The following is a 114,828-nucleotide window of genomic DNA, read 5'->3' as shown; positions in this document are numbered from 1 at the left end:
TCTTCGATGTCGTCCTGGTTGAACTTCCAGTTCTTTTCCGGGTTGTCGATCCGCTCCAGGAAGCGCTTACGCTGTTCCTCCTTGGAAATGTGCAGGAAGAACTTGATGATGCGGGTCCCGTTCCTGGTCAGGTGCGCTTCCAGGTCGTTCATGGAGCGGAAGCGGTCGCGCCAGATGTTCTTGTGGCCGGCCAGCTTGTCCGGGAGGTTCTCCGCCGCCAGGATCTCCGGGTGCACCCGGACGATAAGCACCTCTTCGTAGTAGGAGCGGTTGAAGATGCCGATGCGGCCGCGCTCCGGCAGCCGGCGCATGCTGCGCCAGAGAAAGTCGTGGTCCAGTTCCTCCGGGCTTGGGTGTTTGAAGGAGTAGACCTCGCACCCCTGGGGGTTGATCCCGGAGAGGACGTGCTTGATCATGCTGTCCTTGCCCGCCGCGTCCATGGCCTGGAAGATGAGCAGGATGGACCAGCTGTTGTTGGCGTAGAGCAGCCCCTGCAGGGAGCTCAGCCGGTCGATCTGTTCGGTCAGAAGCTCCTGGTACTCCTCCTTGGAACGGTAAAAAGAGGGGACCGAGGTAGGTCGCTTCTTCAAGTCCACCTCGTCCTTCGGCTTCACCCGGAACTGCTCGGTAGAGATCTTCACGCGCGCCTCCTTTGTCACGACACCTGTTGAGGCTAGCGCAGATTACCGGCTTTTCAATGAGAGTTACAAGCCGCGCTCCTCATTGGCTGAAGGTCTCTCTCCTGTAATGAACGCGCGAGACGACGAAAAAGGGACCGCCCTTTAGGCCGGTCCCCGTGATCCCGTTGTCCTTTTTAATGCCGTCGGCCATGCGTCCACATCCCCTCTCCCTCTGGGAGAGGGTTAGGGTGAGGGCGTTGCCAAGGGCAGTTATCGCCACCGCCAGTTCCCCTCACCCGCCCGTTGGGCACCCTCTCCCAGAGGGAGAGGGACTAGCTGTAGGCCTGCGCGAATCAGCTTATCACTTGTCATCCCCCTTACTTCTCACTCCTGGTCAGCAGCGTCGACATCATCTGTTTGGCCGACTGGGTCACGATGCCGCCCAGGTTGGGATCGCCCTTGAAAAGCGAGGAGAGGAACCCCTTGGCCTGGTCGAAGGTGATGTGCGGCGGCAGCGGCGGCACGTCCGGATCGCAGCGGGCATCGATCACCACCGGGCGGTTGGCGGAGAGCGCCGTCCTCCAGGCGGAGCGGATCTGTTCCGGGTCCTCCAGCCTGATCCCTTCCAGCCCCAGCATCTCGGCGTAGCCGGCGTACGGGAACTGCGGGATGTCCTGGGAGGCGCTGAACTTGGCGTCGCCGTTCATGACGCGCTGCTCCCAGGTCACCTGATTCAGGTCGCCGTTGTTCAGCACCAGCACCACCAGTTGCGGGTTGCTCCACTCCTGCCAGTACTTGGCGACGTTCACCAGGCCGTTGATCCCCTGCATCTGCATGGCGCCGTCGCCGACCATGGCGATCACCGGCCGGTCCGGGTAGTTCATCTTGGCGGCGACGGCGTAAGGCACGCCGGGGCACATGGTGGCGAGCCCTCCCGAGAGCGACGCCATCATCCCTGTCCTCACCTTGAGATCCCGCGCGTACCAGTTGGCTGAGGAACCCGAATCACAGGTCAGGATGCAGTTGTCGGGAAGCTGGGCGGAGAGTTCCCAGAACAGGCGCTGCGGGTTGATGGGCTTCGCCTCGAGCTTGGCGCGGGCCTCCAGCACTTCCCACCACTCGCTCACACCCTTCTCGATGGAGTCGCGCCAGCTGCTGTCCTGCTTCTGTTCGAGCAGCGGGATCAGCGCACGCAGGGTGAGTTTGGCGTCCCCCTGAAGGTTCACCTCCATGGGATAGCGCAGCCCCAGCATGCGGGCGCTGATGTCGATCTGGACCGCGCGCGCCTGCCCCTCCTTGGGGAGGAACTCGGCATACGGGAACCCGCTGCCGATCATGAGCAGCGTGTCGCACTCCTTCATCATCTCCCAGCTCGGCTTGGTGCCCAAAAGCCCTATGGAACCGGTGACGTAGGGGAGCGTGTCCGGGAGCACGGCCTTGCCCAAAAGCGCCTTGGCCACCCCGGCGCCAAGCTTTTCTGCCGCGATGGCAACCTCCTCGCCCGCGCCCAGCGCCCCGGCGCCGACCAGCATGGCCACCTTTTTCCCGGCGTTGAGGACGTCGGCGGCGCGCCTCAAGTCGTCCCGTGCCGGCACGATCTCGGGGCGGGTGAAGCCCAGCCCGGTGAAGGTCGAGCCGTGCTTGCGCACCGGCGACGGTACCGCGTCCATCTCCTGCACGTCGCTGGGGAGAATGACGCAGGTGACGGTGCGCTCGGCCAGGGCGATGCGGATGGCACGGTCGACCAGTTGCCTGACCTGTTCGGCGCTGGTGGCCATGTGTACGTAGTGGTGGGCCACGTCCTTGAACAGCGACAGAAGATCCACCTCCTGCTGGTAGTCCGCGCCCAGCGCGGTCGTGGACTGCTGCCCCACGATGGCGACCACCGGCTGATGGTCCAGCTTGGCGTCGTAGAGCCCGTTCAACAGGTGGATGGCGCCCGGCCCGGAGGTGGCGATGCAGACCCCGACCTCGCCGGTGAACTTGGCGTGGGCGCAGGCCATGAAGGCGGCCTCCTCCTCGTGGCGGGTCTGGATGAAAGCGACCTTCTCCTTGTCCCGGTTCAAGGCACCCATCACGCCGTTGATGCCGTCGCCGGGGTAGCCGTAGACCTTGCGCACCCCCCATTCGTACAGCCGTTGCACCAGGAAATCACTGGCAGTTGTCATGAGACCTCCCTGCTCATTAGATTTGAGAATATTAATCACCTTAACAGTCTAGGAATCGGACTTTCTTTGTCAACAGCGGGGTCCGCGTTTTGAGGGCGCCCTTGACAAGGCGGGCCGCCTTGATACAAAAGGTTAATCTTTTTTCATCTCCTCTTTCATTGAAGCGATGAGAATCATCCGGGGGCATGCCGATGTCCGAGATGTCCAGACGCACCTTCTTGTGGATCACGGGGGGCAGCAGCATCGCGCTGGCCACCGACCAGCCGCGCAAGCTGGTCAACAAGCTGATCCCCAAGGTGATCCCGCCGGAAGAGATTACCCCCGGCAACTGGACCTTTTACGCCACCACCTGCCGTGAATGCCCCGCCGGCTGCGGCATGCACGTCGCCAACCGCGACGGCCGCGCCACCAAGGCGGAGGGGAACCCGGCGCACCCGGTGAACCGGGGCGCGCTCTGCCCGCGCGGTCAGTCCGCGCTGCAGGGGCTCTACGACCCGGACCGGGTCACCACGCCGCTCTACCGCACCGGCAGGAAGCTGCGGCCCAAGAGCTGGCAGGAGGCCTTCGACTCCATCTCCAACCGGCTCGCCTCGGGAGGAAGGGTGGCGCTGCTGTCCAGCCTGCAGACCGGGGCGCAGGCCGAGGTGCTGCGGGCTTTCGTCGCCGCCTTCGGTTCCGCCCGTCTCCTGTTCTACGAACCCTTCAACTATGAAGCACTCCGCGCCGCCCACCAGCAGCTCTTCGGTCTGCCGGTGATCCCCCGCTACGACCTGGAGGGGAGCGACTTCATCGTCAGCTTCGCCGCCGATTTCCTGGAAACGTGGGGATCGCCGGTGCGCCAGGCCCGGCAGTTCTCCGACGGCCGCGCCTACCGTGACGGCGGCTCCCCGACCCGGATGGCCTACCTGGGGCCGCGCCTCTCCATGACCGCCAGCAACGCCGACCATTTCCTCCAGGTATCCCCCCGGCAGCTTCCGGTGGTGGCGGCGGCCCTGCTCAGGGTGATCATGGACCGGGGCTGGAACAGGAACGATCTCGGCCCGGTCCGGCCGGCGCTGGACGCCCTGCTCAAGTCATCCCCCTTACCCGCGCTGGACCAGGAGGTCCTGCTGACCGTGGGCCGCGCCTTCACCTCGGCGCATCGCCCGGTGGCCCTGGCCGGCCCCCAGTACGGCGGCGGCCCGGCCGCCACCGGGACCGCCCTCTGCGCCGCCCTGCTCAACTACGCCGTCGGGGCCATCGGCGCCACGGTCGATTTTTCCCGCCCCCACGCCCTGAGTAGCAGCGCCCGCGACGCGGAGTTGGACCTGTTCCTTTCCTCCCTGGGCCCGCAGGACGTCCTCTTCGTAGTCGACGCCAACCCCGCTTACGCCAGGACGGCAGCGGCGGAACGGCTGCAGGGGGCCGGGATGGTGGTGTACCTGGGATCGCTGTTGGACGAGACGGCGGAACTGGCGCGCTGGGTGCTCCCGACCGACACGCCGCTCGAGTCGTGGGGGGAATACCAGCCGGAACCGGGGGTGGACGGACTGATGCAGCCGGTGATGGGGCGCCTCTACGACACCCGCGGGGCCTGCGACATCCTGATCGCGCTGGCGCGGCAGGCCGGCAGGCCGCTTCGGACCGCGCGCGGAACGGCGCCGGCCGACCTGCTGCAGTGGCTCAAGGAACGGCGCGGTTTCGGCGGCGGCGACCAAGCGGAGCGTGGCTGGCAGGCGGCGCTCAGGACGGGAGGGGCGTGGCCGGCAACGCCGCCCGCTTCGGGCACGGCACCCGCCCCGCGCCTGGCGGGGATATCGTTCCAGGCGCAGCGTCCCACGGCGCCGGCGCGCATCGAGGACGTGGAACTGTGGCCTTGGGCCTCCATCATGCTCTACGACGGGCGCCTGGCCAACCGCGGCTGGCTGCAGGAGGCGCCCGACCCGATCACCTTCATCGTCTGGGGCAACTGGATCGACCTGCACCCGAAGAAGGCCGCCGCCCTGGGCATCGAGAGCGGCGACCTGGTGCAGCTTACCACCGTCGCGGGTTCGCTGCGGGCGCCGGCCCGCCTCACCACGGAGATCCATGAGCAGAGTGCGGCCATCGGCCTCGGCCAGGGGCACAGCGCCCTGGGCAAGAACGCGAGGGGGGTGGGCTCCAACGCCTTCATGCTGCTCGATGCCGCGCAGCGGGCGGGGTCCTTCCCCCCCTGCCGGGTCAGCCGGGTCGCCGCAGACGCCCCCCGCCCCATTAGAACCGCGCTGTGCCGGGAGCAGTTGCACCGCGACCTGCTGCAGTCGGTGCCGCTTTCGGTGCTGCGCGCGGCCAACCCGCCCAAGGAGGAGTTCGACCTCCCGCTCCCCGAGGGTTACCACGCCGACCGGGACCTCTACCCCCCGCACGAACACGCCAAGCACCGCTGGGCCATGGTAATCGACCTGCAGCGCTGCATCGGCTGCGGCACATGCGCCGTCGCCTGTTACGCCGAGAACAACGTCCCGGTGATCGGCCCGGAGTTGGTGGCCGACGGCCGCGAGATGGCCTGGCTGCGCGTCCCCCCCTACCGCGTCCCCGGCAGCCCCTGGCGCTACGCCTGGCTGCCGCTGCACTGCCAGCATTGCGACGCCGCCCCGTGCGAGCCGGTCTGCCCGGTCTTCGCCGCCGTGCACAACGAGGAGGGGCTGAACGCCCAGATCTACAACCGCTGCATCGGCACCCGCTACTGCTCCAACAACTGCCCCTACAAGGTGCGCCGCTTCAACTGGGTGAACCTGGAATGGAGAAAGCCGCTGGACCTGCAGTTGAACCCCGAGGTGACGGTGCGCCAGCGCGGCGTCATGGAGAAGTGCACCTTCTGCGTGCAGCGCATCCGGCAGGCGCAGTACCGCGCCGCGCGGGAGGGGCGCAAGCTGCAGGACGGCGAGGTGGTGCCCGCCTGCGCCCAGACCTGCCCGGGCGGGGTGTTCACCTTCGGCGACCTCCTCGACCCGGGCGCCCAGGTCACCAGGATCACCCGCGGCGATCCGCGCCGCTACCACCTGCTGCACGAGCTGAACACCAAGCCCGCGGTGACGTTTTTAAGGCGGGTGGACAACGACGTGGTCTGACTCGGACTAAAGGGGGACAGGCACCTGCGGAGCCAGTCCCCTTCGCGGAGCAAGTCCCCTTCGCGGAGCCAGTCCCCGATCGACAAAGGAGCGCCCCCTTTGCCCCACCAAAGCTACGGCCAAATCAACGACGACGCCCTGAACGCCATGGAGAAGCCCGGCTTCGCGTTCTACCTAGCCGTGGTCTCCCTGGCGGGACTGGCGGGCCTCGGGGGGCTCTGCCTGATGTACCAGACCCAGGCGGGCATGGGGGTGACCGGCCTGAACCGCCCCGTCGGCTGGGCGGTCTACATCACCAACTTCGTCTTCTGGGTCGGTATCGCGCACTCCGGCACCCTCATCTCCGCCATCCTCTACCTTTTGCGCGCCAAGTGGCGCGACGCGGTGTCGCGCTCGGCCGAGGCGATGACCATCTTCGCGGTCCTGACCGCGGGCCTCTTCCCGCTCATCCACCTGGGCCGGCTCTGGGCCGCCTACTACATCGTCCCCTACCCGTCCCAGCGCCAACTCTGGCCCAACTTCGTGAGCCCCCTGGTCTGGGACGTCCTCGCCGTCTCCACCTACCTCACCGTGAGCCTCATCTTCTGGTACATCGGCATGATCCCCGACCTCGCGGCGGCGCGGGACCGCTACCACGCACAACTGGGGCCGATGCACCTGAAAAGCCGGATCTACCGCGCCCTGTCGCTCGGATGGTCCGGCTCGGGGAGCCAGTGGCACCACTACGGCCGCTCCTACCTCTTCTTCGCCGCCCTGGCCACCCCGCTGGTGGTCTCGGTGCACTCGGTGGTCTCCTGGGACTTCGCCATGAGCCTTCTGCCCGGGTGGCACAGCGCCATCTTCCCCCCCTACTTCGTGGCCGGCGCCATCCACTCGGGGCTCGCCATGGTGCTCACCCTGCTCATCCCGATGCGCAAGCTGCTGCACCTGGAGCGCCTGGTCCAGATGCACCACTTCGAGATGCTGGCCAAGACCATCGTCCTCACCGCCACCATCGTCGGCTACGCCTACGCCATGGAGGCCTTCATCGCCTGGTACTCGGGTGACCACACCGAGTGGCAGAACTACAAGTGGCGCACCCTGGGGCCGGTGTCCTGGATGTACTGGCTCTGCGTGGTCTGCAACGTGCTGATCCCCTGGCTCTTCGTGTTCCGGCGCCTGCGCACCCACTACCTGCCGCTGTTCGTCATCTCGCTGCTGGTCAACGTCGGCATGTGGTTCGAGCGCCTGATGATCATCTACACCGCGCAGGCGCACGATTTTCTCCCCCACAACTTCGGGCGCTACCTCCCCACCTGGGTCGAGCTGACCATCACCGCCGGCTCCTTCGGCTTCTTCTTCCTCTTCTTCGTCCTGTTCACCAGGGGTCTCCCCACCGTGCCGCTCAGCGAACTGAAGGGGCAGATCGCCGAGGAGGAGCTCCCCCCCACGGAGCCCTGCCAGCACCGGGTCGGCCAGAAGCTGCCGCAGCACCGCCCCACCGTGCTCGCCGTCTTCTCCAGCGCCGGCAGCCTCCTTACCGCCGCCAAGCTTTGCTGCGACAGCGGCTTCGAGATCATGGAAACCTTCTCCCCCGTCAAGCTGGAGCAGTTGAGCGAGGTGCTGAAGCTGAAGAAGAGCCCGGTGCGCATCATTACCCTGGCGGGCGCCGTCTCCGGCCTTCTCGGCGGCTTCTGGCTGGCGGGCGGCACCGCACTGGTGAACAGGCTGGTCGTGGGAGGCAAACCGCCCCTGTCCTGGATCCCCTTCTGCGTGGTCAGCTTCGAGGGGACCATCCTCATCGGGAGCCTCGCCAACCTCTTCGGGCTCGCGCTGCTGGCCCGCCTGTTCCGCCTGGAAACCCTTCCTTTCTACGACCCGCGCTTCTCGCGCGACAAGTTCGGCCTGCTGGTGAGCTGCGGGCCCGACGAGGTCCGGCTGCTGCAGGAGCGGCTCGGGCCGGCCCGCCCGGAGGAATTCCATGTCCACCAGTGAGCGCCCCGCGACCAAGCTCTGGCTGCCGCTCTGGCTGGTCCTGGCCGTCGCCGGGATCGCGGTCTGGGTCGTGCTCCTGAACGGCCCCGAGGAACGCAGGGCGTGGCGCTCGCTGTTGATGAACTTCCTGTTCTTCACCTCGCTCGCGGGCGGCATCGTGGTCTGGCCCCCCTTGGTGGCGGCCTGCAACGGCCGCTGGCACCTGAAGGCGCAGGGGCTCGCCACGGCGGGCATCTCCTTCGCGCTCCCCTCGCTGGCCGCCCTCGTGCTCCTGTGGATCGGCAACCACCTCTGGGCGCCCTGGCAGGGGATCCACTACCACCAGGGGATCTGGCTGGAACCGGACTTCGTGATGGGACGGGACCTGGCGGCGCTGCTCGTTTTCTGGGGCATGGCCCTGTACCAGCGCAACAAGCACCGGGCCGGGGACGGCAAGGCGAGCGGCACCGTCCTGGTGCTGGTCTACAGCCTGGTGTTCTCCCTGCTCGGCTTCGACCTGGTCATGGCGCTCGACCCCTACTGGCACAGCAACCTGGCCGGCGGCTACTTCTTCATGTCCGGGCTCTACATCGGCATCACCTGCTGGGCGCTGCTCGCCGCCCGCCACCCGGATGCGGACCCGGACCTGCTCCACGACCTGGGCAAGCTGATAGTCGCCTTCAGCCTGATGACCACCTACCTCATGTACGCGCACCTGTTGCCGTTTTGGTACGAGAACCTGCCGCGCGAGGTCCGCTTCATCGTGCCGCGCCTGCACGGCGCGCAGTGGCGACCGGTGAGCGCGCTCCTGCTGGCCCTGGTCTACTTCGGGCCGCTGGTGCTGCTCCTCCCCATCCGCGTCAAGCGTAGCCGCCGGCTGCTGGGGATCATCTCCTTCCTGGTGCTGTGCGGGCTGTGGCTGGAGCGCTGGTGGCTGGTGGCGCCGACCTTCGACCCGGCGCCCCGGCTGGGGCTGCACGAACTTTCGCTGGCCGCCGGCTTCGCCGGGGTGCTGGGGCTCGGCATGACCTGGATGCGCCGGATTGACAGGAGGCGGCCATGACGCCCGCAGCCAGACCCGATCGTACGCCCGGGAAGGTGCCGGAAGAAGGGGGGCCTCCGCGCGGGATGCCGCTGTGGCCGAGCGCCGTGGCCGCCGCGGTGGTCGTGTGTGCCGCGCTGGCGGCGCTGGTCTACCTGGACCGGCTCTACCCGGTGGGGCTCGGCCCGCGCCAGCCCATTCCGTTCAGTCACCGGGTGCACGCGGGCATCAAGCACATCAGCTGTTTCATGTGCCATGACAGCGCGACGCGCTCGTCGCGGGCCGGGATCCCGCCGTTGCAGACCTGCCTGCTCTGCCACTCCCGCATCATCCGCACCTACCCGTACATCGCGCGCCTGCGGGACCTGGCGGCCCGGAACCAGCCGGTGGTCTGGCAGCGGGTGAACTGGCTGCCGGAGTTCGTCTACTTCGACCATTCCATGCACCTGCGGCGCGGCATCGACTGCAGCCACTGCCACGGCGATATCCGGCAGATGGACCGGGTGGCGGGCGCGGTGAAGTTCGAGATGGGGTTTTGCATCCGGTGCCACAAGGCAAACAAGGTCACCCACGACTGCTTCGTCTGCCATAGGTGAGGGTAATAAAAGCAGTTACGCGAAGAACGCGGAGTAGTCGCTGAGGACGCTAAGAAAAAACTTTTTGGGGGAAACAAACCCATGACCAACCTTTTCCAAAAACCCCAGAGTGCGGCGCTCGCCTTCATGGTCGCGGGGGCGGTCTGGTTCGTGGTGGGCGCCGTGTACGGCATGTTCTCGGCCATCCACCTGGTGGCGCCGGAGTTCCTGCCCCACGTGGCGCCCCTGGTGTTCGGGCGGGAGCGCCCGGTGCACGTCAACACCATGCTCTACGGCTTCGTGGGGACCATGCTGGTCGGGATCGGCCTGTACTACCTCCCGGCCCTGCTCAAGACCAGGCTCTGGTCGGAGCCCCTGGCCTGGATGGCCTTCGTCTTCTGGAACCTCACCGTCCTGAGCGGCCCCCTGGGCTTCGCGTTCGGGTTTACCCAGGGACGCGAGTACAACGAGTACGTCTGGCTCGCCGACATCTCGCTGGTCCTCGCCGTCGCCTGCCTCATCGTGGTCACGGCCCTCACCATCGTCAACCGCAGGGAGCCGCAGCTCTACGTCTCCATCTGGTACTTCATGGCCACCTTCCTCTGGACCGCCAGCAACTACCCGCTGGGGAACGTGATGTGGCACCCGGCGACCGGCGCCATGCCCGGGCTGATCGATTCCCTGTTCCTGTGGTTCTGGGGACACAACCTCCCCGGGCTCCTGATCACGCCGCTGGCCACCGGCGCGGCCTACTTCGTCATCCCCCGGGTCACCCGCACCCCGCTCAACTCGCATACCCTGTCGCTTCTGGGCTTCTGGTTCCTGATCGCGCTCTACAGCCATATCGGTGGCCACCACGTGCTGCAGTCCCCCATCCCCAACTGGCTCAAGACCGTGTCCGTGGTGGACTCGGTCTCCATGGTCCTTCCCGTCTCCATCGTGGTGATCAACCTCTGGCTCACCGCGCGCGGCTTCGGAGGGAGGGTCTGGAACGACCCGCCGGCGCGGCTGGTGATGGGGGGGATCGTCTGGTACATCATCACCTGCATCCAGGGGCCGCTGCAGTCGCTCCCCTTCCTGCAGCGGGTCACCCACTTCAACAACTGGACCGTCGGCCACGCCCACATCGCCATGCTCGGCTTCGGCGGCTACATCGCGCTCGGCGCCATGTGGCACGTGCTCCCCCTGGTAAGCGGGCGCCCGGTCTATTCCAACAAGCTGATCAACCTGCAGTTCGGTCTGATCACCTTCGGGCTGACCGGTTTCTTCATCGTCCTGACCATGGCCGGGCTGGTGCAGGGGAGCGCCTGGCATAACGGCGAGACCGTGCTGCGCGTGCTGCCGCAGCTCTCCCCGTTCATGGTGATGCGGGCCGCGCTCGGGATCTTCATCCTGACCGCGTCGCTGGTCGGTCTCGCCAACCTGTACCTGACCCTGCGCCCGGCACGGCAAGAAGAGCCCCTGCTGCGCGGCGAGGAGGCGGCATGAAGATGACACCGGCCTTCCTCATCGTCGGCGCGCTGCTGGTGTTCTGGGCCTCCACCTTCATCATCGTCGGGCTACCCTCCATGACCATGAAGGACAACCCGTCCGAGATCTGGCGGCCGCTTTCCCCACTGGAGCGGGAAGGGCACCGGCTCTACGTGAAAAACGGCTGCAGCTACTGCCATTCGCTCTTCATCCGGGTCAACGACTGGGACATCGGGGCGGAGCGCATCGCCCAGGCGGGCGATTATGCGGGCATCGAGCCCGCCATCCTGGGGAGCGAGCGCACCGGGCCGGACCTGTCCCAGGAAGGGGGCGAGCATAGCGACGACTGGAACATCGCCCACTTCACCAACCCGCGCTACACGACACCCATCTCGGTGATGCCCGCCTGGGACTTCCTCTCCAGGCACGAGATCCAGGCGCTGGCGGCCTACGTGCAGGCCCTCGGGGGCAAGGATGCCGATGTGCGGCAAAAACGCCAGCGCGAGTGGAAGCGCCAGGCGCAGGCCGCCTACGCGGGCGGGGTGGACCGCAACATCGAGTGGCTGCACGCCCAGGTCCCCGAGGTCTGGCGCCGAATGCCCAACCCGTACCCGGCCACCGAGGCGGCGCTGCAGCGCGGCAAGAGGCTCTACCAGCAGCTCTGCATCAACTGCCACAGCCCGATCGGCGACGGCAACGGTCCGGCGCAGCCCTTCCTGGGGCCGCCTCCGCTCAACTTCACCATCCTCAGGCGCCACCTGGTGGAGAACCGGTACATCGGCGGGATCTTCTACTACCAGATCATGAACGGCATCACCGGCACCGCGATGCCGTACTTCAAGAAGCACCTGGAGAGCGAGAAGATCTGGGACCTGGCCAACTACCTGGCGGTGTCGTTCGTGGGGTACACCGACGCCAACACGGAGCCGCGCGGCATCGACGCCTCCTACGAGGGGGAGTGGCAGAACCCGTACCCGCCGCCGGCGGTGGACCAGGCGCCGTAAGTTTAGTGCCTCCCCCGGGCCCAGCGCCCTCACCCCTGCCCCTCTCCCGGAGGGCGAGGGGGGACAAGGGGGACTGGCTCCGCAAGGTGCCTGTCCCCTTTAGCTGGCAGCAGGCACAAGGTGCGAGGAGCAGATGGAGAGAGACATGACCAGCCCGCTGGATACACCGGCCTTCTTGTTCATCTGGATGTGCTTTCCGCTGTTGATGTGCGGGACGCTGATCGTGTTCTTCCTGTGGGGGGTCCGGTCGGGGCAGTTCGCAGACCAGGAGCGGGCACGCTACCTGGCGCTGGATAGCGGCATCCCGGAAGACCAGGAGGGGAATGGCGCCGGCAACCGGAGCAAAGAAGCTAAAGCCCCCCTCCCGACCTCCCCCCTCCGGGGGGAGGAGCCAGACGGGATGCGGCGATAGCACAAATGGAGGACTCCCGAAGCCCCGCCGAATGCTGACGGCGCAGGTCCATCGTCCCCTCCCCCGGAGGGGGAGGGCTAGGGAGGGGGAAAGCCGTTAGAAGGCGAAGCGAGAGGGAATTTTTAGGGGGGGGCAACCATGCTGATGCTCTACCTGTACGTGCTGCAGAACCAGTGGCTGGTCATCGCGCTCTTGGCGGGCGCGGCGCTGGTGCTGCTCGCGGCGCTCACCTACCAGGCGCTCTGGCTGCCGCGCGGGGTCGAGAAGCAGAGCGAGGTGATCAAGGTGCGCGGCCCGGTGACCTTCCTGCGCTGGCTGCGCAGCTTCATGCCCTGGGTGATCGTCCTCCTCTTCGCGGCCTGCATCGCGTTCACCCTGTTCGAGGTCACGCACAACCACGCCATCCCCCCCAACTGGTGAGGCGACCATGGAACAAAAGCCCGACTACGACGAGCACAAGGAACTGCGCTCCCCATGGGAGTGGGTCATCCTGATCGCCTTCAGCGGCTCCATCATGGGGTTCGGCTGGCTGGTGTACCTGCTGGTCCAGGACGCACCCCGGCGCTGGGATTTCGGCCAGCTCCCGGACGCACCGGCGGAGTCGATCTATTCGAGCGAGGAGCCGCGCGGCAAGGCGCAACGCCAGATCCGGCCGCTGCCGGAGGCGGTGCCGCTGCCGCCCAGGGCGCAAACCGGTAAGGGAGGGGGAGACAGATGAGGAAGCTGACGCTCTTCATGGTGCTGGCGCCCCCACTGCTCGGGGCGGTGCTCTTCGGGTACATCCTGGTCCGGGGGCCGCGCATGACGGTGCAGCACCACGTGCGGGAGTTCCAGATGGTGCTCCCGGCGCCGGCGCCGGGCGCGGTGAGCGTGACCCCTCCGGCGGGCCGGGCGCCCGCGCAGGCCGATGCCGCCGCGCTGGCCAACCCGGTTCCGGCCACCCCGGCGGCCGTGGCCCAGGGCGGGGTCTACTACGGCTATTACTGCGCGTTCTGCCACGGCGACTCCGGAGCCGGCGACGGCCCCGTCGGCAACAGCTACCTCCCCCGCCCCGCGGACCTGCGTCTGGCGAAGGTGGCCGCCTACCGCGACGGACAACTGCTGCGCGCCATGCTGACCGGGACCGGACACGAGCCGGTGCTGGAACGCGTGGTCCCGTCCCAACACCGCTGGCCGCTGGTCCACTACCTGCGCTCCCTCGGCGCCCCCAGCTCCCCCAGCTCGCTCAACGCCCCCCGCTGACCCCGCCCCCGGCGCGCCGGCGCCCCTCATTGCCGGGGCTAGCTCGGCTAACCCCCTCCTGCTCCCCCTTTAACAAGTTTGGGCCGCAGATATCACCGGTGCTGCGCGCCGAGCACCGACGCCAGCACTCGCGCCAGTTCTTCGGTCTGGAACGGCTTCTTCAGGAAGGCGCCCCCCTCCCAGCTCCCGCTCCCCTCGTCCAGGATGGCATCGGTGAACCCGGACATGTAGATGCACTTGATCCCGGAGCGCTGGCGCCGCATCCGCTGCATCATCTCCGGCCCCCGCATGCCGGGCATCACCACGTCGGTCAGCACCAGGTCGAAGGCAACGTCGGGGTTGGCCGCCAGCTCCAGCGCCTCGCGCGGGTCCGCCGTGGCGAGGCAGCGGTACCCCAGGGACTCCAGGATGGTCGAGGTCAGTTCGCGCACCATGTCCTCGTCTTCGACCAGCAGCACCGTCCCCGCTCCCTGCTGCCGCGTCGCGGAGCGCGGCGGCTCGTGGTTCTCGTCGCCGCCGACACACCTCGGCAGCCAGATGCTGAACGCACTGCCGGCGCCGGGGGCGGTCTCGAGGTCGATGAAGCCCCCGTTTTGCCTGACGATGCCGTACACGGTGGCCAGCCCCAGGCCGGTCCCTTTCCCCTGCTCCTTGGTGGTGTAGAAGGGCTCGAAAACGTGGGCACGCGTCTCGGCATCCATGCCGACACCCGTGTCGCGGCAGGTGATCCTGACGTACCCTCCCGGCGGCGCCTCCGGGTGCAGCGGAGGGGGGCCGTCGAACTGCTCGTTGGCGGTCTCGATGGTGATGGTCCCCCCCTGGGGCATGGCATCGCGCGCGTTCACCGCCAGGTTCATGATGATCTGGTCCAGCTGCACCGGGTCGATGCTGATGCTCCATAGCTGCTCGCCGGGCGCCAGCTCGATGGAGACGTCTTCGCCGATCAGCCGTCCCAGCGACTTCTTCAGCTCCACCAGCATGCTGTTTACCTGCACGGTCCTGGGCGTGACGACCTGCTGGCGCGAGAAGGCGAGCAGCTGACGGGTGATGTCGCGTGACTGCTCCGCGGCCTTGACGATCAGGCGCAGGTGCTCCAGGAGCGCCGCTTCCCGGGTCTGCCGCGCAGCGAGCTCGGCGCACCCCATGATCACGGTGAGCTTGTTGTTGAAGTCGTGCGCCACCCCGCCCGCCAGCCGCCCGACCGACTCCAGCTTCTGGGCCTGGCGCAGCTGCTCCTCGATGCCGCGCCGCTCGGTGATGTCGCGCACCGTGCCGATAACCCCGATGATGTCGCCGGAGCTGCTTCTCAACGGGGCCGAGGCGTCGGAAAGCCACAGCGTCCTCCCGCTCACGTGCCTGCCGCAGAATTCGACCATTGCGGGTGCGCCGCCGGCCATAAGCCCCTCCAGGCGGCGCACCAGGCCGGTATCGGCGAGCCACGGGAAGACCTCCGCAGGGCGCTGCCCCAGGACCTCGCTGGCTGGGATGCCGCTGATCTCCTCCATGTACGGGTTCCAGACCAGGTAGCGCAGCTCCCGGTCGTAGACGATGATCCCCTCACGGGCGCTGGTGATGATCTCCTGGTTGAACTGCAGCGTTTCCGAGAGCCGCTCTTCGGAGAGTTTCCTCTCCGTGATGTCCTCGTAGATGCCGAGCACCCCCCGCACGGCGCCGTCCTCGTCGGTGAGCGGCATCTTGCTGGTATCGATCCAGATCACGCCGCCGTCGGCCTGGGTCAGGTTCTCGATGATGTGCATCTTGGCCTGGTTCCTCTCCATGACCTCGCGGTCGTCGGCCCGGTAACCCTCGGACTCTTCGCGGCTCCAGGGAAGGTCGTAGTCGCACTTGCCCACGATCTCGGCAGGGTCGGCGAGCCCCGCAGTCCTGGCGAACTCGCGGTTGCAGCCGAGATAGACGCTGCGGCGGTCCTTCCAGAAGATGCAGTGCGGGATCGAGTCCATGATGGCCACCAGCAGATCGTTGGTGTGGCGCAGCTCCCCCAGGGCCTGGTTCAGTTGCCGGTAGGGGCGCTTGATGGCGGCGGCAAAGATGCCGCGGTAGATCAGCAGGAAGGCGAACAGCTTGTACAGGTGCCCCAGGAGGTTGAAGCTGTCGAAGACGCTCTTGTAGACGGTGAAGGTGAGCTCGCTCACGACGCAGAGGATGAAGGCGCTCAGGTAGTACAGGTAGATGCGGTCCCGCGAGGCGGTGAGCCGTTTCAGGTAGGCGAGGGCGGCCAGCGCGAACAGGGCGATGGTGACCAGCTCGGAGCCCTTCTTGAACGGCGTCAACCCCACCCCCGGCACGAAGGTGTCCGGCACCAGGTCGGGGCGAAAGACAATGGCGCAGAAGGAAACCGCGCTGATGCACAGCACCCCTGCCAGGAGCGGCAGTCTCCCCAGCCAGCGGCATCTGCACCTTTCGTCGACAAAGGCGCTGGCCAGGAAGGCGGCGGCAGAGAAGAGGCGCACGGCGATCCAGAACTGGGTCGACTTGTTGGGGGTGTTGGGGGTGATCAGGGGGGGCATCCCGGCGTAGGCCAGGGTGTGCATGAAGTCCATCAGGCCGATGCCCAGGAAGGCCACGGCGAGGAAGAGGGTGTGCCGGTCGCGGCTCTGGCTGTAGGAGAACCACCCCACCCCGAAGATGGAGAGGGAGACCATGACGCTGAATATTTCCACGGTGTTGTGGAAGGTGAGGTAGGAGGGGACGTCCAGCACCACGTACAGCGTGGAGCCGAACAGTTCCAGGAGCAGGAACGGGATTCCCGCCGCTATGGCCAGCGCGGCCAGCGCCAACTGCCAACTCGAACGCAGCTCACCGTGGGGCATCTTCGCATCCCTCCGCGTGCTTCGCTTGTCGTGCCGCCGTTGCTACATGCAGACCTTGAGGATCTGCTCCAGGTCGGTTTCCCCCTGCAACACCTTCAGCAGGCCGTCCATCTTCAGGGTCCACATCCCCTCGTCCATGGCGATGGAGCGCAGCTCGTCCATGCCCACCCCGCGCCTGATGGCGGTCTTGACGCTCTCGGTCCCGATCATGAGCTCGTGCAGGGCGATGCGCCCCTTGTAGCCGGTGCCGGAGCACTCCTCGCACCCCACCGCCTTCATGAAGTTGGCTTCCTTGAAGTCGGGAATCACCCCCTCGCGGTCGCCGGCGATCTGGCGCAGGGAGGCCACCGTGTCGTCGTAGTGCTCGCGCTGGCCGTGCGCCGGCTTCTTGCACGCCGGGCAGAGCTTCTTGGCCAGGCGCTGCGCCACGATGCCCAAGAGTGCGTCCGAGAAGTTGAACGGGTCCATCCCCATCTCGATCAGGCGCACCGCCGCCTCGGGGGCCGAGTTGGTGTGCAGGGTGGAGAAGACCAGGTGGCCGGTCAGCGACGCCTCGATGGCGATCTTGGAGGTCTCGGCGTCGCGCATCTCGCCGATCATGATCACGTCGGGGTCGGCGCGCAGGAAGGAGCGCAACGCCTCGGCAAAGGTGAAGCCGATCTTGGCGTTGACCTGCACCTGGCACAGGCCCGCCTGGGTGATCTCGACCGGGTCCTCCGCGGTCCAGATCTTGCGCTCCTGGGTGTTGATGTGCCCCAGCGCCGAGTGCAGCGTGGTGGTCTTGCCCGAGCCGGTGGGGCCGACGCAGAGGATGATGCCGTGCGGCTTCTCCAGGATGTCGACGAAGCGCACCAGGTTGTGCGGCAAAAGCCCCAACCCCGGCAGCGGGAGCGGCTTGGAGGCCGCCAGGAGCCTGAGCACCGCGGCTTCGCGCCCGCCGACCATGGGGGTGATCTCGACGCGGTACTCCAGCATCTGCTGCCGGTAGCGGAGCAGGATCTTGCCGCTTTGCGGGCGGCGCCGCTCCGCTATGTTCAGGTCGGCCATGATCTTGATGCGCACGGTGATGGCCCCCTTGTAGGAAGCGGCCACCTTGTGGGCGTGGATGCACTCGCCGTCGATGCGGTAGCGGATGTTGAGCGGCTCGTTGCCGTTGCCGGGCTCGAAGTGGATGTCCGAGGCGCCGCGCCGGTAGGCGTCGATCAGGATCCGGTTCACCAGGGAGATGATCTTGGAGTCGGGCTCGAACAAGAGCCGCGTGTCGTCGGCCTCCTCCTCGATGGTTACCGTCTCCGCCTCACTCTTCATGGAGTTCAGCAGGGTGTCCACCGTCTCGATGCGGTTGCGGTAGTACTTGTCGATGGCCGCCATGATCTGGTGCGACGGGGCGACCACCAGTTCGGGAACGAAGTTGGTTGAGAACCTCAGGTTGTCGCCGATGGTGAGGTCGGTGGGGGCGCAGGTGGCCACCACCAGCTTTCTCCCTTCCAGCGAAATGGGGAAGACCCTGAGCCGCGTGGCGAGCCCCTCTGAAATGGCGCTCAGGGCCGCGTCACCGGGAATCACCGTCTCCAGGTCCACGAAGCGGAGCCGGAACTTGGTGGCCAGCGCGGAGAGGAGCTGCTCCTCGGTGATCAGCCCCTTCATGATCAGCAACTCGCCCACCTGCAGCTTCTTCCCCTTCTGGCTCTTGAAGGCGGCCTCGACCTGCTCGCGGGTCACCAGCCCCGACTCGACCAGGATGTCCCCCACCCGCGTGTGATGCATCTCGTGCCTTTGTTCGTGCATATCTCCCTCGTCCACCGCGTCGGCCAGGAGGATGGCCGCGTCCTGGTCGCGGTGCGCCTGTTCCTCCTGCAGCTTGAGCGCCGCCTCCAGCTTGTCGGTGGAGACGTAGCCCTGGTCCTGGAGGATCTGGCCGGTGTAGCGGGCGTCCTGGCGGTAGCGCACGCCGGAATCGGTAAAGAAGAGGGTCTGGCAGCTCTCTCCGGGCCCCGGCTGGAGCCCCAGGAACCCCTTCAGGAACTTGCCGTTCGCCGGCACGTGGACCCGGAAGGTCTCGCCGGCGATGGTCTGCACCTCCTCGAGGCTGTCCTTGCCGCCGGGTCCGATGCCGGCGGGGGGGCTCAGGAAGCGGATGTAGCAGATCTCGTCCAGGGAGAAGACCAGGGTCTCCCTGCTCCCCTCGGTAAGCACCTCGACGTCGGTATCCTGGTACTTGAAGGAACGGGTCAGCACCCCCTTGATCTCGTCCCCGGTCTTCAGTTTTATGGTCAACTCGTTCATGGTCCCTCCTTGGCGGGCGCTACTCCGTGCCCCGTACCAGCTGCCGCGCGGTTCCCCCCTCGAGGGTGTCGGCGGCGGCGGTATGCGCCTGCAGGTGATCCTCGTCGGTGAAGAAGCGCGCCACGCGCTCCGCGTTCACCGGGCGCGACACCAGGAAGCCCTGGATCTCGTGGCACCCCTGGTCCTTCAACGTCTCCAGCTGGTCCACCGATTCCACCCCTTCCGCCACGATCTGCATCTTGAGGCTCTTGGCCATGGCGATGATGGCGGTGACGATGGCCTGGTCCTCGGAACTCTTCATCATGTTGAGGATGAAGGTGCGGTCGATTTTCAGGGTGTTGATGGGGAAACGGTGCAGGTAGGAGAGCGAGGAGTAGCCGGTCCCGAAATCGTCGACCGAGATGGTGATCCCCATGTCGCGCAGCTCGCTCAGCACCCGGCAGGTGTACTCGTCGTTCTGCATCAGGGCGCTCTCGGTGATCTCGATCTCCAGCAGGGCCGGGTCGAGCCCGGTCGAGCCCAGTACGGCGCAGATCGACTGCTTCACGTCCTGGCGCTGGAAGTGGAACGGGGAGAGGTTCACCGCCACCCGGACCGGCGCCAGGTCCGCCTCCTGCCACGCCCTGGCCTGCAGGCAGGCGGTGCGCATGACCCACTCGGTCAGCTCCGCGATCATCCCCCCTTCTTCGGCGAGGCGGATGAACTTGTCCGGGGCGAGCATGCCCAGCCGCGGGTGCATCCAGCGCACCAGGGCCTCGACGCTGGTCACCTTGCCGGTGAGCAGGTCCACCTTGGGCTGGTAGTGCAGCACGAACTCCCCCTGCTCGATGGCCTGGCGCAGGTCGGCCAGCAGGGTGACCCGCTCGCTGGCGTGCTCGTTCATCCTCTTGTCGAAGAGCGAGTAGACGTTCTTGCCGCACCCCTTGGCGTGGTACATGGCGATGTCCGCGTTCATGAGCAGCTCGTCCACGCTCCTGCCGTCGTGCGGGTACAGGGTCACGCCGACGCTCGCGGTGACCCGGATCTCGCTCGCCCCCAGGCGGAACGGGGCGGCAAACAGCGCCACCAGCTTCTGCGCCACCAGGGCCGCGTTCTCGGGGGAGGCGACGTTCTGGCAGAAGATGGTGAACTCGTCCCCCCCAAGGCGCGCCACCGTGTCGCAGCTGCGCACCACCGTCCCCAGCCGCCCCGCCACCTCGATCAGCAACAGGTCGCCGGTGCGGTGCCCGAGGGTGTCGTTGATGTCCTTGAAGTGGTCCAGGTCGATGAAGATGACCGCCACCGCCTCGTGGGAGCGCTCGGCGTGGAACAGCGCCTGGGCCAGGCGGTCGTAGAACAGGGTGCGGTTGGGGAGCCGGGTCAGCGGGTCGTAGTGGGCCAGCTGCTGCAGGTGCGCCTGGCGCTGCCTGAGGATCTGGTCCCGCTCCTCGATCTCGTGCAGCATGTCGTTGAAGCCGTCGTAGAGCATGCCGATCTCGTCGTCGCACGGCTTGGTCACGCGCAGGGCGAAGTTCTTGCCGGCCGAGATCTCCTTCATGGCGGCCAAAAGGCCCAGAAGCGGCGCCGAGATCATCAGCTGCAGCCGGGCCGAGAACAGGCAGAACACCAGGAAGGTGACCGCCATGAACCCCAGCGCCACCAGGATGGTCCAACGCAGGCTGTGCAGGAACCCCTTGGCGTTGGCCTGGATGACCACCGTGCCGACCTGCTCGTGGTCCAGCCGGATCGGCTGCACCACGCTGGCGTACCCGGACAGGAACGAGCTCGTGTAGGACTCCCCGCTCACCTGCTGCATCGCCCGCGCCACGTCGTCCGCGGAGGCCCAGTCGGGCAGGTACTCCAGCGGCAGCGCTGCGTGCTCGGCCTCCAGGGCGTGGTAGCGCGCGAACAGGCGCCCCTCCTGGTTGAGGATGTAGACGGCGAGGATGTTGCTTTTCTGGGTGAGGGGCCTGATGGTCTCCTGCACCGACTTCAGGTCGTTGAAGACCAGCGCCGGGGCGCTGTTTTTGCCGATGAGATCGGCGACCGAAACCAGGTACTCCTGCTGGTCCCGGTACAGGACCTTGGCTTCGCGGGTTACGAAGAAGAGGGAGGAGACGAAAAGGGTGGCCGTGCAGCAGCTCATGATGATCAGCATCAATTTGCGCTGCAACGGGAGGTTCCTGATAAACTTTTCGCCCGGTCGCATCATCATCTAGTCACCCTCGCGTACGATCCTGGCCAGCTTCAACAGCTGGGAACTGATCTTGAAACGGGACTGCTGCGCCGCCTTGACGTTGATCTCGAAGCGGATCCTCCCCTCGATCTCCACCAGGCCGATGATCCCCCCGAGCCTGGCGAAGTCGGGGTGATCGCTCACCGTCAACAGCGACCGCCGGCGCGCCTGCTCAAGGACGCCGGCCAGGTAGCGCTTCTCCACGCCGCTCACCACCAAAAGGTGGCACTCCCCCAGCTCCTCACCCGGCTGCACCCGCCTGACCTGCAGAGGATGCCCCAGCACCGTCTTGCCCCGGTACTGCTCCAGCGCGGTCGTGAAGGGTCCGCGCCCGAGGCTGCAGATCACGAGCGGCGCCCCGCTTCCGGAGAAGGCGTCGGCGGGCCACTCGATGTACTTGGCCATGTTGAAGACCATGGCCCCCTTGACCTGGTACTCCTGGGGGGCTTCCGCCCCCAGCGGCCCGGGGTGGGCGAGGAGCAGGCAGAGGAGGGCCGGGAGCAAAAGCCCCGGGCAGCACCTCCATATCCGTGACAGCACTGGCATCGGCACCCCTCTCCCTAGAACCGGTAGTTGAACAGGAACCGGTAGGTCCTGCCGTCCTGGGGGATCAGGCTCTGCACATGGTCCGTGGTGGCCGGGTCCTGCAGGCGCCGGTCCAGGAGGTTGTAGACGGAGAAGGAGGCCTCCAGCCCCGGCAGCAGCGCAGTCGTTGAAAGGGTGGCGTTGGTGACCAGGTATCCCGGGGAGGCGACCTGGCCGCCGCTGTGGGTGAACTCGCGCCGGCTCACCCCCTGCAGCTCGATACCGGCGAACACCTTCTTCAGGTACAGGGGGGCGGTCAGGTTCAGCTTGACCAGGTGGCGCGGGGAATAGTCGAGGCTCTGGTCGGTCCCCTGGTCGCGGGCGGCGACGAAGCCGTAGCTGCTGCGCGCCGCGAAGCCGCTGTTCCACTGCCCCTCGATCTCGAACTCGCCCCCGACGGCCTTGACCCGCTCCACGTTGGCGAAGGCGACCTGGGTGGGCGACACGTCCTGGTAGCTGATCAGGTTGTCGATCTTGTTGTAGAACAGGCTGGCGCTGGTGCGCACCACGTCGCCGTAGTACTGCTCGTAGATCGCCTCGTAGCTGCGCACCGTCTCCGGCCTGAGCGTCGCCGGGCTGGTGGCGTAGCCGTTGAAGACGTCGTTGTAGTACAGCTCGTAGGCGTTGGGCGCCCGGAAGGCCTGACCGTAGACCAGCTTGAACACGGTCCCCTCGACCGGGGTGTAGATCAGGGCCAGGCGCGGGCTGGTGGCGCCGCCGAAGGTCTCGTAGTGGTCGTAGCGGACACCGGCGTTCAGGATCAGCGTGTCCAGGATGCGCAGCTCGGCCTGGCCGAACAGGGCGTAGAAGACGTCGCTGCGGCTGTTGTCCAGCCTGCGCCCCCCCGGCACCGCGTCGTAGTTGGGGATTTCGATCTGGAAGTCGTCGCGGAACTTCATCCCGCCGGTCAGCTGCAGGCGCGGCAGCAGTTGCCGGCTGGCCTGCAGTTCGGCGCCCCACCAGCGCGCCAGGTGGTCGTCGCGGTTGACGTAGGTCGCGGGGTAGAAGACAGGATCGTCCCCGGTCTTGTCGTAGGCGAAATTGCCGGTGAAGCGGAGTTCGTCGTAGAAGAGCCGGGCGGTGACGCCGGTGCCGTCGATCGCCTTGTCGTAGCGCAGGTCGAGGAAGCTCCTGCGGTCGTTGGAGTTGGTGCGCGGGTCGTTGAAGATGGTGCCGAAACTGGCGGTGGGGACCCTCTTGTCCCGCGACACCAGGGCGCCGGTCAGGGTGAGGTCCTGCAGGTGCCCGGAGAGGAACAGCGAGTAGTTGCGGTCCCGGTCCATGTTGCCGGCGATGCCGTTGTTGGTGGCGGGGTCGTTGAACGCGGGAAAGAAGAGGCGGTCGTTGCCGCGGCTGGAATAGCCGGAGCCGGAAACCAGCAGCTCGCCGCCGTCGAAGAGCTTGCCGTAGGTGATGCGCCCGGAGCCGGTCTGCTGGCTCCCCCAGCCACCGCCCACCTCGACCCCCTCGATCTGCTTGGCGGTCTTGCAGATGACGTTGATCACGCCGAAGAAGGCGCCGGCGCCGTAGAGCGAGGAGCTCGGTCCGCGGATGATCTCGATGCGGTCGATGAGCGCCATGTCGAGGATGAACTCGGTGCCGATGGACGCCGACTCGTAGATGGCGTCGTTGATGCGGTGCCCGTCCACCAACAGCAGCAGCCGGGTGTTGTAGTCGCCGGGTCGGTTGAAGCCGCGGGTCCCTATGTAGCTGTAGTTCCTGTCGTAGGTGGTGAAGAAGCCGCGGGTGGCGTTGAGGACGTCGGCCATGGTGCGCCAGCCGTAGCGCCTGATCTCGTCGGAGGTGATCACGGTCACGGAGGCGGGCGCCTCGGTCACCACCTGCTCGAACTTGGAGACCCCGTAAACCTTCTCCACCTTGAGGTTGGTGAGTTGTTCGAGGTCCATCGATTCGAGGTCGGACGGCGCCGGCTGCTCATTGCCATCCTGGGCGAGCGCCGCCGTCGCGCACAGCAGCGACAGCAGCAATGCGCCGGCCAGGGCCAGCCTCGGCCTGGGACGGGATCTTCTCATCGTCTTCCTCCAGCATATCTGCTTCTTCTACACCTGTGCCGCTGGTTGGGACAACGAGCCTGTGGAAGAAGGCGCGGCAGTTGCTCGGCAGTTGCCGAGTAAACCGCTGACGGGTAACGGATCATTTAATATTTTATTATTATTGTCAACGATTAATAGGTTTAACTACCAGCCATTTACGATGAAAAGAGTCAAAGCAAAAACAATAATCATTAAGTTATTGCAACTATACTGTGCTAACTGTGCATTATGACTTACTGCCGCGTTGTTTCGAAGCGTATCACACTGTACAAGCAATGCAATTTACGCGCAGAGTCTGTCGCGCCTGTTCCTTCGCCGCCGCTGTCACATTCTTCTCATCGGTCGATGCGTTCTTAAACTTAGGGGTTGGAACATATATTGTGCGCGGGAGGTTGAAGGAGAGGGGATAAGAGACCGGATGAGAGACGGGATGAGATGGCTGCAGCTGGTTCCCAAGCTCCAGCTTGGGAACCCCATATGGCGCAAAGCTCCAGCTTTGCACCGGAGGGAAGTTGGAGCTTCGGAGAGGCTTTGCGTTCCCAAGGCGGACCTTGGGAACGAGATCAAAGTCATCCGAAGTAATGGCCAACTCCCCAGTCCCCCCTCTCCCCCCGGGAGAGGGTCGGGGTGAGGGCCTCGCCACCAAGATCCTGTGTCGGCGCCGCCAGCGCCCTCACCCGCCCTGCGGGCACCCTCTCCCGGAGGGAGAGGGGATCTTAAAAAAGAAAGGGGCTATGCCTGCGCATAGCCCCTTCTTTGTTGCCGCGGCGCCCCCCAGACAGCCCGCCGCGACTGGTCGACCTTACCTAGTAATCAGTTCCCATGACGTAGTTCCGTACCGCCGCCGCGTTGGGCTGCACCTGGTTCGGCCGCATCATCTCGTTGTCCTCGTGGTCGATGATGTGGCAATGCCATACGTACCCGTTGCCGCCGTTGGGGTCGAATCCGAAGGAAGCTGCGGCGGGCGCGGTCGTGGCCGGCAGATCTGTAGGCGCCCAGCGCACCGCAATGCGGGTAACCTGCCCGGGGTAAGCCACTATGGTGTCCTTCCATCCCGCTTCCTGCGGCAGCGCCGGCGCGGCAGGTCCTTGCAGGTAGATCGGCTTGCCGTTCTTGCCGACCACGGCCACGTCGGGGTTGCCACCGACGGCCCTCGCGTTGGCCGGGTTGCCGTCGTAGCTCTGCGGCGGACCAAATCCGGGGATGTAGACCCCCGCGGGATAGGGGAGCCCCGTCATCGGGTCGTATCCCCCGCCAGGGAAGGCGGCCGCGTACGCCGCGCCGTAGGCTTTGGCATCGAACCCCTGCCGGTTGATGAGCTGGAACTGCGCCAGGTGCAGGTGAATGGGATGCGCGTCGGCGGTGAGGTTCACGATCTCCCATACCTCGGTCTCACCCTCTTTGGGCATCTCGGAGATGAAGTTCCCCGTTGCGTCGGCGCTGAAGCCCGGGATCGGCTGGAACTGGTACATCCCGTTCATGACGCCGGTGATCCGCTTGCCGTTCCACTTGGTGTTGTTGACCAGGATCTCCAGCGGCCCTCCCGGGTAGGCGGTCAGCGCGCCGGTCACCGGATCCACCGCGGTCTGGGGCATTCCCATCACCTCGTTCAGGGTAAGCTGGCGGGTTTTCTGCACCGTCACTCCGGCGGCGAGGGTCCCTGCCGCAGGGTTCGCCAGCCTCACCAGCGCCGGTCCCTGTCCCGCACCGCCGCGCAGGGTGGCTCCGGCCTGGGCCGGGTTGAAGGAGGTGTCCGCAGCCGGTGCCGCGCCGACCTTGAACAGCATGACGCGCCCCGTCGTATTGCCGTTGACGGTGCCCCCGGCCGGGTACGGGGTCTTGGCCGTGTTGCGCAGCAGCCAGTTCCCGGAATACGGCAGGCCGTTGGGGCCGATCTTGCCGGCCTGGTACCCGGCGAAGTCGACGATGACCTGGTAGCGTTCACCCGGCATCATGAGCAGCTTGCCCCCCAGCGCCGGATCGAGTTTGGCCGGGCGGTCGAGGAAGCCTCCGTCGGTGCCGATCACGTACAGCGGGGGTCCGGGGTTCTTGGACACCGGGTCCACCAGCGCCATCTCGTAGGTCCTGGCGTTGGAGCCGTTCAGGAACAGGAAGGTGTAGCGCTTGGCCTGGACGTTCTTGTAGGGCCAGGATTTGCCGTTGACCACGATGACGTCGCCCACGAATTCCGGGTTCCAATACGGGTGTTCCGGGTTGAGCGCCCAGAGCACCCCGCCGGCGCTGGCTGCCGTGAAGAAGAGCTGCCCGTTGCTGTCGAACATGCGGTCCTGGACTACCAGGGGCACCAGTTCCGGCAGGTTGGCGGGGTCGCGGGCGGGGTCGCTCACGACGTAGGCGCCGGCGAGCCCGGCATAGACGTTCAGGCGGGTGGCGCCCAGGGTGTGGTCGTGGAACCAGATCGGCGCCCCCTCCTGGGTGTTGGGGTAGCGGTAGATGGCGTAGTTCGACGCCGTCGCGCCGTCCCTGCTGTAGAAGGAAGCCCCTTTCATGGTGCCGTCGCTGGTGAACCAGGAATCGGGCCCGCCGTCCAGCTGCGGCGGCACCTCGCCCCCGTGCAGGTGGACCGCCGCCGGAATGGGTGCATCAAAGGTCTCCCCGTAGTTCGACGCGCACTCGCTTCCCGGCGCCGGAGGCATCGCCATGTGGGCGCACATGCTCATGCCGGCGTTAAGGGGGTCGGCCCAGTGCAGCGTCTGGTCCGTGCTGTAGCGGTAGGCCAGCACGTTGGTGGTCATAGCGGTGGGAAGCTGGTTTACGAACTTCATCTCGGTCGGGATCCCGCGCGTCGCCACGACCACCGGCCCGATGAACGATTCACGCCCCGGAATCGCTCCGTCCGCCGTCTGCGCCGCGACCTGCCCCGGCTGGAGATAGCCCCAGACCCAGGTCCCGGTGTAGCCCGGGACGGCATTGGCAGGGAGCACCATGCTCTTGAACTCCTTCATGCGGAGCTCGATGGTATTCGCTCCCGCCGGTACGATGTCCAGGTTCGGCAGCGGATCCACGAACTGTGGGATAGCCGATGCGGCCAATGGAACCTGCGGTGTCACACCTCCCCAGGCACTGACAAGGTGTGAAGTGATGATTGCAACAGCACCTACCGTAACTGATAAAAGTCGCCGTTTCATACCGTCCTCCTCCCTCCATGTATTTCATAAGATGATCTTGTTTGAGCAAGATGCATACCTTAAGACAGCATGCTTGATCTTATTGACTCTCACGAGAGGGACGGGCTGCAATTAGTTACTTTTGGTACAGTTTTGATGAGTGGAAGTTATTTATCTGTCGTGTTTTTTGCACCCTTTGCCTCAGCTTCATACAGTACGCCCGCGGGCGTTGCCATAAGCTCTTCCGGAAACTCGGCAGAATGCCACAGGGGATTCTCCCCCTCTCTTGAGGGGAGGGGGACGGGGGGTGGTGAAGCCCGCAGGGGGAGGGGGGACCAAGGCAGTTCATCCGCGTCCTTTGAGGGCGCAAAAAAAGGGGGCAGGTTTTCACCTGTCCCCTTTGCTCAGTCCGTTGGATATGCGGTCGTGGCTCGCGGCGTCGCGACAACTACTCCGGCAGGTACTCCGCCGCGCCGATTTCGGTAAGGTAGAGGCGCACCGTGATGGAGCAGGCGGCGCCGATGCCGTTCACCAGTGCCACCACCTTTTCCAGGATGGACGCGGCCAGCTTGTTCTCGCGCGCCGTGCGGGGACCGAGGCTTCTGGCCAGCACGATCAGGCGGATATCCGCGCCGATGTCGCGGGGGCTGGCCTGGGAGAACTGCAGCGAAATCTGCTCCGGTCTGAGGATCGCCATCTTCCCGCCGCGGATCTCCAGCAATTCCGAAATGATGGAAGGGAGCTCTCTGGCCAGGCCGTCAAGCACCTCGTCATTTACATTTGCTTTGTGAACTATCGCGACATTCATGATTACCTCCTCCTTGTGCAGTTTGTGCGGTGAACAATCGCGCCAGTATAGAAGAAAACTCATCAGACATCAATAAGGAGAAATGCCAGCAGAAGGGACTGGCTCCGTAAGGTGCCTGTCCCTCTAGCGGAACGCTCCCTTCCGCTCAGCCATCTTCCCCAAGTGACCAAGGAGGACAGGCACCTGCGGAGCCAGTCCCCTCACAACAAAAAAGGGACCAGACATAGTCGTGGTCCCTTTGACTGCGGGCGATACTGCGTGTTCTTTCTAGGGCAGGGTAAAGAAGAAGATGGCGCCCTCTCCCTTTTCCGATTCGGCCCAGATCCTGCCCTGATGGCGGTCTATGATGCGTTTGGCGGTGGCAAGACCTATGCCGTTGCCCTGGAACTCCCGGCCGTGCAGCCTCTGGAAGGCGTCGAACAGGTTGTCCTTGTAAATACTGTCGAACCCCACCCCGTTGTCCTTCACGAAGATGACCAGGTTCTTGTCTATTATGAGACGGCCGACCTCTATCCTGGCCGGCTGCGTCGTCGAAGTGTATTTCCAGGCATTCTCCAGGAGGTTCCACATCAACTGGCTCAGCAGCGCCTCGTCTCCCTGGACGAACAGCCCCTCGGCTATTCTGACATCCACCTGCCGGTCGGGCTCCCCTTCCGCTAGCTGCTCGATGGCCTTCTTGGCCAGGGACGAGACGTTGACCATCTTGCAGTTGGTCTTGATGCGGCTCACCTTGGCCAGCTCGAGCAGGTCGTCGATGAGCCGGCTCATGTCCCTGGTGGCCCGGCAGGAGCGCTCCAGCAGACGCTGCGCCTCCTCCGGCAGGTAGGAGACGAAGTCCTGGGCGAGTATGCTCAGGTAGCCGTTGATGTGGCGCAGCGGCGCCCTGAGGTCGTGCGAAACCGCATAGCTGAACGATTCCAGTTCCTTCACGGTAAGCTCCAGGCTGTGCGTCCGCTCCGCCGCCTTTTCCCAGGCAGCCTGCAGTTCCTGGTTCTGCAACTCCAGTTCGTTCTGGTGCATCTCGAGCTCCCGCAGCAGGCGCTGTCTATCCATCTCGGATGACGCCGATACTGGGGTTGCTGACGGCAATATCGCAAAACCGCGTGGCTCACTTCCCACCTTTTCCATTGTTGACGTACTCATATCCACCGCCACAGATATGTAAATTTTAAAATGATACGTCACATTAACTAATTAATAGATTAACTGCAACCAAAATAGTAGGCTTTTCGAATTTCTTGAGTAAGCGGGTGAAGGAGCTGACGAGGCTATGCCAGTCATCAGATTTATGCCTGAAAGATAAGGGCGATGTGTGACTAGACACTCCCTTTTATATTGCCCGCTAGCCCAATCTCTTGTATAAAAGGCTGCCCACGCAACACCCCGAATTTCAACGCTAAGGCGGTTTTACACCTTATGTCATCGAGAAAGATCGCACTGGTGACCGGAGCGAGCAAAGGGATCGGAGCGGCCATCGCCCTCACCCTCGCCCGCGACGGCTTCGACATCTGGCTCAACTACCGCTCCGACCACGCGGCCGCCGCGGAGGTGGCGCGCCAGGTCGAGGCCGCCGGGGCCTCCTGCCGCCTGGTCTGCTGCGACGTCGCCGACGCAAGCGCGGTCAAGGAGACGCTCGGACCGCTGCTCGAAAACGAGTCCCCGGAGGTGCTGGTCAACAACGCCGGCCACGCCAAGGACACCCTCATGGTCTGGATGGGCGAGGACGAGTGGAAGGACGTCCTTTCCGTGCACCTGGACGGCTTCTTCCTGGTCACCAAGCTGGTGCTGGTCGGCATGCTCAAAAGGCGCAGCGGCCGGATCATCAACATCGCCTCCACCTCCGGGCAGAGCGGCGTGGCGGGACAGGTGAACTACTCCGCGGCCAAGGCGGGTCTCATCGGCGCCACCAAGGCGCTCGCCCTGGAGACCGCCAAGCGCAAGGTGCTGGTGAACGCGGTCGCCCCCGGCTTCATAGAGACCGACATGGTGGCCGGCCTCCCCAAGGAGAAGATCGTCCCGATGATCCCGCTCGGGCGCATCGGCACCCCCGAGGAGGTGGCGGAGGTGGTCTCCTTCCTCGCCTCGGACAAGGCATCGTACATTACCGGACAGGTGATCGCCGTCAACGGCGGCATCTACCTGTAGCGGCGTTTCGACAGAACGACAGCAGTTGAGGTAACCGTGCACAAAGTAGCCATAACCGGGATCGGGATCGTTTCCTGCCTGGGAAGCAGCATCCCGGAGGTCGCGCAGGCGCTCAGGACCGGACGCTCCGGCATCGTGGTCGACGAGGAGCGCCGGCGGCTTGGCTTTCGCAGCCCGCTCACCGGGCGCATCGCCGAATCCGGACAGCGCGCCCCCCTCTCCAGGAAGCAGGCGAAGACCATGCCCGACTTCGCGGTGCAGGCCTTTGCCGCCGCCTGGGACGCGCTCACCATGGCGGGCCTGCCCGAGGAACTGGCGCAGAGCCCGGAGACGGGACTCATCTTCGGCTGCGATTCCAGCTGCCTCACCGCGGTGGAACAGGTGGAGCTTTTGCGCGAGCGCGGCGACACCCAGCTGATCGGCAGCGGGCACGTCTTCCGCTCCATGACCTCCTGCATCACCATGAACCTCAACACCCTGCTCAAGTGCCGCGGCGCCTGCTGGACCATCAGCTCGGCCTGCTCCAGCGGCGGCCACGCGGTGGGACAGGCGGCGGACCTGATCGCCATGGGACGGCAGGAACGGGTCATCTGCGGCGGCGCCCAGGAGATCAACTGGCAGTCCATGTGCAGCTTCGACGGCCTGGGCGCATTCTCGCTGCGCCTGGACGACCCCGCCGGCGCCTCGCGCCCCTTCGACGCCGGGCGTGACGGGCTGGTCCCCAGCGGCGGCGCGGCGGCCCTGGTGCTGGAGCGCTACGACCTGGCGGTAGCCCGCGGCGCCGCCATCCTCGGCGAGGTCGCCGGCTACGCCTTCTCCTCCGACGGCAACCACATCTCCGTGCCGAGCAGCGAGGGGCTGCAGCGCGCCATGCGCCAGGCTATTGCCCTCTCCGGCATCTCCACCGCCGACATCGGCTACGTCTGCGCCCACGCCACCTCGACCCCGGCCGGCGACGCAGCCGAGGCGCGCAACATCTCCGCGGTCTTCGGCCCCACGACCCCGCCGGTCTCCTCGCTGAAGGGGATGACCGGGCACGAGCTCTGGATGTCCGGCGCCTCGCAGGTGGTCTACAGCACCATCATGGCGCGCGAAGGGTTCATCGCCAGGAACCTCAACTTCACCACCCCCGACGAGGACTCGGCCCGGCTCAACATCGTCACCGAGACCCTCAACGCCACCCCGGAGCACGTCCTGTGCAACTCGGCCGGCTTCGGCGGCACCAACTCCTGCCTGGTGCTGAGGTTTGCCCGGTGACCTACGATTACGCCGTCATCGGCGCCGGCGTCTCCGGTATCACCTGTGCCCTCACCCTGGCACGCAGCGGCCACCAGGTGGCGCTCATCGAGCAGGCGCCCCGCACCGCCCCTCTGTTGCGCGGCTTCTCGCGCCACGGCGTCCACTTCGACACCGGCTTCCACTACACCGGCGGGCTCGGTCCCGGGGAGCCGCTGGAGCTGTTCCTGCGCTACCTGGGGGTCGGCGACCGCATCGAGACCTTCTGCTTCGACGAGCGGGGCTTCGACCTGTTCCGCTGCGACGCCCCCGCCTTCGAGTTCAGCTTCCCCATCGGCTTCGCCAACCTGCGCGAGCAGCTTGCCGCCACGTTTCCCGCGGAGCGGCAGGCGATAGAGAGCTACCTGGAGCAGGTGGCCGCCGCCGGCCAGGCCATGCCCTACCTGAACCTGGAGGCGGAGCTGAGCCAGGAGTCGCTCCTGCAGCGGGTCATCGGCCCGAGCCTGCGCGAGGTGCTGGACCGACTCACCGGCAACGAGCTTTTAAAAAGCTTGCTTTCGGTGCACTCCCTTTTATATGGTGTTTCCAGCCGGGAGGTCCCCTTCGCCCTGCACGCCGCCATTGCCGGGAGCTACTACCAGTCGGTGCGCGGCATCCGCGGCGGCGGCCTGAGCCTCGCGCGCGCCTTCGACGCGCGGCTCGCCGAGCTGGGGGTAACGGTGCTCTGCTCGCGGCAGGCAACGGCCATCGAGCTTTCCCCCGGCGGGGCGGTGAGCGGCGTGCGCCTGGCCGACGGGGAGCTGGTCCCCTGCGCCGCGGCCATCGCCACGGTGCACCCGCAGCTGCTGCTCGACCTGGTGCCGGAAGGGGCTTTCCGCCCGGTCTATCGCAAGCGGCTCGCCTCCCTGGAGGAGACCGTTTCCGCCGTGCTCTGCTTCGCCACCTGCGACGCACCGATCCCCGGCCTCTCCGGGAGCAACCGGTTCTACATCCCCGATACCGCCGCCATGGACGAGCTGGGGGGGCGGGCGGTGGGACGCGGCGCGCTCTACCTGAGCGCCGCCTACCGCGACGGCGATCCGGTCCCGGCCGGCTTCATCGGCATCTGCCCCGCCCTCTACAGTGATGTTGCGGCATGGCAGTCGCGGCGGGGGGAGCGTCCTACCGGCTACGCAGAATACAAGGAAGAGGCACTGGAGCGCCTGACGGCACAGATCACCCGCGCCTACCCCGAGCTCTCGGGCCACATCCGGAGCATCGAGGCATCCACACCCCTCACCGTGAGCGACTACTGCGCCACGCCGCTGGGCGGGCTCTACGGCGTCAAGCACATGGTGGGGCAGTACAACCCGCAACCGGCCACCCGGGTCCCCGGCCTGTTCCTGTCGGGACAGGCGGTGGCGTCGCCCGGGGTCATGGGGGCGGTGCTCGCGGGGCTGGTCACCTGCGGCACCCTGCTCGGGCACGACCGCATCAGAAAGGAATTGAAGGGATGTTGCTGAGAAGAGTGGTCATCACCGGGGTCGGCACGGTCTCCCCGTTCGGGCGCGGCCTGGACAACCTCATGGACGGCCTTTTGGCCGGCAGAAGCGGCGTGGTGGAGCTTCCGGCACTGGCGGAGATCACCGGGATGCGCACCCGCGTCGCCGCCCTGGTCACCGGGGTCGACCCGATGGAGATCCCGCGCAAGTTCCGCCGCTCCATGTCCAACATGTCCGTCTTCGCCACCTTGGCCGCCCAGGACGCCGTCGCCATGGCGGGGCTCGCCCCGGAACAGCTCTCCAGTGGCAGGCTCGGCGTCTCCATCGGCTCCACCACCGGCAGCCCGCAGACCATGGAAGAGTTCTTCCGCGAGTTCAACGCCGATCACAGCCTGGAGCGGATGAAGTCGACGCTCTTCTTCCACATCATGAACCACAGCTGCGCCTCCAACGTGGCGCAGGTCCTGGGGGTGACCGGACGGGTGCTGGCGCCCGCCGCCGCCTGCTCGACCTCGACCCACGCCATCGGCTACGGCGCCGAGATGATCGGGCTGGGCAAGCAGGAGTTCATGCTCTGCGGCGGCGGCGACGAGTTCCACCCGCTCACCTCGGGCACCTTCGACATCATCAACGCCGCCTCGGCCGGCTTCAACGACACGCCCCACCAGACGCCGCGCCCCTTCGACGCCAGGCGCGACGGCATCGTCTGCGGCGAGGGGAGCGGCATCCTGCTGCTGGAGTCGCTCGACTCCGCCCTGGCCCGCGGCGCCGACATCCTGGCGGAAGTGACCGGCTTCGCCACCAACTCCGACCCCGGCAGCATCGCCAACCCGGACACGGCCTGCATCGCCCAGTGCATGCGCCTGGCCCTCGCCGACGCCGGCATCGAGCCGGGGCAGGTCGACTACGTCAACGCCCACGCCACCGCCACCGAGCAGGGGGACATCGCCGAGTGCGCCGCCATCGCCGAGGTGTTCGGCGCGCAGACCCCGGTCAGCAGCCTCAAGGGGCACCTGGGGCACACCATGGCCGCCAGCGGCGCCCTGGAACTTGCCGCCTGCGTCGAGATGCTGCGCCGCGGGGTGCTGATCCCTACTTTGAACCTGGACCAGGTCGATCCCGCCTGTGCCGGGGTGTTGCACCAGAGGGAGGTCGCCCCGCGCCGGGTCGACACCGTGATCAAGAACAATTTCGCCTTGGGTGGCGTCAATTCATCCATAATTTTGAGGAGATATGTCTAGTATGACCGAGCAGGAAATCGTAGCGAAGATCAACAGTTCCCTTGCGGAGGAGTTCGAGTACGACCTCGCGGCGATGACGCCGGAGACCACCCTGTTCGAGGACATGGGGCTGGACAGCCTGGACGTGGTCGACCTGGTGATCGTGCTGGAGACCGCCTTCAACATGAAAGTGCGCGAAGAGGAGGCGATCCGCAAGATCCGCACCCTGGGCGACATCCACGAATTCGTCATCGCCAAAAAGCGCCAACTGGAGGGTGACCGGTAGGTGACGCCGCAGGAAGCCCCACGGCACCGGGAGAAAAGCGGCAGGTTCTGGCTGCTCCGGGCGCTATTTCTCAACCTGACCTTCTACCCCCTGATGGTTCTCTGGACCGCTGCCGGCATCGCTGCGTCCCCGCTCTGCCTGGTCCTGTGGAAGCTGGTCACCGGCTGGGATTTCGGCCGCATCACCCGGCACCTGATCAGCATCCACGGCCTGGGCATGGTCGTCATCACCTCCCCGTTCGTCCGCTTTTCCAGCGAGGGGACGGAAGGGATCGGGCGCCCCTGCATCCTGGTGGTGAACCATCTCTCCTTCTTCGACAGCTACTACATGTCCACGCTCCCCTTCCACGACATCGTCTTCGCCGTGGGGGCCTGGCCCTTCAAGATGTACTGGTACACCCTCTTCATGCGCCTCGCCCAGTACCTGGACGTGGAAAGCGCCCCCTGGCAGGACGTGGTGGCGACCTGCACCGCGACCTTCGCCAAGAAAGGGGTGGTGATCTTCTATCCCGAGGGGCACCGCTCGCGGACCGGCAGGCTGCAGCCCTTTTATTCCGGCGCTTTCCGGCTCGCCAAGGAGACCGGGGTCCCCATCGTGCCGCTCATCATCACCGGGACCGACGACCTGCTGCCGCCGGGGCGCTTCGCGCTCTACCCGTCCCGGGTGCGCCTCAAGGCGCTCCCGCCGGTGGACCCGGCCTCGTTTGCGGGGCATAACGGCCACCTGCGTCTGCGCCGCGAGGTGCGCGAGCGGATGACGCGGGCGCTGGCCGAGATGCAGGGGGAGAGCGGCGCGATGAGGATATCGCAATGACCTGGGATGCCGAAAAGGGGCTGGAACTCGCCCGTTGCGACGCCGCGGCCATCGCCGAGAGGCAGGAAGAGCTGTTGCGCCGCCACGTGCGGCACTGCGCGCAGCACTCCCCCTTCTACCGCACCATGCTGCGGGACTTGGGCATCGAGCCCGGGGAGATCAGGACCCTCGCGGACCTGGCCCGGCTGCCGCTGACCGAAAAGCGCCACCTGGAGGAGCGCCGCGACGACTTCCTGGCCGTGGCGCAGGACGAGGTCACCGACGTCTGCCTCACCTCCGGCACCACCGGCAAACCGATCGCCATGCTGCAGAATAACGCCGACCTGGAGCGGCTCGCCTACAACGAGGAGATCTCCTTCCGGGGCGTGGGCATCACCAGCGCCGACCGCGTCCTGGTCGCCGCCGCCATCGACCGCTGCTTCATGGCCGGACTCGCCTACTTCATGGGGCTCACCAGGATCGGTGCCACCGTGATCCGCGGTGGCTCCAGCAGCACTGCGCTCCTGGTCGAGCTGATCAAGAACTGCCGCCCGAGCGCCATCATCGCGGTGCCGACCCTCTTGCTCGCCCTGGCCAAAAAGCTGGAGCAGGAGGGGTTGTCGCCGGCCGCGGTCGGCGTCACCCGGCTCATCTGCATCGGCGAGCCGGTGCGCACCCCCGACTTCGCCCTCTCCCCGCTTGGGGAGCGCCTGTTCCAGGCCTGGGGCTGCCGGATCTTCGGCACCTACGCCAGCACCGAGATGGCCACCTCCTTTACCGACTGCGAGGCCGGCCTGGGGGGACACCTCCACCCGGACCTGATCGCGGTGGAGATCGTCGACGAGGAGGGGCACCCGGTCCCGGACGGGACCCCGGGCGAGGTGATCGCCACGCCGCTCGGCGTCTGCGCCATGCCGCTCTTGCGTTTCCGCACCGGCGACATCGCGACGCTGCACCGCGACCCCTGCGCCTGCGGCCGCAACACGCCGCGCATCGGCCCGGTGGTGGGGCGGAAGTCCCAGATGCTCAAGTACCGCGGCACCACCGTCTATCCCCCGGCCATCGCCACCGTGCTGCAGGGGATGAGCGGGGTGCAGGGGTTCTACATCGAGGCGGAGAGCGAGTTCGCACTCTCCGACCGCATCCGCGTGGTGGTGGGGGCCGCCGATGCGTCCCTTACTTCGGCGCAGGTGGCCAAGAAGATCGCCGCCGCCATCCGGGTCAGCCCCGAGGTGGTGCTGGTCTCCCCCGAGGAGGTCCTCAGGGTGACCGTGCAGGAGGACAAGAGAAAGCCGGTCCTCTTCTTCGACCGCCGCACCCCGCCGGCGTAAGGCGAGGCCGATCTCCCCCTCCCGCAAGGGGAGTGGGGACAAAAAGCACAATGCCCGAGATTTGATCTCGTTCCCAAGGTCCACCTTGGGAACGCAATGCCTCTCCGAAGCTCCAGCTTCCCTCGGATGCAAAGCTGGAGCTTGGGAACCAGGGAAGCGACAATCTTCCGCTAATGCCCTCTCCCAGAGGGAGAGGGGGATGGGCATCTTAGCGGAAGATCATCGCTAGCCCGGTATGAACTTGAGGCGAGGCGGCAACACCAACTGGAAAGGATAAGCATGCTAAAGCGTCCCACAGTACCCCTGAACGGCGCCGACCTGACCGTCGCGGACATCGTCGCCATCGGCGTCGGCGATCGCGAGGTGGTCCTCGATGCGGCCGCCCTGGAGCGCTGCCGCGCCAGCCGCGCCTTCCTCGAGGAGGAGGTCGCCGCGCGCCGCATCATCTACGGCGTCAACACCTCCTTCGGCCCGATGTGCAACAAGATCATCGAGGATGCCGAGATCGAGACGCTCCAGGTGAACCTGATCCGCAGCCACGCGGCCGGCCTGGGCGATCCGTTGAAGCCCTACATCGCCAACGCCGTCATGGCGGTGCGCCTGAACACCCTGGTCAAGGGGTACTCGGGCGTGCGCGTCGAACTGCTCCAATTCATGAAGGAGCTGGTGAACCGCGGCATCGCCCCCTACATCCCCGAGTGCGGCTCGGTCGGAGCGTCGGGCGACCTGATCCAACTGGCGCACCTGGCCCTTACCATCATCGGCGAGGGTAAATCCTACTACCGGAACGAACTGCACGACACCGGCGCGCTCTTCGCCCGCCTCGGCATCACCCCCTTCTCGCTCAGCTTCAAGGAGGGCATCGCCCTCATGAACGGCACCTCCGCCATGACCGCGGTGGCCGCCTTCGCCCTCTTCGGCGCCCGCAAGCTGTTGAACCTCTCCCTGTTCACCGGCGCCTTCGCCCTGGAGATCTTCGGTGGCATCGACGACGCGTTCGACGAGGACCTGCACCTGGTCAAGCCGCACCCCGGTCAGCTCGAGGTAGCCCGCGCCATCCGCGCCCTCTACGCCGGCTCCGGCAACATCACCCTGAGAAAAGAGATGCACGAGCGCATCCGCGGCCACGAGACCGACGGACCGGTCTACGAGACCAGCGTCAACGTGCAGGACGTCTACTCGGTGCGCTGCACCCCGCAGGTGCTGGCCCCGGTGCTGGAGGCGATCGACGCGGCCGAGCGCACCGTGACCATCGAGGCCAACTCCTCTAACGACAACCCGATCGTTATCCCGGAGCGCAAGAAGGTGATCCACGGCGGCAACTTCCACGGCCAGAGCATCGGCTTCGCCATGGATTCCCTCTGCATGGCCATGGCGACCATGTGCACCCTGTCCGAGCGGCGCATCAACAAGTTCCTGGACCGCAGCATCAACGAGGGGCTGCCGGAGTTCCTGATCCCAGGCACCCCGGGCCTCACCATGGGCTTCATGGGGAGCCAGTACCTGGCCACCTCGACCACGGCCGAGAACCGCCAGCTGGCCAACCCGGTCTCCACCAACTCCATCTCCTGCAACGCCTCCAACCAGGACGTGGTCAGCATGGGGACGGTGGCGGCGCGCAAGGCCTTCAAGTCGGTCAGTAACGCCAAGCACGTGCTCACCCTGGAAGTCCTCGCCGACCTGCAGGCGCTCTCCTTCAGAAACGCCGAACGCCTGGGCACCGGGACCGGCAAGCTCTACGCCATCCTGAACCGCGAATTCTCCGTGTACGACAACCAGCGCGTCTTCCACGAGGACCTGGTCCGCTTCCGGAAGCTCCTCTTTTCGAGCCAACTCCTGGACGACCTGGCCCCGTACCTGGGCCAAGAGGGCTAACCGAATGGGTGCAGCAGCCATGACCACCGACCTGACCCTTCCCATGCCGGCGCGGCTCCTCATCCCGCACCGCCCCCCCATGCAGCTCGTCGAGCGGCTGTTGAGCTACGCCGACCAGGCGGGCGAAGTCGAGGCGCTGTTCCCGGCCGACAGCCTGTTGGCCGCCGCGGACGGCACCCTGGACGGGGTGGCGCTGGTCGAGCTCCTGGCGCAGGGATACGCCGTCATCAAGGGGTACGACGACCTGCTGCAGGGAAAGGAAATCTCCAAGGGATACCTGGTGGGACTGCGCAAGCTGCGCCTGACCGGGACCGCCCGCACCGGCGAAAGACTCTTGGTGCGCATCCGCACCGTGGGGAGCTTCGAAGGGTTCGCCGTCGCCGAGGGCGAGGTGGAGCGCGACGGCGCGGTCGTGGCCAGCGGCACGTTGAAGCTCTGGATCGTTGGCGACGCGGCCGGGGAGGCTGCATGAAGCGGCTGTTGTTCCTTTGCTGCCTGCTCTGCCTGCTGCTCTGCGCGCTGCCGCTCTACGCCGAGACCCAGCCCTCTCCGCAACTCCTGGACACGCTCGAGAAGAACGCCGGCTCGGTGCGCACCCTCTCCAGCGATTTCGTCCAGGAAAAGCACCTGAGCATGTTCAAGAACCCGATGACCTCCAAGGGGCGCCTCTACTTCTCCAAGCCGGACCAGCTGCGCTGGGAACTGACCGCGCCGGTCGCCTCCGGCTTCGTGCTCAAGGGGGATCGCGGCAGGCGCTGGCACGAGCGCACCGGCCGCACCGAGAGTTTCCAGATCAGCCAGGAGCCGATCATGAAACTGGTCTCCGAACAGCTCTTCGCCTGGGCCCGCTCCGACTTCGCCTGGATTAAGAAGGAGTACCGGGTCACCGTGCTGCAGGAGTCCCCGGCGCTGCTGCGGCTGGAGCCGCGCTCGGCCGCCACCGCGGGCTTTCTGCACCACCTCCTGATCGGCTTCAGCGCCGACGGGCGCTACGTGAAGAGCGTGGAACTGCACGAAAAGGACGGGGATTTCACCAGGATCCGTTTCCTGAACACGGCGGTGAACAAGGCGCTGCCGGCGGACATCTTCTAGAATGGGCGAGCCCTCCCTGAACCTCTTCGGCCGGCTCTACCGCTACTTCGCCGGCCGGCGCCGCGTCCTGTACGGCGCGACCCTCATGCTGGTGGCGCTCTCCCTGTTCGCCTCGTCGCGGCTGAGGCTTCAGGACGACATCGTCGCCATGCTCCCGGATGACGGTTCCAGCGCGGCCACCGATTTCCGCCTGCTGCAGCTCGCCCCCTTCACCAGGAAGCTGGTGGTGAGCCTGAAGACGCAGGCGCCGGGCGACAGCGCCGCGCTCGTCGCCGCCGCCGACAGCCTGGCGCAGGGGCTCCGCGAGGCGAAGGTGGGCAAGGTGAGTACCGGCCCGGCCGCGCTGGGGGCGGAGTTCTTCGGCTTTCTGGGCACGGCGCTCCCCAACCTGTGCGGCGAGGCGGACCTGAAGCGGTTGGAGGCGGCAAGCGCGCCGGGAAAGGTACGCGAACGCCTGCGGGAAGGGTACGAGCAGCTGTTCGCCCCGGAGGGGTGGGCGCTGAAAGGGAAGCTGCAGGCCGATCCGCTTTCCTTCTCCGACCTGGTCCTGGAGCGGCTGCGCTTTTTGAACCTGGTGCCCAACATGCGCCTGGTGCAGAACCATTTCGTCTCCGCGGACGGCAGCAGCGCGCTGATCACGGTGGACACCACGGTCCCCATGACCGATTCGGCCGCCTCGCGCCAGCTCATGGACCGGGTCGACGCCGCAGTTAAGACGCGGGTCCCGGCCGGCTTCAGCGCCACCGTCCTCTCCGGGCACCGCTACACGCTGGCCAACGCGGATGCCGTCAAGCGTGACCTGTACCTGGTGCTGACGCTGAGCATCGTGGCGGTGTTCGCCATCTACCTGGTCTTCCTGAGGAGCATGAGCGCCCTGTTCGTGTTCCTGGTGCCGTCCTCGGTGCTCGCCATCGCCTCCGGCGCCATGGCCCTGTGGGCCCCCAAGGTCTTCGCCGTCACCCTCGGCTTCGGCGGTGTGCTGCTGGGCATGGTGGACGAGTACGCCACCATGATCTACTTCGCCTGCCGCAAGGGGGGCAAGGATCCGGCCCTGATTACCGCCGAGGTGGCGCGGCCGGTCCTCTCCGGCGCCCTGGCAACGCTGTTGTCCTTCGGGGTGATGCTCCTCTCGGTGCTCCCGGGGCAGCGTCAGCTCGCCGTGTACAGCATGACCGGCATCGCGGCCGCGCTCCTCTTCTCGCTGGTGGTGCTGCCGCACCTGGTGCGCCCGGCTCCGGGGGGGAGCCTCCCCTTCGGCGGCATGAAGACCCTGCACCCGCCGCGCCGCATGGTGCTGGCCCTCTGGTGCGCAGTCCTGGCCGTCTGCGCCTTCGGCGCCACCACGGTCCGCTTCAACGGCAGCCTGCAGGCGGTGAACCTGGTCCCAGTCGAGCTGAAACGGGCCGAGGCGGAACTGAACCGGACCTGGGGCGACCTGCAGGGAAAGGCGCTCATCTTCGCGGAAGGGAAGGACCTGGAGAGCGCGCTGGAGCTGAACCGGCGCGTCTTCGACCGGCTCGCCCCGACGCTCCCGCCGGGGGAACTGGTCTCCCTGGCTCCGCTCCTGCCCAGCCAGGCGCAGCAGCGCGAGAACCGGGCCCGCTGGGTCTCCTTCTGGCAGGAGGGCCGGGCGGCACGGCTGGAGGGCGACCTCGCCCGCGAGGGAGCCGCCTTCGGCTTTACCGGCGCAGCGTTCGCCCCCTTCCTGGCCACGCTGAAAGCGTCCCCCGCTCCCCTGAACGTTGACGGGTTGCGCGCGGCCGGGCTTTCCGAACTGGTGGACGCCCTGGTGCTGCCGGGTAACGGCTCGGTCCGGGTGCTCACCCTGGTGCCGGACCGACCCGAGTTGATCCAGCGCCTGTCCCGGGAACTGGGCACCCTGCCCGGGGTGCACCTGGTCTCCGAAAGCCGCTTCGGCGCCGCCATGGGGGGGAGCATCATCCACGACTTCACCAGGTATCTCGCCACCACCGGGGTGCTGGTGTTCCTGCTGGTCGCCGCCGTGTTCCGCGCGCCGTCGCGCATTGCGCTGGTGCTGGTGCCGGTCGTGACCGGCGTGGTCTGCATGCTCGGCATCATGGGGCTCCTGGGGCTTCAGTTCAACATCTTCAACATCGCCGCCACCATCCTGATCATCGGGCTGTGCGTCGACTACGGCATCTTCATGGTGAGCAGGCTCGAGGACGGCGGCGACGAGACTTCCAGCCTCGCCGTGCTGGTCTCCGGGCTCACCACCCTGGCCGGGCTCGGGGCGCTCGCCCTGGCGCGCCACCCGTCGATGCAGTCCATCGGGGTCTCCGTCCTGCTCGGGGTGGGCACCGGGATACCCGCCGCGCTGTTCGTGATACCGGCGCTGCACCGCAAGGACAAGGCATGAAGCGGATCGCCCTTTTGCTCTCGGCAGCACTCTTGGTCCTTCTGGCCGGCTGCGCCGGAGTCCCCTTCGAGGCGACCGAACTGGTCCCGACCGTGCCGCGCTCGGCGGCGGAGCTGGCCGACGGCCTCTGGAGCCGGCAGCGGGCCCCCCTGGTGCTGCGCCACAGCGCGCTCTTCGAGTGGCAAGGCATGCGCGTCCCGGTGGAGGCGATGCTGAGCCTGGACACCAAAGCCGGCGAGGCCCGCTTGGTCGCCATGAACGAGATGGGGGTGAAGCTGTACGACATCACCGTGCTCCGGGATGGGAGCCGCGCCAACTTCGTCATGCCCGACCTCGCGCGCTACCCCGGCTTCGCCGAGGCGGTGGCGCTCTCGGTGCGCCGCATCTTCTTAGCACCTGCAGCCGCAGCGGACGACCGGCTCACCGTCGCCAGCCGCAGCTACCAGACCAGCCGCGAGGAGGGGAGCGCCACGCTCCGTTTCACCTTCGGCGGCGCCGAGGCGCAACTCCTGGAAAAGTCCTGCCGCGGCGCGGACCAGTCCTGGCGGGTGCGCTACTACCGCTACCAGCGGCGCGACGGAATCCTTTTCCCCGGCGGCATCGTGCTCGACGACGATCGGGCCGGCTACCGCCTCACCCTTTGGATCGACAGCGTGGAGCCAAGCAATGAATAGCATCATCGCCAAGGAAATAACCGCGAGCCGCCTCGGGGCGGAAAGCGACAGCGAAGGTGGGTGCCGGGGGCGCTACCGCTTCGACGCGGGCTTCGCCGGTTTCGACGGGCACTTCCCGGGATTCCCGATCCTCCCGGCCATCGTCGAGATCCACTCGGTGGTCTCCCTGGTGGGCGCGGTACGGCAAACACCCCAGCGCCTGGTCTCCGTGCAGGACGCCAAGTTCCTGAACCCGGTGCGCCCTGGCCAGGAGCTGCAGGTCGCCTGCCGCCCCCGCACCGTGCAGGGTAAGGAACTCTGCGACGCTAAGCTCACGGTGGGCGAGGTGACCGTCGCCACCATGCTGCTGGAGCTCGCACTGGAGGAATCCCCGTGACCCGTGCCTACTTCACACCGGTGGCCGGCGGGCCGCCCCCGCTGCGCATCACGGTCGAGCGCCAGGTCCGCTTCGAGGAGGTCGATCCGCTCAACATCGTCTGGCACGGCCGCTACCCGAGCTACTTCGAGGACGCGCGGGTCGCCTTCGGGGAGAAGTACGGCCTGGGCTACCTCGACTGCTACCAGCGCGGCATCCTCACGCCGATCAAGAAGATGCACGTCGACTACTTCCGCCCGCTCGCCTTCCCGGAGCGCTTCACCATCGAAGGGATCCTGCACTTCACCACCGCCGCCCGGCTGAACTTCGAGTTCGTGATCCGCAACCAGCGCGGCGAAGTGACCTGCACCGGCTACACGGTCCAGATGATGCTGGACACGAACCAGGAGATCATGCTGGTGCCGCCCCCCTTCATCGAGGAGTTCCTGGGGCGCTGGCAGCAAGGAGCGCTGTCGTGATCGAGGTCTGCATCACCGCGGCGCAGACGGTGACCGGGCTGGGCACCGGGCTCGATCCCCTCTTCGACGGGATCATGGCGGGGCAAAGCGCCGTGGTGCCGGTGGAGCGCTTCGCCACCGCCCGTTACCTCTCGCCCAACGCCTGCTGCGTGCCGGGCGTTGAAGCAGGGGGCGACTCGCTCCTCTACCCCCTGCTGGAGCGCCTGATGGAGGACTTCCCCGCCGTCCCGGCCGACTGCCGCCTGCTTCTCGCCAGCACCAAGGGACCGGTCGATCTCATGGAGCGGCTGCAGCGGGGCGAGGCGGTCGACCCGGCCGAACTGGCCATGGAGCGCGTGCTGTCCCGCGTCGCCGGGCGCTGCGGCACCACCGGCCCGGCGCTCAACGTCAATGCCGCCTGCGCCTCCTCCACCCTGGCCCTCGCCCGCGCCGCGCAGATGATCGCGCTGGGGCGCTGCGAGGCGGCGCTGGTGGTCTGCCTCGACCTGGTCAGCGAGTTCGTCTTTTCCGGCTTCTCCGCGCTGCAGGCCCTCTCCCCTACCCGCTGCCGCCCCTTTGATCGCAACCGGGACGGGCTGACGTTGGGAGAAGGAGGGGCGGCGCTGCTCCTGATGAGCCGCGAGCGGGCCCGGCGCGAGGAGTGCAAGGTGCTGGGCGTGGTGGCCGGTTGGGGCGCCGCCAACGACGCCACCCACATCACGGCCCCCGCCCGCGACGCCTGCGGCCTGATCCAGACCGTGCGTCAGGCCCTCGCCCGCGCCGGCCTCACCACGGACGCCATCGCCGCGGTGAGCGCGCACGGCACGGCGACGCCGTACAACGACCAGATGGAAGTGACCGCCCTGCGCGCCCTCTTTCCCGGCCGCAACCTGCCGGTGCACTCGGTCAAGGGCGCCATCGGCCACACCCTGGGCGCGGCAGGCGGCATCGAGGCGGCCCTGGCACTCAAGTGCCTGGAAGTGGGGGTGCTCCCCCCAACCGTCGGGCTCGTGGAACCGGACCCGGAAGGGGTGGGACTGGTGAGCGACGCGGCGCAGGACATCAATGGGGATTTCGTGCTCAGCACCAATTCCGGGTTCGGCGGGGTGAACGCCGCCGTCATCCTCGGCCGGGGGGACGCATGAGCGCGTACCTGAACGGCATCGGCTGGGTCACCGGCACCGGCTGCGGCATGGGGTCGCAGGGAAGCGAACTGATCTTCGCCGACCTCCCCCTCCCCGCGCTGGCGCGCCGTGACGTTTTCGCCGAGCCCAACCAGCGCTTCGGGCGCATGTCCGACTACGCCAAGCTCGGTCTGGCCGCGCTGGCTTTCGCGCTGCGCGACGCGGGCCTGGAGTCGTGGAGCGAGAAGCGCCCCTTCGGCGTCGTCGCCGGGACCAGGCTCGGCTGCCTCGCCACCGACCTCGATTACCAGCGCACCGTGCTGCTGGAGGGAGGCGGGCTGGCGAGCCCGAACCTGTTTGCCTACACCCTAGCCAACTGCTTCCTGGGGGACGCCGCCATCCAGTTCGGTTTGACCGGTTCGCTGCTGGCGGTGAACGAGACGCAAAGCGCCGGACTGGGCGCGCTCACCATGGCGCTGGACCAGCTTGCCCTCAAGGAGGAACCGGTGGTCTTGGCCGGCGTCTGCGACCTGACTCCCCCGGAGCCGTTGGCCGGCGTCGCGCAGTTTCACCCCGGCGCCGCCTTCCTGGTGCTCGGCGACGCTCCCGGACAACGCTGCTACGGCAGCGTCAGCGTGGCAGCGGACGGCGGCATCGAATGCAACGGCACCCGGGTCGAGAGCATGGCCGAGCTCATCGCCGCAGCCCTCAAAGAAAGGTGACTCAGGGTTCCCTCTCCCCCTGGGAGAGGGTGCCCGAAGGGCGGGTGAGGGCGTTGCCACGAAGCGGGATTATTGCCGATTGCAGCACCCCTCACCCTAGCCCTCTCCCGGAGGGAGAGGGGATTGTGGACGGACGCAGAAGGAACTACATGCTAAACCAACGCAAAATACTCCTGGTGCACCCCCTGGGCTACCGCGCCGACGCGGCGGGGCGCGACATCTCCCGCGTCGCCAACATCATGCCTCCGCTGGGGCTCGCCAGCATCGCCGCCTACCTGGAGCAGCGCGGCATCCGGGCCGACATCGTGGACTGCTACGCCCGCCCTGATTCCGACCGGGTTATCCGCGATTACCTGCTGGCGGAGCGTCCCGCCATGTTGGGACTTAGCTGCACCACCTCCAGTTTCCTGGACGGCGTGCGCATCGCGGAGATGGCGCGCGGGGTGCTCCCGGGCATCCGCACCGTGTTCGGCGGCCCCCACGTCTCCGCGCTCAAGACCGGCCTCTTCCCCAACTTCCCCGCCATGGACTACGCAGTCGTGGGCGAGGGGGAGGAGACCATGGCCGAGCTGCTCCTGAAAGGATGGGACGACCCCGCCTCCGTGGGCGGCATCATCTACCGCAACGGCGCCGACGCGGTCTGGACCGGCTACCGCGACCGCCCCCTGGTCCTGGACGAGCTCCCCTTCCCGGCCTACGAGAAGCTGGCGGGGTTCCCGGCGTCGTACCGGCTCCCCATCTTCAACTACCCGAAGACGCCCAACACGAGCTGCATCTCCAGCCGCGGCTGCCCTTACGCCTGCAGCTACTGCGACCGCTCCGTGTTCCGGCGCAGCTTCCGCTACAACTCGGCAGAATACCTCTACGAGCACCTGCGCTACCTCAAGGAGCGCTTCGGCATCCGGCACATCAATTTCTACGACGACCAGTTCACCTTCAACCGGGAGCGGGTCGAGAAGTTCACCACGCTGATGACCGATCGCCCCCTCGGTATGACCTTCAACTGCGCGGTGCGCGCCGAGCACATCGACCCGGAGCTGCTGACCCGCATGAAAGGCGCCGGCTGCTGGATGATGAGCCTGGGGATCGAGACCGGCGACGAGGAGTTGCTGGCCCAGCACCGCCAGAATGCCGACCTGGACCACCTGGCGCAGAAGATCCGCATGATCAAGGATGCCGGCATGCGCACCAAGGGGCTCTTGATGATCGGCCTTCCCGGCGAGACCGAGCAGAGCATCCGCAAGAGCATGGATTACGTCTTCTCCCTCCCCATCGATGACTTCAACCTGGCCAAGTTCACCCCGTTCCCGGGGTCGCCGGTGTACGAGAAGATCCACGAGTTGGGGGAGTTCCAGGAGGATTGGGAAAAGATGGACTGCATGAACTTCCTCTTCGTCACCAAGGGGATGACCCGCGAGCGCCTGGAAGAGCTGTTCCAGGAGTTCTACCGCAACCACTTCAAGCGCCACAAGGTGCTCTGGGGCTACCTCACCATGCTCTGGCGCTCGCCGGACAGCTGGCTGCGTTTCTTGGGGAACCTCTCCAGTTTCCTCAAATTCACCAGGAAGACGGAGCGCTTCGAGGCGGAGTCGCGGCCGGCCCCGGTTGCGCCGGGCGCAAAATAACAAAGAAACCACAAGGAGCCGTGCCATGGATACCAAGGAAAAACTGAAGCAGATACTGGTCAAGGACCTGAACCTCGAGGAGGTCACCCCGGAGGAGATCAGCAACAGCGCGCCGCTTTTCGGCGAGGGGCTGGGGCTGGATTCGCTGGACGCGGTCGAACTGGTGGTTATCGTGCAGAAGCATTTCGGCGTCGAGATCAAGGACATGGAGGAAGGGCGCAAGGCGTTCCAGTCCGTCGACTCCCTGGCCGCCTACATCGAGGCGCGCACCGCCGCATGACCCGCTGGCCCGTCGCCATAACCGGGCTCGGCTGCATCTGCGCCGCCGGCGGGACCGTTCCCGAATGCCTGGACTCCCTCTACGCCGGGCGGCGTGCCCCCGCCCCCCCGGAGCGCTTCGTGAGCAGTCACCCGACCCCGTTCCCGGTTTTCGAGGTGCGCGACTTCCGGGAGCCGCCTGAACTGCTGCGCACGAGCGCCCTCGCGGTGCAGGCGGCGCGCGAGGCGCTCGCCGACGCCGGTTTTTCCGCTGCGGAGCTGCGCGGGCTGCGAGTCGGCGTCTGCGTCGGCACCACCGTCGGGAGCGCGTTAAACGACGAGGGATTCTGCCGCGCCCACCGCGCCGGGGAAGAGCCCAACCTGTTCCCCATGGAGCGCATCCTGAACAGCAACCCCGCCGCCGTCATCGCCCGTGCCTTCGACTGCACCGGCCCCTGCCAGACCGTGGTCAACGCCTGCGCCTCCGGGACCGACGCGGTGGGGCTCGCCGCCTCCTGGATCCGCGGGGGGATCTGCGACGTCGCCATTGCCGGTGGCGCGGACGAACTCGGGCGCATCACCTACCACGGCTTCATATCCCTGATGATCACCGACGACTCCCCCTGCAAACCATTCGACCGTGACCGGAAGGGACTCAACCTCGGCGAAGGGGCCGGTATGCTGGTGCTGGAATCGGAACAGGTCCGCGCCCGGCGCGGCGCTCGCGCCCGCTCCTTCGTCATGGGCTACGGCTCCGCCTGCGACGCCTACCACCTGACCGCGCCGCACCCGGAGGGTGCAGGGCTGCGCCAGGCCGTGGCCGAGGCGCTTGCCTGCTGCGCCGTTGCCCCCGACCAGGTCTGCTTCGTCAACGCGCACGGCACCGGCACCCCCGACAACGACCGGGTCGAGAGCCGCGTGCTGGCCGAACTTTTCCCCGGCGTCCCCTACCACTCCACCAAGGGGTACACCGGGCACACCCTCGGCGCCGCCGGCGGCATCGAGGCCGTCTTCACCGTCGCCTGCCTGGAGCGCGGCCTCGTCCCGGGGAGCGCGGGTTTCGCAAACGCCGACCCGGAACTCGCCGGAGAGCCGCTGCGTGGCAACCTCGAGGTGACAGGAGGATTGGCACTTTCCCAGTCCCTCGCCTTCGGGGGAAGCAACTCGGTGCTCCTGTTCGGAAAGGGGGATGCAGCGTGACGCGCCTTGTGGTCAAGGGGATAGGGGTCGCCGGCGCATTCGGCACCGGGGTGGAATCTTTCCAGAGCGCCCTCGCAGAAGGCCGGGCTACGGTAGGATCCGTCGAGGTGGCTACGGGTGAGGGAGTGGTGACCGTTCCGGCCTATCGCGCGGACACCGCGGCGCTGGAGGAGTTCGTCCCCAAGCGGGCCCTGCGCCGGGTGGACAATTACTCGAAGCTGGCTCTCTTAGGGAGCTACCTGGCGCTTAAGGACGCCGGGATGCTCGGCGCCGACCTGGGCCGCCTCGGCCTGGTCATCGCCAGCGGCTACGGCGCCACCGCCACCACCTACGCCTTTCTCGATTCACTCATCTCCGGCGGCGACACCTGCGCCTCACCGACCCATTTCGCCAACTCGGTGCACAACGCCGCCGCGGCCAACGTTGCCATCACTCTGGGCATCAGGGGGCCGAGCCTCACGGTGAGCCAGTTCGACATGTCCGTCCCCTCCGCGCTGGTGAGCGCCCGGCAGTGGTTGGCCGAGGGGAGGGTCGACGCGGTCCTTTTTGGCGCCGTCGACGAGGTATCCGAACTGGTCGCCTACCTGCAGCACCGCCGGTACGGCCCGCGCCACGTCGCCGCCATGGCCCCCTTCGATGCCGGGACCGAGAGTTCCATCATCGGCGAGGGCGCCGCATTCCTGGTCCTCACCCGCGACGACGGCGGCACCGCCTACTGCGGTATTGACAGCGTCGAAACCGGCAATGTTTTTGGCGGCGGGCTTTCCCTCCCGGACGACGCCCTGATGCTCCTGGGCGCAGACGGGCGGAAAGAGCTGGGCAGGCGCTATCTGGATACGGTGGCGGCCGGGGCAACGGCAGCCTGCTACACGCCGATATACGGCTCTATGCCCGCGGCAGCCGCGTTCGACCTTGCCGCCGCCGCGCTGGCGTTGAAAAACGGGCAGGCTTTTGCGAGTCCCGCGGGACCTGGCCCCTTTGCACCCGACTCCGCCGGCGTCTCCCGCATCTGCTCCCTAAGGCTTGCCGGCCCCAGCGAGTACGCCACCGTGTTGATGTCCAAATTGTAGGGGCGAATAATCATTCGCCCTGCGCCCTTTCCCTGGTTCCCAAGCTCCTGCTTGGGAACCCCATATGGCGCAAAGCTCCAGCTTTGCATCCGAGGGAAGCTGGAGCTTCGGAAAGGCTTTGCGTTCCCAAGGTGGACCTTGGGAACGAGATCAAAAGACACAGGTGCCTGTCCCTTTAGCGGAACGCTTCTATCAGCTTAGCCAGCTACAAAGACACCAAGGGGACAGGCACCTGGCGGAGCCAGTCCCCCTCTTTCGCAAGCCCTATGATGTCAAAACTGTAGGGGCGAATAATCATTCGCCCCCTGCCTCTGACGTACCGCGATCCAAACCGAAGGGAGCAAACATGAAACCTGCCCTGCCCAAGCCGCTCATGAAACTCGCCATCCTGCTGCCCCTGGTCTGCGCCGCTGTTGCGCCTTTGCCATCGTTGGCCGCCGATACCGGCGCGCCGGTCCCCACTCAACCGGTAACCGCCCCATCGGCAGCCGCACCGACAGCACCCGCACCGGCTGAACCCGGCACCGCCCGCAAAACACCAGCCGAGGACCGCCTCCCCGACCAGCACGGCTTCGCCCTGGACTACGGCTACGTCTACGACCCCGGCCCCTCCAGGACCTTCGCCATGGCCCGCGGCTTCGCCATCTACGACTACGGTTCCGCCTGGCGCATGGACAACTGCCCTAACACGCTGCGTTTCAAGGTGGAGGCGGCCATCGGCAGCACCATCACCCCCAAAAGCGACATCATGGCCTCGGTCAACATGCTGGCCGTAAAGTACCCCTTCGGGCTGACCGGGAAAGTGCGCCCCTACGGTGAAGCCGGCATCGGCATTATCTACACCCAGTTCCGGGTCCAGGGGCAGGGGCTCCATTTCAACTTCAATCCTCTGCTCGGCCTCGGCCTCGAACTGCCTCAGCAGGACGGCAAGAACATCTTCGGCGCCGTCCGTCTGCACCATCTCTCCAACGGCGAGCTCTACCACGAAAACCGCGGCGTCAACTCCGTGGTGCTCCAAGTCGGCCGGATGTTCTGATCCTATTCCCCCTCTCCCCCTGGGAGAGGGTGGCCGAAGGCCGGGTGAGGGGTCTTCGCACCGGCACCGCCTTCCCCACTGGCGCCGCCCTCACCCCGGCCCTCTCCTGGAGGGAGAGGGAGTGTAGCTGGTTCTTCCGCTGAAGTGCCACTCCCACTCCCGTTCCCTTTCCCTCTCACTGTCTGAAATCCCAACTATAGCTGTACCTGCTGCTCTCCCACTCAGTTTGACTTAACCTGCTCCTGTGGTACTACTGCAAATGGAATGAAAGTATTCTCTGAAAGGAGGGAAAAGGCAGAACCAGCAAGTCTACTGACTGGAGTTAACCCAGAATATAGGAGGCCTCTATGAAAAGAGTTTTGCTTGTTGCGGCGGCTATGTCGGCACTGGTGGTGGCAGGATGCACCAGCGATCCTCTCTCATTCAGAAAATGTAACATGACCGATGCCAAGGTCATCGGTCCGACGGAGGGAAGCTCCACCGGCATCATGCTGTTCCAGTTCATCCCCATCAACCAGAACCACCGCTTCGACGAGGCCTACAAGGACGCTATCAGCAAGGTCGGCGCCACCTGCCTCAACGACCCGGTTGTACAGGAAAAGTGGTTCTGGGCCTACGTGTTGAACGGCTACACCTTTACTGTTAGTGGGACTGCCGTCAAAGAAGCGCGGTAACCTCCGCCTGTGCTAGCCCTGACGCAAAAAAGGCCACACCCCGCGGTGTGGCCTTTTCATTTTCAGAGTTGGCTGTCCCTCCCCTTGTGCCCCCCCGCGCCGCAATCACCTTTGGGTCGGCGCCAGCCTCCCGCGCAGCGCACGTACCAGCAGGTAGGTGGCCACCGCGCCGACGGCACCGAGCAGAGGGCCGACCAGCAGCGAGCCGAGCAGCCACTCCCAGAGCCGGTGGTGCACCTCTTCCAGCAAGGTGTGGCGGTTGAAGTCGTACCAGAAACTGCCGTAGCGCAGGTAATGCCCGACCTCGATGCAGACGAAGGGAACAAAAGGGGCGATGCAGAGGTTCCCCGCGCCGACCGCGGCCAGCTTGTTCAGGTGCAGCCGATGTGCGGCGTACACGGTGGCGGCGATGCCGAACGGGATGATGGGCAGCGCGCCTACGAAGATACCGAGCCATACGGCGGCGGCAAGTTCGACGTCGCTCGAGTGTTCCCGGCACAGCGCCCTGAAGAATTTCGCCGGCCTCAGGATGCTCGGCAGCCTCCCCTCCTCGCCTGCTCCCTTGAAGAGCCTGCGGTGCGGCCACGGTATCAGCGAACGGGTGACCAGGAAGGTGTGCAGGCAGGTGAGCCTGAAGTTGTCCTTGAACTTGTGGAAGTGCGACACCCGCTCGTCCCCCGGCGGGTAGTACACGGAGACCGGCGCCGACAGGAGCGGCAATCCCGCCCAGCACCCCCGTACCAGCACCTCGATCTCGAAAGTGTAGCGCCGGGTTATGAAGCGGTCCCCTTCCAGGAAGGCCACCGGGTAGAGGCGGTAGCCGCTCTGAGTGTCGGGCAGGGTCCGGCCGCATTCGATCCGTACCCAGAAGTTGGAGAAGCTGCGGCCGAACACGCTGGAGCGCGGCACGTTGTCGGTCTCCATCTCCCGCGCCCCCATCACGATGCAGGGCCATGCGCTGCTGCCGACGTCCAGGATGCCGGGGGCGTCGGCGGGATCGTGCTGGCCGTCGGCGTCGATGGTGAGCAGGGCCTCGTACCCGGCCGCGCGCGCGAGTTCCGCACCGGCCAGGATTGCGCCCCCCTTGCCCTGGTTGCAGGGGAGCCTGTGTCGGAGGATGGGAAGATCGGCGACCCGGTCCAGGCTCCCGTCCGTGCTGCCGTCATCCACGACCAGCACCTCCAGCCCCTGGTCGAGCGCCTTCTGCACTACGTCGCGCAGGGTGGCGGCGTGGTTGTAGACCGGCACCAGCACCAGTGTCCTGGGCCATTGTTCCCGGCCCGTCTTCACCTCGCTCATGGCGCGCCCCCGGCCGCTGCCGTCACCACTGCCCCAGTGCTCTCCGGCTTGCGCGCCACCACCTCCAGCAGCATGCCACCGTTGATGACGCACTTCAAAAGATGCGAGGTGATGCTCACCGGCTCGAAGCCCGCCTCCCGGAGCATCCTCTCCATCCGGCCGCGGCTGCGCGATTGCAGCCACATCCCCTGGCGCATGGCGTTGCCGATCTGGGTGAACAGCCTGAACAACGAGGTGCGGGCGGTGATGAAGTAGATGGTGCCGCCCGGCTCGACCTCGGGGGCGAGCCGCTTGAGCAGTCCCGGCAGGTCCCTCAGGTATTCCAGCGCGGAGAAGGCACAGACCACCGAGTAGGGGCCGGACAGGGGCAGTTCCTCGACGTTCCCCTTCACGATGGACACGTTGTCGATCCCCTGCTCCTTTGCCTTGCGCTCGAGAAGCTGCAGCATCTTCGCGGAGATGTCGACCGCCACCACCTCGGAGCAGTTGCGTGCGATTGCCAGGGTGAAGATCCCGGTTCCGGCGCCGATCTCCAGCACCCGGCCGCGCCCGCTGAAGAGGGTGGGGACGCGGGCTTCAAAGAGCTGCTGCTCCATGGTGCGCGACATGGAGACGTTGGAGTGGAACTGCTCGTCGTCGTACCCGGCCGCCAGCCCGTCGTAGAAGAGTTCGGCGGGGTCCGGGGAGACCCCTTCCCGCTGCATGACCTCCCTGCCGATCAGGCGCGCCAGCGGCACGACCTCCAGCCCTTTACCCTTCACCCCCTCGATCAGCTGCTCGAACTCGGCCAGCAGATGCGCCGGATCTCCCTTGGGCGGGGCCACGTCGTGCAGCAGGACGATGTCGCCCGGCTTGACCCTGGCAAGAATCTTCCGTGCCAGGCCGGCTATGCGCCGGTTTCCCATGTCCCCCGCGCGGCAGCTGAAATTGACGCAGAACATCCCGTTTTCCAAGAGGACCCGCCACAGGCGCGAGTTGGTGATCCCGACCGGCGGCCGGAAGGCGAGCGGCTGGATGCCGAAGCGCCGCAGCACCTGCTGCGCCCCCGCCACCTCGCTGCGCAACATCTCCGTTGTCTTCAGCATGAGGAAGGGGTCGTGGTTCAGGGAGTGGTTGGCCACGGCGTGCCCCGCCGCCAGGATCGCCTCGATCAGTTCGGGGTAGCGTTCGGCGCGTCGTCCGGTGACGAAGAAGGTCGCGCTGATGCCGTGCCGGCGCAGAAGTTCCAGCACCTTCGGAGTGACCAGGGGATCTGGACCGTCGTCAAAGGTGAGGGCCACCCCCCTTGCTCCTTTGGGGCCGCGGCTCACGATGGGAAGAAAAAAGCCCAGGCGTGGGAAAAAGGGCGTCAACAGGCACAGCAGGATGAAAAGGGCAAGCGGCAACGCAGCCCAGAGGGGGTCGATGAAAAGTAGCACGGTTGCGATCTGGAAGGCGGTCAGTGCCACCAAATGCGCAGGGGACAGCGGGCATATCATGAAACGGATCCTTGGCCTGGGTGGGGTCGAATCGGCAAGGCATGATGACGGAAAAGCGCGGCAAAGTCAAACGGGTCAGGAGCGGGGTGAGGGCGCCGCCGCGGTCGCTGCGGCCGGTAGGGCCAGGAGGTAGCTCTGCCAGACGGCGAGGTAGGAAGCCGGGGCGACTTCGTAGGCGTCGCAGTGGCCGCCGCCTGTGATGATATGCAGCATCTTGGGTGCTGCCGCACGGAGGTACAGGCGCCGCGACATCTCCACCGGGGTCACCGGGTCGCGGTCGCCGTGAATCAGCAAAAGTGGCACGCCCGCCCTGGCGATCTTGTGGAAGTTGTCGAAGGAAAGCCTGACTCCCCACCACCCGACGGTGAAGTAGGCCAGCCGCGAGACATGCTTCACCATGTCTTCCATGGAGGTGAAGGACCCTTCCATGACCAGCCCGGCAGGCTTCCCCTCCAGCGCCATCTGCAGCGCCACCGCGGCGCCCAGTGACTGCCCGAAGAAGATGATGCGGTCACGGCTCCACCCCTGCCTGCCCAGGTAGGCGAGTGCGCCGCGCGCGTCCCGGTAGAAGTCGCTTTCCTTGAACGCCTCGCCGTTGCTTCTGCCGAACCCGCGGTAGTCGAAGATGAACAGGGGCAGCCCGCTACTGTGCAAAAGCCTCAGGCAACCCAGGTTGTCGGAGAGGTTGCCGGCGTTGCCGTGGAACAGGAGCACCAGCGGCCGTCCCGGCGCCCCCGGCAGGAACCAGCCGTTCAACTCGACGCCGTCGCGGGTCTTGAACCACACCTCCTGGTACGGGATGCGATACTGCGCCGGGGTCGCGGTCAGGTTCTGCTTGGGCACCAGGATGTAACGGTTCAGGATGGCGCAACCCACCAGGGAGAGCAGGGTACAGACGAAGAGGAGGTATCGGGGACGGAAGCGGTGGGAGCGCGGCCGGTAACGGTGGCAGGGCGTCGGGGGGCGTGGTGTCGCGGCAGCCGGCATGCGCGTGGCCTTTGGGCACCGGCCGCCAGGGAGCAGGCGTCGGCCGGAAACGGTGGAATTTGCGGCAGCTACTAGCTTTCCACGTCACCCGGTGATGTCAACGTGGCGCGCCCGGCTCTGCTATCCCTTTCCCGTTGTCTCGGCGCCGTCCTCCCACATGTCGAAGAAGTTGAAAAACTGGTAGGGGTGCTGCACGGTGAAGCGCTCTAGCTCCGCCACGTACTCCTTCACGAAGGGGCGGTACGGCTCTCCCGACCGGCCGCCGAGGTGCGGCACGCTCAGCACCCTGGCGAGGTTCAGGGCGTAACGGGTGGCGTTCACCTTGGTGGGGAAGATGAAGGCAACGGGTGCGCCGGTCGCCGCGGCCAGCTTGTAGGGGCTGTAAGGAAAGGCGACCTCCCCGCCGAGGAAGCGCTCTTTTATGGTCCCGCTTTCGCTCCCCATGGCCCGGTCACCCATGATGCAGACGATCTCTCCCTTCTTGAGCGCTCCCATCATCTCCAGCGTCCCCCCGAGGTAGCCGGCGGGATCGATGATGCGGAACGGGTTCTCGCCGCCGTGCTCGAAGAAGTGACGGTCCAGGTCCCCCTCCTGGCGATGAATAAGGAGATTGACCGGCGTGGCCAGGAACTTCAGCACCGCCATCGCCCCCTGCCAGGAACCGACGTGCGAGGTGACCAGGATCAGCCCCTTGCCCTGCCCGACCAGTTCCTCGAGACGCGCCAGATCGACCTGGTCGACGGTGATCCCCCCGGTGCCGAGGATGCCGAGGGCGGCCCGGTCCACCAGGACCTCGCCGATGCCGAGGCTCAGGCGGTAGCAGTCGACGAGGCGGGCAAGCCCTTGCCGCTGCGGAAAGCGACGCGAGAGGTAGGGGAAACAGCGGCGGCGCACCGCCGGGGAAAAGAGCACGTAGTAGAACACCACGCAGCGCAGGAGCAGGTACGCCGCGCCCCGTCCACCCAGCCGGATCAAGGAATAGAAGATCCAGTGCTGGAAGCGGGAGCCGATGCTCTTGCTGCTCCACTTTTTCACTTTTTGGGCAGTGGCTTCCTTCATCTGGTTAGACTCTTTCGGAGATTGTCCCGTCCGCCTGGGATCCTGTTGCGGCTGCAAAGTAGGCGATTTTCTATAGCACATCCGGCGCCGCTAGGGAAACCGTTCATTTGCGGCGCCGGTGCAGATCCGGGATTACAGCGGTTCATCCGGGAATTTCGGGAAATGTCCGAGGCTGATCCCCCCTCCCGCAAGGGGAGGGGGGACCAAAAGCAGCCCTCCCCGGAATTCTCTGCAGAACCATTACAGAGGGGACACGCACCCGCTTCGGTTAATATTTTCATTGATTTGGCCAGGCGAGATGTTAATATCCTCGATTTGAAATCCTTAAGACCTAGGAGGGGATATGAAACGACTGGTGATTTTGGCAGTTCTGATCATGATGGCGCTGTCCCAGTTCGGCTGCGCCGGGGGCGGCATGTCTCGCGCGGCAGTGGACGGCGACCTGCAGGCAGTGTAGGAGTTCGCACGCAAAGGACAGGACGTCAACGCCATCGACAAGTGGGGCTGGACCCCGCTTTTGTGGGCGGTCTACTACGGCAACTTCCCCGTCACCGAGTGGCTGCTGGCCAACGGCGCCGATCCCAACGTCAAAACTACCGAGACCTACGGCAACTACCTGCCGGGAACCACCCCCCTGATACTGGCCGCTTCCTACGGCCGCTACGATGCGGTCAAGGCACTGCTGGCCAAGAAGGCAGACTCGTCGGTGGTGGACAGAAGAGGCAAAAGAGCGCTGGACTATGCCGAGGAGTACCAGTTCGATAAGGTCGCCGAGCTCTTGAAGCACAAGAAGTAGCCCTTTGGCAGCGCGGCCATGCCCGCCGGCCGGTTGGGGCCAAAGCTCCGCCCCCGCCGGCAACTACCCCGGAGCTCGGATAAGGAGAGAGACATGATGAAGGTACTGGGCAAAGTTTCCTTGCTTGCGCTGTCCATCGCTGTGAGTGGTTGCGCCGTCGGGCAGAGCTACCGTTACCACGACACGACCCTCCACGTGGATGCTTCCGGCGGCAAGTCGGTAGCGGTCGCCGCGGTCGACAGACGCCCGTACGTCGTCTCGGCGGAGAAGGAGCCCAACTACGTCGGCAACCTGCGCGGTGGATTCGGCAACCCGTTCAACGTGACCACGGCAAGCGGAAAGCCGCTGGCAGAGGACATGTCCCTGGTGATCTGCGGGTCACTCAAGAAGAAAGGGTTCTCCTGTACGCCGGTCACCGTGCCGACCAACGAGGCCGATGCGCAGGTGAAGGACAAACTGAAGGGGGCCAGCGCCGACCGGCTCATGCTGCTCGTCATCCGGGAATGGATGTCCAGCACCTACACCAACACCGGCCTCAATTACGACGTGCAGCTCACCGAGATGGACCGGGAGGGTGCCGTCCTCGCCGAGAAGCAGTTGAAAGGGGAAGACGACCTCGGCGGCAGCTTCATGAACCCGCCCGGACACGCCAAGGAAGCCGTTCCGGCAGCGTACAAGAAGAAACTCGAACTGCTGCTCAACGACGCCGCAGTGGCCAAAGAACTGCAGTAACTGCCCAGCGCCCCCCCTTTTGCGAAGGCTCATCCGGGAACTCCGGGGCAATGTCCGAGGCTAATCTCCCCCTCCCGCAAGGGGAGGGGGGACCAAAAGCAGTCCTCCGCGGAATTCTCGGAGGAACGTTTGCGAAGGGGACAGGGGGGATTTAGAAGAGAACCATAAAAAAAAGACCGAGGCTGCAAGCCTCGGTCTTTTTCGTGATGCCGCTCCAGCGTCAGTTCAGTTGGGCACGACTGCCCCGGTTATCCTTTATCCACCTCGCCAACTCCTTTGCTATTACTTCGTCTCCCCGCTCATTGGTGTGCAGCATATCCGCGAAATCATCGGCGCCTGCCGCTGAGTACAAGTCGATGTAGTCAATATCGTTATGGGCGAGGTAGTTGGCAGTGGCTTCATGGACCTGGTCCAGGTAACCCAAGATGGCATCAGCCGACTTGTCCTTGGCAAAGCTCCTTACCAGGGGCCTGTTGCAGGGAGTCAGAACCACCACCAACTTCATCCCCCCGCGCGAAAGCCGATCTCTTAGCCCACCAATCCACTCCAGGGACTTATGCCCTCTGGCGAGGATCACGTTAGTCTCGAAAGTCTTAAAGCGGTTGAGTGCGAAGCCGTCTGATTCGGTTGCCCAGTTCCTGTTGTAGAGGTTGCCTGTCTTGAAAAATGCCGGCTGCTCGTGAACGGCGTCAACGGTCGCTTTAAGTGCTGTTTCCTCTCTGAAAAAGAAACTCAGCTTTCCCAAGTAAAAGCTCAACATATTGTGCAGATATTGGAGGTCGACTCGCTGCTCTTTTCCGGGAGGTACCATCCGTTCAAAGACAGGCCCGTAGTTGCCATCATGCGGTTCAGGCAAGGCGGACTGCACGAACCTGGTCGGAATGATGTTGAGAAATACAGTGGTGCCTGGGGACCATGATGAGGAGATGAGATCACCCTGTCTCAAGAAGTCGGCAGGCTTACTCCCATCCAGGGCTCCCGGATACACCTTCTCGCCGACTGCCTCCTGCAATCTCGCCCATATCGTTTTTTCCGGCCGATCCACGTAGTAGGAACAGAACGCGGAATCACCGATGAGCACGTACCTGGAACCGTCGTATTTCCCATCCCAGGCCATTCTCTTTCTCGGATCCATATGCTGCCGCCAGGCGGCATGCTCTGCGAAGAGTTCCCCGCCGAAATAGACGCTCATGCACGCCAAAAGCGTGACAAGGCATGACTTCCATAGCAGTGTGAGGCGGCTGGACCAATCAGTCATAGTGGGTAAGACCTATCCTTCAAAACTGGAAATAGACAAAGGCCGGTGCTCCTTCACTCTTGAAGAGGAACAGGCATACCAACAGCATCACGTATCCGGGCCAGCGGATCCAGTAGGGTTTCCTCAAAAAGGACTCGACCATATCCGATGGCTGACCGCTCACCCTGATAATGGCGAGAACCAGTAAGGCGACCATCAGGACAGCCGCCTCGAAAAACCCTTTTTCCAGGATAAGTAACTCACCCGACCAACCCAGGTTGCGGACCACGTGGAAGGCATCCCCGAGCGTTTTCGCCCTGAAAAAGATCCAGGCAAAGCAAACCAGGTTGAAGGTGGCCAGTATCCGGCAGCAGCGCCACCAGATGCTCGTGTCAAGCCGCAACCACCTGTGCAACCTCTTTTGATAAGGCTGGTAGTAGACGGATGCCGCGAGATAGAGTCCATGGAGACCGCCCCAGACCACAAACCCCCATGTCGCGCCGTGCCAGAGCCCTGAGACCAGGAAGGTAACCAGCAAGGCCAGCGCGGCACCGGCTTTGCCCAGACTGCGCCACTCCATCTGTAACGGCTTGAATATGTAGTCCAGGATCCAGCGCGAGAAGGAGATATGCCACCTCCTCCAGAAATCGGCAATCGACGTCGCCAGGTAGGGACTGTTGAAGTTTTCGGTCAAGGTGATGCCGAACATGCGGCCCACCCCGCGCGCCATATCGGTGTAGGCGGAGAAATCGAAGAAGATCTGGAAGGCATAGGCATAGGTGGCCAGCAGCAGTGGCAGACCGGTGTAGTCGTGGACATGGTTGTACACCTGGTCGGCATAGAGCGCGAAGCGGTCCGCTACCGCGACTTTCTTGAACAGCCCCCACGTGAACAGGAGCATCCCGGAACGCACGGCATGGTAATCAAACTGGTACGGGCGTTTCAGCTGAGGGAGCAGATCTGCGGCTCGCTCGATAGGACCCTGCAGCAGTTTGGGAAAGAACGCCAGGTACAGGGCGAAGTAGCCGAAATGATGTTCAGGTTCTTCAACCTCGAGGTAAACGTCTGCCAGGTACGAGATCGCCTGGAAGCAGAAATAGGAGACTCCGATAGTGACGAGGGTTACCGACGAGGTAGCGCCCAAGCCGGGCAGGAAGGTGCTTGCGGATGCGAGGGCGGGCAGATATTTCAGAAGGGCGAGTACTGCGACACAACCGATCACGCCAAGCTGGAGCCACCGCTTCCGGTCGGCTTCTTCGCGATGCGCGGCGATGCGCAGCCCGCAGGCGTAACTTATACAGGTCACGGCGACGAGGACTGCCGGCAGATAAGGGGCGTTGAAAGAGGCGTAAAAGAGATAGCTGGCGACAAGAAGCACCAGCCAGCGCCAACGATCGGCGCTGAAAGAAAAAACCAGGTAGCAAAGAGGGAGGAAAAAAGCGAAATGTAGCGAGGTAAACGTCATCTGTTACCTGCAAAGTTCCAGTGATTGCTGCCAACGCCGGATACTCGCCCTGCCCGTCATCTGGCCGGCTCACTGCCGGGAAGGATCGGTACTGGCGGTTTTGTCTTTGGAACGACTAAAGGGTTAGGTGAAATCACCTAACCCTTTAGTCTTAATGGCGCGCCCGAAGAGATTCGAACTCCTGGCCCCAAGATTCGTAGTCTTGTGCTCTATCCAGCTGAGCTACGGGCGCAAACTTTGTGAAACGCAAGGGGTCAGCAAGAGCCTGACCCCTCTTTTGATGGCGCGCTCGGAGAGATTCGAACTCCCGACCTACGGATTCGTAGGCCCGCGTTCCGGAAAGCGTAAAGTGTTACGCGGAAAGTCAGAACGCATCTTGTACCATACACTTATCCGTTTTGCAACCAAAACCGAGCTGTCGCCAAGAAAAGACGAAAATTGAGTAAAACCGAGGGAATCTGCGACTTCCGAGCCTCAAGCCGGGAGCATCGTGGGAATCCTCTGTAAAATCAATTAAATCCGGTTTACGGAGGCCTTCCAGCCCCCCCACTTGACCCGTAGATGGACCGAAGTTCCCTCTTCGGGTCTCCGAAACGGGCTTCATGCCCATGCTTCTCTTCCTGTGTTTCTTTCCTAGGTTGCACCTCCCACCTTAGCATTAGTACGGCTGCTGATATCCCAGGACTCGGAAGGCTCCCGGCTGAAAGCCAGGTCATGTGAATCTTGAATAAAACCACGCTTGGTGTCTGAGTTTCGCGCTCTCGTGCCCCTGATGCAGGGGGAACTTTACCCCTGGTGGCCAGTGTTGCGTGGGGCCGGAACTCCGCGTTCCGGCCTCCGCTTGCTCTGAACGTACCCACCCGAACCGGCACCGCACTACTGCACGGCACCCGCACTTCCCCATCGCCCCCACCACGCAGGGTACGCGTTCAAGATGCAGATCATCCTTGGTACTCCATGACCGGGGACCGGGGATCAATCGCAAGTGGTGCGACCCCAGTACCCCAGTACCCCAGTCTCTCCACTTGTAAAGTAGACGAAGAGAGCAGCGTGTGTTGAGCGAAAACACCCATGCTGCTCAGCCATTTGACCACCACGCTTCTCATTGACCAATTCCAATCAAGGCGGGAGTGCTCGACTTCCATGGTCGCCCTAGTTTCGAAGGTGGGACACTGAATCTGTGGGGCTAAAAAAGTGTAATGATACTGGCAAGTTACACGGTTTATATTGGCACTATAGTTGCTATTCCCGGCACTATCAAACCAAAGGAGGTTGTCCATGGTACCAAAACCAAAAATCGTAGTTCCCGAAGGCTTCGATCTCAAGAAAGAGTACGGCGTCTTCAAGATCAAAACCCTCAACACCTCGAAGGGCATCGACAGCACTATCCCTGAGTTGGTGGCCGGGTGGTGTTACGTCAGTGACCTTGCTCAGGTGGACAGCGAAGGGACATGGTACCGGAACATCGTGTTCCGTGACTTTGACGGGCAAAGGAAAGAGATGCTTGTCCCTCAGCGCCTGCTCGTTCAGAAGGGAGGAGCCTTGGTTCAAATGCTTTCCGACGCCGGACTTGCTGTCGTTCCGGGTAAGGAAGCAGCACTAGTGGAGTATCTTGCCAGCTTCCAACCCTCTAGCCGAATCGTGCTGACGAGGAAAACGGGCGCAACAAGCGACCTTCGTCACTATGTGTTGTCGCCACGTGTTGTTATCGGCCCGGAGGCAAAGAAATTCCGATTTATTCCTGAGCAGAACTGTCCAGCCGAGGCGGCAATCTGCTGGAAGGGAACACCGGAGGAGTATGAGGAGCGCGTGTTGCGCCCGGCTATCGGCAATCCTCTGCTGATCTTGGCCCTTCTGATTGCCTTGGCCAGCGTGCTGGTAAGGATTCTACGTGTTGACAATGGTGGCTTTCACCTCTCCTCCTTCACCTCACGGGGAAAGACTACCTTGTTGCAGCTGGCAGCGAGTGTGTTCGGAATCGGTACCGACCCGAACAGGGCACGAGAAAGCTACATCCAGCGGTGGAGCATGACGCAGGGAGGGGCTGAGGGGTTAGCCGCTGCGTTCTCGGAAAAACTATTGATTCTTGATGAGCTGGACAGTTTCAGCGGTGATCTTGGCACACTTCTCTACTTCTTCAGCGGTGGGCGGGGCAAGGCCTCGATGACTGCAACGCGTAACCTTCAGATGACGCGTTCTTGGTTTGTCAGCATCCTCTCCTCAGGAGAAAAAACTTTGCGCGAGATGATAGTCAACGCCGGAGGAAAGCCGATGGCGGGTCAGTTTGTCAGGTTCCTGGAACTTCCCGTCGGGGATGACATCTTTAAGGAAACCAACGGACTTTCGAAGGCAGCGTTTGCCGAAAATCTGAAAGCCTCCTGTGCCGACTGTTACGGTCTCCTTGGCCCGGCGTTCATCGAAGCACTTTTTGCTGATCTTGCGGCAGAGGAACAGGCCAACTTCGATGTCGAGACTCTCCAGCGGAGTCACGAGGAGTTTGTCCAGGAACTGATCCTTCCTAACATGCGACCTGAACACCACCGAGCGCTCCGACGACTGGGCGCGGCATGGCTGGCCGGGGAGTTGGCCATCTACTTTGGCCTTGTTCCCTTCTCACAGGATGACGTGCGGGAAGCTGTATTCTTTGCCAGGAATCTATGGCTGCGGGAGGCAGACAACCAGGCCTACATCACTCAGGGGGTGACAGCACTCCAGGCCTTCCTCCGGGACAATATCGACGCCTTCCCTCTTACCGATGATGAAGACCACTCTGAAGAGACCTGCCTTGGCTTTCGTCACCCGTCAAGGGACCTTATTATTCTTTACCCAAGCCAGTTGCAGGCAGCCAGCGGAGAATGTTCTCCGGTCGATGTTGCCAGGGAACTCCGTAACCTCAGCATGCTCGTAACGCATGAAGCCGGACGACTGACAATCAAGGTTCCCAGGGCATCCAGTGGCGGAAAGAAGGAGAATCTGTACGCGATCCGTGCAGCATTCCTCACTGCGGAACTGGGACTGAAACGGGTCATCTTGGACGAGGAGGTCGAGGGGGATGACCAACCGGAATGGGATGATTCGTTTGCAGCAGTACAGAGCCAGCTACAACAAGGAGATCATCATGACTAGACTACGTCCCCCCCCAACCGGCAACACTCCACCACGGGTCGTCGGGAAATGCCCTATCTGCTGTCAACCCCTGTACTCTGGTACCGACAACTTCTACTGTCACGGACTCCGCGACAACTCCTGCGACTTTCGCTTCTACAGGAGGAGGTTTGCCAACATGGGGCGGAAGACCATCACAGACGATGAGATGCAGCGACTGTTGAATGATCAGATTGTAGATTTCATCGGCCTTACCTGGAAGGGAAAGACCTTCGATAAAGCTGGATTCTTGTGCTGGAAGGACGACTTCGGTCTAGACATCAAACTTTGGGACCGGGGTATGCGCTGTCTGACTGCTGAGTGTGAACCGACAAAAAAAACACAGTGACGCCACCACAGGGAGGCCGGGGGCCGGGTACGAAGTGCCCCGGTCCTCAGTTACCCCATCGGAAGAGCAGGTATGGGCGGCACCAACCTCTCTACGAAGCCTCAGAGAAAGCAAGCAACTACGAAAGGAGTTTCAACCATGAAACGTAATAGGAAGAAACAGCAATCCAGCACCAGGCAGAAGCACAAAGGTGCATCCAGAGTTCCCGGTCACGACATGGCAGGAGGGGCCGGGATGCAACTGGTGGTACCGTTCTACATGTTGGATGGCAAAATGTGGATACCAGGCACCCCATGGGAAGCAGGAGAGTATGAAGGGGCAGAGTGGGCAAAAACGACAAGTGCGACTTCGTTACGTAACGCTGCGGAACGACTAACAACCAACGAGCAGATTGAGCAGCACGTTAGTTGGTGCAACCAGTGCGAAAACAACGGCCAACGTTACACTGGGAAACTGAAAGTCACGCATCCGGCCGAGTTCGGCTCAGATGCAGAGCTAAAAAGTTTTTACCACAACTTAACCATCGAATCTTCTTGTTACCAGGGGAATGATCCCGACATCAAGATCGGCAACTGCATAGTTACGGGCGTACCTGGCCACAATCTTCGACAGTTCGAAGATGGGTTTGCAGCCGCTGTGCGAAAACACTGGAATCATACAAAGCAGGGGGCGTGAATATCACTGGGATGAGTTTGGGGGCAGGAGCTGCCAACGCTCCTGCCACCGACCTCTCTTCTGATGAACAACATGTCCTCGGTCCCCACCGACCCCACAGGGAAAAGATGCACCTGCCGTAGAGGAAGAACTACCTGCGAGAGCGCTAGTCTCTTACGTGCATTCTCCAAAGTCATGTTGCTCGGCACTGACTTCTTTGCTTGCACTATGAGTAGGTAGATCAACGTCGTGCAAACGCCAAAGTTCTCCTTACGAAGCCTAGTAATTCTGCATCATTTACAACCTCGGCTTGCCATGCCGCGTTAGTGTCATGATGAAACCGGTTGGAGTACTCGATAAGATCACGCAGTTCGTCGAGATGATGTTGATCGAGAATCTCCTGCGCCCCCCCTACTCGTTGTTCACAGAGTCCACGAAACGGACCGAGCAGCATTCCAGGAATGAAGTACTGAGGGGACGCAACGCGCAGGAATGATTCAAGAAGAGGTCTGATCGCTTCTGCGACTACCCGACCATTCCCGCCGTTTCCTTCGAGATACTCTCGGAGTAGGGCGTGACGGCGGTCATGTTCGCTCACGCACTCCCTAGTTACATCCCACTCCCGTAGAACCGACCCCGACCCTTGCCGTATAAGTTCCAGCGCAGCGCGATCAGCCCGCTCAGCTTGCGGAACCCCTTCCCAGAGGGTGCACAAGAATGGCTTGCTGTGCGACAAGACAATGACCTGTGCAGCTCGGCGTGATAACCTCCGGATCTCTTGTGTCGTTGTAAGGCAACGATGATCATCAAGACTGGAAACTGGATCGTCAATCACTACCACCTTGTCGTTGAGCCGTGGGCACTGGTCCAGCGATGCAAAAAAGAAAGCCAAGGCAAGAGTGTTACGATCACCAGCACTGAGAGTGTTATGGAAACCGTGAGAGTCCGGTGCGCCGGCTCTACCAGCAATGGAAACTGCCGTGTTGTTAATGACAACGTCGTAACTGCACGCGGACCCTCCCCGGTTGTTGACAGCCTGAATCCTCTCAAGGCGGAACCCCGCGCCGAACAGCTGAAGGTAACGGTTTATCGCGGTCTGATACGTGGGAAAGATTTGGGTCCTGTAGTTGGTTAGGGCAGTTCTTGCTTGATCCCGTCTTTGTTCAGTCAGTAATTTTGCTGCCTTCTCGGCGAGATAAGCGTCACACAGTAAGGAGATCGCAGGGGTATGGCGTGCCTTCGCCGCAAGAAGTCTTTGCAGCTCGCTGTGCAAGGCCGCAGGGTCAGCTCCTGCAGCCGCAGCTTTGACGGCTCTAATCGCCTCGTTTGCTGCAACAATCTCAGCATTGATCGCTGTAACCTGTCGTCCTTTTTCTTGCAGTACGGCAATGGAATCAAAAACTTCCCGTGGAAGTTCCAAGGCCTCCAAGGGCGATGCCTGTTTAGCCCTGAGTGCCGCTAAGACAGCCTCTGCCACTACTGCCCAATGACGGCCAATGTCTTCGGTATCTAACTCTATGTCGGGAACATCACAGAAGCGTGACCAAAATTGTTTCCGTTCCGCGTTACCCCCCACAGCCCTCTCTAATTCGAGCAAAAAGTCCTGTCTGAAGGAACGAGTAGCCGCTGCTAGTGACTCGGCCACACTGGCCTTCAGGTCTCGATAGGCATCACCGAAGAACGCCCTGTAGTGATGAAGGACAGGGGACCCTCCAAGATCTTGAGCACAGAAAGGACATGAGTGGCCGGGCTGATCATCATCCTGCATCCGGTGAACACCGTCTGCAACCCACGCCTCCCCTCCTTCGCCTAGCTCCGCTAAATGCGCTTGGACTCGGGCTGCAGCAGCAATGTCAAGATCGTCCAAACCCCGTTGCAGAGACTCTGTCACAGGTCCAACGTCCACTGCTTGGATTCTTAATTCTTGCAACAGACCAGTGGTTCGGACCGGCGCCTGCTCTCGCGCAGCAGCAAGAGCACGCTCCGCTGCCTCAATCGCAGCATCAACGTTCGGTTCCGGCGGAAGAGCACAAAAAGCATCAACCGAAAGGCCTCTAAGTTCTGCAGCAGGAATCTGTTCCGCTGCCATTCTGATGGCCCGGTTATGCGCCTCAACTTCTCCAACCAAATCTTGAAGTTGTTGGTTGAGCGTCACACCTTGAGCTCCAATGATGAGATCATGAAGGTTCTGCCGATGCTCGGGGTCGACGGAAAGACCTGAATAAATATTTTCGTTGACGAAGTTGTCATCGAAGACAGCGATGTTGTCTCTTGTCCTGCTCCAAGTATCATTCTGGAAAATAGCTGGCTGAGGGGCCGCAGTACAATCGAGGACGATATGTGGGGATTGAGCAGCTCCTAGTCGTCTTCGTTCACGGATAGGAAGAGGACTGCCAGTGGCGTAAGAGCGAAGTATCGCGGTGAGGGTCGTTTTTCCTCTACCATTCTCAGCATAGATCACCGTTAACCGCTGATGTTGAGCGGTCTGGGGAACGGTCACTGAGTCGAACTGGCCGATGTTTCTCAGTACATTGAATTTCCGAATCATTTTCCCCCCGTGCCCTTGGTACATCAGGCTTCTGAGCCTGCAGCGAAACAAACCTGCGTTACTGTCTCTGGTGTTGCCACCTGCTTTGGTTCCGGTGCAGACGGCCCCTGCTCCTGCCTCTGACCGGCCAGCCACTCCAGCTCCCGCACGAGCATCTGCGGGTCCTTACACACGTGAAACTGCCACCGGCCCAACTCGCCCCAGTTGTTGACGGCCGACACCCACCGCTTAGCGGCCTGATGTTTGGCCCGGTCCTGGTCGTCCTCGTGCCCCTTTATCTCCAGCACCAGCGTTGCCCCGTTTTGCAGGCGCACCACAAAGTCCGGGGTGTAGGCGTGGCTTACACCCAGGTACTCGTAGGGGATGACGAACTCCATGTGGTCGTTCTTGGCGTAGAAGCTGACGATGCCCCGGTTTGCTGCCTGCTCCAGCCGGAAAGCGGCCGACTGCTCCCATGTCGCCGTGTCACTCGCCACTAGGTTGATGTGGCTCTTGGTCGTACCGAAACAGGGCTTGACGGTCTTGAAGTCAACGTCCTTTGTCGAACCGATTTTCTTGTAGCGGTTCAGGATAGGCATCAAAGGTGGCTCGCCCTGCTCGTCGTTCGGTTCGATGGCGTCAATCAGCCGCTCCACCGTCCGGCGTGCGTAAGTCTCCAGGCCCAGCTCTCGGGGGTCCGCATCGTGGAAGTTCACCTTCCGCGCAACGTACTCTTCCACCAGTCGCAGCACCTGCGGGAACAGCTGGTGCCTGCCGCGCAGCTTCAGCTTGGCGTCGGTACCAGCGATGCCTTCGGTCAGGCCTGCCACAACCTGCCGGGCAATCTCGAACTTGATCGTCTGGAGGTGCGTGCTCTCGTAGTACTCCTGTCGGTCCTGCTCCTGCATCTCAAAGCCACCAGTGCCGGTCGGCTTCCCCATCTGGTAACCGACCTGAGGCTTCACGAAAACAGCTGTCGGCGTCTGCGACGGTTCTATCTTTAAGGCTTCCATCTTGCCGATGTCTGCCTTTATGAGGTTCTTGTTGAGGGCAAAGGCGTAACCTTCAACCACCGGGAAGCGAATCTCGTAGTCCTTCCGTGCCGGTATGGCCTTGACGTGGTTCTTCGGCCGGTCGTCGGGCGGCGGCCCAGCAATCTTCCTTCCCTTGAAGGGGATCACCGAGAAGGGGATGCCGTACACGTCCACGTACTCTTCCGTCAGGAGCCCCGTTTCCGGGTCCGGGGTGTAGTCCATCCTCCGCAGTCCGCGCCCTACCACCTGTTCGCACAGGAGTTGGCTTCCGAAGGCCCGCAGGCCCAGGATGTGGGTCACGTTGTTGGCGTCCCATCCCTCAGTTAACATCTGCACCGAAACGACACAGCGGACCTGTTCGCCGGGCTGCCCCGGTTTGCCAACCGTGGCCACAATCTCCCGCAGATGTTCTGCTACGTCCTTCTTGTTGGCGTTGGGGTCTTCGCTTTCCGCCTCGGCCAAGAGCTTGGAATCTATCCGCAAGGTCGGGCGGAAACCTTCCCTGTTGGAGAAGAGTTCGGGAAAGACCTTCCCGGTACCGTAGACGGTCTTCTGCTTCTTCTTTTTCTTTTTCTTCGAGGAGGATGCTTCTTCATCCTCGTCGTCGGCTTCCACGACCTCGACAACCTCTTCCCCCGAGATGTACCTGTAGAAGAGCCCGGCGATGTCGGTGTTGTCGCACACGATTATCATTACCGGTGGGGTGGTGTCCTTGTCCGGGGTAACCTCCGCTATCTGCTCGTACCGCTCCTTCCACTGGCTGGCAAGCGTCTGCAGGGCGTCTTCCGCCTCCCGCCACACGACTTCGGGTTTCGGCTTGCCACCGGGAAGCTTCTCGCCCGGCTGGAGATTGTCCTTGATGTAGTCCCAAATCTTGAAGTACTTGGGTTCCGGCCTTCCGGTGGTGTCGCTGACCGGCAGGCGGGGAATTTTCACGATGCCCGACTCGATGGCGTCAACGAGACCAAAGTCGCTCACCAGCCACGGGAAGGGGGAGCCCTCAACGTACCCGCTTCCCTGAAGATAGAAGGGAGTTGCCGACAGGTCCACACAGAACTTTACGCCGCAGGCCTGGTTGATCCTGTCCAGGCCGGAGATCCACACCGTGGCCTCTTCGCGCTCCGCCTTCTCCTCTGCAGTCAGCTTCCCATCCTCTGGGATGGGGGCAGGGCGATAGGCGTGGTGGGCTTCGTCGTTCAGCACCATGATCGGTGCCCGGTCGTACAGGTCGCCAAGCACCCTGCGGGCAAAGGCTTCTGGGCTTTCCTCTCCCTTGTTGACAACCACGTAGCTCTTCCCGGCCTCCACGTGGGGAGACTCGGGGGCGAACTGGTGCCAGTTGGTCACCAGCACTTTGCCCTTCTTTATCTCTGGCATGAGTTGCGACGGCACGATGTCGAAGGCGGCGTAGTAGTTGTCGTCGTCGTCTGGCCGTAGCACCTGTAGACGTTCCTTGACGGTCAGGTTCGGGCACACGATCAGCGCCGCTGCCGGAAACCGTTCGTCTCCCGGAACTCTGCCACGGTTGCAGAACGCCCATGCAACCAGCATGGACATGACAACCGTCTTTCCGCTGCCGGTCGCCATCTTGCTGCCGTAGCGCGTCAGCGCTGCAAGTCCTGCCTCGTTCGGCTTGTCCACGAGTGTGGGGAAAATCTCTTGCTCGTGCGGCACAAACGAAGGCTTGTCACCTCTGCTCAGGCGGTGGAAGTCGTCCATCGCCAGCTTCGGAGTCCAGCGCGGTTTCTTGCCTGACCCCAAAATCTCGGTCAGGTAAATGACCGTCTCTACCGCTTCCCGTTGACAGAAGAAGAGCCTCCGGGGACGATCCTCCCGGCTCCAGTGGGCGAGAAGCTGCTTTGTGACGGCCGTCGCGCCTTCGTACTTCGCGTCTCGCCAGCGCCGTACGTCATCCCTCAGGACATTTATCAGCGGAAGATCGTCCCGCTCCTCTTCCGCGAGAAATGACAAGGACATCTGGCTGCTGCCCGTCTTCTGCGTCTTATACCAGTAGCTTGCGGGACGTCTTCCCGGCGTTTCTGTGGCTGCTCCGGTCTGGGTGTCGTACACCCAGTGCGCTTTCGGCTCAACGTACGGGCTGCACAGGATCGGCCTGCTTACCGGCTGGATCGGGATGTCTTGCTGTTTCGGGTCAGACATAGCTCACCCCGTCCGCTCCCAAACGGTGGACCCGCAGCACCTCGTTCCCCCGTGGGTCGATGACTTTGACGGCTGCCCGCTTGTACTTCCCGGCCGGGAAGGGAAGCGACTTGGTGCCCGACAGTGCCGCGAAGCGCGCCTCGTCGATGACCCCCTTCATGGCCTTCGCCAGCTTGTCCCAGGCGGTCCGGTCGGGGAAGAATGCCTGAGTGATGCAGAAGGTCTGACCGTCGTAGTCGCTGTCGAGGAACCATGCTGCGACCTTGTCGGCGTTGGTGGGGATGATTGTGTTCTCGACGGGGTTGTAGATGTCCACCCCCTGCATCTCGACCACGTACTGTCCGTCTTTGGTGGTGGTGATGTCGGTGCGAGGGGAACCGAAGACCGTGAAGAGCTGGCTGTTCGGCGTTTCCTTCAGCAACTCGCCCATGTTCACGTCCGGGCGGATGTGGGCGAGATGGGAGCGGACCCGTGGGTTCGGGTCGTCCTGGATGATGGCTTGCGCGGCAGCGTCGAAGGAGAACCCTGCGAAGACAAGATCCTCGAAGCCTCTACGGCTGGCGGTCGGAAGCGCGTTCTCCACCTGGAAGGCGGTCACCGGTCCGAACTGCGGTCCGAAAGATACTGCCACCGTGCGCGTCACACCGTCTCCGTTAGCCCACTCCCCTTCGGCATGGAGGTAGTCGCCGTTGTACGTGTCCAGGCGGGAGAACTTCATGCTCTTGTTGTTTGGGAACCGGACGCCATCGTTTCGCAGCAGGTGCAGCATCCTGTCAAGGAAGGCTTCGGCGTTGACCGGGTCACTTGCCCCAGGCGACACACAGACCCCACCGGCCCCAGCGCCGAAAGTTGCTAACTCATCCGGTTCGCCCCCGATGGGGGTGTCGCAGTCGAGGGATTCTGCCACAGGCATGACCGCCTCCATCGTGAACGGGCCGGATACCCGCACAACGCCTTTCACAGGTTCTGGTTGATCAACAAGATCTTCCTGTGCCGCGTTCTTCTTGATGCAGTCGTTTACTTCCTCCATCTTGGCGCGCCATGCAGCACGATATGCTTCCAAGGCATCTTTCAATGGTTTTGGCCACTCAAGATCGGTGTCGAACGGAACCTCCCACTCCTGCCAAGAATCCCTGGGGAGCTGCCATCGCCGGAGGTCGGCATCTGTGATGCTCTTTTTACCTTCCAGCTTCTCTTTGTTGGCCAGTTTCTCTGCCAGCTTCCGATGTAGCTCTGGTGTCACAGTAGAAAGTGCTGCGTTAAGATATGTCAACTTCTCATCGAGTATGGTGTTATGCCGCGCAAAGATCGGGTCCAGTGCTGCGTTCTGAGCTATGCTCTTCAGTGTTATGTGGGGAACTGTTTTGTATGCGAAACCTGTTGCAGGATTGGCAGTCTCTTCCTGGCCGTTGTTCTTGACTCTGTAGAAGGGGAAGGACGCCGTCATCAACCGCTGACGGGCCAATGACAAGGCCACACGGCTGGTGTCGATGGTAATCCACCGACGCCCCCAGGATTCCGCAACGTATGCTGTTGTTCCGCTACCACATGTCGGGTCAAGCACAAGATCACCGGGGTCGGTGGTCATGAGCAGGCATCGCTCTACAATCTTAGATGTTGTCTGGACGACATAGTACCTTTCATCTCCGTAGCCACCGGTTCCGGTGTCAGTCCAAACGTTTAATAACGGTGCGCAAGGGTAATCGTCTAGGAACCTAAGGTAACTAAGGGTTTTACCGACGACAGTGAGTCTTGCTGCACTTCGTAGTCTGTCGAAACCTTTCGGGCTTGTTGTCCAGTAACGCGGTCCAGGAGTGTAGTATCCACCACGATATTCTACGGGCACCTTTCCTTCAGAATACTCATGGCTTGACGTCAGATTGTCTGGTCTGCACAGCCGGAAAACGTCAAGATCAGACCTTCCTTCGAGAAGTGACTGGCGAACTAACTCACCGCTTGTAGAGAAGGCCCACTTGTACTGACTGGCTAAGGCAGTACCTTCCGACTTGTCCAGGAAAAGAGGGCGAAACTTTAGCTGTTCTTTATCTTTTGCGTACCAGAGGAGATAGTCGCAAGAACTTGGAAGGTACTGGTCGGTTTGAGCTGCGGTTTTTTTCACCGTTATGACAGCCACAAAGTTGCTTGAGCCAAAAGTCTCATCCAGGAGCATCCTTACTCGATGCAGGTTTTCGTCTGAGATCTGCACAAAGATACTTCCTCTGTCAGCAAGTAGCTCCCTCGACAGAATAAGCCGGTCCCTCAGGTATGCTAGGTATGAATGAACACCAAGAGTCCAAGTGTCTCTGTATGCCTTGACCATCTCGGGCTCACGAGTGAGGTCACTGGCTTTGTCTTTTACATCCCGCTTGCCGATCTCCGGCTGGAAGTTCGAGGCGAACTTGATGCCATAGGGTGGGTCCATGTAGATCATCTGAACTTTCCCCGCCACGTCTTCGCGACGGGCAAGGGACGCCATCACTTGGAGGGAATCGCCAAGGATCATCCTGTTGGCCCAGTCCACGTCATGCTGGTAGAACTGCACTGCCTTGTGGTAGTCCAACTGTGGGTCAGCAAACAAGTCCCGCTGTACGTTCTCTCGTGCCGCAATCTTGGTGATCGCCTGAGCGGAGATACGTTCATGAATGTGCAAGGCGACCGGCTCAACAGCAAAACCCTTCTTCTCTCGCTTCCCTGACCACTCAAGCCACGGCTCCCGGTGCCTCAGAGACTCCGCCAGTATCCGGGCTTCCTCTGCTGTCAGTGCCCGAGTCCTTGCAGTCGCCAGCAGTTCCGGCAGGCAGTCTGCTGATCCGGTCGGGTCAGTCCTCAGCACCGGCGGCAGGTGGGGGTTGTAGGCGTACTCGATCCGGTTGCTTTCGGCGACCTTTCCTTGTGCCGCAAGCCCCGCAGGGGGGATGTTCCTCCGCTTGCTATCGTTGTATCTATAGTCGGCAATCCTTGCCTCTGCCGGTTCTTCTGTTGCCTTCCTCCTAGCCATTGCACACCTCTGTAAACGTTTTCGTGGAGCGCGCGGAATATATCAGATTTTTTTCATGTTTTCCAGCTTCTTGCAGTCGTTTGCTGAAGTTTTCACACCACGAAGCACGAAGCTACACCGAACGAACCGGGGGCACCGGGGACCGGGGGCTGCCCCCCAGACCCCACCGGCCCCACCGGAAAAACGCGCACGTCGGAAGAACATCCGCCCGAATCAACCTTCGGAATCAAGTGAATATTCCCTCTTCGGCAGACACTACACCCTTTCCGAGGAGGAACAATGCTTACTTTCAGCTCTCTCGCCGATGTTGCACAGGCTCAACTTCCACCGAAACACCGCCGGGCAGTCACCCGCGCCGTTCGTAGCCTACTCGACGCCTACGGAGACGACTACCCCCCCGACGACTGCGGCTTTGTCGTCCTCGTCACGGAGAAGACAACAGATGCCGACGCACTGGAACTGATGGGACGACCATGGGCCGAGACGCGTCTGGAGGGGGCCATGGTCGACAAGGAAACAGGGTGTTTCCTGAGCTGCTGGCTTGCGAACAACCAGTACGGCCTGACACTGATCGTGCCCGACGAGAATTGGCTCGATCTTACCTTTCGTGCCCTTCTCATCGAAAAACTAGGAGTTACCAATGTCCACTGACCGGTTCGCCAACTTTCGCCGTCACTACTCTGACTCCGCGATGCACCGAAAGATGGGAAAACTGACTGATTCCCTACGGGAAGCTGTCATCATCCTGCTCCTGCTTCTCCGTGACCCTGACACCCCACCGATGGTAAAGCTGCTGATCGTCGGGGTGCTGGGGTACGTCATCTTCCCCTTCGACCTACTTCCCGATCCCATGCCGTTCGGCTTCACCGACGACTTTGCCGCCGTAACCAGCGTTCTTCTTTCACTACGCCAGCACATCTCTGAGGGACTGCGACAACAAGCGAAGAGGTGGCGGCCAAAGGTCAGCGTACAAGGAGAAAGACCATGAAGGTTCGTATCGACTTCCTCTCTTGGCGGTTGAGCAGCAAGCTCGTCGCCATCATTGAGCAAGAGCTGTCTGCCATGCCCACTGCTACCGGGATGGTTCTTTCCTTCCGCGACCCGAACTACTCACCCGAAACGGGCGGCTTTCATCGGGTGGAGGTTGCAGTCGCTCCTGACGGAAGCATCCAGTACGTGACCGACTTCGCCTACTACGGAAGCCTTCCCTACTGCGAGTTGGTCAAAGAGATCGACTTTGACTTCTCGCTCGGCCTCTTCCAGCACCTAGGGCGGGAGTTCCCTATCCAGGCAGTCCGGGAACTCTTCCGCCTCTGGGAGAGTAACTTTATCGCTTACTACGAGATGGGGGTCTACACCGTCTCGGCAGAACCCTTCTAGGAGGAGTGATATGGTACCTGAGGAAATCGTGACCACATTGTGCGGGAAGCTCCCCGACCCCAGCGAAGTCGTCTATGTCGTCACCATGCGTGACCTGTTGGCGGCAATCGTTCGGAGGCTGCGGGAAGATTCCCTGCGCCTAACCGTTGAAGACCTGCATCTGGCCCGAGACGAAGTGCAGGCGGTCTTTGGCCACTACCTGGATGAGCACGAGCTGTTGAATCTTGCCCTGGACCAGTGGGAGATAGTCCGGCACCTTTGACCACTCCCCCCTGATCTTCGGCACTAAACCACCCGCAAGACTTTCCTGCCTCGTAGCCTCCGAGGGAATCTTACCCGCCGCTTTTCTGCCCAAAACCCACTTACGGACCGTCAGCGGACCGTAGTTTTCAAGATTCTACGAACAATACCTTGTAGGACCTACCACAGCAGAAATCAACCAACGGACAACATGACCGGTGACCGGAAAACGGTCCTATGGGCGAAGGGAAACCTTCGCCCTTTTTGCGTCCCGGCGAAGGAGGAGACAGAGGATGCAACATGAAAGAGAAACCGCAACATCCAGGCAGTTCCGGTTCAGTCAGCGACAGATTGATGCACTCCCCCCCCATGACAGCGATTCACCTTCTGCCATGGCTGAGTACAGCGACACGGAGGTGGTCGGGCTGAAGCTGGCGGTGAGCAAGTCGGGCCGGAAGTACTTCTGGCACCGCTACCGCTTCCGGGGCAGGAAGAAGGCGCTCAAGCTGGGAGAGTACCCGAGTGTGAGCGTGCAGGATGCGCGACACATGGTCCATGAGCACAAGAACATGCTGGCCCGTGACCTAGACCCAGCCAATCAAAGACAGATCCGGCGGAACGTTCCCACTCTCTCGGAGTTTGCAGTGGAGACCTACCTCCCTTATGCCAAGCTACATAAGCGGTCGTGGAAGGATGATGAGTCCAAGATTCGTCGGGACATCAAGGCTACGATTGGTCGTATCCCGATCAACGAGATCACCACTGGAGACGTGATGAAATTGCACACAGCCATCGGCCTGAGGGCTGCTCCAGGGACTGCCAACCGCTACCTTGCCTTACTGTCTGGGATGTTCAAACTTGCCATTCAGAACGGGCTTGTGAAGGAAAACCCTGCGAGGGGTATCAAGAAGCTTCCAGAAGCTGACGCACGACAACGTTTTCTGTCAGGTGACGAACTGACTCGTTTTATCGTTGCAGTTAATGCGGAAGCTGGGAGGACGACAGCAAACGCCATCATCCTGCTGTTACTCACGGGACTCAGACGGATGGAGTTGTTCAGCCTCCGATGGAGTGATGTCAATCTCGACTCAGCTACAGCTTGGCTGACTAAGACAAAAGCTGGGCGCGGAAGGACAGTTGTACTCAACAGTGCAGCGCTGAACCTTCTGCTCAAGATGAAGGAACAAGCTGATCCTCACTGCCAATGGTTGTTTCCAGCTCGTCGAGGTGCTGGACACCTGGTGGACGTACGAAAGGCCATGGCCCGAGCGATGGCACTGGCTGGCATCTCAGACCTCCGCCCGCATGACCTACGCCGCTCGTTTGCCTCCTTGGCAGTGAACGCCGGTGTGGACCTTTACCAAGTCAAGGACTTGCTAGGACACTCCACTGTAGCGGTCACCCAGAAGGCTTACGCTCACCTGCAGCAGAACACCCTTCGCAGTGCAAGCGAGATTGTGGCCAAGACGGTAGGAGATGCGCAGGCGAAGTTGTTTCCGGACATAGCAGCTTAGAGGCAGGTGAAACGTGAAGGAAGTCCCATGCCCGGTGCATGGGGCTTTCGCGTACTTGGTCTACCAACAGGAGCTAGCCATGATAACTATAAGAAGCCTAAGGGATGTAAAGAAGATACCGGAGGGGCCACTGAGGAAGATCATGGAAGAAAAGGCGGCTCTCTGCCATGGCCATGACAAAATCCTTGTGCGCCGGATGGAGGAAGAGTTTGATAGCCTCCTTGGTGGCAACTGGTACGTGTTGGAAGAAGGAGATGATCCGAGGAAGGTATCCTTCGACGATTGCGGGTCAGTGGACTTGCTAGGCGAAGAGTGGAACTGGTGCGAAGTGGCAAACATGGAGGACGGCTACTTCTTCGTCTTCTGGAGCACCAACAACGCTGGCGGGCCTTGCCTGTTCGTGAGAGACGAGCCGTGGCTCTCTGCTGAGGTCAGAGCTAGATTGGAGGGTTTAGTGGCTTTGGGACACTAGCTACAAGGCCTGGCCCGTAGTTGGACCGAAGAGACAATAGTGCCCTTCCGCCTGGTGCGGAAGGGCAGTCTTTTTTTCTGGTGCTTGCGGCGAGTCTGACGAAGGTAAGTTCTTAAAATGAAAGGGCCTGACAATTTTGTCAGGCCCCTCTTTGTATGGCGCGCTCGGAGAGATTCGAACTCCCGACCTACGGATTCGTAGTCCGTTGCTCTATCCAGCTGAGCTACGAGCGCATGCTATGTCAACTGGCCTTGTAGTCGACCAGTGTGAAACCGTACTGCGGATGCTGAAACGCATGTGTGGCAGGGTAGAGCGAAAACAACCACCCCTTGTAGATCTCCTTCCCCTGCTCCCGGATCACCAGCTGTGCCGCGGGGTTGACCAAATCATTGGACTGGGAAGTAAGGGTGGTCCCTTCCATCACGAAATGCGGTAAAAACGTCTCCACCTTGAGCGTCAGATCCGACCCGGGAAGCTTGAAGTCGGAGCCTATGTCCAGGGTGTACACCTTCTTCAGGTGGGCGTTCTTGTCGGCGACCTCGATCTGCACCGCCTTCCACTTACCTTTCACCTGGTCCGGTATCACTACCGCGGAGGGAGCCTCGGCCACCTGAGGTACGGCTGCCGCCTGCTCAGTTTTTTCCTTCTCGTTGCACCCTGCTGCGAATCCGAGAGCGATGAAAGACAAAACCGTCAGTTTCATCAACCGCTTCAACACAACCTCCGGCGCTGCAAGAACCGCACTGCGTACTGCAAAAAAGTGGCGGAGAGCGAGGGATTCGAACCCTCGATACCGGTTTCCCAGTATACACGCTTAGCAGGCGTGCGCCTTCGACCTACTCGGCCAGCTCTCCGTTTCAACCTCTACTGCATTTGGTACTGCGATAAATCAATGGCGGAGGAAGTAGGATTCGAACCCACGGAACTTTCGTTCAACGGTTTTCAAGACCGCCGCCTTCAACCACTCGGCCATTCCTCCAAAGCCTAGCTGATGCGCTCCGCTCCGCCCATGTAGGGCCTGAGCACCTCGGGGATCAGCACCGAACCGTCCGCCTGCTGGTAGTTCTCCAGCACCGCAACCACGGTTCTTCCGACTGCGAGGCCCGAGCCGTTCAGCGTGTGGACAAATTCCGGCTTTGCCTTCTCGTCCGGGCGGAAACGGATTCCGGCCCGACGCGCCTGAAAATCTTCGAAACAGCTGCAGGAGGAAATCTCCCGGTAGCAGTTCTGACCCGGCAACCAGACCTCGATGTCGAAGGTCTTGGCGGCCGAAAAACCTATGTCGCCGGTGCACAGCTCAACGACCCGGTAAGGTATCTGCAGCCTGCGCAGCACCTCCTCGGCATTGCCGAGTAGCTTCTGCAACTCCTGGTAGGATTGCTCGGGGGTGGTGAACTTGACCAGCTCGACCTTGTTGAACTGATGCTGCCTGATCAGGCCGCGCGTGTCCTTGCCGTATGAACCGGCCTCCTTGCGGAAGCAGGGGGTGTAGGCACAGTACGAAATCGGCAGGTCCGATCCCTTGAGGATCTCGCCGCGATGTATGTTGGTGACCGGAACCTCAGCCGTGGGGATGAGAAAAAAATCGACCCCTTCCAGGTGGAAGAGATCTTCCTCAAACTTGGGCAGTTGGCCCGTACCGGTCATGCTGTCCCTGTTTACCATAAAGGGCGGCAGCATTTCAATATATTTATGCTCGCCGGTATGGAGGTCGAGCATGAAGTTGATCAGCGCCCTCTCCAGCCGCGCGCCGAGCCCCTTGTATAGCGTAAAACGTGCCCCGGTGAGCTTGGCGCCCCGCTCGAAGTCGAGGATGCCCAGGTTCTCGCCGATCTCCCAGTGCGGTTTCGGCTCGAAAGAATAGCTCGGGATCTCCCCTTCCAGGCGCACCACGACGTTGTCCGCTTCGGACTTGCCAACCGGGGTGGTCTCGTTGGGGATGTTGGGCACGGTGAGGAGGAATGCCTGCAGTTCCTCTTCCACGCCCTTCAGCTGCTCGTCGATCCCCTTGATCTGCTGGGAGACCTCGCGCATCTGGGCCTTCTTGTCGTCCGCCTGGCTCTTGTCCTTGAGACGGGCGATCTCTTCGGTGACCTTGTTGCGCAACGCTTTAAGCGTCTCGCTCTGCTGGAGCAGCTCGCGCCGGCTACCGTCAAGCTCCTTGAAGCGGGCGATATCGACTCCCTCGCCCCTGGTCTTCAACCGGGCTTCTACAGTCTCCAGGTTTTCGCGTAAGTATCTAGCGTCGAGCATGTATGCGCCTTTACTTTCAGATCACCAAAGCTATACTGTCTAACATTCAAATTTGGCTTAGTCAACTCTTTTTTTCGAGCGCCCACAGAATCCGCGCAGCCGCTGACAGGAGCAAAGCCATGGCCAGACTGTTCATAGCCATTGAATTACCTGATGACATCAAGGCCACCCTGTCATCGTTGGGCGCCGAAGTCCCGGGGCCGCGCTGGGTGCCCCCCGACCAGATTCACCTGACCCTGCGCTTCCTGGGGGACGTCCTGCCCCAGACCGGCGCGGTGCTGAAGCAGAAGCTTTCCGCCGTCAGCTTCACCTCCTTCCCGCTCACCCTGCGCGGGGTGGGCCACTTCCCGCCGCACGGCCACCCCAGGGTGCTCTGGGTCGGGCTGGACGAGTCCCGGCCGCTACTTACCCTGCAGCAGCAGATAGAATCCGCCGTGACCGGGGCCGGCATCCCCCCTGAGCAACGCGGCTTCTCGCCGCACATCACCCTGGCACGTATCAAGGAGAATGCCTCCGCCGAAGTCGCGCGCTTCGAGGCCACCCACCGTACCCTCAGCTTTCCCCCCTTCAACGTCGAAGAGTTCATCCTCTTCTCCAGCGTTCTCACTCCCAAGGGAGCCATCCACCGCAAGGAAGACATCTACCGCTGCAGCTGAATGAAAAACACGGATAACGGCAAAGGAGATGGCCGGGGCCGTCCGTGGTGCTGGCGCGCCGGGGGACGGTCGTAGTTCAATTTTTTGTCGAAGGGATCTGTTTACGGGGCGCCGGTGCCGGTCGTCCGGTCACCAGTGCGGGGGCGGGAAAAGGGCCGGCCCGGCGAGGAGATCCCCACCGGGCCGGGTTGAGGTTTAGAAGAGTTTGAGTACGGACTGCGCTGCCTGCGAAGACATGGAGAGCGAGGTGGTGCCCAAGCTCTGGCGAGTCTGCAGCATCAGCATGTTGGCGCCTTCCTGGTTCATATCGGCCAGAGTCAGGTTGTCGGCGCCGGTTTGCAGCGTGCTGATCATGCTGTCGGTAAAGGTCTGGCGGGTGGTGATGATGTTCAGGTTTGCCGCCAGGGTCTGGGTGTTGCTCCTCAACGTGGAGATCGCGGTGTCCATCTTGGCCGTGTCGGTAGTGATATCCGAGTTGGTGGCCCACGCGGCGCTGGCGCCGGTGAGGCTCAGGCCTGTGGCGTTGGCCAGGAAGCCGACCACGTTGAGGCTGGAGCTCGCGTCCTCGTTGAAGTTCACCGTCAGAGTGTTGGTCGAGCTCAGCAGGTTCAGACCACGGTACCCGGAATCGGACGAGATGTTGTCGATCTGGCTCCGGATGGTGTCGTACTGCGTTGCCAGTTTGGACCTGGTCCCGGTGTCGCTGGTAGAGAGTGCGGACTGGGCGATACCTTTGGCGGCGTTGATCAGGCCGGTGATGGCCGTGATGCCCGCGTTGGAGGCGCCAACCGTCTGCACCGCCTCGGCCATACCGTCCTTGCGGTCGGACAGGTCGCTGGCGCGCTGGTTCGCATTCTGCGCTGCAAAATAGTTCGTCGGGTTGTCCAGGGCGCTGTTGACCTGCTTGCCGGAAGAGAGCCTCTGCTGGGTCCTGTTCAGGAGCTGGCTGGTCTGTTGGAGATTGAGGAGGTTGGTCCTCATTCCTGCTGTTAAAGAGATATCGCTGGTTGACATGGTGTTTCCCCCTTCTGGTTTTTGGTCCCGGCGTTCTTGCCGGTTTTTTGTACTGCGGCCGATAGGGAGACCCTGTTTTCACCATGCGTGCCGTTTTTGAGCTGGACGCGCGGGCGCACCCTTTCCCTGCGCGGATCCGGCTGCGGCGGTGACGCGGCAATCACGATGACAACTCGTATTATTTCAAACGGTTACCGAGTGCGGGCAGGGCACGGTGGATGCGGGTAAAGGCGGGGAAAAAAATTTGGCCGGGGCTGTCAAGGGGCGGCACGCGAGTGGCCCGGACCGTGGAGTCGGGAGAGAAGTCAAAAATCCGTCGCGGCGTTGCCGGCATCCGCCGCGGCGCTGTCAAAAATAATGAAGACGGCCCGGCGGCGCAGCCAATGAAAGAGAAGCTACTCCGACCGGAGCCGGTAACCGACACCCGCCTCGGTGAGGATATAGCGGGGACGCGAGGCGTCGGATTCGATCTTGCGCCTTAGGTTACTGATGTTGACCCGCAGGACGTGAGGCTGCTCCAGGTAGGCGACGCCCCAGATCTGCCTGAGGATCTGGCTGTGGGTGAGCACCTTGCCGGCATGGGTCACCAGCATCCGGAGCAGTTCGTACTCCGTGGGCGTCAGCTGCACCTCTTCGCCGCGCACGCTCACCCTGCGGTGCGGCAGGTCCACCCGGAGTTCGCCCGACTGGAACACCGGCTCCGGCGCCTGCTGCAGCGAGCGTCGCAGCGCCACCTTGATCCGGGCCAGCAGTTCGCCGATGCCGAAGGGCTTGGTGAGGTAATCGTCGGCACCGGAATCGAGCGCCTGCACCTTCTCGGCCTCGCGCTCGCGCACCGAAATGACGATGATGGGGACCTGGGACCACTCGCGCACGCGCCGGATCACCTCGATGCCGTCCAGGTCGGGGAGCCCCAGGTCCAGGAGGATGACGTCGGGGCGCACCGCCACCGCAGCGGCCAGGCCGGCATGCGCGGTGTCGGCGAGGTGGACGGAATAGTCGCCGGTATCGAGCGCCGTCTTCAGGAAACGCTGGATGGCCACCTCGTCGTCGATCACCAGCACCCGCGGCAGGTTGCTCTTTGCTTCCTCACCCTTCATCGACTCTCCCTTCTGCCGCGACACCAAGCGGCACCTCCACCACGATTCTCAATCCCTTTCCCTCCCGGTTCTCCGCCCGGATGGCGCCGCCATGCGCCTCGACGATGCCGCGGCAGATGGAAAGCCCGAGCCCGGTACCGCCGACGACCTCGGGGACCGGCGTGCGGTAGAACTTCTCGAAGATGCGCGGCAGGTCCGCCTCGGGGACGCCCGCCCCCCGGTCCGCCACGCCGAGCACCAGCCGCTCTCCCGCCACGTCGGCCGCAATCTCCAGTTCCCCGCCGGCTGCGGCATGCTTGAGGGCATTGTCCAGCAGGTTCACCAGCACCTGGAGCATCAGCACGAAGTCCAGGGAGACCAGGGGGAGCTCCGGGGCCAGCCGCACCGACACCGCGACGCCGGCCAGGCGCGGCTCCACCGTGGCCAGCGCCGTCCCGATCAGGTCCTGCACGTCGCACGGCTCCTTCTTCAATTGCAGCACGCCGGCTTCCAGGCGGGTCATGTCCAGCAGGTTGCCGACGAAGCGGTTCAGGCGCGCGGCCTCCTCTCGTGCCGTTTCGAGCAGTTCCGCGCGGGACCCGCTGTTCAGCTTGTCCCCCTCTTCCAGCACCGCGCTCAGCGCGCCGGTTATGGCGGTGAGCGGCGTGCGCAGGTCGTGGGAAATCGAGTTGAGCAGGGCCCGCTCCAGGTTCTCGCGCTCCTTGAGGAGGCGCGTCTCCTGTGCCTGCTGCAGCAGGCGCAGCCGCTCCAGCGCCATGGCGATCTGCGCGGCGTAGGCGTTCAACAGCCGATGCAGCTCCTCCGGGTGGAGGATGTCATCCTCGTCGAGCCGCAGGACCAGCACCCCGTGGGTCTCCAGCAATGCCTTGAGCGGGACGTAGGTGAGAGGGTCGCCAGCGTGGGCATCGGTCCCCGCTCCCGCCATGCGCCGGCTGTGCAAGGCCCAGCGTGCCACTTTCAGCCGGTCCGGCTCCGGGGCAAATCCATCGCTCCCCGCCGCCAGTTCCAGCTCACCCTCCCGGGCCAGGAGTACCGCCACCTCCCCGCCCAGGCTCTGTTGGATATTATCGACCGCGGCCTTGACCAGCGCAGCGTTGTCGGTAGCGGCCGCGAGATCGCGGCTCAGGTGGTACAGGCTGGTGGTCTGCCGTTCGCTCACCCTGAGCGCGTCGAGCCTTTCCCGCGCCTTGGCCACCAGCGAACTGATCACCAGGCCGACCGTGAACAGGGCGAAGAAGGTCATCAGGTACTCCTTCTCCTCGACGCTGAAGGAGAAGCGGGGCGGGACGAAGAAGAAGTCGAAGGCGAGCACGCCCAGCAAGGCGCTCAGCATGGCGGGGCGCCGCCCCAGGAAGAGCGCCGCCAGGACCACCACCAGCAGGTAGCCCATGACCATGTTCACCGGCGAGAGGTAGGGGCGGGCCTGGTTGCAGATAAGCGTCGCCGCCGCGACCATGGCTATGGCGGCGCAGTAACCGACGGCGCCCAGGTCGCGGATGCCGGTAAGGCGCTCCCGGAAGGATCCCCCGATTAATGTGGACTTCCCCTCATTCACACTCATGTGTCGAATCTAGCAAGACCATGGAATATTACAAGCGGTTTGTGGGGCAGGGATGGTCAGCGCGGGGTGCAGGCCGCTCTGGTTGGCCTGTCGGCGCAATGACAGGAGACGCCGCGACGGGGGCGCGGGTGATCTTGATATTTTCTTGATGCTTTCGCACCCCATTTTGATCCTGCCTTTACAGGCAAAGATCTAAGGTGGAATCAGGAAAAATCCAGCCAGTGCGGGAGAGGCGCATGAAGATATATCTTTTCAACATGGAGAACGGGATCTACCTCGGCGAGGACTTTGCGGACGAGGCGACCTTTGCCGAAGGGCTGCTGCCGCTGGGGGCGACTTCAATGGCACCTCCCCCCTTCCAGCGGAGGGAGGTGCCGGTCTTCATTGCCGAGGAAAACAGGTGGGAGTTGAAGGCCAGGTTACTTACTCAACGACCATAGGCCCCTTTTGCAGGAAACAGGAGTTTCCACCTAAACTGCTGAATGTATTCAGCATTCTACTTTAATTTTGTGGGTAGGATATGGGGAGCAACAGCGCGCGATTTTTAGGGCAACCTCGCCCATGTGATGATGGTAGCTATAATTGATAAGCACCCCCCACCTAAAAGAAACGCCAGGTTCTCCGCCCTCCCATATTCACCCCCGTAATAAGTGACCGGCATCGGGGAGGATTCAAAACCCCTATAAAAATGTATAAAAGTGCATAAAGATGTATAAAAAAGCATAAAAATGCATAAAACATCATAAAACACCATAAAAACGGACAATCAACTCAGCATATAATAAGCACCTTTTCGCTCACCATGCAGCACCAGCCTTCCTTGCTCCACAAGGCGTTTAAGTATTTTCAACGCCTGCCCCGGAGAGACCCGGCAAAGCTCAATTACTTCGGCGCGCTTGATTCTCCCATGCTGGCCGACATAACTGAGAACCATTTGTTCATGCTGAATTTCGGAAAATCCTGCCTGGCGCGTGTAGGCAGCCTTACTTCCAACGGCCAGATATAAAGATGCTGACAACGTATAGGTCCGGGACCTTTTGGTCGCTCCGTGTGCGTCTGCCAACCCCGCCTCTACCAAGGCCTCCAAGGTCCTTTTTGCACTCGGTACATCACGTTGAATGACTCCCGCGAGCTCATCGGCGCCCATTCGCTTGTGCTCACGTAGAGCCGAAAGACCTATGAGGCTATCCACTGGTAAAGGCGCACTACGACGATTTTCTTCTTCCACCACAAGTTTTAAAAAACTTAGGTCTGCGTTGTCTGTCGGAAGGCGTAGTACAACATTTGCTGAATCGGTGCGGGTGTAATCAGGTGCCGAGCGACCGTAACGCAAGAGACCACGGTAAATTGTGTCGACTCCTCGTCCAGACCGCTCTACCACGCCTATTCGTTTCATGGCGTCAGCAAGAGCAGGGTTCCTGGGACGAGGTTCAGTTGTCAGAAGATTCGCCAGTGTAACTCCATCAACAAGTCCCCCGGCATTGCTGATGACTAGAGCATCATCTTCCAGACGGACATGCACTGCACCCAATCGATGATAGTCTCGGTGGATCAAGGCATTGGCAATTGCTTCGCGAAAGGCACCCATATCCACTTTCGGGACTGGGACCCTGAAGAGTCCCACTTGTATTTCCTCTTCGGGGTTGTATGGCCGGAAATTTGTCTCCAACCACTCAAGAGCTTTTAAGAGAGGAAATCGCCTAAACTCATTGAACTTTACGGCTTGTTGAGCAAGCACCTGGAAGGCAACCTCATGGGTCGGAAGCAGCTGCCGGAGGGAACTTTCCCTGCCTACCAACAAAAGGCCTGTCAATGTCGGGACACGCTGCCCATCAGGCTGCCGTGCAGTAAGTCCCAGAGCGCCATCGAGCGCTTCATCGTCTAGCTCTAACAGCACCCGATCCCCGCCGAAATGCTGTATTGCCTGCCTTAAGCGTTCTCTTTCTAGAGGGTCTAGGTCTCCCAGTGTCGCGCCTGCAACCGGCTGAGCCGAAACGTCGATCAGGCCAAAGGTTGCCGCGCGGCTCACCCGATCGTGCGGTAGCATTGGCGCGCATTCTGGCGTCCCGTCGTGTTTCAGCCTTCTCCGCAAGTAAACTCCTCCGCTGGTTGCCACCTCCCCTCTTGCTTTTGGAACTTTAATACATGCAACACGTATACTGTTTATCATTACTGGGACTACAGACACCGAGAGGGATGGTGATGTTCGCGAGGCTACTAAGCCAATAAGGCCATCTAAAACGTGGTGGTCTGGATGCAGGCCTGTTGGTGTACCATCGTCCTCCACGCCGAGCCAAACATCGCCGCCCTCTGAGTTCGCAAGACAAACTATGGCCTCTATGAGATCTTTGTCGGAAAGCCTTGCCCGATCACTTTTGAACTCGACAGTGAGGGATTCCTTAGGAGGCAAAAGGATAGTCATGAAGTTATTACTCCTGGCCGTGTGCAGCCGTTCACGGTAAGTACGATGATCACCACTTTACGATCAAGTCATATCAATAGGGACAAAATCATTCAATGACCATAGGCCCCTTTTGCAGGCGCTTGTAGTAGAAGTTCTGGCCGTAGAGCACGGCGGCGGGGTTGTGGCCGGTGACGCGGTCCTTCACCACCAACGTGGTAACCGGCGCCTTCGAATACTTGTTGAAGAGCATGTCGTGCCCGACGCACAGGCCGACGATCATGTTCATGTCGGTATCGAGATCATTGCAGATCTGCGCCTGCGCGATCGGATTGCAGGCCGGCTCGAACGTACCGGGGCGCACCTTGTCGCTCTCCGCCAGTCCCAACTCCTTCTTGTCGATACTCCCCGCCTTGCAGCAGACGCTGAAGGGGGTGAAACCCTGAGCCTTCAGGATGGCGACCAGGCGTTCGCTCTCGTCCAGCAGGCCGATGCAGGTGGCGATGCCAATCCTCTGGTAGCCCATGAGCTTGGCGAAGGCGATGGTGTCCTCGACGCGGGTCCAGCGCGCGTTGACGGCGTCGCTGCCGGGGATGGGCTGGTAGCAAAGCCCCTCCACGCGGGCCGCCACGAACGCCATCTTGGCGTCCTCGCTCTCCCCTTTCATCAGCTGCGCCGTTTCCCGGACCACCTCGGCGTGCCGGTCGGCAGGGCAGTTGCCCGGCCTGGGCGGTGCGGTGGCGGGATCCCCGCTCCAGCAGTTGGTGGTCCCCTTCTTCTGCCACACCGCGCTGCAGCTCGCGCAGCTGACTTCGGCGTACTCCTTTTCCATGTCGGCCTCCTGTAAGCTTGAACCAATGACTATTAACGCAAAGTCGCAAAGACGCAAAGCAGGCAAAACATCGACAAATCACCGATACAACATTGTGGCATGTTGCCACGAAGCGCTGCACTTGCCCCAGCGTTCCCCCCTTTAGCAAAGGGAACGCTCCTTTCAGCTCAGCCGCCAAGGGGACAGGCACCTGGCGGAGCCAGTCCCCTCCCCTCTTCGCATTAAGGGTTTTGCGGGGTCGGCTCCTGTATCAACACATACGGGGAGATGATCAGGCAGTTGAAAATCTTCCCTTTGTCCGCATCCCACTTCTGTATCTGCTCGATGCTCGGCTTGCTCAAAAGCGACGACGAGAGCCAGCGCTGCACCTTCTGCACCTCGTCCGCCGCGAGCGCGGCACCCACCTCGGCCAACTCCAGCAGCGGATCCACCACGATCACCCCGCCGCGCTCCAGGTGCGCCCTGAGCGAAAGCCAGTCGGCGATGTCGATCTTGGTGGCAAGTTCCTCGTTGGTATCGGTCATCTGTAAAGCTCCTATTCGAATGATTTCCTGAAATCGATGATGGTCTGGCGCAGGGCCGCCACCTCCTCGCGCAGGGCGGCAACCTCCTGCTCCAGTTCCGCGATCCGCTCGCCGCCCGCGCCGCCTCTGGCGCCTTCCGCCATTGCCGCCAGTTCGGTGGGGTCCGGCTCGCCGGCAAACAGCTGGCAGTAGCGCGGTTCCTTGCGGCCGGGCTGGACCGGCAGACGCGTCACCAGCGGCGGCGTCCTCTCCATCAGGTCCTGCAGTACCGCCTCCACCTCGGCCAGGTCGGCGAAGGCGTGCATGCGCTCGCCGCGGGTCCTCAGTTCCCCCACGGTCTGCGGGCCGCGCACCATCAGCTCGCACAAAAGGGCGAGCTCGGCGGGGGTGAAGCGGAACTTCTCCACCAGCGCGTGACGGTACTTGGAAACCCTGCCGCCGGCACCGGACAGGAGGGCGAACTGTTTGAAGCGCAGGCTGTCCAGGGCAGCGGTGACCTGGGATTCGTCGAGGCTGGTGACCGGGTCGCGGTTGGATTTCTGGTTGCACGCGTTCACCAGCGCGTTCAGCGAAAGGGGGTAGTATTCCGGGGTGGTCAGTTCCTTCTCGATCAAAGAACCGAGCACTCTCACTTCGACGGCGTTGAGCGTCACATCCATGGGAAGGCTCCTTTATCGGGGACTTCTGGTAGTCAATAGAACAACAAGCAGCGGACCTTATGCCATGTCCGGGCGTGAAGTCGCACCAACTTACTAGATTCCCGGGCAGGGTTCAATGCAAAAAGAGGTATCGGTCCCGCCAGACTCTTCTGTTGTATAACATCATTTTATTTGTTATGGTATTGCCCAGTTAACGCTGCAGCCAGGCGTTCTAACAAGGAGAAGACATGGCGGCTACCCTGGACCTGAAGAAGATCAACAAGACCATCAAGATTTTTGCCGTGGCGCAGTTCGGCCTGATCGCCATCCTCATCTATACCGCCATCAACTTCCAGCAGCGGCTGCAGGCCGTGGGCAGGGGGCATCGCTTCATGAACGGCGTCATCTACGCCTTCGTGATCCAGCTGCTGTTCTTCTACCCCATCTTCAGGTTCGCCTCCAAGGAGGCCGAGCGCGATCTCTCGCTGGCCGGGAAGGTGCCGACCCAGGAGGAGACCAAGGAGTTCGCCAAGAAAAAGAGGTGGGCGGACGTCACCAAGATCGCGGTGATGGGCTTCTACTTCATCTTCGCGCTGGCCGCTCCGGCGGATCCCTTCATCCTCAGCGTCATCATCTACAGCTTCCTGCTCACGATCCTCACCTACCTGCAGTGCTACAGCTTCGCGGTGAGAAAAATTTCCAAACCGGCCTGAAATCAAGAGCAGTTTCAAACCCGTGCAGCTGGTGCAGCCTGGCGCAGGCCCACAAGAAAAAACGGCCCGCGTCAGATTTTACTGGACTAGCGGGCGCCGTCCCACGTACCATCCCTGGCATAGCCACGCGCTAGAAATCAACCCCATAGAAGGAACCAAGTAAAAATGGCAATTGCAAAGCAAGGCGACAAGGTACGCATCAACTACACCGGCACCCTGGAAGACGGCACCATCTTTGACACCACCGTGAAAGATGCCGGTTGCTGCGATGACGACGATTGCGGCTGCGGCTGCGACGATGACGGCTGCGAAGACGACGGCTGCGGCTGCGGCGACCACGGCCCGCTGGAGCTCACCATCGGCAACGAGGACTTCTTCCCGCAGATCGAAGAGGCCCTGGTCGGCATGGCGCCGGGCGAGAAGAAGAAAGTCCTGATCCCGGCCGAGGACGCTTTCGGCGAATACGACGAGGACGAGGTGTTCGCCATCAGCCGCGAGCAGCTGACCGGCGATATCGTTCCGGAAGTCGGCATGGAGCTCGAGCTGACCGGCGACGACGACGAGCCCGTCGACGTGGTCGTGGTCGAGGTGAACGACACCGCCATCGTCGTCGACGCCAACCACCCGCTGGCAGGCGAAGACATCACCTACGAGATCGAACTGCTGGAAATCCTCTAAATAGACCGTCCCTTTTGCGGGACACAGTTACCTGAACCAAGCGTGGGGGCGAATGATTATTCGCCCCTACAGTTTTGAGAGCGCAGAAACGCGCGTCATCCTGAAGACATGCAGAGTACCGAAGCAAATCCCGCCATCAATCCCGAAACAGGCAACGTGCTCCCCTGGAACCCGGGGGAAAAGCCGCTCATGCTCGCCCCCATGCAGGGACTCACCAACCGCGCGCTGCGTGAACTGTTCACGACCTGGGTGCGCCCGGACGTGGTCTGGACCGAGTTCATGCGCGTCAACTCTCAGTCGGAGAAGAAACTCCTGATGCCGGGGGACGTGCGCGAATGCGCCGCTGAGGAAAACGGGGTGCCGCTGGTGGTCCAGCTGATCGGGCACGGCAGGGACGCCCTGGTTGCAGCGGCGAGGACGGCCCAAAAGGCGGGCGCCGTGCATATCAACCTGAACATGGGCTGCCCCTACGGCCGCATGACCAGCGGTCTTACCGGCGGCGGCATGCTGAAGCGCCCGGAACTGCTGGAAGAGATCATCCCGGCGCTGCGCGAGGAGATCCGCGGCTCCTTCTCGGTCAAGATCCGCGCCGGCTACGACGATCCGCGCCAGATCTTCACGCTCCTGCCGCTCTTCGAGCGCTCCAAAGTCGACTTCCTGGTGCTGCACCCGCGCACGGTGCGCCAGGCCTACGAGGGCTTCGCCGACCACGCCGTCACCGCCGAGGTGATCAGGCAGACCTCCATTCCCGTCATCGCCAACGGCGACATCAGGAGCGCCGCACGCGGGCTAGAACTGCTGGAGAAGACCGGGGCGGCGGGGCTGATGCTGGGGCGCGGCGGCATCGGTGAGCCGATGCTTTTCGAGCGGCTGCGGGGGCGCGCCTGCGCCGAGCCGGACGTCGCCGAGAGGCGCGCCATGCTGCACCGTTACCTGAGCGAACTGCTCCCCCTTTACGCCAGGCTGTTTTGCGGCGACATGCAGGTACTGGGCAAAATCAAAGGCGTGGTATCCAACGTCGAGGACCACGAACTGGAGCGCGAACTGAAACAGCTCAAGCGCGCCAAGAACCTCACCGCCTTCCGCGCCGCCGTAGCAGACCTCGCACCCTAGTCACTCACCAGTCTCGGAGGGAGCCCAACTCCCCTAGCCCCTGCCTTTCCACCCTTACGCGCTTTTCTCCCAGTAATCCCTAGCGAAGAAGAACAAAGCCGCCGCCACGGCCTGGATCGCCACCGGAACCATGAAGGCCGAGTGCAAGGCCTGCACCGTCGCCTCCGGCGTGGTCTTGCCCACGGCGTCGATGACCACACCCATGATCTGCTGGACGGAAGCCGCCCCCAAGAGCACGAAGAGGTTGATGGAGGTGAGCGCGGTGCCGACGATGGAGACCGGGAACATGGAGCGGTTGATGGGGTAGATCATGACGCCGCTGGACACGGCGAGCCCGAGGCAGAAGAAATACACGCCCAGGACCAGCAGGGGGAGATGATCGATCGGCCCCTGGAAGCCCACCATCAGGACCAGCAGCAGTATCTGCCCGCAGAGGAAGGTCTTCTTGTACGAGTGGAAAATCTTGCGCGCAACGGCATCGATGACCAGGCTGCCGCAGATGAAACCGATCGAGGTGAACATCAGCATCCGCCCCGTCTCCTCGCGCGTCAGCTTGAGCACCTCCATGAGGTACGGGCCGCCCCAAAGCCCCTGCACCGCCAGGTAGCATCCGTACCAGGCGAAAGCAAGACCCGCCAGGAGCCAGAAGTCACGGTTGGTGGTAACGTGCTTCCACGCCTGCAGCATTCCCATCTTCGCCGGAGCCGGCTCGCCGCTCCCCTCCACGGCCACCGCAGGCCGGTCCCGCACCAGCAGGAAAACCAGCACCGTCGCCAGCGCCTGCATGATACCGATGGCGAGGAAGGAATTGCGCCACCCGATCCAGGCCACCGCCAAGGCAAGCGGCGCGGTCCCGGCCAGGTTGCCCATGTTCCCAACCGCGACCATGAATCCGGATACCTTGCCGAACTCCTGCCTTGTAAACCAGTGACTGAAAAGACTGAAGGTGGCCATCAGCACCGACGCCGTCCCGATACCGATCAGGATGCGTGCGACCAGCGCCTGCCCCATGTCGCCCGCCTGCGAGAAGAGGATCCCGCCGATGGCGGTCAGCACACCGCAGCCGCTGATCACCACGCGGCTCCCCAGCCGGTCGATCATCGGTCCCAGCGGGATCTGGGCCGCGGCATAGACGTAGAACAGGATGCTGGAGAGGGACCCCAGTTGAGCCGGGGTGAGGTTCAGGTCACGAGAGACGTCCTTGGCGACGACGGCCAGCGATACGCGGTAGAAGTAAACCAGGATGTAGATCAGGGACAGGATGAAAAAAATCAACCAGCGCTGACGGCGCTGACGTGCATCGATCATGTATACGACCCTCCGCCGCGCACTCTAGCACAGCGCTTGGCCAAACTCAACAAGCTGGCGGAATCACATGCAACTTGTGGAGCATGCGATTTCGGGTACTCTGTTACAGGCTCAATCAGTGAATCATGTTCACCTTTGCTTTCGGGGAAGGAGCTCTTTGTGCCACGCCACGGGCGAATGATTATTCGCCCCTACCGATCTGTCTCAGTCAGTGGCAGATCCTGCGCACGGAGCAACTTAGTGTAAAGCTGTTGCGTGACAGAAGCTATCACCACACCTGTAGGGGCGAATAATCATTCGCCCAGCCGCCGGCGCCCGACCGCCGTTAATGGCGAGATGGACCAAGGTGCCTACAAGGGCGAATGATTATTCGCCCTTACGGTGTTCCAGTTACCCGGCACCTGGCCGACCCTTCCGGAAAAAAGAGAGAGAGAATAAGGAACCCCAACGGAGGATAGATATGTTCCTGGAAAGCGACGTAAAGCTTGGCTTCAGCGACGTGCTGATCCGGCCCAAGAGGTCCAACCTGAAGAGCAGGGCCCAGGTCGACCTGCAGCGACACTTCAGGTTTCTCCACAGCAAGTACGATTGGAGCGGCATCCCGGTCATCGCCGCCAACATGGACACCACCGGCACCTTCGAGGTTGCCGACCGGCTCGCCGAGCACGGGATGCTGACCGCGCTGCACAAGCACTACACGGTCGCGGATTGGGACGCCTGGCTCACCAACCACAACCACGGTGACGACATCTACAACCGCATTATGGTCAGCACCGGCACCTCCGACAGCGACTACGAGAAATGCTCCGCCATCATCGCCAACCACCCCAAGCTGCAGTTCATCTGCATCGATGTCGCCAACGGCTATGCGGAGAGCTTCGTCGAGTTCGTGCAGAAGGTGCGCGACGGCTTCCCCGACAAGACCATCGTGGCGGGCAACGTAGTCACCGGCGAGATGGTCGAGGAACTGCTGCTCTCCGGCGCCGACATCGTCAAGGTCGGCATCGGGCCGGGCTCGGTCTGCACCACCCGCGTCAAGGCCGGAGTGGGCTACCCGCAACTTTCGGCGGTGATCGAGTGCGCCGACGCGGCGCACGGCCTGGGCGGTAGGATCGTTTCCGACGGCGGCTGTACCTGCCCGGGCGATGTCGCCAAGGCCTTCGGCGGTGGCGCCGATTTCGTCATGCTGGGGGGGATGTTCGCGGGCCACGACGAGAGCGGCGGCCAGATCGTGGAGCGTGGCGGGAGGCAGTTCAAGCTCTTCTACGGCATGAGCTCAGCGACGGCCATGGACAAGCATTCCGGGGGAGTGGCACACTACCGCGCCTCGGAAGGAAAGACCGTGGAAGTGCCCTATCGCGGCCCCATCGACGAGACCGTGCGCGACATCCTGGGCGGCGTGCGTTCCGCCTGCACTTACGTGGGGGCGGCGGCGCTCAAGGAGCTGACCAAGCGCACCACCTTCATCCGGGTGGGGGAGCAGGAGAACAGGATCTTCGGTTGATTTTCCAGCTTCTAACTCCGCCTCTCCCTCAGGGAGAGGGGCTGGGGTGAGGGCGGTGCAGCGGCAACGATCTCTCTCCGTGGCACTACCCCTCACCCGCCCTACGGGCACCCTCTCCCAGAGGGAGAGGGGATGTCTTGGGTACGGTGGCTGGGCGGAACGGAGCGTTCCGCTAGAGGGACAGGCACCTGAAGGAGCCGGTCCCTTCCGCTACCTCCCTCTCTCCTCCAGCGCCACCCTCATGCGCCTGAGCGCCTCCTGCAACAGTTCCCGGCGGCAGCCGAAGTTGAGCCGCACGTAACCGGCAAGACCGAAATCGCTCCCGCCGGAAAGGCCGACGCCGGCCTCCTCGAAAAACCTCACCGGATCCTCGATCCCCCTTCCCCTGACATCGATCCACGAAAGGTAGGTCGCCTCGACCCGCGCCACCGGTAGCCCGAGCGCGATCATTTCCCGTTGCACCAGGTCGCGGTTGCCGCGCAGGTACTCCAACAGTTCCTGGCGCCACTCCTCTCCGTCTCGGTAGGCCGCCTCGGCAGCGGTGTAGCCCAAGAGGTTCACGTGCGGCACGATGCGCCCCATCGCCTTGCGGAAGGCCCGGCGCAGCGTGTCGTCGGAAATGACGGCGAAGGAGCAGCCAAGCCCGGGAACGTTGTAGGTCTTGCTGGGCGCCATCAGGGTGATGGTGCGCCGGCTGGCTTCCGGCGAGAGCGTGGCGATCGGGATGTGTCGCACGCCCGGCTCCAGCACCAGTCCGGCATGGATCTCGTCGCTGCAGATGACCAGGTCGTGCCGCGCGGCGAAATCGTCCAGCGCCGCCAGCTCGTCACGGGTCCAGACCCGCCCCACCGGGTTATGCGGGCTGCACAAAAGGAGCTGCCTCGTCCTCGGAGTGACCGCGGCCTCCAGCGCGTTGAGGTCGAGGCCCCAGCGCCCCTCCTTGCAGATAAGCGGCACGTTGATCACGTTGCGGCCGGAGAGAGGGGGCGCCGACATGAAGGGGGGGTAGACCGGGGTGAAGGTAATGACGTCGTCGCCGGCGTCGCCGACCGCGCGGCAGCTCACGTTGAGTCCGGTGACCAGCCCCGGCAGCCAGGTGATCCATTCCTTGCGCACCTGCCAGCCGAACTCCGCCTGCAGCGAGTCGATCACCGCCTGCGCCAGTCCCTGCGGCGGCGCGGTGTAGCCGAAGACGCCATGCTCCACCCGCTCGTGCAGGGCTTTTATGATGGCCGGGGGCGAACGGAAATCCATGTCCGCCACCCAAAGCGGGATGATGTCGCGGTCGCGGTACTTGTCCCACTTTTCGCTCGCGGTGCCGCGCCGGTCGATGATCTCGTCGAAATCGAACTTCTTCTGCGTCATTTAAGCTCCCATACGGTCAGTTCTGAAATGCCATGCTGGAACTTGCGGCGCGTCTCCCGTATCACGAAGGGAACGTCGCGCGGCTCACCCAGCATCCGGAAATGAGGCGACAGCTCTGCTTTCAGTGCATCCAGGGTCCACACCGGCTCGCCCGCCTCGCGGTAGCCGCCCAGCCACTCTTCTTTCTTGGTGTACTCTTCGAGCCACGTGTAGGGGGAAACCAGCACCAGGAGCCCCCCGGGATTGATGCGGCCACGGATGGACGCCAGGAAGCGGCGCGGCGAATAGAGCCGGTCCAGCATGTTGGCGGCGAGCACCAGATCGTAACCGCTGAACTTGTCCGGCAGGTTGCAGGCATCCCCCTGGTAGAACTGCACCCGGTCCCGCAGCGGGGCAAGTCCCAACTCGTCCAGGCTCAGCTCGTGGTAGGAGACGATGTCGCCCTCCTCGGGCAGGGCGTAGCGCAGGTAGCCTTCCTCCTGCATCCGCGCCGCCAGCCTGAAGAATCTGCTGGAGAAGTCGATTCCCGTCACCCTTTCAAAACCGCGTGCCAGCTCGAAGCTGGCCCGCCCGACGGCGCAGCCGAGATCGAGGGCATGCCCCCTGGCGCGCCCGGATGTTACCTCCAAACAAATGTCGGCGCAAGCCTTGGCAAAATTGGGGACCCCGAAGTGCTCGAGACCGTAGTGGGCGTCGCAGTACTGCGCGGCCAGCGCATCGGTTTCGTAGGGGTCTTCGTGCAGTTGCACCGGGTTCTCGCTTTCCACGTAACGGAAGCCGGCGTGCTGGAAGAAGTGGCGCCGGAAGGCGTAGCGCGACTCGCGGGTCGCCTCGTTACCGGTGGAGATCCAGGATCCACCCTTGATCAGGTTGTGGCGCGTGTCGAAGGTCGGCGTGGAAAAGTCGTCGTACCAGGGATGGATGCGGAAGCCGTGGAAGGCGTAGATGGGGGTTTCGGTCCACTGCCAGACGTTGCCCACGACGTCGAAGAGCCCCCCGAAACGGAAGCGGTCCACCGGGCAGGACGAGGCCCAGTAGGCGAGGTTGATGTTGCCGGGGGCCTCCCGCCACTCCTGCGGGTCGCGCACACCCGCGACATCGTAGATCCGGTACCACTCGTCCTCGCTGGGCAGACGGATCCGCTTGCCGGTCCGGTCGGCGAGCCAGTTGCAGAATGCCTTCGCCTCCAGGTAATTCACCTCCACCGGCCAGTTCCAGGGGAGATCGATCACCTCGACCATGGTGCGCAGTCCCCAGCCGTGGGGGCGCTGTACCCAGAACAGCGGGTGCTCGGCCTGCCTGAAGTTGCGCCAGTGCCACCCCTCTTCCGTCCACCAGCGCTCCTCCCGGTAACCTCCGGCCTCAACGAAGGAGAGGTACTCGCGGTTGGAGACCAGGTACTTGGACGCGGCGAAGGGCTGCAGCTGCGCCTCGTGGTGACCGTACTCGTTGTCCCACCCGTAGAGGGGATGCCCTTCTTCCTTGCCCAGCACCACCTGGCCGCCGGGAACGGTAACCAACTCGTTCTCCGGTGCCGCACCGCTATCGCGGCAGATCTCCCAGAACTCGTGGCGACACACCCGGTCGATGGGAAGCTGCCGGATCAGTACCGACGATGTTTCCAGGTGGATGCGCTCGTGCTCGATCCCCATCATGATGGCCCAGAAGGGGCTTTCCCAGGTTATCGGGAGGGTGAGCGGCAGGGTCTTGATCAGCCCGGTGACCAGCTCGCGCACCTGGTCGCGATACGCCTTGACCTCGGCCCGTGTGGGCCAGTCGTAGTGGGTTTCGTCCAGGTCGTCCCAGGACATCTCGTCCACGCCGACCGCGAACATGGCCTCCAGTCGCGGGTTGATGCGCTTCTCGATGACCCTGGCGATCAGCAGCTTGTTGACGAAGAACGAGGCGGTGTGCCCGAAGTAGAAAATGAGCGGGTGGCGCAACCGGTCCGCCCTCAGGTAAAAGGCGTCGTCGTCCTTCAGTGTTTCATAGAGCAGTTCATCTATCCTGAACGTGGCGTTGAAATATTCCAGTATTTCTGCACGTTTCTGTTCCGGGTCCCCTTCGTTCAGTACCAAGCTGTGAGTTTTCTTCAGATCCATGTCAACCTCCGCTTTCTCTGTGACAATACTTCATCCCCTGATGACTGGAGCAGCAGTTCCTTCAAATAGTACCAGAAGTTTCGTCGCAGTCCTCGCCCTTGGGTGTGGGCGATTTTACGGATATTGACATCGGAGGTGGTGACATTATCCTTTTCCCTGGTTCAAGCCCTTGGGAAGGATCCGCTCTATGAATTACAAAACAGCCATAGTGTGGGTAGCTGCCTGCGCCATGCTGATACTTTTCCTGGTAGGCGCCGTAGGCGGCTCCATGGTCAAAATGCCCGGCAAATCCCACAGGGGACCGCTCCCTCCCCTCACCCCTGAGGAGAAGCGGCTCAGCGAGCGTCTTCGCGAGCACGTCCTGGTGCTTGCCGGCCAGATCGGGGAGAGAAACCTCGTCAACTACCACGGGCTCCAGGATGCAGCGCAATATGTCGGAGACCGACTCCGGGAGTCCGGGCTCAAGGTCAACGAGCAGAGCGTGTTGATCGAAGGGAGAACGGTGGTGAACCTGGAAGGGGTGCTGGAGGGGAAAGCGGCTCCCGATGAGATCGTGATCATCGGCGCCCACTACGATTCCGCCCCCGGTACGCCCGGCGCGAACGACAATGCCACCGGGGTGGCAGCCCTGCTGGAACTGGCGCGGGCCTTCGCGAAGGCGCAGCCGGAGCGCACCCTGCGCTTCGTCGCCTTCACCAACGAGGAACCGCCGCACTTCCAGGGAGACACCATGGGGAGCATGATCTACGCCCGCCGTTGCAGGGAGCGCGGCGAGAAGATCGTGGCCATGCTGTCCCTGGAGACTATGGGGTGCTACTCCGACCAGCGCGGCAGCCAACACTACCCGGCCCCGCTGGACCGCTTCTACCCCGACACCGGCAACTTCATCGCCTTTGTCGGCAACGTCCAGTCGAGAGAGCTGGTGCGGCGGGCCATCGGGACCTTCCGCAAGAGCACCCGCTTCCCGTCCGAGGGAGTGGCCGCCCCGGAGACCCTGACCGGCATCGGCTGGTCCGATCAGTGGTCCTTCTGGCAGGTGGGCTATCCCGGCATCATGATCACCGACACAGCGCCCTTCCGCTACCCTCATTATCACCAACCCTCCGACACTCCCGAAAAGGTTGACTACGACAAATTGAGCCGCGTGGTGACAGGGCTGGACCACGTGGTAACGGAACTGGTTCGGAAATAGCGCGAAGGAAGGGGGGGGCGGTCAGACGAACCCGAGGTCGACACGTCTGCCGAAGACTTTGGCGATCTTCTCCAGCGTTTTGATGGTGGGATTGGCCTTGCGGGGGTTCTCCAGGCGCTGGTACACCTGGTAGGCGATGTTCAATTGCCTGGCGATTTCCAGTTGCGAGCGGTCGGCACGCAGCGTCCGGAGCATAATGGCCACTGCGACATGCGGCGCGACGGGGATCTGGTAGACGTTCTTGCCGCTGACGCGGGAGGGTTGCGGGATCTTGAAATTGCGCTCGAAGTCAGATTCCAGGCAACCGTTCAAAGCCTCCTCAGCGTTGACCAAGGCTTCCTCGATGGTCAAACCGTAGGTCATCACGTTATCGAAATCCTCAAACGTCACCAGGTAACCGTCAGCTTCTTTTTTGATGCGTGCAGCGTATGAAAGCATCTTCTATCCCTTTATCCCCGCTTGTTTCAGGATCGCGTGCACCAGCCCTTTGGGCAGGTCAACACTGGCATGGACAGGAACAGGAATCGAGCGACAGCCATCCTTGATCATGATGTGGTGGCTGCCCGAGACACGGTCCAGTTGCCAGCCCGATTCCAACAGCATCTTTTTGAGCTGTTTTCCGGTCATCGGGATGATATACAACATATAAGGTGTATGTCAACAGCAACGCCTCGTGAAGAAATAAAGGCGTCCCCTGGCCGGCAGGGGGCGCCTTATTTTCCTTTGCTGTTAGATGTATTGCATGCGGCACTACAGCGGCCGCGGGTTGCAGAGGTAACCCTCGGAGTCCGCTTTCGCGCGGCACCGGTTACAGACGAATTGCGGCCGGGCCGAGTGCTTGTCGATCTCCTCGATCCTTCCCTCGTGTTTCAACTGGCACATATGCGCCGGGTGTCGTTCCGGAGTTGGGCAGCTTTCTTTTTCGCTCATGACGCTCTCCTTTTTCCTGCTGCTTCGCGCTCTTATCATAGCAGGTCTGGCCTGCCGTGGCGAATTTGCGGCCAGATTACTCCAGACAGCATTGCAGACTTCATATATTCCAATTGACCTCCAACAATGAAAGTCTTATAAAATGTGCAAGCAATCCCAAAGGTGGACTCAGAGGAGGAACAATGGCCCTGAAGGACGTGCGGATACTGATAGTCGATGACGAAAAGTTCTATCGCGACTCGTTGCGCGACATACTGGGCAGGATCGGGTTCACCGTGGTCGCCGAAGCGGCAGACGGGATCGAGGCAGTACGGATGTTCCTGACCCATCGCCCCCATATCGTAATCATGGATGTCTACATGCCGGTCAAAAACGGCATCGACGCCACCAGGGAAATGGTGGCGCTCAACAAGAACGCCAATGTGCTGACCAGCAGCGCCTCAGATTGCCCCAGCGACACCAACGCCGTGCTGAAAGTCGGAGCGAAGGCGATACTCAAGAAACCTTTTGAGCCCAGGGAGATCTACGACACCATCAAGCAGGTTCTTGGCGGCAGCTAAGACAACAAGCTCTTTCTTTTCTTGTTTGCTCCACATTTCATCCTCAATTTCCTTTTAGTCTAAAGACAATGGCAACGTGTCCGGGCAAAAAAAGGAGAAGGAAGATGAAAAATAAAATCCGGTATCTGATTGCATTAGTGGTGTTGCCGTCGCTCTTGTCGGCCTGTGTTGTCGTGCCGGTGGATGATTACTACCGCGGGCACCATCACGGAGGCTACTACGACGACTACGGTGGCCGCTATGGCCGCGGCCCGTATGGCCATCGCAGGTAATTACAAAAAGACCCCGACGGAACCGTCTCCTGCAGGTGCGAGGACGCCGTCGGGGTTTTTTAAGGAAGCCGACCGTTCGGGATTACAGCCAAGCCCTGTTTTTCTAATGTAAGGGTAGCTTTAAAATAAAGTAAGGCTGCTTTCAAATAAACGGGGGATGCTTTTTCTAATATGCGACTCTGTTTAAAATAAACGACATCTGCTTTTGCTAAAAACGATGATGCCCGAACCAAGCCGGGACCTTGAAGCTGACTAAAAAGCCGAATCTGGAATTTTTCCTCCGCTTTTTTATCGGAAGCAGCCTCGATTATCGTGATTGCCCCCCTCGTTTTTTGCGCACCCCCTCCGTTTTTCGTCCGCGACCCTTCCCATCGGTTAATGGAATTACTGTTTTTACTTAACTGCGACCATGTTTATTTTAAACATGGTCAGCTTTATTTTGAAAACGCCCTGGTTTATTTTAACTGCGACCACTTTTGATTTGATTACCTTCCCATTTCTTTTGTGCGTGATGCACGTTCGGCTGGTTGCGGCCTTGATTTCATCGTACATGACCAGCATTTTCTCATAGACGGCCTGGTTTGACTGGGAGGCGGTCTGCGTGCTCTTATCTACGACTACCCTTGACTTACTCCGCGGTACATCTCAATTCTCCAGAGGGACAGGCACCTAACGGAGCCAGTCCCTTCAAGCGCGCCTGCCCCTCGTCTTTAAGGTCTCTTCGCCGTGAATACCGCCCGCAGCGGCGCCGGGTGCCCTTCGATGGTCTTCTCGGCATCATCGGGATCGAGAAAATCCGCCAGCGACTCGAACTGCATCCACGGGGTGGAGCGCTGCTCTCCGAGGCTGGTACGGTTGGTGTCGACGCAGGCAACCTGCGTGAAGCCGCAACGCTGCAGCCACAAGATCATCGCCTCGATGGAGGGCAGGAACCAGACATTGCGCATCTTGGCGTAGCGCCCCGGCGGCATGAACACGGTGTCCCTATCCCCTGCCACAATCAGCGTCTCCAGTACCAATTCTCCCCCGGGGCGCAGACATCCCTTGAGCTCATAAAGATGATCCAGCGGGGAGCGGCGATGGTAGAGCACACCCATGGAAAAGACTGTGTCGAAACAACCGAGGTCTGCCGGGACGTCCTCGATGCCGATGGGGATGACGTGGTGTTGCGGGTCGCGCAGGTAGCGCTGCATTACCTGGAACTGCTGCACCGAAAGGAGGAACGGCTCGATGCCGAGGACGAAGTCGGCGCCGGCGCCGCGCATGCGCCAGCCGTGATAGCCGTTGCCGCAGCCGACGTCGAGCACCTTGCGCCCGGCCAGGGGCTGGATGTGCGGAAGCACGCGATCCCACTTCCAGTCGGAGCGCCACTCGGTATCGATGTCGATGCCGAAGAAATTGTAGGGCCCTTTTCTCCAGGGGTGAAAAGCCTGAAGCTTGGCGATGAGGTCATCACGGACGATGGCGCCGAGGTCGGCGCTGGAGCCGATGGTGACGCTCTCCTTCAGTTCGATCCGGGACGGGCGCAACTCCGGCAGCGCCTGCAGGGCGCTCTGCCACCCCGCCAGCTTGCCGTGACTTTCCAATTGGAGTCGCTGCGGCAGCGTCGCCTGCAGTTGCTCAGCCCAGCGCTCCTGCCCCATGGCAGCAAGTTGGGAGTAGAGAGAGTCGTAATTCATTTCATGGCGACCATCGAGGCGAAGTTGAAGCACTGGAACCAGACCTCGGAGGAGGAAAAGCCGGCAGACTGCAGCCGGTCGTGGTGACACGCCAGCGTTTCCGGGATCATCACGTTCTCCAGCGCGGACCGTTTCTGACTGATCTCGAGATCGCTGTAGCCGTTGGCCCGCTTGAAGTCGTGATGCAGTTCCACATGAAAATGCTGCCGCTGCGGTTCGGCGAAGGCGATCTTCTCGGAGAGGATGAGGATGCCGCCCGGGTTGAGTCCGGCGTAAATGCGCTGGATCAGCGCCAAGCGCTGCGCGGGGGGGATGAATTGCAGGGTGAAGTTGAGGACCACCACCGAGGCGTTCTCGATGGCGACGTCCTGAAGGTCGGCGCAGATCATGGTTACCGGGACGGTCGATGCAGAGTCGCGAGCCAGAAGTTCACGACCGCGCTCGATCATGGCCGGTGAGTTGTCGACGGCGATGATGTCGCAATCCGGCTGGCTGATGCGCTGGCGCATGGAGAGGGTGGCCGCCCCGAGGGAACAGCCGAGATCGTAGCAATGGCTTCCCGCCTGGGCATATTTGCCGGCGAGGATGCCGATGTTGGAGATGATCATGCCGTAGCCCGGAACCGAGCGTTGGATCATGTCCGGAAAGACGGCGACGACGCGCTCGTCGAACTTGAAATCGATCATTTCCTGCAGCGGCGCCGCGTAGATAGCATCCTTCGTCTTTGTCACTGTCTTCAAATCCTTTCAGCCAAGTGTCCGCAAAAAGACGAAGATAGCGGGTTTGCCGCCGAACATCAACCACTTGTTGCAGGCACTCATCCACCACTTGCACCTACAGGCTGACACCCCCATGGCCGGCTGGCTGCAACCTTGATACGTGAGAGCGATTGACACCATACGTCAATGCCGTATAATCACGCCATGGTAACGTTTGTCGAATCGCCACTTTTCAATAAACAGCTCCACGATTACCTGACTGATGATGAGTATGGTGGCTTCCAAAGCTTTCTCGCCGCCAATCCAGAGGTCGGTGACGTGGTACGCGGCTCCGGAGGAGTCCGCAAAATACGTTGGTCACGTCGTGGAGTCGGCAAAAGTGGTGGGGTTAGAGTACTATACTTCGCACGCACCAGTGCAGGAGAAATATGGTTGTTGCTGATCTATGCGAAGAGTACGGTCGAAAGCATACCTGGGCACATATTGAAACAGCTTAAGGAGGAGATGGAACATGCCGCTCGATGAAAAAGAGCTCCTTGAACGTGACGCTAAGCGTAACATCGGCGAGGAGTTACTCCAGGCAGTGCGCGATATAAAGGCGGGCCAAGTCGGGAGAATATCTACTGTGGAAGTCTCTCCGCTGGCCTCGGCCCGTCAGAGAATAGGACTGTCTCAGAGTGAATTTGCTCGTATGCTGGGTGTATCACTCCGAACACTGCAAGAGTGGGAGCAGGGGAGGAGAAAACCATCAGGAGCTGCGAAATCCCTAATCGCGATCGCAATAAAAGATCCGGAAACGCTTCAAAAACTATTGGCGGCCTAGCAAGGTACATCTCATGGTGGCGACAAAAAGTCTTCAACCCACTGCAAACGAGCTATGACCGTAAGACGGCGGAAAAAGAATTGGCATTAAAGGTCCGCCAAGTCCAGCCACTGTCGCAAGCGGCATAGCGGCTCGCCCGGGCCTCAGTGCAGGAAGGCGACGTCCTTGATGAGGTCGAGCAGTTTCTGGACCTTGGGCGACGGCTCTCCCTTGGTAATCAGCACGACCGACGAGGCAACTGTCAGACTCCCCGGGACGCGCACGCCGCGAGAGACCAGGACGCTGGGACCGATGCCGATGGCGCCCGACATCTCCAGCACTTTCGCTCTCATCTCCTCGACATTGGCGACCGGGAGAAAGGTGGGCACGACCGGTTCACCTTCCATGACTTTCTTGATGAAGGCGTCGTTTTCCCCGTCTGCGGCCGGAGACCAGACCACCACGATGCGCCTGTTCGGGCCGCCAACCTTTTTCCAGTTGGTTATCCTGCCGGTGAAAATTCCCTTTAGCTGCTTCCTGGTCAGCTTCTTGATCTTCACGCCCTGGTTGAGAAAGACGACGGTTTGATTGGTGCCGACCGGGACCTCCCGAAAATGGTCTCCGTCCATCGGCGTCCCGTTTTCCGCGGCACGCTTGAGAAATGCGTCCAGGTCGAGGGTAGAGACGACGGCATCGAGGGCTCCGCTGTCAAGATCCACCAATTCCGTTCCGGGCCGGCTCTGTACGGCGACCAGGCGCAGCGAAGGGTTTTCCTCCTCGTAAGTCTCCTTCACGGGTGTGATCACCTCGGTCAGAGCAGCGTCGCCACCACCGATCCTGATCACTTCGGGCGCCGCCGGCTGCTTTACACCCTCTCTTTGCAGCGCGGTGCACCCCGCAATGAAGCAGATAGCGACAGCCATAAATCGGAAACCAAACGATTGTTTCACGACACTCCTCCTGCCAACCTTCTCACGGTTCAGTACCACAATGAACGATCTACATTGCAAGACTGCAATCTGTGACCGTAATTACGAGGCAATAATATCGTCCAACTCTCACTAATAATCAACTCAGTTATTTTGAAAACTAATTGCCTTGCTTGTTTTTAACTAACTTGTTCTTTGCTACACATATCATCACACTATATGTCTTTATCTGGATGACTTGATTTAGTCATGGTGTGGCGGTTGCCATCATTTCCCCCTCCGCTATTTACATGTGAAGCGTTGTTGGTAACATTAATGAGCCAAAACGGCCATTACTGTAGAGGAGTTGCATCATGCAAAAGACCATGCGCGCGCTGGTTAAGAAATATCCGAAGCCGGGACTATGGCTGGACGAGGTGCCGGTACCCGAGATGGGCATCAACGACGTCCTGATCAAGGTGCACAAGACCGCGGTCTGCGGCACCGACCTGCATATCTGGGACTGGAACCCCTGGGCGCAGAAGACGATCCCGGTGCCGATGGTGATCGGCCACGAGTTCGTGGGGCGGGTGGTGGCGATGGGAAGTAACGTCGCCGACCTCAACATAGGGGACATCGTCTCCGGCGAGGGGCACATCGTCTGCGGCAGGTGCCGCAACTGCCTGGCGGGGCGACGGCACCTGTGCAAGGACACCAACGGCGTCGGGGTGAACCGGACCGGGGCCTTCGCCGAGTACATCTGCATCCCCGTGACCAACGTCTGGCACGCGGACCCTTCCATCCCGATGGAGATCCTGAGCATCTTCGATCCCTTCGGCAACGCGACCCACACCACCCTCGCCTTCCCGGTGCTGGGAGAGGACGTGCTGATCACGGGGGCGGGGCCGATCGGGATCATGGCCACCGCCATCGCCCGCCACGCCGGGGCACGCTACATCGTCACCACCGACATGAACCCGTACCGGCTCGACCTGGCCAGGAAGATGGGGGCAACAGTGGCGCTCAACGTGAAGGAGCGGACCCTCGCGGACGTGCGCAGGGAACTGGGGATGAAGGAGGGTTTCGACGTCGGCCTGGAGATGTCCGGCAACGGCGACGCCTTCAAGGAGATGCTCGCCAACATGTGCCACGGCGGGAAGATCGCCATGCTGGGGATCCCGTCGGGCGACCTCGCCATCGACTGGAACCAGGTGATCTTCAACATGCTGACCATCAAGGGGATCTACGGCCGCGAGATGTACGAGACCTGGTACCTGATGCAGTCGCTGATCAAGATCGGGCTCGACCTCACCCCGGTGATCACGCACCGGATGCACTACACCGAGTTCGAGAAGGCCTTCGAGATCATGAGCAGCGGCAATGCGGGGAAGGTCATACTGAATTGGGTTGAGGAGTAGGGAAGGTCTCCCGCGTTACCCCCTCGCCCTTTGGGAGAGGGGCAGGGGTGAGGGACCGTCACGAAGCAGCAGATACGCCGCCGACAGCGCCCTCACCCGCCTTCGCGGACCGAAGCGCTACGGCGCGCAGGCCCGGCCTTCGGCCACCCTCTCCCGAAGGGAGAGGGTAATGGACGTCCAAAGGAGTAATCAAGAATGGCAGACAAATTCGCCTGGATAACCGAAGAGATGAACGCCCTGGAAGGGCAGGGGCTCAGGACCACCATCCGCACCATCGGCTCGGCCTGCGGACCCTGGATGGTGGTGGACGGCAAGAGGGTGCTCAACTTCTGCACCAACAACTACCTGGGGCTCGCCAACCACCCGCGCCTGAAGCAGGCGGCACAGGAAGCGGTGGAGCAGTGGGGGGTCGGCCCGGCGGCGGTACGCAGCATCGCCGGCACGCTGGAATTGCACCGCCAGCTGGAACAGCGGCTGGCGGCGTTCAAGGGGGTGGAGGACGCCCTCTACGTGCAGTCCGGCTTCTGCGCCAACCAGGCCGCCATCCCGCCCATGGTGGGCAAGGGGGACGTGATCTTCACCGACCGCTTGAACCACGCCAGCATCATCGACGGCTGCCGGCTCTCCTCCGCCAAGATCCTGGTCTACGAGCACTGCGATCTTGCCGACTGCGAGCGGGTCATCACGGAGAACATCGGCCAGTACCGGCGGGCGCTCCTCATCACCGACGGGGTCTTCTCCATGGACGGCGACATGGCCCCCTTGGACCAACTCTTCGAACTGTGCGAGCGGCACGGCATCATCACCATGGTGGACGACGCGCACGGCGAAGGGGTGCTCGGCCACGGCGGGCGCGGCATCGTGGACCATTTCCAGCTCAACGGCAAGTTCGACCTGGAGATCGGCACGCTCTCCAAGGCGTTCGGCGTCATGGGCGGGGTGATCGCGGGCAAGAAGGTGGTCATCGACTGGATCCGCCAGAAGGCGCGCCCCTTTCTCTTCTCCAGCGCGGTAACCGCCGCGGACACCGCCGCGTGCCTGGCCGCCGTGGACCTCCTGGAGGAGAGCACCGCACTGGTGCAAAAACTGTGGGACAACACGCGCTACTTCAAGGAAGGGATGCGCCAGGCCGGATTCGACATCGGCGCCAGCGTCACCCCCATCACGCCGGTGATGCTGGGTGAGGCCACCGTGGCGCAGGAGTTCTCGCGCCGCCTCTTCGCCGCGGAGCCCGGCATCTTCGCCATGCCGATAGGGTTCCCCACGGTGCCGCAGGGGAAGGCGCGCATCCGGGTCATGATCAGTGCCGCCCACACGCAGGATGACCTGGAAACCGGCCTGAAGACCTTCACCAGTATCGGCCGCGAGCTCGGCGTGATCGGCTGAGCATGCTTTTCCTCCCCTCCCCCTTGCCAACAGGGGGAGGGAAACTTCCTGCCTCTGACTCCTCTCTCATAGCCTCATGACTCAATCACCGTGCTTTATTGTCTATTGCATTATTGATATTGTGTGTTAATTTGAGTCAGCCAACAGTAACCTTTTAACAATCTGTCTTAAAGTCCTTCTTATGTCAGCCGATAGAGTCTCAAGGCTGATTTATGCCAGTAAACGCTTTTATGTGAATAGAAACCATGGGAGGTGCTGCATGTTCCACCCCAAACGGTTCTGCATCACGGGGACAAAGATTCTGCTGCTGTTGTGTCTGATCGCCTGGGGGCAATCCAGCGCCCACGCGGCCGGCTTCATCGTCATCGCCAACAAGAGCGTGATCGAAAGCACCCTCACCCGCGCCGAGTTGCAAGGCATCTACCTCGGCGAAAAGGTCAAGTGGGGCAACAGGAAACACATCAAAATTGCGGTCCTGGAAGAAGAACGCACGCTCAAGGAGTTCCTGCAGGTGATGCTGGGCAAGACCCCGTCCCAGTTCGACCAGCATTGGGTCAGGATGGTGACCACCGGCAAGGCCTCCCTGCCTCCGGCGTTTCCCGACTCACAACAGATGATCGATTTCGTCGCCAAGACCCCCAACGCCATCGGCTTCGTTGCCGGGGGGCAGACGGGTGACTCAGTGAAAACCATTGCCATCAAGTAGGGGGATCTCGATATGAAGAAAGCGTTGACCGCCATGATGCTGCTCGCCTTTACCGGGTCCGCCCACGCCGTGGACCTCGCCGGCGTCGAGATTCACGGCTTCGCCTCGCAAGGGTACATAAAGACCTCCCCGGACAACAATTTCCCCGTTTCCAACAGCGGCGAGGGCTCCTTCAACTTCAACGACTTCGCGGTGAACTTCTCCAAGGAGGTCAACCCCGACCTCCGTGTCGGCCTGCAGCTTCTGGCCATGGACCGCGGCAGCTACGGCAAGGACAAGATCACGCTGGACTGGGCCTTCGGCGACTACCGCGTCACCGACTGGCTGGGCTTCAGGGCCGGGAAGATCAAGATCCCCCTGGGGCTGTACAACGAGTCGCGCGACAACGACGCCGCGCGCACCTTCATTTTCCTGCCGCAAAACGAGTACTACGACTACGAGCGCGACTCGGTGAACGCCATCACCGGCGCGAGCATCTACGGATCGATCCCTGCCGGATCGGCCGGCACGGTCAACTACCAGTTCCAGGTCGGAACGACCCCGATCCCGCTGGACGGCGCTTCCGCCAGGAACTACTCGGCCTACATCTCCACGGTGGACGCGCCGCTGACCACCACCGACGTGAACTCCAGCACCGCGTTCGTGCACCACCTGGAATGGAGGACTCCGGTGGGGGTCCGCGCCACCTTCAGCGGGCTGCATACCTCCTTCGACGGCACCGCCACCGGGATCTACACCGATCCGGTCACCTCCGCCACCACCCCGGTCACCGCCCAGTGGAAGTTCGATTCGTGGCACCGCTACATCCTGGGAGTCGAGTACCTCTGGAACGACCTGACGCTCGCCACCGAGTACCAGAGGGACGACTACACCGTGTCGGCCGACTACCAAAACCCGGCCCTGGAGAACTTCACCTCCAGGCAGGCCTCGGACGGCTGGTACGTGAGCGCCGCCTACCGCTTCACCGACTGGTTCGAACTGGGGGGGTACTACACGGAAATCTACGCGGACCGGCATCACCGCAACGGATCGACCTTCGAGGATCTGGGCGTGGGGGCACCCTGGCAGACATGGCAGAAGGAAAAGGTCCTGACCCTTCGCTTCGACCCGGTGCGCAACCTGGTGCTCAAGGTCGAGGGACACCTGATCGACGGGACCTGGAACATGTCGGAGTACACCGACGCCTCCAAGCGGAACTGGTACCTGGTCGCCACCAAGGCGACGGTCTTCTTCTAGGCGGGGATTTTAACGGGCGACCTTGAGGCCCCTGGGGTTGCAGACCACCAAGGGGTCGTCCGCCTGCACCTTGCACTTGTTGCAATACACGATCGGCTTGGCACTGTGCCGCTCGAACTCTTCCATCCGGCCATCCTTCTTCAGCTTGCACATGTGCGTCCTGTGCCGCGCCGGCTGCTCACACTTCTCTTTATCTCCCATCAATCATTCTCCTATCCCATGCTTTACCCTCTCCCTCTGGGAGAGGGTGGCCGCAGGCCGGGTGAGGGCGCTGCCGCCAGGAAAATCTCGCCTATTGCAACGCCCCTCACCCCGACCCTCTCCCGGAGGGAGGGGGGGAAAGCGATCAAAGGCCGTACAGCGCGAGGGTGAGCAGCGCCGGAAAGATGTTCACTCCGGCAAAGGCCGCGCCCTGCCAGCGCTCGAACGGGTACAGCAACAGCGGCACGCAGAAGGCGATGCACCACAGGGGCGCATGCTGCCCCGCGATGAGACCGAACACCGGGAGCATCAGCGTCGCCGCGATCATGGCCAGCAGCCAGAGCACCAGGAAGGGCGCCGGTCCGCGGAAAGTGCGCGGGACGAAGAGCGGCACCCCCGCCCGGCGGTAATCTTCGCCGTGCCTTTTCTGCAGCATCCAGAAGTGCGGCACCTGCCACAGGTACAGGATGCCGCACAGCAGCACGATCCTGAAATCGGTGACGGCGCCCCCGGCCGCGCTCCAGCCTATCAAGGGGGGCAGCGCTCCGCAGATGGCGCCTATCAGCAGGGCGAACGGGGTACGGCGCTTGAGCGGGGTGTAGACGACGAGATACCAGGAAAGCGTGCAGAGGGCGAGGCACAGCGGCAGCAGGCCGGTGGCGTTGAGAAGCAGCACCGCCGCGGCCAGGGTGGCAAGGGCGATGGTCAATGCGCCGGAGAGAGCCAGTTCCCCCGCGGGGAGCGGACGCAGCCTGGTACGGTCCATGACGTTGTCGAGGTCGCGCTCCAGCACCTGGTTGAAGGCGGAGGCGGCACAGGCCATCAGGAGGACGCCGCCAAAGAGAGGCAGCGCCCCCACCTGCGGTCCGGTCCGGCACAGAAGGTACCCGCCCAGCGCCGCCGTCGCGTTCATAAACGCCAGCGGGAGCCGGAACAGGCGGTACAGACCTTTGCATCGTTTGACAACTGCAGTTGCGATCACTTTTCCCCTTCCAGGAATTCCACTATCGCCTTCAGTTCCGCCTCCGGGATCTCGCTCTTGGGCATGATGGGGGGGAAGCCCTCCACGATGGCGGCACCGGGGTCGACGATCGATTCACGCAGGTACTTCTCGTCCGCCTTCACCGTTTCGGCCTTGCCGCCGCGGGTCACCTTGACCTGGCTGTCGTAGAGCCCCTTGAAGGTCGGGCCGACCTTGGGCGTGCCGTCCAGGGAATGGCAACCCAGGCAGCCGTACTTCTGCAGCAGTTCCTGTCCCTGCGCCCCGACACCGGCCGGTTTCTGTCCCAGCCACGCGGCGAACTGTTCCGGCGGTAGCGCCTCCACCGTGCTCACCATGGAGGAGTGCGCGGTGCCGCAGTACTGGGAGCAGAAGAGATCGTAACTGCCGGGAGTGGTGGCGACGAACCAGACGTGGTTCTTCATGCCGGGCACCACGTCGCGCTTGATCCTGAAGGCGGGGACGTAGAAGCCGTGCACCACGTCCTTGGAGACCAGGTTCACCTGCACCGGCCTCCCCACCGGCACGTAGAGCTTGGGGCTGGTCTTGCCGTTATCGTAGACGAAGCTCCAGGACCACATGCGCGCCTCGGCCGTCACCTGCATGGCGTTTTTGGGAACGGTCCTAAGCGACAGGTAGCTGGTCCAGCCGTAGTAGAACATGCCGATCACCAGCAGGGTGGGGAGCAGGGTCCAGACCACCTCCAGCAGCGGGCTCCCCGCCACCTGCGAGGTCGGCTCCGGGTTCTTGGAGCGGCGGTAGCGCACCACGAAGAAGATCATGGTGATGGTGATCCCCAAGAGGAGCACGGTGCAGGCGGCAAAGAGAAACTTGAACACCGGGTCGACTGCTTGCGTCGTCGTCAATAGCTGATTTTCCACGTTCGCCCCTTTAACGGTAGAGTACGTCGAAGAAGGTTCCCCCGATGAAGCCCGCCAGGGTGAAAAGCGCCACGAAAAGGATGATCCGGAACAGGCGCGGCTCGTACTTCATGTGCATGAAGAAGGCGATGACCAGGCCGGACTTGACACTGGCGATGGCCAGCGCCGCCCAGACCTTCCAGACGCCCAGCTCGACCCGGGTCACCATGATGGTCGCCGCGGTCAGGACTAAAAGCGCCACCCAGACGGTGGTCAGTTTTCCGTAACTCAGTATGTGTTCCGCGTGTTCTTCTGTCATACGTCACTCCAAGAATCAGATTAAGACTAAGATTAAGATAAAGTTTAATCCAACTGCCACGGTCCTAAGCCGTGGCCTTCGTCACGTGTTTTTTCTCAATCTCAATCTTTATCTTAATCTTTGCCCAGTTTGCCTCTAAAGAATCAAGTAGTAGAGCGGGAAGATGAAGATCCAGACCAGGTCGACCAGGTGCCAGTACAGGGTGACGTTTTCCAGCGTCACGTTGTCGCTTGCGTTGAGCCTCTCTTTTTGCACCATCACCGCGGTCCAACTCATCAGCACCGCGCCCACGATGACGTGGATGCCGTGCAGGCCGGTGGTGAGGTAGTAGAGGCTGAAGAAAATGGACTCGCCCGGCGGCCCCGCGATCAGCTTCGGGGAATTCGGGTAGATGCCGTGGTGGAACTTGGCGCTCCACTCCAGGTACTTGATGCCCAGGAAGATCAGCGCGCAGCCGATGGTGCCGGAAAGAAGGCCCAGGGTGAGCTTTTTCGCCCCGGTCTTGATCGCCGTGACCGACATGGCGGCGAACAGGGAACTGGTCAGCAGCACCACCGTGTTGGTGGCCCCGTAGACCAGGTCCAGCTGGTGACCACCCAACCCGAACTCTTTGGGGTAGCGGGTCAGGTAAACCGAATAGAGGATGAAGACGCCGCCGAAGAGCAGCATCTCCGTGAACAGGAACAACCACATGCCGAGCTTGGCGCCGAAACTGTCCTTTTCCAGGTGACTCATGGAACCCCCGCCCCTTTGAAATCATACGGCCCGTGGGTCACCACCGGGTCCTCTTCGAAATTCTCTGTCGGGGGCGGGGTCGCAATGCTCCACTCGAGGCTCGCCCCGCCCCAGGGGTTGCCGGTGAACGGCTCCCCCTTGAACAGCCCGCGCCACAGGTTCCAGACTACGATGGCCACCCCGGCCAGCATAATCCAGCTCCCCACCGTCGCCACGAAGTTAAGTCGGGCGAATTCCGGGAGGTAGTCGTAGTAGCGTCGCGGCATCCCCTCCATCCCCAGCACCTGCATGGTGAAGTAGAGGATGTTGAAGCCGATGAACATGAACACCCAGCCGATGATGGCCGGCTTTTCCTGGTAGCGGCGCCCGAAGTACTTGGGGAGCCAGTAGTGGGCCGCCGCGAAGAAGGCGAAGCCGGTGCCGCCGAACATGACGTAGTGGAAGTGCCCGACGACGAAGTGGGTGTCGTGCACGTGGATGTCGGTGGCGGCCGCGCCCAGGATGAGGCCGGAGAGCCCGCCGATGGAGAAGAGCAGGATGAAGGAGAGCGCGAAGAGCATGGGCGCTTCCAGCGATATCGACCCCTTGTACATGGTGGAGACCCAGTTGAACACCTTGATCGCCGAGGGGATGGCCACGATGAAGGTCAGGAAGGAGAAGACCAGGACGCCCAGGTCGCTCATCCCCGAGGTGTACATGTGGTGCCCCCAGACGGCCGAGCCGGCCGCCGCGATGGCGAGGCTCGAGAAGGCGATCATCTTGTAGCCGAAGATCGGCTTTCTGGAGAAGACCGGGATGATGTCGGAAATGACCCCCATGCCGGGCAGGATCATGATGTAGACCGCCGGGTGCGAATAGATCCAGAACATGTGCTGGTACATGACCGGGTCGCCGCCGCGGGTGGGGTCGAAGAGTCCGAGCCCCAGGATCCTCTCGGTGACGACGAGCAGCAGCGTGATGGCGATGATCGGGGTGGCGAGCACCTGGACCCAGGCGGTGGCGTAGAGGCTCCAGGTGAAGAGCGGTATCCGGGTCCAGGTCATACCGGGAGCGCGCATCCTGTGGATGGTGGTGATGAAGTTGATCCCGGTCAGGATGGAGGAAAAGCCGAGCACGAAGACGCCGAAAACCGCCAGCGAGACGTTGGTGGTGGTCCGGGCGCTGAAGGGAACGTAGAAGGTCCAGCCGGTGTCGGGGGCGCCGCCGCCGGTGAAGAGCGAGATGAGCACGATCACGGCGCCGATGGCGTAGAGCCACCAGGAGAAGAGGTTCACCCGCGGGAAGGCGACGTCCCGCGCTCCCAGTTGTATGGGGAGCACCAGGTTACCGAACGATGCCGGTATCCCGGGGATGATGAAGAGAAAGATCATCACCACCCCGTGCACGGTGAACATCGCGTTGTAGGTCTGCGCGGTCATGATGGTCGGCCCCGGCGCCATCAGCTCCAGCCGGATCAAAAGCCCGAGGAAGGCGCCGACCAGGAAGAAGCCGAGCACGCAGTAAAGGTACATCAACCCGATCCGCTTGTGGTCGGTCGAGAATATCCAGGCGCCGATCCCGGTCCTCCCGGTATCCCGCCAGAAGCCGCCTTCCGTCATTGCCGTTTCGTGAGCCATTTTTCCCCCAAACATGCAGCGCCCGCATCCTAGGCGTTGGTGTTGTTTCCCATGTTATTGCCGTTATTGCCGTTCCCGTTTCTCCCGTTTTTCCCGCCCACGACCAGGAAGATGATGAAGCCCACCACGCAGATGATGATCACCGTCGCGCTCACCCTGAGGATGTTGAACTCGTAGCTCTTGCTGTTGGGGTCGAAGCTGAAGCAGTAGCTTACCATCTTGCTTATCGTGGTGCCGACGCGCCCCTGGCGTGCCTCCATGAGGGCCAGCGTGACGTCCTTGGCGAGAAAATGGGTGCCGTAAAGGTAGCGCACGATCATGCCGTCCCGCGCCACGACGAAGCTCACCACGGGGTGTACGAAGTCGTTGCCCTTGCGCTGGAACTGGAAGCCGGCGGCATCGGTGAGACTGCGTATGTTGGCCGCGTCGCCGGTGAGGAAGGTCCAGTTACCCTCCGGGAACTTCCCTTTCATCACCGCCTGGTACATGTGCTTGGACTTCAGCGCCCGCTGCGGGTTCTCGCGCTCGTCGAAGCTGACCGAGATGATCCGGTATTCCTTCCCCGGTTCCAGCTTGATCTCCGGGAGCACCCTGGCCAGCCCCTCCTGCAGGTAGTTGCAGACGTTGGTGCAGGAATAGTAGACCGGGAGGATGATGGTCGGGCCGGTGACCAAGTCCCGCAGGCGCCGCTGGCGGCCGTTTTCGTCCTTGAAGACCAGGTCGAGCGGGATCTTGGCACCGAGCCGCTCTTCGAGCCCCACCTTGGCATCCGTTGGCGCCGCGCCCTCGTGATGGGCGGCGGCATCCTCCTCGCTATGGGCACGCACGGCAGCCGGGAAAAGCAGCAGGACCGCCACCCCCAACAGCACCGTACGCCTGAGAATACCAATGATACTCATCGCTTCCATTACACCTCTCATGGGAAAAACAAGTGCTCATTATAAATCAATCTTCCTCCCTGTCCACATGAGGCGAAATTATTTCGGCCGGTACAGGTCCCGGTCCGTGCTTTTTCCCTGTGTTGTCTGCGATATACCCTATGTCAGAAGATTAAACTTGACTTAATCTCCCCATACATTAGACTGTGCCAATGTCATTCCTCATATGGCAGTCTGGCCGGGGAGCCTCCGATGCTTTCCCGGCAACAAGGAGGCCGGTTATGAAGAGTTTTCCTTGCAAGATCGTGATGGCAGTCATCATCCTCTCCTGCGGTTTCGTCATGCAGATCGAACAGTCGGAAAATGTCCAGCACAGAGAGAGAAACCAGCACCTCACCAATCCCGAAGTTGCCGCCAATCTCGCCGCCGTCCAAGAGCGCCTGCACCAGAGCGGACGTCCTTCCTGGTAACACCGGATGCTCCCGCTTAATGTATACAGGATCAACGCAATCAGGATCCCGTTCGAACAGCGTCTGCTGTGGGATTTCCGCTTCAAAACCAACCAATAAGATTTAAAGTTTTGCTCCCGTTCAGACGATACTCTTCTTGACACTGTGAATTGCCAAGAAAAGGAGATCGTTCATGTCTTTTAGTGCCCGCCTCATTACGATCAACCTGGTTGCTGTTGGTGCAACGGTTGCCTCCATCATTGCTCTAGGGAACGGCGGCAACACCCTGGCCATGATAGCGGTGGGAACCTTCATCTTTGGACTCTCCGCGCTGGCCAGCTGGCTTGTGGCCCGCTCCGAATCTCGCATCCTGCGCGAGATCGCCGACGCATTGGAGGCCGCAGCCCAAGGGACCCTCTCCCGCCGGGTGGAGCAGATCCCCGGGGGTGAAGTCGGTCGCATCGCCAACGCCTTCAACAACATGATGGGGGACTGGAACAAGACCATGCACCAGTTCTTCACCGTCACCGACCTGGTGCGGGACTCCGTCGCGCTGGTGAGCGCCACCAACGACGCCATGGCCTCAGCGGCCGAAGACGTGGCCATGCAGGCATCCACCATCGCCACCGCCAGCGAAGAGATGTCCGCCACCTCCGCCGACATCGCCCGCAACTGCATCTACGCGGCCGAGAACGCCCACAAGGCGACCGCGGAGACCACCGCCGGCGCGGAGATCGTCCGCAACAGCGCCCGGCTCATGGAGAACATCGCCCAGCGGGTCACCTCCACCTCGACCTCGGTCGCGGGACTCGGGGAGCGCTCCGACCAGATCGGCGCCATCGCCGGCACCATCGAGGACATCGCCGACCAGACCAACCTCCTCGCCTTGAACGCGGCCATCGAAGCGGCGCGCGCCGGTGAAACCGGGCGCGGCTTCGCGGTCGTGGCGGACGAGGTGCGTGCCCTGGCCGAGCGGACCACCCGCGCCACCAAGGAGATCGACACCATGATCAAGTCGATCCAGAGCGAGACGCGGGACGCCGTCGGCGCCATGGGCGAGGGGGTGGAGCAGGTCAACCAGGGGACCGCCGAGACCTGCCGCTCCGGCGAGGCGCTGAACGGCATCCTGGCCATGATCAACGACCTGACCATGCAGCTCTCC

At 62.7% G+C, this 114,828-nt stretch carries 101 protein-coding genes, 4 tRNA genes and 1 pseudogene (2 of these 106 only partly in view); 58 read left to right on the top strand and 48 right to left on the bottom strand.

The features are described from left to right. Together H7687_RS01500 and H7687_RS01495 are read right to left on the bottom strand one after the other, a co-directional pair. Positions 1-641 carry the 5' portion of an ADP-polyphosphate phosphotransferase gene (locus tag H7687_RS01500; protein ID WP_183344351.1) on the bottom strand. Its footprint begins 229 nt before the window's first position, so only the first 641 of its 870 coding nucleotides appear in the window; the start codon lies at positions 639-641; its stop codon lies beyond the left edge, outside the window. A gap of 356 nt (positions 642-997) precedes the next feature. Next, the gene (locus H7687_RS01495; RefSeq protein ID WP_183344349.1) at positions 998-2,788 is read right to left on the bottom strand and encodes a thiamine pyrophosphate-requiring protein; all 1,791 of its coding nucleotides are present in this window, start codon (positions 2,786-2,788) and stop codon (positions 998-1,000) included. A 191-nt stretch (positions 2,789-2,979) separates the two neighbouring features. Between H7687_RS01495 and H7687_RS01490 the strand changes: the two genes are divergently transcribed. From H7687_RS01490 to H7687_RS01445, 10 genes are all read left to right on the top strand, one after another. Continuing rightward, a complete protein-coding gene (locus tag H7687_RS01490) occupies positions 2,980-5,877 on the top strand; it encodes a molybdopterin-dependent oxidoreductase (protein ID WP_183344347.1) in 2,898 nt (965 codons plus the stop codon). A 99-nt stretch (positions 5,878-5,976) separates the two neighbouring features. Further along, the gene (locus H7687_RS01485) at positions 5,977-7,851 is read left to right on the top strand and encodes a quinol:electron acceptor oxidoreductase subunit ActD (RefSeq protein WP_246404505.1); all 1,875 of its coding nucleotides are present in this window, start codon (positions 5,977-5,979) and stop codon (positions 7,849-7,851) included. Further along, on the top strand, positions 7,838-8,893 hold the full coding sequence (locus tag H7687_RS01480) for a hypothetical protein (protein WP_183344345.1): 1,056 nt from the start codon (positions 7,838-7,840) through the stop codon (positions 8,891-8,893). The genes H7687_RS01485 and H7687_RS01480 overlap by 14 nt, the downstream gene beginning before the upstream one ends. Further along, the gene (locus tag H7687_RS01475) at positions 8,890-9,468 is read left to right on the top strand and encodes a cytochrome c3 family protein (protein ID WP_246404501.1); all 579 of its coding nucleotides are present in this window, start codon (positions 8,890-8,892) and stop codon (positions 9,466-9,468) included. Before H7687_RS01480 ends, H7687_RS01475 begins: the two co-directional genes overlap by 4 nt. Before the next feature lie 81 nt (positions 9,469-9,549). Further along, positions 9,550-10,935: a cbb3-type cytochrome c oxidase subunit I gene (locus tag H7687_RS01470; RefSeq protein WP_183344344.1), complete on the top strand. Its 1,386-nt coding sequence runs from the start codon at positions 9,550-9,552 to the stop codon at positions 10,933-10,935. Beyond that, a complete protein-coding gene (locus H7687_RS01465) occupies positions 10,932-11,921 on the top strand; it encodes a cbb3-type cytochrome c oxidase subunit II (RefSeq protein WP_183344342.1) in 990 nt (329 codons plus the stop codon). Before H7687_RS01470 ends, H7687_RS01465 begins: the two co-directional genes overlap by 4 nt. 145 nt (positions 11,922-12,066) lie before the next feature. Further along, positions 12,067-12,333: a cbb3-type cytochrome oxidase assembly protein CcoS gene (gene ccoS / locus H7687_RS01460; RefSeq protein ID WP_198424599.1), complete on the top strand. Its 267-nt coding sequence runs from the start codon at positions 12,067-12,069 to the stop codon at positions 12,331-12,333. A 138-nt stretch (positions 12,334-12,471) separates the two neighbouring features. Beyond that, complete coding sequence (locus tag H7687_RS01455; RefSeq protein ID WP_246404499.1) at positions 12,472-12,753, top strand: hypothetical protein; 282 nt, start codon at positions 12,472-12,474, stop codon at positions 12,751-12,753. Between the two features lie 7 nt (positions 12,754-12,760). Continuing rightward, the gene (locus tag H7687_RS01450) at positions 12,761-13,051 is read left to right on the top strand and encodes a hypothetical protein (RefSeq protein WP_183344340.1); all 291 of its coding nucleotides are present in this window, start codon (positions 12,761-12,763) and stop codon (positions 13,049-13,051) included. Beyond that, entirely contained in the window at positions 13,048-13,575 is a 528-nt protein-coding gene (locus H7687_RS01445) for a c-type cytochrome (RefSeq protein ID WP_183344338.1), read from the top strand. The genes H7687_RS01450 and H7687_RS01445 overlap by 4 nt, the downstream gene beginning before the upstream one ends. Before the next feature lie 92 nt (positions 13,576-13,667). Here H7687_RS01445 and H7687_RS01440 read toward each other — a convergent pair whose 3' ends face one another. From H7687_RS01440 to H7687_RS01405, 8 genes are all read right to left on the bottom strand, one after another. Continuing rightward, positions 13,668-16,406, bottom strand: coding sequence for a hybrid sensor histidine kinase/response regulator (locus tag H7687_RS01440; RefSeq protein ID WP_183344337.1), 2,739 nt, complete (start codon positions 16,404-16,406; stop codon positions 13,668-13,670). A 42-nt stretch (positions 16,407-16,448) separates the two neighbouring features. Beyond that, a complete protein-coding gene (locus tag H7687_RS01435) occupies positions 16,449-18,692 on the bottom strand; it encodes a GspE/PulE family protein (protein WP_183344335.1) in 2,244 nt (747 codons plus the stop codon). A 19-nt stretch (positions 18,693-18,711) separates the two neighbouring features. Beyond that, entirely contained in the window at positions 18,712-20,886 is a 2,175-nt protein-coding gene (locus tag H7687_RS01430; RefSeq protein WP_246404496.1) for a putative bifunctional diguanylate cyclase/phosphodiesterase, read from the bottom strand. Continuing rightward, a complete protein-coding gene (locus H7687_RS01425) occupies positions 20,887-21,453 on the bottom strand; it encodes a TOL_0243 family YfiR-like periplasmic protein (protein WP_183344333.1) in 567 nt (188 codons plus the stop codon). 14 nt (positions 21,454-21,467) lie between these two features. After that, positions 21,468-23,525, bottom strand: coding sequence for a TonB-dependent receptor plug domain-containing protein (locus H7687_RS01420; RefSeq protein ID WP_183344331.1), 2,058 nt, complete (start codon positions 23,523-23,525; stop codon positions 21,468-21,470). A gap of 827 nt (positions 23,526-24,352) precedes the next feature. Beyond that, complete coding sequence (locus H7687_RS01415) at positions 24,353-26,599, bottom strand: multicopper oxidase family protein (RefSeq protein ID WP_246404493.1); 2,247 nt, start codon at positions 26,597-26,599, stop codon at positions 24,353-24,355. Between the two features lie 523 nt (positions 26,600-27,122). Then, positions 27,123-27,482, bottom strand: coding sequence for a hypothetical protein (locus tag H7687_RS01410; RefSeq protein ID WP_183344327.1), 360 nt, complete (start codon positions 27,480-27,482; stop codon positions 27,123-27,125). Positions 27,483-27,749: 267 nt separating this feature from the next. Further along, positions 27,750-28,535, bottom strand: coding sequence for a sensor histidine kinase (locus tag H7687_RS01405; protein WP_183344325.1), 786 nt, complete (start codon positions 28,533-28,535; stop codon positions 27,750-27,752). A 363-nt stretch (positions 28,536-28,898) separates the two neighbouring features. On the opposite strand from H7687_RS01405, the gene fabG reads away from it, so the two are divergent. From fabG to H7687_RS01295, 22 genes are all read left to right on the top strand, one after another. Continuing rightward, entirely contained in the window at positions 28,899-29,627 is a 729-nt protein-coding gene (gene fabG / locus H7687_RS01400) for a 3-oxoacyl-ACP reductase FabG (RefSeq protein ID WP_183344323.1), read from the top strand. A gap of 36 nt (positions 29,628-29,663) precedes the next feature. Next, entirely contained in the window at positions 29,664-30,884 is a 1,221-nt protein-coding gene (locus tag H7687_RS01395; RefSeq protein ID WP_183344321.1) for a beta-ketoacyl-[acyl-carrier-protein] synthase family protein, read from the top strand. After that, a complete protein-coding gene (locus tag H7687_RS01390; RefSeq protein ID WP_183344320.1) occupies positions 30,881-32,365 on the top strand; it encodes a phytoene desaturase family protein in 1,485 nt (494 codons plus the stop codon). The genes H7687_RS01395 and H7687_RS01390 overlap by 4 nt, the downstream gene beginning before the upstream one ends. Then, positions 32,356-33,585 carry a beta-ketoacyl-[acyl-carrier-protein] synthase family protein gene (locus H7687_RS01385; RefSeq protein ID WP_183344318.1) on the top strand — a complete coding sequence of 410 codons (1,230 nt, stop codon included), beginning with the start codon at positions 32,356-32,358 and terminating at the stop codon, positions 33,583-33,585. Before H7687_RS01390 ends, H7687_RS01385 begins: the two co-directional genes overlap by 10 nt. Position 33,586: 1 nt before the next feature. Next, positions 33,587-33,850 carry an acyl carrier protein gene (locus H7687_RS01380; RefSeq protein WP_183344316.1) on the top strand — a complete coding sequence of 88 codons (264 nt, stop codon included), beginning with the start codon at positions 33,587-33,589 and terminating at the stop codon, positions 33,848-33,850. Beyond that, complete coding sequence (locus tag H7687_RS01375) at positions 33,851-34,663, top strand: lysophospholipid acyltransferase family protein (protein WP_183344314.1); 813 nt, start codon at positions 33,851-33,853, stop codon at positions 34,661-34,663. Then, positions 34,660-35,973 carry a phenylacetate--CoA ligase family protein gene (locus H7687_RS01370; protein WP_183344311.1) on the top strand — a complete coding sequence of 438 codons (1,314 nt, stop codon included), beginning with the start codon at positions 34,660-34,662 and terminating at the stop codon, positions 35,971-35,973. The genes H7687_RS01375 and H7687_RS01370 overlap by 4 nt, the downstream gene beginning before the upstream one ends. A gap of 279 nt (positions 35,974-36,252) precedes the next feature. Continuing rightward, a complete protein-coding gene (locus H7687_RS01365; RefSeq protein ID WP_183344309.1) occupies positions 36,253-37,848 on the top strand; it encodes an HAL/PAL/TAL family ammonia-lyase in 1,596 nt (531 codons plus the stop codon). Between the two features lie 4 nt (positions 37,849-37,852). Beyond that, complete coding sequence (locus H7687_RS01360) at positions 37,853-38,320, top strand: hotdog family protein (RefSeq protein WP_183344307.1); 468 nt, start codon at positions 37,853-37,855, stop codon at positions 38,318-38,320. Beyond that, positions 38,317-38,940 carry a LolA family protein gene (locus H7687_RS01355; protein WP_183344305.1) on the top strand — a complete coding sequence of 208 codons (624 nt, stop codon included), beginning with the start codon at positions 38,317-38,319 and terminating at the stop codon, positions 38,938-38,940. The genes H7687_RS01360 and H7687_RS01355 overlap by 4 nt, the downstream gene beginning before the upstream one ends. A 1-nt stretch (position 38,941) precedes the next feature. After that, positions 38,942-41,317, top strand: coding sequence for an MMPL family transporter (locus H7687_RS01350; RefSeq protein WP_183344303.1), 2,376 nt, complete (start codon positions 38,942-38,944; stop codon positions 41,315-41,317). After that, on the top strand, positions 41,314-41,991 hold the full coding sequence (locus H7687_RS01345) for a DUF3261 domain-containing protein (protein WP_183344301.1): 678 nt from the start codon (positions 41,314-41,316) through the stop codon (positions 41,989-41,991). Before H7687_RS01350 ends, H7687_RS01345 begins: the two co-directional genes overlap by 4 nt. Continuing rightward, a complete protein-coding gene (locus H7687_RS01340; RefSeq protein ID WP_183344300.1) occupies positions 41,984-42,367 on the top strand; it encodes an ApeI family dehydratase in 384 nt (127 codons plus the stop codon). The genes H7687_RS01345 and H7687_RS01340 overlap by 8 nt, the downstream gene beginning before the upstream one ends. Beyond that, the gene (locus H7687_RS01335) at positions 42,364-42,825 is read left to right on the top strand and encodes an acyl-CoA thioesterase (protein WP_183344298.1); all 462 of its coding nucleotides are present in this window, start codon (positions 42,364-42,366) and stop codon (positions 42,823-42,825) included. The genes H7687_RS01340 and H7687_RS01335 overlap by 4 nt, the downstream gene beginning before the upstream one ends. Continuing rightward, positions 42,822-43,949, top strand: a complete 1,128-nt coding sequence (locus H7687_RS01330; RefSeq protein ID WP_183344296.1) for a beta-ketoacyl-[acyl-carrier-protein] synthase family protein — start codon at positions 42,822-42,824, stop codon at positions 43,947-43,949. Before H7687_RS01335 ends, H7687_RS01330 begins: the two co-directional genes overlap by 4 nt. Next, a complete protein-coding gene (locus H7687_RS01325; RefSeq protein WP_183344294.1) occupies positions 43,946-44,650 on the top strand; it encodes a beta-ketoacyl synthase N-terminal-like domain-containing protein in 705 nt (234 codons plus the stop codon). The genes H7687_RS01330 and H7687_RS01325 overlap by 4 nt, the downstream gene beginning before the upstream one ends. A 149-nt stretch (positions 44,651-44,799) precedes the next feature. Then, complete coding sequence (locus tag H7687_RS01320; protein ID WP_183344292.1) at positions 44,800-46,275, top strand: B12-binding domain-containing radical SAM protein; 1,476 nt, start codon at positions 44,800-44,802, stop codon at positions 46,273-46,275. Then, positions 46,256-46,555 carry a phosphopantetheine-binding protein gene (locus tag H7687_RS01315; protein WP_281376649.1) on the top strand — a complete coding sequence of 100 codons (300 nt, stop codon included), beginning with the start codon at positions 46,256-46,258 and terminating at the stop codon, positions 46,553-46,555. The genes H7687_RS01320 and H7687_RS01315 overlap by 20 nt, the downstream gene beginning before the upstream one ends. After that, positions 46,552-47,733, top strand: coding sequence for a beta-ketoacyl-[acyl-carrier-protein] synthase family protein (locus H7687_RS01310; RefSeq protein ID WP_183344288.1), 1,182 nt, complete (start codon positions 46,552-46,554; stop codon positions 47,731-47,733). The genes H7687_RS01315 and H7687_RS01310 overlap by 4 nt, the downstream gene beginning before the upstream one ends. Continuing rightward, a complete protein-coding gene (locus tag H7687_RS01305; protein ID WP_183344286.1) occupies positions 47,730-48,803 on the top strand; it encodes a beta-ketoacyl synthase N-terminal-like domain-containing protein in 1,074 nt (357 codons plus the stop codon). The genes H7687_RS01310 and H7687_RS01305 overlap by 4 nt, the downstream gene beginning before the upstream one ends. Before the next feature lie 346 nt (positions 48,804-49,149). After that, complete coding sequence (locus tag H7687_RS01300) at positions 49,150-49,839, top strand: acyloxyacyl hydrolase (RefSeq protein ID WP_183344284.1); 690 nt, start codon at positions 49,150-49,152, stop codon at positions 49,837-49,839. Positions 49,840-50,186: 347 nt separating this feature from the next. Beyond that, entirely contained in the window at positions 50,187-50,513 is a 327-nt protein-coding gene (locus H7687_RS01295; RefSeq protein ID WP_183344282.1) for a hypothetical protein, read from the top strand. A 105-nt stretch (positions 50,514-50,618) separates the two neighbouring features. Here H7687_RS01295 and H7687_RS01290 read toward each other — a convergent pair whose 3' ends face one another. The 4 genes from H7687_RS01290 to H7687_RS01275 all read right to left on the bottom strand — a co-directional run bounded on the left by H7687_RS01290 (position 50,619) and on the right by H7687_RS01275 (position 55,336). Beyond that, positions 50,619-51,812, bottom strand: a complete 1,194-nt coding sequence (locus H7687_RS01290; RefSeq protein ID WP_183344280.1) for a DUF2062 domain-containing protein — start codon at positions 51,810-51,812, stop codon at positions 50,619-50,621. After that, positions 51,809-53,290, bottom strand: a complete 1,482-nt coding sequence (locus H7687_RS01285) for a polysaccharide deacetylase family protein (protein WP_183344278.1) — start codon at positions 53,288-53,290, stop codon at positions 51,809-51,811. The genes H7687_RS01290 and H7687_RS01285 overlap by 4 nt, the downstream gene beginning before the upstream one ends. Before the next feature lie 75 nt (positions 53,291-53,365). After that, positions 53,366-54,277 (bottom strand): alpha/beta hydrolase, encoded by a 912-nt coding sequence (locus tag H7687_RS01280; RefSeq protein ID WP_183344276.1) that lies wholly within the window; start codon positions 54,275-54,277, stop codon positions 53,366-53,368. 120 nt (positions 54,278-54,397) lie between these two features. Further along, positions 54,398-55,336, bottom strand: a complete 939-nt coding sequence (locus tag H7687_RS01275) for a lysophospholipid acyltransferase family protein (RefSeq protein ID WP_183344274.1) — start codon at positions 55,334-55,336, stop codon at positions 54,398-54,400. Positions 55,337-55,817: 481 nt separating this feature from the next. Here H7687_RS01275 and H7687_RS01270 point away from each other — a divergent pair. Beyond that, a pseudogene (locus H7687_RS01270) lies at positions 55,818-56,132 on the top strand (ankyrin repeat domain-containing protein); the annotation flags it as partial. Between the two features lie 93 nt (positions 56,133-56,225). After that, positions 56,226-56,864, top strand: a complete 639-nt coding sequence (locus H7687_RS01265; RefSeq protein WP_183344270.1) for a YajG family lipoprotein — start codon at positions 56,226-56,228, stop codon at positions 56,862-56,864. Positions 56,865-57,084: 220 nt separating this feature from the next. Here H7687_RS01265 and H7687_RS01260 read toward each other — a convergent pair whose 3' ends face one another. The 3 genes from H7687_RS01260 to H7687_RS01250 form a co-directional block, all read right to left on the bottom strand. Continuing rightward, positions 57,085-57,999: an SGNH/GDSL hydrolase family protein gene (locus tag H7687_RS01260; RefSeq protein WP_183344269.1), complete on the bottom strand. Its 915-nt coding sequence runs from the start codon at positions 57,997-57,999 to the stop codon at positions 57,085-57,087. 142 nt (positions 58,000-58,141) lie between these two features. After that, positions 58,142-59,566, bottom strand: a complete 1,425-nt coding sequence (locus H7687_RS01255) for an MBOAT family O-acyltransferase (protein WP_183344267.1) — start codon at positions 59,564-59,566, stop codon at positions 58,142-58,144. Between the two features lie 155 nt (positions 59,567-59,721). Beyond that, positions 59,722-59,798, bottom strand: a tRNA-Arg gene (locus H7687_RS01250). Positions 59,799-60,844: 1,046 nt separating this feature from the next. On the opposite strand from H7687_RS01250, the gene H7687_RS01245 reads away from it, so the two are divergent. Further along, positions 60,845-62,692 carry a DUF927 domain-containing protein gene (locus H7687_RS01245; protein WP_183344265.1) on the top strand — a complete coding sequence of 616 codons (1,848 nt, stop codon included), beginning with the start codon at positions 60,845-60,847 and terminating at the stop codon, positions 62,690-62,692. A gap of 601 nt (positions 62,693-63,293) precedes the next feature. Further along, on the top strand, positions 63,294-63,734 hold the full coding sequence (locus tag H7687_RS01240; protein ID WP_183344263.1) for a hypothetical protein: 441 nt from the start codon (positions 63,294-63,296) through the stop codon (positions 63,732-63,734). Between the two features lie 220 nt (positions 63,735-63,954). Here the strand turns inward: H7687_RS01240 and H7687_RS01235 are convergent, their stop codons facing one another. From H7687_RS01235 to H7687_RS01225, 3 genes are read right to left on the bottom strand one after another with little or no spacing between them, the layout of a single operon-like run. Continuing rightward, positions 63,955-66,261, bottom strand: a complete 2,307-nt coding sequence (locus H7687_RS01235) for an AAA family ATPase (RefSeq protein ID WP_183344261.1) — start codon at positions 66,259-66,261, stop codon at positions 63,955-63,957. Positions 66,262-66,284: 23 nt separating this feature from the next. After that, positions 66,285-69,434 carry a BPTD_3080 family restriction endonuclease gene (locus H7687_RS01230; RefSeq protein ID WP_183344259.1) on the bottom strand — a complete coding sequence of 1,050 codons (3,150 nt, stop codon included), beginning with the start codon at positions 69,432-69,434 and terminating at the stop codon, positions 66,285-66,287. Then, positions 69,427-72,432, bottom strand: coding sequence for a site-specific DNA-methyltransferase (locus H7687_RS01225; RefSeq protein WP_183344257.1), 3,006 nt, complete (start codon positions 72,430-72,432; stop codon positions 69,427-69,429). Before H7687_RS01225 ends, H7687_RS01230 begins: the two co-directional genes overlap by 8 nt. Positions 72,433-72,711: 279 nt before the next feature. Here H7687_RS01225 and H7687_RS01220 point away from each other — a divergent pair, with 279 nt between their 5' ends. The 6 genes from H7687_RS01220 (at position 72,712) to H7687_RS01195 (ending at position 76,038) form a co-directional block, all read left to right on the top strand. Beyond that, positions 72,712-73,083: a hypothetical protein gene (locus H7687_RS01220; RefSeq protein ID WP_183344255.1), complete on the top strand. Its 372-nt coding sequence runs from the start codon at positions 72,712-72,714 to the stop codon at positions 73,081-73,083. Then, complete coding sequence (locus H7687_RS01215; protein WP_183344253.1) at positions 73,073-73,420, top strand: YkvA family protein; 348 nt, start codon at positions 73,073-73,075, stop codon at positions 73,418-73,420. Before H7687_RS01220 ends, H7687_RS01215 begins: the two co-directional genes overlap by 11 nt. Next, positions 73,417-73,812: a DUF2787 family protein gene (locus tag H7687_RS01210; RefSeq protein ID WP_183344252.1), complete on the top strand. Its 396-nt coding sequence runs from the start codon at positions 73,417-73,419 to the stop codon at positions 73,810-73,812. The genes H7687_RS01215 and H7687_RS01210 overlap by 4 nt, the downstream gene beginning before the upstream one ends. 10 nt (positions 73,813-73,822) lie before the next feature. After that, positions 73,823-74,074: a hypothetical protein gene (locus H7687_RS01205; protein WP_183344250.1), complete on the top strand. Its 252-nt coding sequence runs from the start codon at positions 73,823-73,825 to the stop codon at positions 74,072-74,074. Between the two features lie 271 nt (positions 74,075-74,345). Next, the gene (locus tag H7687_RS01200) at positions 74,346-75,566 is read left to right on the top strand and encodes a tyrosine-type recombinase/integrase (protein ID WP_183344248.1); all 1,221 of its coding nucleotides are present in this window, start codon (positions 74,346-74,348) and stop codon (positions 75,564-75,566) included. 79 nt (positions 75,567-75,645) lie between these two features. Next, positions 75,646-76,038: a hypothetical protein gene (locus H7687_RS01195; RefSeq protein ID WP_183344246.1), complete on the top strand. Its 393-nt coding sequence runs from the start codon at positions 75,646-75,648 to the stop codon at positions 76,036-76,038. Between the two features lie 156 nt (positions 76,039-76,194). Here the strand turns inward: H7687_RS01195 and H7687_RS01190 are convergent. The 5 genes from H7687_RS01190 to serS form a co-directional block, all read right to left on the bottom strand. Continuing rightward, positions 76,195-76,271, bottom strand: a tRNA-Arg gene (locus tag H7687_RS01190). A gap of 8 nt (positions 76,272-76,279) precedes the next feature. Further along, on the bottom strand, positions 76,280-76,753 hold the full coding sequence (locus tag H7687_RS01185) for a DUF2155 domain-containing protein (protein ID WP_183344244.1): 474 nt from the start codon (positions 76,751-76,753) through the stop codon (positions 76,280-76,282). Positions 76,754-76,799: 46 nt separating this feature from the next. Then, positions 76,800-76,892 (bottom strand) — tRNA-Ser (locus H7687_RS01180). A 39-nt stretch (positions 76,893-76,931) separates the two neighbouring features. Further along, positions 76,932-77,017, bottom strand: a tRNA-Ser gene (locus H7687_RS01175). 5 nt (positions 77,018-77,022) lie between these two features. Then, a complete protein-coding gene (serS, locus tag H7687_RS01170; RefSeq protein WP_183344242.1) occupies positions 77,023-78,291 on the bottom strand; it encodes a serine--tRNA ligase in 1,269 nt (422 codons plus the stop codon). A 119-nt stretch (positions 78,292-78,410) separates the two neighbouring features. On the opposite strand from serS, the gene thpR reads away from it, so the two are divergent. Then, positions 78,411-78,947 (top strand): RNA 2',3'-cyclic phosphodiesterase, encoded by a 537-nt coding sequence (gene thpR / locus H7687_RS01165; protein WP_183344240.1) that lies wholly within the window; start codon positions 78,411-78,413, stop codon positions 78,945-78,947. A 195-nt stretch (positions 78,948-79,142) separates the two neighbouring features. On the opposite strand, the gene H7687_RS01160 is transcribed toward thpR, so the two are convergent. The 3 genes from H7687_RS01160 to H7687_RS01150 all read right to left on the bottom strand — a co-directional run bounded on the left by H7687_RS01160 (position 79,143) and on the right by H7687_RS01150 (position 82,622). Further along, positions 79,143-79,961 carry a flagellin N-terminal helical domain-containing protein gene (locus tag H7687_RS01160; RefSeq protein WP_183344238.1) on the bottom strand — a complete coding sequence of 273 codons (819 nt, stop codon included), beginning with the start codon at positions 79,959-79,961 and terminating at the stop codon, positions 79,143-79,145. Between the two features lie 395 nt (positions 79,962-80,356). Then, positions 80,357-81,061, bottom strand: coding sequence for a response regulator (locus H7687_RS01155; protein ID WP_183344236.1), 705 nt, complete (start codon positions 81,059-81,061; stop codon positions 80,357-80,359). Then, positions 81,051-82,622, bottom strand: a complete 1,572-nt coding sequence (locus H7687_RS01150) for a DUF4118 domain-containing protein (protein ID WP_183344234.1) — start codon at positions 82,620-82,622, stop codon at positions 81,051-81,053. The genes H7687_RS01155 and H7687_RS01150 overlap by 11 nt, the downstream gene beginning before the upstream one ends. 236 nt (positions 82,623-82,858) lie before the next feature. Here H7687_RS01150 and H7687_RS01145 point away from each other — a divergent pair, with 236 nt between their 5' ends. After that, positions 82,859-83,062, top strand: a complete 204-nt coding sequence (locus tag H7687_RS01145; protein ID WP_183344232.1) for a hypothetical protein — start codon at positions 82,859-82,861, stop codon at positions 83,060-83,062. Positions 83,063-83,388: 326 nt separating this feature from the next. Here H7687_RS01145 and H7687_RS01140 read toward each other — a convergent pair whose 3' ends face one another. From H7687_RS01140 to H7687_RS01125, 4 genes are all read right to left on the bottom strand, one after another. After that, on the bottom strand, positions 83,389-85,044 hold the full coding sequence (locus H7687_RS01140; protein WP_183344230.1) for an ATP-binding protein: 1,656 nt from the start codon (positions 85,042-85,044) through the stop codon (positions 83,389-83,391). 88 nt (positions 85,045-85,132) lie between these two features. After that, positions 85,133-85,855 (bottom strand): DUF1847 domain-containing protein, encoded by a 723-nt coding sequence (locus H7687_RS01135; RefSeq protein ID WP_183344228.1) that lies wholly within the window; start codon positions 85,853-85,855, stop codon positions 85,133-85,135. Positions 85,856-86,076: 221 nt separating this feature from the next. Next, positions 86,077-86,379, bottom strand: coding sequence for a DUF2288 family protein (locus H7687_RS01130; RefSeq protein ID WP_183344226.1), 303 nt, complete (start codon positions 86,377-86,379; stop codon positions 86,077-86,079). Positions 86,380-86,390: 11 nt separating this feature from the next. Beyond that, positions 86,391-87,038, bottom strand: a complete 648-nt coding sequence (locus H7687_RS01125) for a YceH family protein (protein ID WP_183344224.1) — start codon at positions 87,036-87,038, stop codon at positions 86,391-86,393. Between the two features lie 227 nt (positions 87,039-87,265). On the opposite strand from H7687_RS01125, the gene H7687_RS01120 reads away from it, so the two are divergent. The 3 genes from H7687_RS01120 to H7687_RS01110 all read left to right on the top strand — a co-directional run bounded on the left by H7687_RS01120 (position 87,266) and on the right by H7687_RS01110 (position 89,521). Beyond that, a complete protein-coding gene (locus H7687_RS01120) occupies positions 87,266-87,730 on the top strand; it encodes a hypothetical protein (RefSeq protein WP_183344223.1) in 465 nt (154 codons plus the stop codon). 165 nt (positions 87,731-87,895) lie between these two features. Then, positions 87,896-88,408 carry an FKBP-type peptidyl-prolyl cis-trans isomerase gene (locus H7687_RS01115; protein WP_183344221.1) on the top strand — a complete coding sequence of 171 codons (513 nt, stop codon included), beginning with the start codon at positions 87,896-87,898 and terminating at the stop codon, positions 88,406-88,408. A gap of 108 nt (positions 88,409-88,516) precedes the next feature. Then, complete coding sequence (locus H7687_RS01110) at positions 88,517-89,521, top strand: tRNA dihydrouridine synthase (RefSeq protein WP_183344219.1); 1,005 nt, start codon at positions 88,517-88,519, stop codon at positions 89,519-89,521. Between the two features lie 54 nt (positions 89,522-89,575). On the opposite strand, the gene H7687_RS01105 is transcribed toward H7687_RS01110, so the two are convergent. Then, positions 89,576-90,829: an MFS transporter gene (locus tag H7687_RS01105; RefSeq protein ID WP_183344217.1), complete on the bottom strand. Its 1,254-nt coding sequence runs from the start codon at positions 90,827-90,829 to the stop codon at positions 89,576-89,578. Positions 90,830-91,289: 460 nt separating this feature from the next. Between H7687_RS01105 and H7687_RS01100 the strand changes: the two genes are divergently transcribed. Continuing rightward, a complete protein-coding gene (locus H7687_RS01100) occupies positions 91,290-92,333 on the top strand; it encodes a GMP reductase (RefSeq protein ID WP_183344215.1) in 1,044 nt (347 codons plus the stop codon). A 210-nt stretch (positions 92,334-92,543) separates the two neighbouring features. On the opposite strand, the gene H7687_RS01095 is transcribed toward H7687_RS01100, so the two are convergent. Further along, entirely contained in the window at positions 92,544-93,698 is a 1,155-nt protein-coding gene (locus tag H7687_RS01095; RefSeq protein ID WP_183344213.1) for a MalY/PatB family protein, read from the bottom strand. Next, the gene (gene ovoA, locus H7687_RS01090; RefSeq protein ID WP_183344211.1) at positions 93,695-95,800 is read right to left on the bottom strand and encodes a 5-histidylcysteine sulfoxide synthase; all 2,106 of its coding nucleotides are present in this window, start codon (positions 95,798-95,800) and stop codon (positions 93,695-93,697) included. The genes H7687_RS01095 and ovoA overlap by 4 nt, the downstream gene beginning before the upstream one ends. Before the next feature lie 187 nt (positions 95,801-95,987). On the opposite strand from ovoA, the gene H7687_RS01085 reads away from it, so the two are divergent. Further along, positions 95,988-96,992: a M28 family peptidase gene (locus tag H7687_RS01085; protein ID WP_183344209.1), complete on the top strand. Its 1,005-nt coding sequence runs from the start codon at positions 95,988-95,990 to the stop codon at positions 96,990-96,992. 21 nt (positions 96,993-97,013) lie between these two features. Here H7687_RS01085 and H7687_RS01080 read toward each other — a convergent pair whose 3' ends face one another. The 3 genes from H7687_RS01080 to H7687_RS01070 all read right to left on the bottom strand — a co-directional run bounded on the left by H7687_RS01080 (position 97,014) and on the right by H7687_RS01070 (position 97,922). Continuing rightward, positions 97,014-97,430 carry a type II toxin-antitoxin system HicB family antitoxin gene (locus tag H7687_RS01080; RefSeq protein ID WP_183344207.1) on the bottom strand — a complete coding sequence of 139 codons (417 nt, stop codon included), beginning with the start codon at positions 97,428-97,430 and terminating at the stop codon, positions 97,014-97,016. A 3-nt stretch (positions 97,431-97,433) separates the two neighbouring features. Then, positions 97,434-97,619: a type II toxin-antitoxin system HicA family toxin gene (locus H7687_RS01075; protein ID WP_183344205.1), complete on the bottom strand. Its 186-nt coding sequence runs from the start codon at positions 97,617-97,619 to the stop codon at positions 97,434-97,436. Between the two features lie 123 nt (positions 97,620-97,742). Beyond that, the gene (locus tag H7687_RS01070; protein WP_183344204.1) at positions 97,743-97,922 is read right to left on the bottom strand and encodes a hypothetical protein; all 180 of its coding nucleotides are present in this window, start codon (positions 97,920-97,922) and stop codon (positions 97,743-97,745) included. Between the two features lie 182 nt (positions 97,923-98,104). Between H7687_RS01070 and H7687_RS01065 the strand changes: the two genes are divergently transcribed. Then, a complete protein-coding gene (locus tag H7687_RS01065; protein ID WP_183344202.1) occupies positions 98,105-98,482 on the top strand; it encodes a response regulator in 378 nt (125 codons plus the stop codon). Positions 98,483-98,586: 104 nt separating this feature from the next. Next, on the top strand, positions 98,587-98,754 hold the full coding sequence (locus tag H7687_RS01060; RefSeq protein WP_183344200.1) for a hypothetical protein: 168 nt from the start codon (positions 98,587-98,589) through the stop codon (positions 98,752-98,754). A gap of 710 nt (positions 98,755-99,464) precedes the next feature. Here the strand turns inward: H7687_RS01060 and cmoB are convergent. Further along, entirely contained in the window at positions 99,465-100,433 is a 969-nt protein-coding gene (cmoB, locus tag H7687_RS01055; protein ID WP_183344198.1) for a tRNA 5-methoxyuridine(34)/uridine 5-oxyacetic acid(34) synthase CmoB, read from the bottom strand. Then, a complete protein-coding gene (cmoA, locus tag H7687_RS01050) occupies positions 100,430-101,164 on the bottom strand; it encodes a carboxy-S-adenosyl-L-methionine synthase CmoA (RefSeq protein ID WP_183344196.1) in 735 nt (244 codons plus the stop codon). The genes cmoB and cmoA overlap by 4 nt, the downstream gene beginning before the upstream one ends. Positions 101,165-101,663: 499 nt before the next feature. Here cmoA and H7687_RS01045 point away from each other — a divergent pair, with 499 nt between their 5' ends. After that, positions 101,664-101,975, top strand: coding sequence for a helix-turn-helix domain-containing protein (locus H7687_RS01045; protein WP_183344195.1), 312 nt, complete (start codon positions 101,664-101,666; stop codon positions 101,973-101,975). A 143-nt stretch (positions 101,976-102,118) separates the two neighbouring features. On the opposite strand, the gene H7687_RS01040 is transcribed toward H7687_RS01045, so the two are convergent. After that, the gene (locus H7687_RS01040; RefSeq protein WP_183344193.1) at positions 102,119-102,904 is read right to left on the bottom strand and encodes a substrate-binding domain-containing protein; all 786 of its coding nucleotides are present in this window, start codon (positions 102,902-102,904) and stop codon (positions 102,119-102,121) included. A 332-nt stretch (positions 102,905-103,236) separates the two neighbouring features. Here H7687_RS01040 and tdh point away from each other — a divergent pair, with 332 nt between their 5' ends. From tdh to H7687_RS01020, 4 genes are all read left to right on the top strand, one after another. Then, entirely contained in the window at positions 103,237-104,280 is a 1,044-nt protein-coding gene (gene tdh, locus H7687_RS01035; RefSeq protein WP_198424598.1) for an L-threonine 3-dehydrogenase, read from the top strand. A gap of 195 nt (positions 104,281-104,475) precedes the next feature. Next, positions 104,476-105,666, top strand: coding sequence for a glycine C-acetyltransferase (locus H7687_RS01030; protein ID WP_183344191.1), 1,191 nt, complete (start codon positions 104,476-104,478; stop codon positions 105,664-105,666). 259 nt (positions 105,667-105,925) lie between these two features. Continuing rightward, positions 105,926-106,372 (top strand): hypothetical protein, encoded by a 447-nt coding sequence (locus tag H7687_RS01025; RefSeq protein WP_183344190.1) that lies wholly within the window; start codon positions 105,926-105,928, stop codon positions 106,370-106,372. A gap of 12 nt (positions 106,373-106,384) precedes the next feature. Then, positions 106,385-107,608, top strand: coding sequence for a TonB-dependent receptor (locus tag H7687_RS01020; protein WP_183344188.1), 1,224 nt, complete (start codon positions 106,385-106,387; stop codon positions 107,606-107,608). A 9-nt stretch (positions 107,609-107,617) separates the two neighbouring features. On the opposite strand, the gene H7687_RS01015 is transcribed toward H7687_RS01020, so the two are convergent. The 7 genes from H7687_RS01015 to H7687_RS00985 form a co-directional block, all read right to left on the bottom strand. Next, positions 107,618-107,809, bottom strand: a complete 192-nt coding sequence (locus H7687_RS01015; RefSeq protein WP_183344186.1) for a hypothetical protein — start codon at positions 107,807-107,809, stop codon at positions 107,618-107,620. A gap of 145 nt (positions 107,810-107,954) precedes the next feature. After that, positions 107,955-108,722 (bottom strand): protoheme IX farnesyltransferase, encoded by a 768-nt coding sequence (locus H7687_RS01010; RefSeq protein ID WP_183345990.1) that lies wholly within the window; start codon positions 108,720-108,722, stop codon positions 107,955-107,957. Between the two features lie 65 nt (positions 108,723-108,787). Beyond that, positions 108,788-109,675: a cytochrome c oxidase subunit II gene (gene coxB, locus H7687_RS01005; protein ID WP_246404491.1), complete on the bottom strand. Its 888-nt coding sequence runs from the start codon at positions 109,673-109,675 to the stop codon at positions 108,788-108,790. A gap of 25 nt (positions 109,676-109,700) precedes the next feature. Continuing rightward, a complete protein-coding gene (locus H7687_RS01000; RefSeq protein ID WP_183344182.1) occupies positions 109,701-109,988 on the bottom strand; it encodes a cytochrome C oxidase subunit IV family protein in 288 nt (95 codons plus the stop codon). A 135-nt stretch (positions 109,989-110,123) separates the two neighbouring features. Then, entirely contained in the window at positions 110,124-110,723 is a 600-nt protein-coding gene (locus H7687_RS00995; RefSeq protein ID WP_183344180.1) for a cytochrome c oxidase subunit 3 family protein, read from the bottom strand. Continuing rightward, positions 110,720-112,339: a cytochrome c oxidase subunit I gene (gene ctaD, locus H7687_RS00990; RefSeq protein WP_183344178.1), complete on the bottom strand. Its 1,620-nt coding sequence runs from the start codon at positions 112,337-112,339 to the stop codon at positions 110,720-110,722. The genes H7687_RS00995 and ctaD overlap by 4 nt, the downstream gene beginning before the upstream one ends. Before the next feature lie 29 nt (positions 112,340-112,368). After that, positions 112,369-113,247 (bottom strand): SCO family protein, encoded by an 879-nt coding sequence (locus H7687_RS00985; protein WP_246404487.1) that lies wholly within the window; start codon positions 113,245-113,247, stop codon positions 112,369-112,371. Between the two features lie 251 nt (positions 113,248-113,498). Here H7687_RS00985 and H7687_RS00980 point away from each other — a divergent pair, with 251 nt between their 5' ends. Then, positions 113,499-113,687 carry a hypothetical protein gene (locus tag H7687_RS00980; protein ID WP_183344176.1) on the top strand — a complete coding sequence of 63 codons (189 nt, stop codon included), beginning with the start codon at positions 113,499-113,501 and terminating at the stop codon, positions 113,685-113,687. Positions 113,688-113,859: 172 nt separating this feature from the next. Further along, positions 113,860-114,828: the 5' portion of a bacteriohemerythrin gene (locus H7687_RS00975; protein WP_183344174.1), read on the top strand. Its footprint extends 588 nt past the window's final position; 969 of the gene's 1,557 nt are visible here — the first part of the coding sequence; its start codon is at positions 113,860-113,862; its stop codon lies off the right edge, out of view.

Source organism: Geomonas paludis, from assembly GCF_014193585.1.
GTDB lineage: Bacteria > Desulfobacterota > Desulfuromonadia > Geobacterales > Geobacteraceae > Geomonas > Geomonas paludis.
This window is presented reverse-complemented; position numbering and strand designations above follow the sequence as displayed.

Excerpts from the sequence above, each read along its gene's own strand:
- H7687_RS01110 (WP_183344219.1), top strand. The coding sequence starts at position 88,517 with ATGCAGAGTACCGAAGCAAATCCCGCCATCAATCCCGAAACAGGCAAC.
- H7687_RS01300 (WP_183344284.1), top strand. The coding sequence starts at position 49,150 with ATGAAACCTGCCCTGCCCAAGCCGCTCATGAAACTCGCCATCCTGCTG.
- H7687_RS01125 (WP_183344224.1), bottom strand. The coding sequence starts at position 87,038 with ATGGATGTGACGCTCAACGCCGTCGAAGTGAGAGTGCTCGGTTCTTTG.
- H7687_RS01475 (WP_246404501.1), top strand. The coding sequence starts at position 8,890 with ATGACGCCCGCAGCCAGACCCGATCGTACGCCCGGGAAGGTGCCGGAA.
- H7687_RS01220 (WP_183344255.1), top strand. The coding sequence starts at position 72,712 with ATGCTTACTTTCAGCTCTCTCGCCGATGTTGCACAGGCTCAACTTCCA.
- H7687_RS01360 (WP_183344307.1), top strand. The coding sequence starts at position 37,853 with ATGGGTGCAGCAGCCATGACCACCGACCTGACCCTTCCCATGCCGGCG.
- H7687_RS01015 (WP_183344186.1), bottom strand. The coding sequence starts at position 107,809 with ATGGGAGATAAAGAGAAGTGTGAGCAGCCGGCGCGGCACAGGACGCAC.
- H7687_RS01430 (WP_246404496.1), bottom strand. The coding sequence starts at position 20,886 with ATGATGATGCGACCGGGCGAAAAGTTTATCAGGAACCTCCCGTTGCAG.
- H7687_RS01230 (WP_183344259.1), bottom strand. The coding sequence starts at position 69,434 with ATGTCTGACCCGAAACAGCAAGACATCCCGATCCAGCCGGTAAGCAGG.
- H7687_RS01380 (WP_183344316.1), top strand. The coding sequence starts at position 33,587 with ATGACCGAGCAGGAAATCGTAGCGAAGATCAACAGTTCCCTTGCGGAG.
- H7687_RS01085 (WP_183344209.1), top strand. The coding sequence starts at position 95,988 with ATGAATTACAAAACAGCCATAGTGTGGGTAGCTGCCTGCGCCATGCTG.
- serS (WP_183344242.1), bottom strand. The coding sequence starts at position 78,291 with ATGCTCGACGCTAGATACTTACGCGAAAACCTGGAGACTGTAGAAGCC.
- H7687_RS01145 (WP_183344232.1), top strand. The coding sequence starts at position 82,859 with ATGAAGATATATCTTTTCAACATGGAGAACGGGATCTACCTCGGCGAG.
- H7687_RS01070 (WP_183344204.1), bottom strand. The coding sequence starts at position 97,922 with ATGAGCGAAAAAGAAAGCTGCCCAACTCCGGAACGACACCCGGCGCAT.
- H7687_RS01455 (WP_246404499.1), top strand. The coding sequence starts at position 12,472 with ATGCTGATGCTCTACCTGTACGTGCTGCAGAACCAGTGGCTGGTCATC.
- H7687_RS01140 (WP_183344230.1), bottom strand. The coding sequence starts at position 85,044 with ATGACTATCCTTTTGCCTCCTAAGGAATCCCTCACTGTCGAGTTCAAA.
- H7687_RS01480 (WP_183344345.1), top strand. The coding sequence starts at position 7,838 with ATGTCCACCAGTGAGCGCCCCGCGACCAAGCTCTGGCTGCCGCTCTGG.
- H7687_RS01450 (WP_183344340.1), top strand. The coding sequence starts at position 12,761 with ATGGAACAAAAGCCCGACTACGACGAGCACAAGGAACTGCGCTCCCCA.
- H7687_RS01340 (WP_183344300.1), top strand. The coding sequence starts at position 41,984 with ATGAATAGCATCATCGCCAAGGAAATAACCGCGAGCCGCCTCGGGGCG.
- H7687_RS01260 (WP_183344269.1), bottom strand. The coding sequence starts at position 57,999 with ATGGATCCGAGAAAGAGAATGGCCTGGGATGGGAAATACGACGGTTCC.
- H7687_RS01155 (WP_183344236.1), bottom strand. The coding sequence starts at position 81,061 with ATGAAGGGTGAGGAAGCAAAGAGCAACCTGCCGCGGGTGCTGGTGATC.
- thpR (WP_183344240.1), top strand. The coding sequence starts at position 78,411 with ATGGCCAGACTGTTCATAGCCATTGAATTACCTGATGACATCAAGGCC.
- H7687_RS01385 (WP_183344318.1), top strand. The coding sequence starts at position 32,356 with ATGTTGCTGAGAAGAGTGGTCATCACCGGGGTCGGCACGGTCTCCCCG.
- H7687_RS01235 (WP_183344261.1), bottom strand. The coding sequence starts at position 66,261 with ATGATTCGGAAATTCAATGTACTGAGAAACATCGGCCAGTTCGACTCA.
- H7687_RS01130 (WP_183344226.1), bottom strand. The coding sequence starts at position 86,379 with ATGACCGATACCAACGAGGAACTTGCCACCAAGATCGACATCGCCGAC.
- H7687_RS01320 (WP_183344292.1), top strand. The coding sequence starts at position 44,800 with ATGCTAAACCAACGCAAAATACTCCTGGTGCACCCCCTGGGCTACCGC.
- H7687_RS01160 (WP_183344238.1), bottom strand. The coding sequence starts at position 79,961 with ATGTCAACCAGCGATATCTCTTTAACAGCAGGAATGAGGACCAACCTC.
- H7687_RS01080 (WP_183344207.1), bottom strand. The coding sequence starts at position 97,430 with ATGCTTTCATACGCTGCACGCATCAAAAAAGAAGCTGACGGTTACCTG.
- H7687_RS01240 (WP_183344263.1), top strand. The coding sequence starts at position 63,294 with ATGCAACTGGTGGTACCGTTCTACATGTTGGATGGCAAAATGTGGATA.
- H7687_RS01350 (WP_183344303.1), top strand. The coding sequence starts at position 38,942 with ATGGGCGAGCCCTCCCTGAACCTCTTCGGCCGGCTCTACCGCTACTTC.
- H7687_RS01405 (WP_183344325.1), bottom strand. The coding sequence starts at position 28,535 with ATGGATAGACAGCGCCTGCTGCGGGAGCTCGAGATGCACCAGAACGAA.
- H7687_RS01275 (WP_183344274.1), bottom strand. The coding sequence starts at position 55,336 with ATGAAGGAAGCCACTGCCCAAAAAGTGAAAAAGTGGAGCAGCAAGAGC.
- H7687_RS01310 (WP_183344288.1), top strand. The coding sequence starts at position 46,552 with ATGACCCGCTGGCCCGTCGCCATAACCGGGCTCGGCTGCATCTGCGCC.
- H7687_RS01365 (WP_183344309.1), top strand. The coding sequence starts at position 36,253 with ATGCTAAAGCGTCCCACAGTACCCCTGAACGGCGCCGACCTGACCGTC.
- H7687_RS01370 (WP_183344311.1), top strand. The coding sequence starts at position 34,660 with ATGACCTGGGATGCCGAAAAGGGGCTGGAACTCGCCCGTTGCGACGCC.
- H7687_RS01490 (WP_183344347.1), top strand. The coding sequence starts at position 2,980 with ATGTCCGAGATGTCCAGACGCACCTTCTTGTGGATCACGGGGGGCAGC.
- H7687_RS01280 (WP_183344276.1), bottom strand. The coding sequence starts at position 54,277 with ATGCCGGCTGCCGCGACACCACGCCCCCCGACGCCCTGCCACCGTTAC.
- H7687_RS01075 (WP_183344205.1), bottom strand. The coding sequence starts at position 97,619 with ATGACCGGAAAACAGCTCAAAAAGATGCTGTTGGAATCGGGCTGGCAA.
- H7687_RS01215 (WP_183344253.1), top strand. The coding sequence starts at position 73,073 with ATGTCCACTGACCGGTTCGCCAACTTTCGCCGTCACTACTCTGACTCC.
- H7687_RS01445 (WP_183344338.1), top strand. The coding sequence starts at position 13,048 with ATGAGGAAGCTGACGCTCTTCATGGTGCTGGCGCCCCCACTGCTCGGG.
- H7687_RS01425 (WP_183344333.1), bottom strand. The coding sequence starts at position 21,453 with ATGCCAGTGCTGTCACGGATATGGAGGTGCTGCCCGGGGCTTTTGCTC.
- H7687_RS01440 (WP_183344337.1), bottom strand. The coding sequence starts at position 16,406 with ATGCCCCACGGTGAGCTGCGTTCGAGTTGGCAGTTGGCGCTGGCCGCG.
- H7687_RS01150 (WP_183344234.1), bottom strand. The coding sequence starts at position 82,622 with ATGAGTGTGAATGAGGGGAAGTCCACATTAATCGGGGGATCCTTCCGG.
- H7687_RS01290 (WP_183344280.1), bottom strand. The coding sequence starts at position 51,812 with ATGAGCGAGGTGAAGACGGGCCGGGAACAATGGCCCAGGACACTGGTG.
- tdh (WP_198424598.1), top strand. The coding sequence starts at position 103,237 with ATGCAAAAGACCATGCGCGCGCTGGTTAAGAAATATCCGAAGCCGGGA.
- H7687_RS01465 (WP_183344342.1), top strand. The coding sequence starts at position 10,932 with ATGAAGATGACACCGGCCTTCCTCATCGTCGGCGCGCTGCTGGTGTTC.
- H7687_RS01025 (WP_183344190.1), top strand. The coding sequence starts at position 105,926 with ATGTTCCACCCCAAACGGTTCTGCATCACGGGGACAAAGATTCTGCTG.
- H7687_RS01135 (WP_183344228.1), bottom strand. The coding sequence starts at position 85,855 with ATGGAAAAGGAGTACGCCGAAGTCAGCTGCGCGAGCTGCAGCGCGGTG.
- H7687_RS01355 (WP_183344305.1), top strand. The coding sequence starts at position 38,317 with ATGAAGCGGCTGTTGTTCCTTTGCTGCCTGCTCTGCCTGCTGCTCTGC.
- H7687_RS01120 (WP_183344223.1), top strand. The coding sequence starts at position 87,266 with ATGGCGGCTACCCTGGACCTGAAGAAGATCAACAAGACCATCAAGATT.
- H7687_RS01030 (WP_183344191.1), top strand. The coding sequence starts at position 104,476 with ATGGCAGACAAATTCGCCTGGATAACCGAAGAGATGAACGCCCTGGAA.
- H7687_RS01105 (WP_183344217.1), bottom strand. The coding sequence starts at position 90,829 with ATGATCGATGCACGTCAGCGCCGTCAGCGCTGGTTGATTTTTTTCATC.
- H7687_RS01295 (WP_183344282.1), top strand. The coding sequence starts at position 50,187 with ATGAAAAGAGTTTTGCTTGTTGCGGCGGCTATGTCGGCACTGGTGGTG.
- H7687_RS01420 (WP_183344331.1), bottom strand. The coding sequence starts at position 23,525 with ATGAGAAGATCCCGTCCCAGGCCGAGGCTGGCCCTGGCCGGCGCATTG.
- H7687_RS01010 (WP_183345990.1), bottom strand. The coding sequence starts at position 108,722 with ATGAACGCGACGGCGGCGCTGGGCGGGTACCTTCTGTGCCGGACCGGA.
- cmoB (WP_183344198.1), bottom strand. The coding sequence starts at position 100,433 with ATGAATTACGACTCTCTCTACTCCCAACTTGCTGCCATGGGGCAGGAG.
- H7687_RS00980 (WP_183344176.1), top strand. The coding sequence starts at position 113,499 with ATGAAGAGTTTTCCTTGCAAGATCGTGATGGCAGTCATCATCCTCTCC.
- H7687_RS01255 (WP_183344267.1), bottom strand. The coding sequence starts at position 59,566 with ATGACGTTTACCTCGCTACATTTCGCTTTTTTCCTCCCTCTTTGCTAC.
- H7687_RS01115 (WP_183344221.1), top strand. The coding sequence starts at position 87,896 with ATGGCAATTGCAAAGCAAGGCGACAAGGTACGCATCAACTACACCGGC.
- H7687_RS00985 (WP_246404487.1), bottom strand. The coding sequence starts at position 113,247 with ATGGAAGCGATGAGTATCATTGGTATTCTCAGGCGTACGGTGCTGTTG.
- H7687_RS01325 (WP_183344294.1), top strand. The coding sequence starts at position 43,946 with ATGAGCGCGTACCTGAACGGCATCGGCTGGGTCACCGGCACCGGCTGC.
- H7687_RS01205 (WP_183344250.1), top strand. The coding sequence starts at position 73,823 with ATGGTACCTGAGGAAATCGTGACCACATTGTGCGGGAAGCTCCCCGAC.
- ccoS (WP_198424599.1), top strand. The coding sequence starts at position 12,067 with ATGACCAGCCCGCTGGATACACCGGCCTTCTTGTTCATCTGGATGTGC.
- ctaD (WP_183344178.1), bottom strand. The coding sequence starts at position 112,339 with ATGGCTCACGAAACGGCAATGACGGAAGGCGGCTTCTGGCGGGATACC.
- H7687_RS01210 (WP_183344252.1), top strand. The coding sequence starts at position 73,417 with ATGAAGGTTCGTATCGACTTCCTCTCTTGGCGGTTGAGCAGCAAGCTC.
- ovoA (WP_183344211.1), bottom strand. The coding sequence starts at position 95,800 with ATGGATCTGAAGAAAACTCACAGCTTGGTACTGAACGAAGGGGACCCG.
- H7687_RS01060 (WP_183344200.1), top strand. The coding sequence starts at position 98,587 with ATGAAAAATAAAATCCGGTATCTGATTGCATTAGTGGTGTTGCCGTCG.
- H7687_RS01285 (WP_183344278.1), bottom strand. The coding sequence starts at position 53,290 with ATGATATGCCCGCTGTCCCCTGCGCATTTGGTGGCACTGACCGCCTTC.
- H7687_RS01245 (WP_183344265.1), top strand. The coding sequence starts at position 60,845 with ATGGTACCAAAACCAAAAATCGTAGTTCCCGAAGGCTTCGATCTCAAG.
- H7687_RS01410 (WP_183344327.1), bottom strand. The coding sequence starts at position 27,482 with ATGAATGTCGCGATAGTTCACAAAGCAAATGTAAATGACGAGGTGCTT.
- H7687_RS00995 (WP_183344180.1), bottom strand. The coding sequence starts at position 110,723 with ATGAGTCACCTGGAAAAGGACAGTTTCGGCGCCAAGCTCGGCATGTGG.
- H7687_RS01045 (WP_183344195.1), top strand. The coding sequence starts at position 101,664 with ATGCCGCTCGATGAAAAAGAGCTCCTTGAACGTGACGCTAAGCGTAAC.
- H7687_RS01200 (WP_183344248.1), top strand. The coding sequence starts at position 74,346 with ATGCAACATGAAAGAGAAACCGCAACATCCAGGCAGTTCCGGTTCAGT.
- H7687_RS01470 (WP_183344344.1), top strand. The coding sequence starts at position 9,550 with ATGACCAACCTTTTCCAAAAACCCCAGAGTGCGGCGCTCGCCTTCATG.
- fabG (WP_183344323.1), top strand. The coding sequence starts at position 28,899 with ATGTCATCGAGAAAGATCGCACTGGTGACCGGAGCGAGCAAAGGGATC.
- H7687_RS01265 (WP_183344270.1), top strand. The coding sequence starts at position 56,226 with ATGATGAAGGTACTGGGCAAAGTTTCCTTGCTTGCGCTGTCCATCGCT.
- H7687_RS01345 (WP_183344301.1), top strand. The coding sequence starts at position 41,314 with ATGAAGCGGATCGCCCTTTTGCTCTCGGCAGCACTCTTGGTCCTTCTG.
- H7687_RS01095 (WP_183344213.1), bottom strand. The coding sequence starts at position 93,698 with ATGACGCAGAAGAAGTTCGATTTCGACGAGATCATCGACCGGCGCGGC.
- H7687_RS01000 (WP_183344182.1), bottom strand. The coding sequence starts at position 109,988 with ATGACAGAAGAACACGCGGAACACATACTGAGTTACGGAAAACTGACC.
- H7687_RS01495 (WP_183344349.1), bottom strand. The coding sequence starts at position 2,788 with ATGACAACTGCCAGTGATTTCCTGGTGCAACGGCTGTACGAATGGGGG.
- H7687_RS01065 (WP_183344202.1), top strand. The coding sequence starts at position 98,105 with ATGGCCCTGAAGGACGTGCGGATACTGATAGTCGATGACGAAAAGTTC.
- H7687_RS01225 (WP_183344257.1), bottom strand. The coding sequence starts at position 72,432 with ATGGCTAGGAGGAAGGCAACAGAAGAACCGGCAGAGGCAAGGATTGCC.
- H7687_RS01020 (WP_183344188.1), top strand. The coding sequence starts at position 106,385 with ATGAAGAAAGCGTTGACCGCCATGATGCTGCTCGCCTTTACCGGGTCC.
- H7687_RS01195 (WP_183344246.1), top strand. The coding sequence starts at position 75,646 with ATGATAACTATAAGAAGCCTAAGGGATGTAAAGAAGATACCGGAGGGG.
- H7687_RS01435 (WP_183344335.1), bottom strand. The coding sequence starts at position 18,692 with ATGAACGAGTTGACCATAAAACTGAAGACCGGGGACGAGATCAAGGGG.
- H7687_RS01100 (WP_183344215.1), top strand. The coding sequence starts at position 91,290 with ATGTTCCTGGAAAGCGACGTAAAGCTTGGCTTCAGCGACGTGCTGATC.